General features: G+C 45.5%; 111 protein-coding genes (2 of these 111 running past the window's edge). 40 read left to right on the top strand and 71 right to left on the bottom strand.

The genetic code is table 11. The features are described from left to right. Window positions 1-228, bottom strand: the 5' portion of a protein-coding gene (locus tag MKX71_RS04630) for a YfhH family protein (RefSeq protein WP_212059889.1). It extends 87 nt beyond the left edge of the window; 228 of the gene's 315 nt are visible here — the first part of the coding sequence; its start codon is at window positions 226-228; its stop codon lies off the left edge, out of view. Window position 229: 1 nt separating this feature from the next. Then, window positions 230-1,024, bottom strand: coding sequence for a recombination regulator RecX (recX, locus tag MKX71_RS04625; protein ID WP_003243354.1), 795 nt, complete (start codon window positions 1,022-1,024; stop codon window positions 230-232). An 88-nt stretch (window positions 1,025-1,112) separates the two neighbouring features. On the opposite strand from recX, the gene MKX71_RS04620 reads away from it, so the two are divergent. The 3 genes from MKX71_RS04620 to MKX71_RS04610 all read left to right on the top strand — a co-directional run bounded on the left by MKX71_RS04620 (window position 1,113) and on the right by MKX71_RS04610 (window position 2,447). Next, window positions 1,113-2,024, top strand: coding sequence for a TIGR01777 family oxidoreductase (locus MKX71_RS04620; protein WP_044052591.1), 912 nt, complete (start codon window positions 1,113-1,115; stop codon window positions 2,022-2,024). 54 nt (window positions 2,025-2,078) lie between these two features. Beyond that, on the top strand, window positions 2,079-2,189 hold the full coding sequence (locus MKX71_RS04615) for a YfhE family protein (RefSeq protein ID WP_003223230.1): 111 nt from the start codon (window positions 2,079-2,081) through the stop codon (window positions 2,187-2,189). Between the two features lie 66 nt (window positions 2,190-2,255). Further along, entirely contained in the window at window positions 2,256-2,447 is a 192-nt protein-coding gene (locus MKX71_RS04610) for a YfhD family protein (protein ID WP_003233561.1), read from the top strand. A 38-nt stretch (window positions 2,448-2,485) separates the two neighbouring features. Here the strand turns inward: MKX71_RS04610 and MKX71_RS04605 are convergent, their stop codons facing one another. The 4 genes from MKX71_RS04605 to MKX71_RS04590 all read right to left on the bottom strand — a co-directional run bounded on the left by MKX71_RS04605 (window position 2,486) and on the right by MKX71_RS04590 (window position 6,183). Beyond that, entirely contained in the window at window positions 2,486-3,070 is a 585-nt protein-coding gene (locus tag MKX71_RS04605) for a nitroreductase (RefSeq protein ID WP_339231786.1), read from the bottom strand. An 87-nt stretch (window positions 3,071-3,157) separates the two neighbouring features. Further along, window positions 3,158-4,039 (bottom strand): PhzF family phenazine biosynthesis isomerase, encoded by an 882-nt coding sequence (locus MKX71_RS04600; RefSeq protein ID WP_339231784.1) that lies wholly within the window; start codon window positions 4,037-4,039, stop codon window positions 3,158-3,160. Window positions 4,040-4,153: 114 nt separating this feature from the next. Further along, entirely contained in the window at window positions 4,154-5,185 is a 1,032-nt protein-coding gene (locus MKX71_RS04595) for an iron ABC transporter permease (protein WP_003233568.1), read from the bottom strand. After that, window positions 5,182-6,183 (bottom strand): iron ABC transporter permease, encoded by a 1,002-nt coding sequence (locus MKX71_RS04590; RefSeq protein ID WP_003242478.1) that lies wholly within the window; start codon window positions 6,181-6,183, stop codon window positions 5,182-5,184. Before MKX71_RS04590 ends, MKX71_RS04595 begins: the two co-directional genes overlap by 4 nt. 130 nt (window positions 6,184-6,313) lie before the next feature. Between MKX71_RS04590 and MKX71_RS04585 the strand changes: the two genes are divergently transcribed. After that, on the top strand, window positions 6,314-7,291 hold the full coding sequence (locus MKX71_RS04585; RefSeq protein WP_003242746.1) for an iron-siderophore ABC transporter substrate-binding protein: 978 nt from the start codon (window positions 6,314-6,316) through the stop codon (window positions 7,289-7,291). A gap of 17 nt (window positions 7,292-7,308) precedes the next feature. On the opposite strand, the gene mprF is transcribed toward MKX71_RS04585, so the two are convergent. Beyond that, window positions 7,309-9,879: a bifunctional lysylphosphatidylglycerol flippase/synthetase MprF gene (mprF, locus tag MKX71_RS04580; protein ID WP_014476202.1), complete on the bottom strand. Its 2,571-nt coding sequence runs from the start codon at window positions 9,877-9,879 to the stop codon at window positions 7,309-7,311. Window positions 9,880-10,050: 171 nt separating this feature from the next. On the opposite strand from mprF, the gene MKX71_RS04575 reads away from it, so the two are divergent. Then, window positions 10,051-10,533, top strand: a complete 483-nt coding sequence (locus tag MKX71_RS04575; RefSeq protein WP_015252522.1) for a MarR family transcriptional regulator — start codon at window positions 10,051-10,053, stop codon at window positions 10,531-10,533. 110 nt (window positions 10,534-10,643) lie between these two features. After that, window positions 10,644-12,200, top strand: a complete 1,557-nt coding sequence (locus tag MKX71_RS04570) for an MFS transporter (protein WP_339231783.1) — start codon at window positions 10,644-10,646, stop codon at window positions 12,198-12,200. On the opposite strand, the gene bstA is transcribed toward MKX71_RS04570, so the two are convergent. Continuing rightward, complete coding sequence (gene bstA / locus MKX71_RS04565; protein ID WP_339231782.1) at window positions 12,197-12,733, bottom strand: bacillithiol transferase BstA; 537 nt, start codon at window positions 12,731-12,733, stop codon at window positions 12,197-12,199. The genes MKX71_RS04570 and bstA overlap by 4 nt on opposite strands. 123 nt (window positions 12,734-12,856) lie before the next feature. Here bstA and MKX71_RS04560 point away from each other — a divergent pair, with 123 nt between their 5' ends. Both MKX71_RS04560 and MKX71_RS04555 read left to right on the top strand, forming a co-directional pair. Further along, a complete protein-coding gene (locus MKX71_RS04560) occupies window positions 12,857-14,110 on the top strand; it encodes an MFS transporter (RefSeq protein ID WP_339231781.1) in 1,254 nt (417 codons plus the stop codon). Then, window positions 14,076-14,693: a TetR family transcriptional regulator gene (locus tag MKX71_RS04555; protein WP_003243967.1), complete on the top strand. Its 618-nt coding sequence runs from the start codon at window positions 14,076-14,078 to the stop codon at window positions 14,691-14,693. The genes MKX71_RS04560 and MKX71_RS04555 overlap by 35 nt, the downstream gene beginning before the upstream one ends. A gap of 35 nt (window positions 14,694-14,728) precedes the next feature. On the opposite strand, the gene MKX71_RS04550 is transcribed toward MKX71_RS04555, so the two are convergent. Beyond that, window positions 14,729-15,817, bottom strand: coding sequence for an acyltransferase family protein (locus MKX71_RS04550; protein WP_076458557.1), 1,089 nt, complete (start codon window positions 15,815-15,817; stop codon window positions 14,729-14,731). Window positions 15,818-16,005: 188 nt separating this feature from the next. After that, window positions 16,006-16,638 carry an esterase EstB gene (gene estB, locus MKX71_RS04545; protein ID WP_003243184.1) on the bottom strand — a complete coding sequence of 211 codons (633 nt, stop codon included), beginning with the start codon at window positions 16,636-16,638 and terminating at the stop codon, window positions 16,006-16,008. A 272-nt stretch (window positions 16,639-16,910) separates the two neighbouring features. Between estB and padR the strand changes: the two genes are divergently transcribed. Beyond that, on the top strand, window positions 16,911-17,459 hold the full coding sequence (gene padR / locus MKX71_RS04540) for a transcriptional regulator PadR (RefSeq protein ID WP_003233588.1): 549 nt from the start codon (window positions 16,911-16,913) through the stop codon (window positions 17,457-17,459). Window positions 17,460-17,531: 72 nt separating this feature from the next. On the opposite strand, the gene lnrN is transcribed toward padR, so the two are convergent. From lnrN to glvA, 13 genes are all read right to left on the bottom strand, one after another. Further along, a complete protein-coding gene (gene lnrN / locus MKX71_RS04535; RefSeq protein ID WP_003243650.1) occupies window positions 17,532-18,689 on the bottom strand; it encodes a linearmycin resistance permease LnrN in 1,158 nt (385 codons plus the stop codon). A 13-nt stretch (window positions 18,690-18,702) separates the two neighbouring features. Further along, window positions 18,703-19,893 (bottom strand): linearmycin resistance permease LnrM, encoded by a 1,191-nt coding sequence (gene lnrM / locus MKX71_RS04530; protein ID WP_339231779.1) that lies wholly within the window; start codon window positions 19,891-19,893, stop codon window positions 18,703-18,705. Window positions 19,894-19,905: 12 nt separating this feature from the next. Then, complete coding sequence (lnrL, locus tag MKX71_RS04525) at window positions 19,906-20,841, bottom strand: linearmycin resistance ATP-binding protein LnrL (RefSeq protein WP_003244346.1); 936 nt, start codon at window positions 20,839-20,841, stop codon at window positions 19,906-19,908. 143 nt (window positions 20,842-20,984) lie between these two features. After that, the gene (gene lnrK / locus MKX71_RS04520) at window positions 20,985-21,647 is read right to left on the bottom strand and encodes a two-component system response regulator LnrK (RefSeq protein WP_015715522.1); all 663 of its coding nucleotides are present in this window, start codon (window positions 21,645-21,647) and stop codon (window positions 20,985-20,987) included. Then, entirely contained in the window at window positions 21,644-22,846 is a 1,203-nt protein-coding gene (gene lnrJ, locus MKX71_RS04515; RefSeq protein ID WP_009966811.1) for a two-component system sensor histidine kinase LnrJ, read from the bottom strand. The genes lnrK and lnrJ overlap by 4 nt, the downstream gene beginning before the upstream one ends. A 117-nt stretch (window positions 22,847-22,963) precedes the next feature. Beyond that, window positions 22,964-23,821: a catechol 2,3-dioxygenase gene (catE, locus tag MKX71_RS04510; RefSeq protein WP_339231777.1), complete on the bottom strand. Its 858-nt coding sequence runs from the start codon at window positions 23,819-23,821 to the stop codon at window positions 22,964-22,966. A gap of 17 nt (window positions 23,822-23,838) precedes the next feature. After that, window positions 23,839-24,243, bottom strand: coding sequence for a DoxX family oxidoreductase CatD (catD, locus tag MKX71_RS04505; RefSeq protein ID WP_015252533.1), 405 nt, complete (start codon window positions 24,241-24,243; stop codon window positions 23,839-23,841). A gap of 153 nt (window positions 24,244-24,396) precedes the next feature. After that, window positions 24,397-26,211: an ABC transporter ATP-binding protein gene (locus MKX71_RS04500; protein WP_029726856.1), complete on the bottom strand. Its 1,815-nt coding sequence runs from the start codon at window positions 26,209-26,211 to the stop codon at window positions 24,397-24,399. After that, on the bottom strand, window positions 26,205-27,926 hold the full coding sequence (locus MKX71_RS04495) for an ABC transporter ATP-binding protein (RefSeq protein ID WP_089172489.1): 1,722 nt from the start codon (window positions 27,924-27,926) through the stop codon (window positions 26,205-26,207). Before MKX71_RS04495 ends, MKX71_RS04500 begins: the two co-directional genes overlap by 7 nt. A 414-nt stretch (window positions 27,927-28,340) precedes the next feature. Continuing rightward, window positions 28,341-30,674 carry a peptidase G2 autoproteolytic cleavage domain-containing protein gene (locus MKX71_RS04490; protein WP_014479191.1) on the bottom strand — a complete coding sequence of 778 codons (2,334 nt, stop codon included), beginning with the start codon at window positions 30,672-30,674 and terminating at the stop codon, window positions 28,341-28,343. Between the two features lie 122 nt (window positions 30,675-30,796). Further along, on the bottom strand, window positions 30,797-32,380 hold the full coding sequence (gene malP / locus MKX71_RS04485) for a PTS maltose transporter subunit IIBC (protein WP_339176025.1): 1,584 nt from the start codon (window positions 32,378-32,380) through the stop codon (window positions 30,797-30,799). A 14-nt stretch (window positions 32,381-32,394) separates the two neighbouring features. Next, window positions 32,395-33,159: a MurR/RpiR family transcriptional regulator GlvR gene (gene glvR, locus MKX71_RS04480; protein ID WP_015252537.1), complete on the bottom strand. Its 765-nt coding sequence runs from the start codon at window positions 33,157-33,159 to the stop codon at window positions 32,395-32,397. Window positions 33,160-33,223: 64 nt separating this feature from the next. Continuing rightward, complete coding sequence (gene glvA, locus MKX71_RS04475; protein ID WP_015252538.1) at window positions 33,224-34,573, bottom strand: maltose-6'-phosphate glucosidase; 1,350 nt, start codon at window positions 34,571-34,573, stop codon at window positions 33,224-33,226. A gap of 335 nt (window positions 34,574-34,908) precedes the next feature. On the opposite strand from glvA, the gene MKX71_RS04470 reads away from it, so the two are divergent. The 5 genes from MKX71_RS04470 to MKX71_RS04450 are packed head-to-tail and all read left to right on the top strand — an operon-like array spanning window position 34,909 to window position 38,199. After that, window positions 34,909-35,223, top strand: a complete 315-nt coding sequence (locus tag MKX71_RS04470; RefSeq protein ID WP_014476174.1) for a WXG100 family type VII secretion target — start codon at window positions 34,909-34,911, stop codon at window positions 35,221-35,223. 5 nt (window positions 35,224-35,228) lie between these two features. Then, complete coding sequence (locus MKX71_RS04465) at window positions 35,229-36,452, top strand: hypothetical protein (RefSeq protein WP_003243998.1); 1,224 nt, start codon at window positions 35,229-35,231, stop codon at window positions 36,450-36,452. 11 nt (window positions 36,453-36,463) lie between these two features. Continuing rightward, the gene (locus MKX71_RS04460) at window positions 36,464-37,231 is read left to right on the top strand and encodes a hypothetical protein (RefSeq protein WP_042978110.1); all 768 of its coding nucleotides are present in this window, start codon (window positions 36,464-36,466) and stop codon (window positions 37,229-37,231) included. A 31-nt stretch (window positions 37,232-37,262) separates the two neighbouring features. Continuing rightward, window positions 37,263-37,820, top strand: a complete 558-nt coding sequence (locus MKX71_RS04455) for a YfjD family protein (RefSeq protein WP_003244496.1) — start codon at window positions 37,263-37,265, stop codon at window positions 37,818-37,820. A 49-nt stretch (window positions 37,821-37,869) separates the two neighbouring features. Further along, a complete protein-coding gene (locus MKX71_RS04450; RefSeq protein WP_339231776.1) occupies window positions 37,870-38,199 on the top strand; it encodes a YnfA family protein in 330 nt (109 codons plus the stop codon). 35 nt (window positions 38,200-38,234) lie between these two features. Here MKX71_RS04450 and MKX71_RS04445 read toward each other — a convergent pair whose 3' ends face one another. The 11 genes from MKX71_RS04445 to MKX71_RS04395 form a co-directional block, all read right to left on the bottom strand. Next, a complete protein-coding gene (locus MKX71_RS04445; protein WP_003244276.1) occupies window positions 38,235-38,414 on the bottom strand; it encodes a small acid-soluble spore protein H in 180 nt (59 codons plus the stop codon). Between the two features lie 53 nt (window positions 38,415-38,467). Beyond that, window positions 38,468-40,285 carry an acetoin dehydrogenase operon transcriptional activator AcoR gene (acoR, locus tag MKX71_RS04440; protein ID WP_339203567.1) on the bottom strand — a complete coding sequence of 606 codons (1,818 nt, stop codon included), beginning with the start codon at window positions 40,283-40,285 and terminating at the stop codon, window positions 38,468-38,470. A gap of 114 nt (window positions 40,286-40,399) precedes the next feature. Then, window positions 40,400-41,776, bottom strand: coding sequence for an acetoin dehydrogenase complex dihydrolipoyl dehydrogenase (gene acoL / locus MKX71_RS04435; protein WP_339231775.1), 1,377 nt, complete (start codon window positions 41,774-41,776; stop codon window positions 40,400-40,402). 20 nt (window positions 41,777-41,796) lie between these two features. Further along, window positions 41,797-42,993: an acetoin dehydrogenase complex dihydrolipoyllysine-residue acetyltransferase gene (gene acoC, locus MKX71_RS04430; RefSeq protein ID WP_160221440.1), complete on the bottom strand. Its 1,197-nt coding sequence runs from the start codon at window positions 42,991-42,993 to the stop codon at window positions 41,797-41,799. A gap of 13 nt (window positions 42,994-43,006) precedes the next feature. Next, window positions 43,007-44,035 (bottom strand): acetoin:2,6-dichlorophenolindophenol oxidoreductase subunit beta, encoded by a 1,029-nt coding sequence (acoB, locus tag MKX71_RS04425; RefSeq protein ID WP_087962013.1) that lies wholly within the window; start codon window positions 44,033-44,035, stop codon window positions 43,007-43,009. A 3-nt stretch (window positions 44,036-44,038) separates the two neighbouring features. Then, window positions 44,039-45,040 (bottom strand): acetoin:2,6-dichlorophenolindophenol oxidoreductase subunit alpha, encoded by a 1,002-nt coding sequence (gene acoA, locus MKX71_RS04420; protein ID WP_015252546.1) that lies wholly within the window; start codon window positions 45,038-45,040, stop codon window positions 44,039-44,041. Window positions 45,041-45,269: 229 nt separating this feature from the next. Continuing rightward, window positions 45,270-45,959: a hypothetical protein gene (locus MKX71_RS04415; protein ID WP_339231774.1), complete on the bottom strand. Its 690-nt coding sequence runs from the start codon at window positions 45,957-45,959 to the stop codon at window positions 45,270-45,272. Between the two features lie 29 nt (window positions 45,960-45,988). Beyond that, complete coding sequence (locus tag MKX71_RS04410) at window positions 45,989-46,441, bottom strand: DUF6884 domain-containing protein (RefSeq protein ID WP_003233638.1); 453 nt, start codon at window positions 46,439-46,441, stop codon at window positions 45,989-45,991. A gap of 193 nt (window positions 46,442-46,634) precedes the next feature. Beyond that, complete coding sequence (locus tag MKX71_RS04405) at window positions 46,635-47,612, bottom strand: tRNA-dihydrouridine synthase (RefSeq protein ID WP_021481196.1); 978 nt, start codon at window positions 47,610-47,612, stop codon at window positions 46,635-46,637. A gap of 410 nt (window positions 47,613-48,022) precedes the next feature. Continuing rightward, the gene (gene rlmD / locus MKX71_RS04400; protein WP_116316385.1) at window positions 48,023-49,423 is read right to left on the bottom strand and encodes a 23S rRNA (uracil(1939)-C(5))-methyltransferase RlmD; all 1,401 of its coding nucleotides are present in this window, start codon (window positions 49,421-49,423) and stop codon (window positions 48,023-48,025) included. Window positions 49,424-49,536: 113 nt separating this feature from the next. Continuing rightward, the gene (locus tag MKX71_RS04395; RefSeq protein WP_144483476.1) at window positions 49,537-50,400 is read right to left on the bottom strand and encodes a DNA-3-methyladenine glycosylase; all 864 of its coding nucleotides are present in this window, start codon (window positions 50,398-50,400) and stop codon (window positions 49,537-49,539) included. Window positions 50,401-50,517: 117 nt separating this feature from the next. On the opposite strand from MKX71_RS04395, the gene corA reads away from it, so the two are divergent. Further along, on the top strand, window positions 50,518-51,477 hold the full coding sequence (gene corA, locus MKX71_RS04390; RefSeq protein ID WP_003233650.1) for a magnesium/cobalt transporter CorA: 960 nt from the start codon (window positions 50,518-50,520) through the stop codon (window positions 51,475-51,477). Window positions 51,478-51,575: 98 nt separating this feature from the next. Continuing rightward, window positions 51,576-52,436 carry an NAD(P)-dependent oxidoreductase gene (locus MKX71_RS04385; RefSeq protein WP_339231772.1) on the top strand — a complete coding sequence of 287 codons (861 nt, stop codon included), beginning with the start codon at window positions 51,576-51,578 and terminating at the stop codon, window positions 52,434-52,436. A gap of 36 nt (window positions 52,437-52,472) precedes the next feature. Here MKX71_RS04385 and pdaA read toward each other — a convergent pair whose 3' ends face one another. After that, a complete protein-coding gene (gene pdaA, locus MKX71_RS04380) occupies window positions 52,473-53,264 on the bottom strand; it encodes a delta-lactam-biosynthetic de-N-acetylase (RefSeq protein ID WP_014479173.1) in 792 nt (263 codons plus the stop codon). A gap of 100 nt (window positions 53,265-53,364) precedes the next feature. Further along, window positions 53,365-53,550, bottom strand: coding sequence for an SE1561 family protein (locus tag MKX71_RS04375; protein ID WP_162102953.1), 186 nt, complete (start codon window positions 53,548-53,550; stop codon window positions 53,365-53,367). Between the two features lie 144 nt (window positions 53,551-53,694). On the opposite strand from MKX71_RS04375, the gene yfkAB reads away from it, so the two are divergent. Together yfkAB and mscC are read left to right on the top strand one after the other, a co-directional pair. After that, window positions 53,695-54,816 (top strand): radical SAM/CxCxxxxC motif protein YfkAB, encoded by a 1,122-nt coding sequence (gene yfkAB, locus MKX71_RS04370; RefSeq protein WP_003233655.1) that lies wholly within the window; start codon window positions 53,695-53,697, stop codon window positions 54,814-54,816. Beyond that, complete coding sequence (gene mscC, locus MKX71_RS04365) at window positions 54,817-55,659, top strand: mechanosensitive ion channel protein MscC (RefSeq protein WP_010886444.1); 843 nt, start codon at window positions 54,817-54,819, stop codon at window positions 55,657-55,659. 40 nt (window positions 55,660-55,699) lie between these two features. On the opposite strand, the gene MKX71_RS04360 is transcribed toward mscC, so the two are convergent. Beyond that, window positions 55,700-56,494, bottom strand: a complete 795-nt coding sequence (locus tag MKX71_RS04360) for a YfkD famly protein (protein ID WP_003233657.1) — start codon at window positions 56,492-56,494, stop codon at window positions 55,700-55,702. A 70-nt stretch (window positions 56,495-56,564) separates the two neighbouring features. After that, a complete protein-coding gene (gene cax / locus MKX71_RS04355; RefSeq protein ID WP_003233658.1) occupies window positions 56,565-57,620 on the bottom strand; it encodes a calcium/proton exchanger in 1,056 nt (351 codons plus the stop codon). A gap of 167 nt (window positions 57,621-57,787) precedes the next feature. Between cax and MKX71_RS04350 the strand changes: the two genes are divergently transcribed. Next, window positions 57,788-58,963: an MFS transporter gene (locus MKX71_RS04350; RefSeq protein WP_003243008.1), complete on the top strand. Its 1,176-nt coding sequence runs from the start codon at window positions 57,788-57,790 to the stop codon at window positions 58,961-58,963. 198 nt (window positions 58,964-59,161) lie between these two features. On the opposite strand, the gene MKX71_RS04345 is transcribed toward MKX71_RS04350, so the two are convergent. The 3 genes from MKX71_RS04345 to yfkJ are packed head-to-tail and all read right to left on the bottom strand — an operon-like array spanning window position 59,162 to window position 60,821. Beyond that, complete coding sequence (locus MKX71_RS04345; protein WP_003242564.1) at window positions 59,162-59,989, bottom strand: YihY family inner membrane protein; 828 nt, start codon at window positions 59,987-59,989, stop codon at window positions 59,162-59,164. Between the two features lie 23 nt (window positions 59,990-60,012). Continuing rightward, window positions 60,013-60,333, bottom strand: a complete 321-nt coding sequence (locus tag MKX71_RS04340; RefSeq protein WP_003233665.1) for a hypothetical protein — start codon at window positions 60,331-60,333, stop codon at window positions 60,013-60,015. 17 nt (window positions 60,334-60,350) lie between these two features. Beyond that, window positions 60,351-60,821, bottom strand: coding sequence for a protein-tyrosine-phosphatase (gene yfkJ, locus MKX71_RS04335; RefSeq protein ID WP_101172067.1), 471 nt, complete (start codon window positions 60,819-60,821; stop codon window positions 60,351-60,353). Between the two features lie 202 nt (window positions 60,822-61,023). Between yfkJ and MKX71_RS04330 the strand changes: the two genes are divergently transcribed. Together MKX71_RS04330 and MKX71_RS04325 are read left to right on the top strand one after the other, a co-directional pair. Further along, window positions 61,024-61,239 carry a DUF1128 domain-containing protein gene (locus tag MKX71_RS04330; protein ID WP_003243712.1) on the top strand — a complete coding sequence of 72 codons (216 nt, stop codon included), beginning with the start codon at window positions 61,024-61,026 and terminating at the stop codon, window positions 61,237-61,239. A gap of 92 nt (window positions 61,240-61,331) precedes the next feature. Next, the gene (locus tag MKX71_RS04325; protein ID WP_003233671.1) at window positions 61,332-62,522 is read left to right on the top strand and encodes an MFS transporter; all 1,191 of its coding nucleotides are present in this window, start codon (window positions 61,332-61,334) and stop codon (window positions 62,520-62,522) included. A gap of 38 nt (window positions 62,523-62,560) precedes the next feature. Here the strand turns inward: MKX71_RS04325 and yfkM are convergent, their stop codons facing one another. Continuing rightward, the gene (gene yfkM, locus MKX71_RS04320; RefSeq protein ID WP_015252557.1) at window positions 62,561-63,079 is read right to left on the bottom strand and encodes a general stress protein 18; all 519 of its coding nucleotides are present in this window, start codon (window positions 63,077-63,079) and stop codon (window positions 62,561-62,563) included. A gap of 243 nt (window positions 63,080-63,322) precedes the next feature. Between yfkM and MKX71_RS04315 the strand changes: the two genes are divergently transcribed. Then, complete coding sequence (locus MKX71_RS04315; RefSeq protein WP_339231770.1) at window positions 63,323-67,711, top strand: multifunctional 2',3'-cyclic-nucleotide 2'-phosphodiesterase/3'-nucleotidase/5'-nucleotidase; 4,389 nt, start codon at window positions 63,323-63,325, stop codon at window positions 67,709-67,711. A 37-nt stretch (window positions 67,712-67,748) separates the two neighbouring features. On the opposite strand, the gene MKX71_RS04310 is transcribed toward MKX71_RS04315, so the two are convergent. The 4 genes from MKX71_RS04310 to treP all read right to left on the bottom strand — a co-directional run bounded on the left by MKX71_RS04310 (window position 67,749) and on the right by treP (window position 72,462). Beyond that, on the bottom strand, window positions 67,749-68,414 hold the full coding sequence (locus MKX71_RS04310) for an NAD(P)H-dependent oxidoreductase (RefSeq protein WP_029317487.1): 666 nt from the start codon (window positions 68,412-68,414) through the stop codon (window positions 67,749-67,751). Window positions 68,415-68,553: 139 nt separating this feature from the next. Further along, complete coding sequence (gene treR, locus MKX71_RS04305) at window positions 68,554-69,270, bottom strand: trehalose operon repressor (RefSeq protein ID WP_003233679.1); 717 nt, start codon at window positions 69,268-69,270, stop codon at window positions 68,554-68,556. A gap of 20 nt (window positions 69,271-69,290) precedes the next feature. Then, entirely contained in the window at window positions 69,291-70,979 is a 1,689-nt protein-coding gene (treC, locus tag MKX71_RS04300) for an alpha,alpha-phosphotrehalase (RefSeq protein WP_339231769.1), read from the bottom strand. A 70-nt stretch (window positions 70,980-71,049) separates the two neighbouring features. Continuing rightward, window positions 71,050-72,462 (bottom strand): PTS system trehalose-specific EIIBC component, encoded by a 1,413-nt coding sequence (gene treP / locus MKX71_RS04295; RefSeq protein WP_003233682.1) that lies wholly within the window; start codon window positions 72,460-72,462, stop codon window positions 71,050-71,052. A 189-nt stretch (window positions 72,463-72,651) separates the two neighbouring features. On the opposite strand from treP, the gene MKX71_RS04290 reads away from it, so the two are divergent. From MKX71_RS04290 to MKX71_RS04275, 4 genes are read left to right on the top strand one after another with little or no spacing between them, the layout of a single operon-like run. Next, window positions 72,652-74,193: a spore germination protein gene (locus tag MKX71_RS04290; protein ID WP_144483489.1), complete on the top strand. Its 1,542-nt coding sequence runs from the start codon at window positions 72,652-72,654 to the stop codon at window positions 74,191-74,193. Continuing rightward, on the top strand, window positions 74,174-75,328 hold the full coding sequence (locus MKX71_RS04285) for a Ger(x)C family spore germination protein (RefSeq protein ID WP_003243672.1): 1,155 nt from the start codon (window positions 74,174-74,176) through the stop codon (window positions 75,326-75,328). The genes MKX71_RS04290 and MKX71_RS04285 overlap by 20 nt, the downstream gene beginning before the upstream one ends. A 15-nt stretch (window positions 75,329-75,343) precedes the next feature. Next, a complete protein-coding gene (locus MKX71_RS04280; RefSeq protein ID WP_003233686.1) occupies window positions 75,344-75,544 on the top strand; it encodes a hypothetical protein in 201 nt (66 codons plus the stop codon). Between the two features lie 23 nt (window positions 75,545-75,567). Then, window positions 75,568-76,644 carry an endospore germination permease gene (locus tag MKX71_RS04275; protein WP_029726872.1) on the top strand — a complete coding sequence of 359 codons (1,077 nt, stop codon included), beginning with the start codon at window positions 75,568-75,570 and terminating at the stop codon, window positions 76,642-76,644. Here the strand turns inward: MKX71_RS04275 and MKX71_RS04270 are convergent. From MKX71_RS04270 to MKX71_RS04260, 3 genes are all read right to left on the bottom strand, one after another. Then, complete coding sequence (locus tag MKX71_RS04270) at window positions 76,641-78,056, bottom strand: sodium:alanine symporter family protein (protein WP_015252561.1); 1,416 nt, start codon at window positions 78,054-78,056, stop codon at window positions 76,641-76,643. The two genes, MKX71_RS04275 and MKX71_RS04270, sit on opposite strands and share 4 nt — an antisense overlap. Window positions 78,057-78,180: 124 nt before the next feature. Then, window positions 78,181-78,573: a DUF1992 domain-containing protein gene (locus MKX71_RS04265; RefSeq protein WP_003233692.1), complete on the bottom strand. Its 393-nt coding sequence runs from the start codon at window positions 78,571-78,573 to the stop codon at window positions 78,181-78,183. A gap of 18 nt (window positions 78,574-78,591) precedes the next feature. Beyond that, entirely contained in the window at window positions 78,592-78,729 is a 138-nt protein-coding gene (locus MKX71_RS04260; RefSeq protein ID WP_072557053.1) for a hypothetical protein, read from the bottom strand. A 100-nt stretch (window positions 78,730-78,829) separates the two neighbouring features. Here MKX71_RS04260 and ltaS point away from each other — a divergent pair, with 100 nt between their 5' ends. Continuing rightward, window positions 78,830-80,779 carry a lipoteichoic acid synthase gene (ltaS, locus tag MKX71_RS04255; protein WP_144483492.1) on the top strand — a complete coding sequence of 650 codons (1,950 nt, stop codon included), beginning with the start codon at window positions 78,830-78,832 and terminating at the stop codon, window positions 80,777-80,779. Window positions 80,780-80,812: 33 nt separating this feature from the next. Here the strand turns inward: ltaS and nagE are convergent, their stop codons facing one another. Further along, window positions 80,813-82,171, bottom strand: coding sequence for an N-acetylglucosamine-specific PTS transporter subunit IIBC (gene nagE, locus MKX71_RS04250; protein ID WP_014479158.1), 1,359 nt, complete (start codon window positions 82,169-82,171; stop codon window positions 80,813-80,815). A gap of 171 nt (window positions 82,172-82,342) precedes the next feature. On the opposite strand from nagE, the gene map reads away from it, so the two are divergent. The 4 genes from map (at window position 82,343) to MKX71_RS04230 (ending at window position 84,044) form a co-directional block, all read left to right on the top strand. Then, window positions 82,343-83,092: a type I methionyl aminopeptidase gene (map, locus tag MKX71_RS04245; protein ID WP_003233698.1), complete on the top strand. Its 750-nt coding sequence runs from the start codon at window positions 82,343-82,345 to the stop codon at window positions 83,090-83,092. A gap of 81 nt (window positions 83,093-83,173) precedes the next feature. Then, window positions 83,174-83,488 carry a DUF3243 domain-containing protein gene (locus MKX71_RS04240; protein WP_029317494.1) on the top strand — a complete coding sequence of 105 codons (315 nt, stop codon included), beginning with the start codon at window positions 83,174-83,176 and terminating at the stop codon, window positions 83,486-83,488. A gap of 106 nt (window positions 83,489-83,594) precedes the next feature. Further along, window positions 83,595-83,750: a hypothetical protein gene (locus MKX71_RS04235; protein WP_003244572.1), complete on the top strand. Its 156-nt coding sequence runs from the start codon at window positions 83,595-83,597 to the stop codon at window positions 83,748-83,750. A 156-nt stretch (window positions 83,751-83,906) separates the two neighbouring features. Beyond that, window positions 83,907-84,044, top strand: coding sequence for a YflJ family protein (locus MKX71_RS04230; RefSeq protein ID WP_003233704.1), 138 nt, complete (start codon window positions 83,907-83,909; stop codon window positions 84,042-84,044). A gap of 40 nt (window positions 84,045-84,084) precedes the next feature. Here the strand turns inward: MKX71_RS04230 and MKX71_RS04225 are convergent, their stop codons facing one another. Continuing rightward, a complete protein-coding gene (locus MKX71_RS04225) occupies window positions 84,085-84,750 on the bottom strand; it encodes an MOSC domain-containing protein (RefSeq protein WP_014479155.1) in 666 nt (221 codons plus the stop codon). A 67-nt stretch (window positions 84,751-84,817) separates the two neighbouring features. On the opposite strand from MKX71_RS04225, the gene MKX71_RS04220 reads away from it, so the two are divergent. Then, window positions 84,818-85,093, top strand: a complete 276-nt coding sequence (locus MKX71_RS04220; RefSeq protein WP_003233709.1) for an acylphosphatase — start codon at window positions 84,818-84,820, stop codon at window positions 85,091-85,093. Here MKX71_RS04220 and nosA read toward each other — a convergent pair. From nosA to MKX71_RS04170, 10 genes are all read right to left on the bottom strand, one after another. After that, window positions 85,084-86,175 (bottom strand): nitric oxide synthase, encoded by a 1,092-nt coding sequence (gene nosA / locus MKX71_RS04215; protein ID WP_003233711.1) that lies wholly within the window; start codon window positions 86,173-86,175, stop codon window positions 85,084-85,086. The genes MKX71_RS04220 and nosA overlap by 10 nt on opposite strands. Before the next feature lie 118 nt (window positions 86,176-86,293). Further along, a complete protein-coding gene (locus MKX71_RS04210; RefSeq protein ID WP_029317495.1) occupies window positions 86,294-87,088 on the bottom strand; it encodes an MBL fold metallo-hydrolase in 795 nt (264 codons plus the stop codon). A gap of 55 nt (window positions 87,089-87,143) precedes the next feature. Continuing rightward, window positions 87,144-88,445, bottom strand: a complete 1,302-nt coding sequence (citM, locus tag MKX71_RS04205) for a citrate transporter CitM (protein ID WP_029317496.1) — start codon at window positions 88,443-88,445, stop codon at window positions 87,144-87,146. Window positions 88,446-88,488: 43 nt separating this feature from the next. Beyond that, window positions 88,489-88,614 carry a hypothetical protein gene (locus MKX71_RS04200; protein WP_003233716.1) on the bottom strand — a complete coding sequence of 42 codons (126 nt, stop codon included), beginning with the start codon at window positions 88,612-88,614 and terminating at the stop codon, window positions 88,489-88,491. Window positions 88,615-88,640: 26 nt separating this feature from the next. Beyond that, window positions 88,641-89,600 (bottom strand): tripartite tricarboxylate transporter substrate binding protein, encoded by a 960-nt coding sequence (locus MKX71_RS04195; RefSeq protein WP_029317497.1) that lies wholly within the window; start codon window positions 89,598-89,600, stop codon window positions 88,641-88,643. A gap of 2 nt (window positions 89,601-89,602) precedes the next feature. Next, on the bottom strand, window positions 89,603-90,283 hold the full coding sequence (gene citT / locus MKX71_RS04190; RefSeq protein WP_015252569.1) for a two-component response regulator CitT: 681 nt from the start codon (window positions 90,281-90,283) through the stop codon (window positions 89,603-89,605). Beyond that, window positions 90,255-91,883 carry a two-component sensor histidine kinase CitS gene (gene yflR, locus MKX71_RS04185; RefSeq protein WP_029317498.1) on the bottom strand — a complete coding sequence of 543 codons (1,629 nt, stop codon included), beginning with the start codon at window positions 91,881-91,883 and terminating at the stop codon, window positions 90,255-90,257. Before yflR ends, citT begins: the two co-directional genes overlap by 29 nt. 127 nt (window positions 91,884-92,010) lie before the next feature. Then, window positions 92,011-93,447 (bottom strand): anion permease, encoded by a 1,437-nt coding sequence (locus MKX71_RS04180; protein ID WP_003233725.1) that lies wholly within the window; start codon window positions 93,445-93,447, stop codon window positions 92,011-92,013. A gap of 126 nt (window positions 93,448-93,573) precedes the next feature. Next, on the bottom strand, window positions 93,574-94,836 hold the full coding sequence (locus MKX71_RS04175) for a pectate lyase (protein WP_003244025.1): 1,263 nt from the start codon (window positions 94,834-94,836) through the stop codon (window positions 93,574-93,576). Window positions 94,837-95,026: 190 nt separating this feature from the next. Next, complete coding sequence (locus MKX71_RS04170) at window positions 95,027-95,374, bottom strand: general stress protein (RefSeq protein ID WP_003233729.1); 348 nt, start codon at window positions 95,372-95,374, stop codon at window positions 95,027-95,029. 243 nt (window positions 95,375-95,617) lie between these two features. Between MKX71_RS04170 and MKX71_RS04165 the strand changes: the two genes are divergently transcribed. From MKX71_RS04165 to yfmF, 5 genes are all read left to right on the top strand, one after another. Then, on the top strand, window positions 95,618-95,986 hold the full coding sequence (locus MKX71_RS04165) for a YfmB family protein (RefSeq protein WP_339231767.1): 369 nt from the start codon (window positions 95,618-95,620) through the stop codon (window positions 95,984-95,986). A 109-nt stretch (window positions 95,987-96,095) separates the two neighbouring features. Further along, window positions 96,096-97,043 carry a Fe(3+)-citrate ABC transporter substrate-binding protein YfmC gene (yfmC, locus tag MKX71_RS04160; RefSeq protein ID WP_042978069.1) on the top strand — a complete coding sequence of 316 codons (948 nt, stop codon included), beginning with the start codon at window positions 96,096-96,098 and terminating at the stop codon, window positions 97,041-97,043. Between the two features lie 71 nt (window positions 97,044-97,114). Continuing rightward, window positions 97,115-98,116 (top strand): Fe(3+) dicitrate ABC transporter permease FecD, encoded by a 1,002-nt coding sequence (fecD, locus tag MKX71_RS04155; RefSeq protein ID WP_015482945.1) that lies wholly within the window; start codon window positions 97,115-97,117, stop codon window positions 98,114-98,116. Beyond that, window positions 98,113-99,114 carry a Fe(3+)-citrate ABC transporter permease YfmE gene (gene yfmE, locus MKX71_RS04150; RefSeq protein ID WP_003243506.1) on the top strand — a complete coding sequence of 334 codons (1,002 nt, stop codon included), beginning with the start codon at window positions 98,113-98,115 and terminating at the stop codon, window positions 99,112-99,114. Before fecD ends, yfmE begins: the two co-directional genes overlap by 4 nt. A gap of 12 nt (window positions 99,115-99,126) precedes the next feature. Next, window positions 99,127-99,927, top strand: a complete 801-nt coding sequence (yfmF, locus tag MKX71_RS04145; protein WP_003233737.1) for a Fe(3+)-citrate ABC transporter ATP-binding protein YfmF — start codon at window positions 99,127-99,129, stop codon at window positions 99,925-99,927. Window positions 99,928-100,499: 572 nt separating this feature from the next. Here yfmF and MKX71_RS04140 read toward each other — a convergent pair. Then, window positions 100,500-101,963 (bottom strand): formylglycine-generating enzyme family protein, encoded by a 1,464-nt coding sequence (locus MKX71_RS04140; RefSeq protein ID WP_003244287.1) that lies wholly within the window; start codon window positions 101,961-101,963, stop codon window positions 100,500-100,502. Between the two features lie 335 nt (window positions 101,964-102,298). Between MKX71_RS04140 and MKX71_RS04135 the strand changes: the two genes are divergently transcribed. Both MKX71_RS04135 and MKX71_RS04130 read left to right on the top strand, forming a co-directional pair. Next, window positions 102,299-103,519 carry an MFS transporter gene (locus MKX71_RS04135; protein ID WP_003233743.1) on the top strand — a complete coding sequence of 407 codons (1,221 nt, stop codon included), beginning with the start codon at window positions 102,299-102,301 and terminating at the stop codon, window positions 103,517-103,519. A gap of 487 nt (window positions 103,520-104,006) precedes the next feature. Next, entirely contained in the window at window positions 104,007-105,026 is a 1,020-nt protein-coding gene (locus MKX71_RS04130; protein WP_029317502.1) for an NADP-dependent oxidoreductase, read from the top strand. A 52-nt stretch (window positions 105,027-105,078) separates the two neighbouring features. Here MKX71_RS04130 and MKX71_RS04125 read toward each other — a convergent pair whose 3' ends face one another. Continuing rightward, a complete protein-coding gene (locus MKX71_RS04125; protein WP_015252579.1) occupies window positions 105,079-105,525 on the bottom strand; it encodes a GNAT family N-acetyltransferase in 447 nt (148 codons plus the stop codon). A gap of 67 nt (window positions 105,526-105,592) precedes the next feature. Then, window positions 105,593-106,723, bottom strand: a complete 1,131-nt coding sequence (locus MKX71_RS04120) for a DEAD/DEAH box helicase (protein WP_015252580.1) — start codon at window positions 106,721-106,723, stop codon at window positions 105,593-105,595. 172 nt (window positions 106,724-106,895) lie between these two features. Here MKX71_RS04120 and MKX71_RS04115 point away from each other — a divergent pair, with 172 nt between their 5' ends. After that, window positions 106,896-108,452 (top strand): ABC-F family ATP-binding cassette domain-containing protein, encoded by a 1,557-nt coding sequence (locus MKX71_RS04115; protein ID WP_014476110.1) that lies wholly within the window; start codon window positions 106,896-106,898, stop codon window positions 108,450-108,452. A gap of 119 nt (window positions 108,453-108,571) precedes the next feature. Here the strand turns inward: MKX71_RS04115 and MKX71_RS04110 are convergent, their stop codons facing one another. The 7 genes from MKX71_RS04110 to yfmT form a co-directional block, all read right to left on the bottom strand. Next, window positions 108,572-108,727 carry a hypothetical protein gene (locus MKX71_RS04110; protein WP_080262654.1) on the bottom strand — a complete coding sequence of 52 codons (156 nt, stop codon included), beginning with the start codon at window positions 108,725-108,727 and terminating at the stop codon, window positions 108,572-108,574. A 290-nt stretch (window positions 108,728-109,017) separates the two neighbouring features. Continuing rightward, on the bottom strand, window positions 109,018-110,208 hold the full coding sequence (locus MKX71_RS04105; protein ID WP_327847445.1) for an MFS transporter: 1,191 nt from the start codon (window positions 110,206-110,208) through the stop codon (window positions 109,018-109,020). A 65-nt stretch (window positions 110,209-110,273) separates the two neighbouring features. Then, window positions 110,274-110,696, bottom strand: coding sequence for a MerR family transcriptional regulator (locus MKX71_RS04100; protein ID WP_014479143.1), 423 nt, complete (start codon window positions 110,694-110,696; stop codon window positions 110,274-110,276). A 124-nt stretch (window positions 110,697-110,820) separates the two neighbouring features. Then, window positions 110,821-111,267 carry a YfmQ family protein gene (locus tag MKX71_RS04095; protein WP_327847446.1) on the bottom strand — a complete coding sequence of 149 codons (447 nt, stop codon included), beginning with the start codon at window positions 111,265-111,267 and terminating at the stop codon, window positions 110,821-110,823. Window positions 111,268-111,389: 122 nt separating this feature from the next. Beyond that, window positions 111,390-113,279, bottom strand: coding sequence for an ABC-F family ATP-binding cassette domain-containing protein (locus MKX71_RS04090; protein WP_327847447.1), 1,890 nt, complete (start codon window positions 113,277-113,279; stop codon window positions 111,390-111,392). 133 nt (window positions 113,280-113,412) lie between these two features. Then, entirely contained in the window at window positions 113,413-114,273 is an 861-nt protein-coding gene (locus MKX71_RS04085) for a methyl-accepting chemotaxis protein (protein WP_003233767.1), read from the bottom strand. A 13-nt stretch (window positions 114,274-114,286) separates the two neighbouring features. Beyond that, window positions 114,287-115,343 carry the 3' portion of a benzaldehyde dehydrogenase gene (gene yfmT / locus MKX71_RS04080; RefSeq protein ID WP_003244104.1) on the bottom strand. 401 nt of this gene lie beyond the right edge of the window, so only the last 1,057 of its 1,458 coding nucleotides appear in the window; its start codon lies off the right edge, out of view; it ends in the stop codon at window positions 114,287-114,289.

Here is a 115,343-nt window from a genome sequence, read left to right as displayed (position 1 = left end):
TAAATAACTGATGGTAAACTCGTCCTCAGTGGTTTCCACACGATATGTTTCTCCCGGTGAGTAATCTTCCGGGTTCAGCAAATATGCTTTTGCCATCGTAATTTTCCGTTCGAGCACTGCCAGTTCGTTTATGATTCCATGCTGTTCGGCTTTTCTTGCTTTTTCAGAAAGTAATGCGATTTCGGTATTGAGTTCATGCGGTGTCATTTGACTGTATCGTTTCTCCATTTCAGTACTCCTCTTCCTGCAGTAATTGCTCGATTAAATCGAGTGAGAATCCTTTGCGGAATAAAAATTGTTTGACCTTCATGGCGCTTTCATATGAGCCGTCATAGCGGTATTTTCTAAACGCTTTTTCCGCGTGAAGGCGCAGCGCTTCTTTCTCTGTGTCTTCATCATTTTCATATTCAATCTGATCCATCGCCGCGCTGATAACATCAAATGAGAAGCCCTTGCGCTGAAGCTGCAGCTGGGCGCGCTGTTTGAGTTCTTTCGTCGAAAGCTTTTTATCTTTTTTGAGAAGCTTTTCAACATGCTTGACCGCTTCTCTTGTCTGATCTTCAAAGGAAAAGGAACTTAGCGCCTCCTTAATTGTATCGTCATCAATTCCCTTCGCTCTTAGCTCTCTGAACAAAACATCAGGGCCTTTTCCGTTTGTTTTTTTGTGAGTGCTGACATAGGCTGCGGCAAATTCCTGGTCGTTTAAGTACTTGTAATCGTTAAGCCTATGGATGACTTCCGCAATGACGGGGGGCGAGGTTTCTTTTTTCTTTAAGTGGTCCTCGACCTCTTTCGTCGACCGCATTCGATAGGATAAAAAGTCAAGCGCACGGTTGAAGCCTTTCTTCACTTCATCGCCGTATTGAATCTCAATGATGTCAAGATCATCGAGTTCTTTTCCCTTCTTGAGCTCAAATTTCACGAGCACATCCGCGTCCACGCTGAAGGCGTATTTATCATCCAGAAAAATATTGAAGCGTTCCGTATTCTTTTTTTGCGTTGATATTTTTGTAATAAACGGCATCTTAATCTCCCTTCTCAGGCCTGAAACGCGTTTTCTTTTATTAAAATGAGGTAAAGTATATTTATTAGAACGATGAGGAGAGATGTTCATGAATATCGCAATGACGGGCGGAACCGGTTTTCTCGGCCAGCATCTGACAGGCGTTCTTACCCGCCAGGGACACCATGTTTATATTTTATCAAGAAACGCACGGGAAACTGAACAAAAAAATATGACATATGTCCAATGGCTGACGGAAGGAGCCGCCCCGGAGCAGGAACTTCCTCATATTGATGTCTGGATAAACCTTGCGGGAAAATCGATTTTTGGCCGCTGGACAAATAAAACAAAGCAGCACATTCTCTCCAGCCGTATCAATGCGACGCGTGAAGTGCAGCGGCTTATTCAGAAACAGAAGGAGAAGCCGAACACATTGATCCAAGCCAGTGCCGTGGGTATTTACGGCACTAGTCTTGAGAAAACCTTCACAGAGGATTCTGCAACGTCAGATGAGGATTTTCTCAGCCATACTGCACACCTGTGGGAAAAGGAAGGACAGCATATTGAGGCGATGGGCATCAGGACGGTTTATGCGAGATTTGGCGTGATGCTTGGAGAAAAAGGCGCTCTCCCGCTCATGATTCTCCCCTATAAGTTTCTGGCCGGCGGAACGATCGGAACGGGAAGGCAGTGGCTGTCATGGATTCATGTCGAGGATGCGGCCCAGATGATCCGATATGCGGTGGAAAACGCCGGCATCTCAGGCCCAATGAATGTCACCGCGCCCAATCCTGTGGACATGAAGCAATTCGGAAAAACGATTGCACGGGTGAAGCACCGCCCGCACTGGCTCCCCGTCCCGGAATTCTTTTTATCAAAAGCATTGGGTGAAATGAGTCTTTTGATTGTGAAAGGACAGCGCGCTCTTCCGAAAAAAGCGATAACCTCTGGATTTCGTTTTACATATTCGGATCTTGAATTTGCACTCTCACAGCTGATAGCGGACCGAAAGACTGTATAAAAACAGCAGGAAGCGTCAACCTTAAGAATAACATGGTTGAAGGAGGTCCTTTTTATGGAAAAAAAGAGGGAGAAGCACCAGCAAGGCGCCAACCTGAAAAAAATGCAGGAAGTTCTTTATTCAGGCGAATTTAAAAAAGCGGAAAAAGCTGCTAAGCGGAAGTAGGAATACATAGCCCCTTAAAACCAAATACTATATTTGTTTGATATCACTTTTTAGGGGGAATTTGATATGGGCAGAAATCATATCCACAAAAACCGTGATAAAAACAAACAAAAGCTTCCACAAGTTCCCGATGCCTTAAAAAGGGAAACTGACGGCGTTTACGAAGAATATTCAACCGAGCTTGCTGATGCAGATGACCGCGAAGCGCAAGAGCGTGCGAAAGCAGCCGACAACAGAGCGAAAAAGAAATCTCGTTAATGAAAAACCCCTTGTCTCCGTTTGAGACAAGGGGCTTTTTACATTTCAGTGAACCGTTCGCGGATCGGTGTGCGTTTTTTCACTTCCGGCGCCTCGTCAGGATAACCTGTTTGTATGATGGCGGCGAAACGCTCATTATCCTGTAAAACAAAGGCCTGATGGACTTCTTTGTCATAAAGGATTTTTCCGCTTTTCCAAACCATGCCGATTCCTTTTTCCCAAGCGAGAAGCTGAAGATTTTGAATCAACGAGCTTGTTGCCGCAAAATCGTCGTCCCGCGCTCTTTCGTTTTCATCTTCCTGAAACACGACGAGGAGAAATCCCGGAACGCGCCCAAGTGTGTTTTTGAAATTTTGAAGCTTTTCCTCTGTCATATCCGGCTTGGATTTCTTAGAGAACGCTGCAAATGTATTAATGAGGTTCGCTTTACCTGTCTCACTGGAAACGTAAATAAATCTCCATGGCTCTGTCACTCTGTGATTTGGCGCATATTTTGCCGTTTCAAGCATGTCAAGAATGACTGCTGAAGGTACTGGCTCTTGTTTAAACTTTCGAATCGATCTTCTGCTGCGTATGATGTCCCGCAGTACTGAATGCTGATGTATTTGTTCGGTTTGAGGCATACCGTCTCACCTTCCTATGCAATTGAAAATGATTATCATTTCATAATGATAACGGAAAGTGCATCTTTTTGTAAACCATCATCCGTATTAGATTTTAAGAATACGGGTTTCTGAGTAAACGGCTGTTCCTGTCATGTTCACTTTCACATGGCCGCCGGCTTCGTTCATTTCGATCTCCACTTTTCCGTCTTTTCCAATTTCCTGCCCTTGTTCAATGATAAATTTATGCTGCTCGGCATTGCCATAATGTTTCATATAAGCCCCCATCACGCCGGATGCTGTGCCGGTCACGGGGTCTTCAATCGTTCCCGAATACGGGGATGAAAAGTGGCGCCCGTGCAGGTCGCTGTCGGGATGGACGGTTTCAAAGGTAAACGGATGGACTGAAGCTTTTGGCAGATCAACTAACACTTCCGGAAATTGTTTGTTATCTGGCACCATTTTTTTGGAAGCCTCCAATGATTTAAGCGGAACGATGGCTGTCCATATCCCAGTGCTGCCAAACACAATCGGAAGGTCTTCATGAAAATCTTCATCGGTGATACCCAGTGCGTCCGCAAGTTTTTTCCGATCGCCTGTAAATGGTTTGAATTGCGGAGAGGCCTGTTCAAGCGTGATATGAATGCGGCCATCTTTTTCAGAAATCTTCACAGGCAGGATACCCGCTTTCGTTTGGATGCTGTACGTTTTACCGCTCTCCAGCATTCTTTTCTCACATAATGCGTAAAGAGAAGCAACTGTCGCATGACCGCACAAATTCATTTCGTGTCCAGGTGTAAAGTAACGGAGTTCAAGATCGGCCGACTCGCTTTTTCGGATAAAGGAGGTTTCTGAATACCCGGCACGCTCAGCTATGATCTGCATCTCGTCTTCCGTATAATCGTCTCCCTGCAAAACGACGCCTGCGGGGTTTCCTTTGCCGGGACTGCTTGTAAATGCTTCATATTTTAATACCTCTGCTTCTTTCATTCATCTGCCGCCCTTTCTTTATCAATGTCTCTGTCAGTATAACAAAAATAATTACGAATCTTCAGTCATTATCAAAAAAACCCATTTTCTTTTTTAAGAAAATGGGTGTAACGATTAAGAATTTCTTGTTTTATAGAGCAAATAAATAAAATAAGGTGCGCCGATAGCCGCTGTAAAGACGCCGGCCGGCACTTCCACCGGAGCAAATAAGGTTCTGCCGACGATATCAGCTGTTAAAACGAGCAGAGCTCCAATAAGTGCCGACGCTGGGAGCAGCGCGCCATAAGATGAGCCGACAAGCCGTCTTGCAATATGGGGCGCCATCAGCCCGACAAAACCGATTGTGCCGGCAACTGAAACTGCACAACCAGTAAGAGCCGTACTCAAAAGGAGCAAGAAAAAACGATTTCGCTGCACAGCGCTTCCTGCACCCGCCGCAATATCTTCACCCAGCACCTGTATATTCATATTTTTTAGCGCGACAAAACAAATGAATAAGAGAATGACAGATAAGATAATAGCTATTTTTACATGCTGCCAGTTTGACCCATAAACTGACCCAGTGATATACACATTGGCTTGTGATGCTCGGTAAATCGGGCCTTTGATCATCAACAGGGTAGTCATCGCCTGCGCCGACATTGAAAATCCGATTCCGATAAGCACCAGCCGAAATGTGGAGGCGCCATTTTTGTATGCCAGTAAATAGACGATGAGTCCGACAGCCGATGCGCCGATAAATGCGGCTGCTGGAAGCCATGACAGACTGATCGTAAGTGAACTGCTGCGGTCTGAGAAGAACATCATTAAAAGCACGACCGCTACCGCCGCTCCTCCTGTTATTCCGATAATATCCGGCGATGCGAGAGGGTTTCTGACGAGCCCCTGCAATATCGCGCCTGCCGCTGCCAAGCAGACACCGGCGCATAAAGCCGTCAAAATTCTTGGCATGCGGAACGACATGATCATCAGTTCATCCAGCTTGGAACCTGCACCAAAGAATGTTTTTGCTACATCCCAGGGAGGAATAAACCTTTGTCCGAGACCAGCGCTTATGATGAGTACCGCAGCTGTTAACCCCAGTAAAATCAAAAAGACGATCCATGCTTTCTTTTCAGCCGCAGTAACGCCAAAACGAAGTTTCATAGCTTCGCCCCCCTTCTTGCGATGTACACAAACACAGGCATTCCGATGATGGCGGTCATGACCCCGACAGGAACTTCCTGAGGCATAATGATATATCGCGCACCGATATCCGCGCAAACAAGCAAAATGGCACCCAAAACAGCGGAAAATGGCAGAACCCAGCGATAATCATTACCAACGACAAAGCGGGCAAAATGCGGAATAATGATGCCGATAAAAGAAATCGGCCCGGCAATGGCGACAGCGGACCCTGCAAGCATGACAACACAAAGCGCCATCACAAATTTCAGCAGGCCCGTTTTTTGGCCGAGTCCTTTTGCCACATCTTCTCCCATAACGAGGAGATTAATTTTTTGGCCGAGAAAGAAGCAGATTACCAGCGCTGCCGCTGCATATGGAAACATCGTCATCAACAGATCCAGACTCCGGCCCTGCACAGAGCCAGTCAGCCAAAAAAGCACCTGGGCAAGCTCGAGTTCGTTGACAGACAGCAAGCCCTGTGTCAGAGAAGAAAACATGGCTGCCATGGCAGCTCCCGCCAGCGTCAGTTTGATTGGCGTCAGCCCTTCCCTCCCAAGCGAGCCTGCTGCATAGACGATCGCGGCGGTAAATGCTGCCCCCAGAAACGAGCTCCATACTAATGCCTGAGGTGACTGAATATGCAGAAAAAACGATCCGGCAACAATAAAAAAACCTGCACCGGCGTTAATCCCGAAAATCCCCGGTGACGCAAGCGGATTTTTTGTGAGCGCCTGCATGAGAGCGCCCGCGGCTGCAAGCGAGGCGCCGACGACTGTCGCAACCAAAGCGCGCGGAAGCCTGACATCCTTGATGATGACATGCTCATTTGTTCCATTGAAGGAAGTAAACGCCTGATAGACCTGTCTCCATGACGTACCTGTATAGCCATACACGACGCTTGCGCAGACAGCCGTCAGTAAAATGAAAATCAGACATACTAACACAATCCATTTTGAAGATGCCTTTTTGCAGATCATGATCTAATTCTCCTAGTTATTTACTATGTAATGTTTGTTTTTGAGAATAATCCTCAATTAGGGATTGACACTCTTAACACTGCTTATTATGATCTAAATGATAATGAATTTCAATATTGGGAGGAAAAAGATGAAAAAGCATATCAGCATGCTATTCGTATTTTTAATGGCCGTTATGGTACTTTCTGCCTGTAATAGTTCAGAAAGTTCAAGCAACAGCGAGGTGTCAAGCAGCAAAACAAGAACGGTCAAACATGCAATGGGGACATCAGACAACATCCCCGCCAATCCAAAACGGATTGTTGTTTTAACTAATGAAGGAACAGAGGCGCTCTTAGCGCTTGGCATTAAGCCGGTCGGAGCCGTAAAGTCATGGAAGGGCGACCCGTGGTATGACTATCTGAAAGATGACATGAAAGGTGTTAAAAACGTCGGTCTTGAAACGGAACCGAATGTGGAAGCCATCGCAGAATTAAAGCCTGATTTGATTATTGGAAACAAAGTGCGCCAGGAAAAAATTTATGATCAGTTAAATGCGATTGCGCCGACTGTTTTTGCTGAATCTTTGGCCGGGAACTGGAAGGATAACCTGACTCTATACGCCAACGCGGTGAATAAGGCGGACAAAGGCAAGGAAGTCATTGCCGATTTTGATAAACGTGTTTCTGATTTAAAAAACAAGCTGGGCGACCAGACAAACAAAACCGTTTCAGTCGTACGCTTTTTATCCGGTGAATCAAGAATCTATTATACCGATTCATTTCCTGGGATTATTTTAGACCAGCTTGGCTTCAAACGCCCTGAAAAACAAGTGGAACTGTTTAAGAAACAAAAGGACCAATTTACGTTCTCAACCGACAGTAAAGAATCTATTCCTGATATGGATGCTGATGTGCTGTTTTATTTCACTTATAAAGCCGATAATGCAAAAGAAAATGAAAAATGGGCCAATCAGTGGACAAGCAGTTCACTATGGAAAAACCTGAAGGCCGTGAAGTCAGGTAATGCACATGAAGTCGATGACGTCGTATGGACAACCGCAGGCGGAATTAAAGCCGCAAACTACCTGCTTGATGATATTGAAACCTACTTCTTAAAAACGAAATAAAAAAAGACTCCGTCTTATTAGACGGAGTCTTTTTTGCTTTTGCCAATCAGACGTGTAACGAGGAACATGGTGACAGAAAGAGATCTGTTTTTCCGATACGCTAAGTATTTCCCTCGCCACTCCGGTTTATATTTTTCTTTAAAGGCTCTTAGGCCGCTGAAACTGTACATGTATCTGACATTATTAAAAATGACAGCGGCAAACCTTTCGGACCAGAAGGATGTAAAGGCAGTGCCGACATTGGCCAAGGGTGCCATCCCCATATTAAATGACGTGCAGCCCTCTTCCTTTGCCCATAAAAACATACGGATAAACAATGCGTCCATAATGCCATTTGGAGCGTCGCCGCGATAGCGCATCAGATCGACCGATATCTCTCCTTCCTGGTACATCGGCATGACATTTGCGAATGCAACGATCTCTCCTTCTGCATTTTTCATATAGGCGATCGGCGCTTTCTGTAAATAGGAAGGATCAAAAAATCCGAGCGAGAATCCCTTCTCTTTTTTCGAGCCGAGCCATTCGTCTGAGATTTGCTTCAGCTCCTCCAAAAACGCATCAGAAAATGGAGGATGATCCACATGGAAAGTATACTCCTCCCGCTCAAAACGGTTATTGATTGCCCGAAGGCCGGCTTTTTTCTTCCCAGTCAAGGTAAATGTATTTAAATCTACATATGCTTCCTCACCCAATTTAAAGAAGTTGTAGCCAAAATCGTGATACAGCGCCATGTCCTCTCGTTCAATTTGATAGAACAAAACACTGAATCCCTTCTGATGCGCTTCGTTCAGAAATTCTTCCAGCACGAGCGGGAATGATTCTCTTTGGCCAGATGGATCGCCGAGCACGACCAGCCTTCTGGCGATTTTCCCAAACAGAAGCAGTGCATTTCCATCGCTAGAAAAATAAAACCGCTTATCTCCAAGAAAACCAAGATGGCTCAGCGCGTTGCCGCCTTTTTCATTGAGAAACGCAGCAAGACGCTCAGGGTCAGCTTTCTCTCCGATCGGTTTCGTTCTCTTATGATAGACCACTGTAAATATCAAGAAGAACAGCGGCACAATGATGATCGCCATGATGGTTGCATGTGTAATATGCGAGGTGCTGTGGACGAAATATTCGTGACGCAGCACCTTCTTCATCCGGTCCCAAATAAAGCCCGCGATCAGATTGTAGTTAAAGAGCGCCACAGTAAACAGCGCCACAGCGAATATCAATTGTCCCAGTGTATAGGATGCCTGTTCGCGGACAAATTGTTTTTTCAATAGCACAAGCAATACGATAATCATCGGCAGTACGAATATCGCGCTGATGTTAAGCCCTTTTAAAAAGCTGAACACAAAGCCGCCGACAAGCGCTGTAATGGCCATCGTGTAGGAACGTTTTGTCCGTTTATAAAGCTCGATCGGCAAAATCAGCAGAATGAGCGCTGAGCTTAAGGACAGGCCGTTGAACAGCAAAAGCGCCGGGCGCGGAATGTGCGGTATAACCGTCAGCCTGTCAATCGGCAAGGAAACTGAGGCCAAGACAATCAGACCTGCTACGAACACAATAAGGGAAAGCGAGCCTTGCAAAATTCTCACTAATACCGCACGCTGAACAACAAGCAGAACGTTTGTCGTCTCAATTGCCGGTGCGATGCGCGGATTCGTTTCGAGCCGCTTCATTGTATTTTCCGTCAGGTCGCCTGCGGCAAAGAACAGTCCCAAGATAAATGGGATAAATGAATAGGCGAGCCTGTACAATACAATAGAAGTAACGATGGCCTCCTGATGATAGCCAAGCTGCTCCATCCCCAGCAAAAATAAAAGGTCAAACGAGCCGAAGCCGCCCGGCACGAGGCTGATCATTCCTCCGATCGCCGCAATGACGAACACCCCGAACACATACCTGATATCTGCATGAATGCCCATAGCGAACAAAGCAAAATAGATGACGATCCCGGCCATGAGCCATTCAACAACTGAAGCTCCAATATATGCGAAAATCGGATTTTTCACTTTGTCCGCATTCTCTTCGTCCCCAGCTTTGCGGTCTTTTATTTTGGACACCGCCAAAGACAGCGGCAATATCAGCGCAAAACCGATAACGACCGCCCATAGCCAAGGCTTTTCATGAATCACTTCATCCACTGGCAGCACTCTCGCAGCGACGAAAATGCTGAAAACAGATAATCCGAGCAGCATAGATGATGTGAGCCAGGCGATTCCTTTCACGAGTGCCTTATGGTCTTTCGTATGCTCCTTATAGAACATCATTCTTAACCCGACTCCGGCTAAACCGCCGAATCCCAACACATTATTAAATGAATTGGCGATCCAGGAAACCCTGAATACTTTTCCGTTTGTGATCGATAGGCGCAGTGAGTATTTCAGGACGTAATCATACAGCGACATGGCCGCAACAGCCAGCAAGCCGATCAACACAAGCATGAATAAGTCCGTTCGTTCCAGTCCGTTGATGACCATGAGCGTACGTTTGAATGACAGATTTGTCAGTTCTTTTTTCGATTGATAAATAACAAATAGCAAAACAGCAATAGGAAAAACGATTTTTAATATTGATAAAGCATTCTTTTTAATCAGCAATGGTCTCTCCAATCATATTCTAGTTCGATCCTCTCCCCCAATAATCTCCAACTCATTATACACTACCGTTATTTTTCGGACAAAGTCCCGCATTCGGTTTCTGCTCACTTTCTTTCAGGAGTGAAAATCGAGTAATATGGTAAGAGGAGTGAATGATGAGGAAGTGATGAAATGGAATATAATTTACACGATACAACAGTATTAAACGAAAACATTCTTTCATCGGAGGAACGGGAAATATGGGTGCTCTATATGAAAGTCTTAACGTCCGCCGGGCTCGGTGATGTGTCCGAGTGGATGAAACTGGATATGAGCATGCCGCAAATGAAGGTGCTGATGCTATTAAACAACCATGGAACATTGAAAGTGAGCGACATTGCTGAAAAAATGGGGGCTTCCCTGTCCAATACAACTGGGCTGCTTGACCGGCTTGAAAAATCAGGATTTGTCAAACGCTCACATTCTGAAGAGGACCGCCGCTCTGTAGTTGTTCAGTTGACAGAGAATGCGAAAAAGATTTTCCGGGGTTTGTATGAAAAAGGCCACCTGAAATTGAAGCGTTCATTAGAGCTGCTGTCCCCTGAAGAAAAGCAGGCTGTTTCCGAAGGGCTGTCTATCCTTTCAAGAGCATTAGAGAATGCGAAAAAAGAATAAATCTGTAAGTCTGTCATCCGCAAACTGCGGGAGCAGGCTTTTTTTATTTGACATTTAGTTCATTTAAAATGAATAATATATTTCAAGTGAACTAAAAGGAGTTGACGAAAATGTCTGAAGCATTAACAGAGCAGAAAAGCCAAAAGTGGGCAATCAGCCTGTTTACGATTGGCGTGTTTATGGCTGCTTTAGATAACGGAATTATTTCGGCTGCTTTAACAACGATAAACGAGTCGTTTGCCGTTTCTCCTTCCTGGGGATCATGGGGCATCACCCTTTATACGCTCGGTCTTAGCGTCAGTGTGCCAATCGTCGGAAAGCTTTCCGACCGCTACGGCAGAAAAAAACTCTTTCTCATTGAGGTTTGCCTGTTCGGACTTGGTTCTTTGCTTGTTGCTTTGAGCCAAAGCTTCCCGCTCTTTCTGATATCGCGGCTGATTCAGGCGCTTGGAGGCGGCGGGATTTTCATCATCGGCAGCTCTCACATTCTCGCGACCCTCCCAAAGGAAAAACAAGGGAAGGCGCTTGGGCTGCTTGGCGCAATGAACGGGATGGCCGCTGTGCTCGGGCCAAATATCGGAAGCTTTCTGCTTGATTGGACCGGGTCTTGGCATTGGCTGTTTTTGATTAATTTGCCGATTGCCGTGCTATTGGTTGTTTTCGGCGCATGTTTTATCGCGGAAACAAAAGCACCTGAGGCTAAGCGCCTCGATGCGGCCGGAATCTTCCTTTTGTCCCTGTCGATTTTAGCTGTGATGTACGGCATGACCAATCTTGACGGGGCAAATCTCTTACACAGCTTGGGGAATCCGGAGGTTTATGGATGTATTATTTTTGGCATACTCTGTTTTGCAGCGCTTATCTCGTATGAAAAGAGAGTTGAAATGCGAGGAGGCGATCCCATTTTGGCGTATTCTCTGCTGCGAAACCATATGTTTCAGCGCACGCTTATCATCGGTTTGTTATCCGGGGGGCTCTTGGCGGCAGTCATTTTTATCCCGTCATATGTCGAACAGTATTTGGGTGTCCCTGCCGCAAAAGCAGGCTATTGGATGACACCGCTTGCGTTGGCTTCCGGAATCGGCGCTTGGCTTGGCGGAGCGCTTACCGACAAAAAAGGTCCTGTAAAAACCGTTATTCTTTCGGGAATCATCTCATGTGCGGGGTTTGCTTTATTTCCGTTCTGGGTGACGGAAAAATGGGAGTTTATGATCGCAAGTGTGGCAGCTGGGATCGGTTTTGGCTTTCTGTTAGGCGCTCCGCTGAACGTCCTTGTATCAGAAGCGGCAAAAACAAATAAGGGTACAGCTCTTGGCACGCTTTCATTGGTAAGGCAAATTGGACTGACCTTGGCGCCTACTCTTTATGCAGGTTTTATCACAGCCGGGTTTGACCAAATAGGTGATGAGATCAACAGCCGCTTATCGGACAGCGGATATTCAGAAAAGGCGATGCAGATGATTCCGGAGAGCGACAGTTCTGATGTTTCTTCTTTACAAGAACAAATCGAACGCATTCCCGTTCCTGAAGTCAAAACCGCGATAAGCGACGCCATTCATGCGAGTGTCGCCAGCGGCTATGATCATTTATATGCAGCAGCTGCTGTGATCTCACTTCTGGTGATTGCTGCTATCAGTATTCCGGCTTTCCGCCGGCAAAAGCGTTAAGACCACCCCATCCGTCTGGAAAGCTCCGTAATATGAGCGATATGGTGATGTGAGTGCCAGACATACAGGCCGAGCGCGTTCTCCAGGGTAATGATCTCCTTTGTATCAGGGTGATAAAATCCGCGCTTAAATTGCTGATCCGTCAGGGTGCGGAGCAGAGCCGCCCATCTTCCGTGAAGCTCCTGCAAAAGCGAAAGCGAGCCGCTCGGATCTGCCGTTTTCGAGTCTTTTAGCTCCGACCATGCTTTTTCATCATACGGACGGATAGCCGGTGTCTCTTCCGTCAAGCTCAATTTAAAACGAATATAGCTGTTCATATGACTGTCAGCCAGATGATGAATAACTTGCCGAACGGTCCATCCACCGTCCCGGTACGGTGTGTCAAGCTGGCTGTCCGTCATGCCCTCTACAGCTTGCTTCAATTTTGCCGGCACTTCTTCAAGCACTTGAATCCATTTATCTTTTTGCTCCTTCGATATGGATTCCCTCGGCTTGTATTCTCCTATTGGGTAGCTTAGATTGACTGATGTCATGAATGTTCTCCCTTCTATTCAATCTTCTCCTTTATTTTACAAGAAAAAGATTGTATATTGTGTCTTTTTCCCATACAATTAAAAACGACACTAGTGTCATTTTAATAATCAGGAGGATGAATCATGGAAAAACCGTTGTTTCGCAATCAAAAAGGACTGATGACACTGTTAGCCTCGCAAACCATTTCTTCACTTGGAGACTGGCTTCACATTTTGGCCGTGCTAACATTAGCCGCTTTTCAGCTTCATGCTTCTCCATTAGATATGTCGCTTTTAATGATGTCGTTTGCTTTGCCTGTCATTGTACTCGGACCTGTATCGGGTCTGCTTGCCGACCGTTTTGACAGAAAAACGATCATGTTTCTATCTGAAATCGGCCGTGCCCTCACTGTTATCAGCTGCGTTTATGTCAGTGAGCTTTGGCAGCTTTACGTATTGCTATCCGTTCAGAGCTGTTTTTCTTCACTTTTTTTACCTGCTAAAAACGGAAAGCTTAAGGAATTGGCTCCGGAAGCACACATTCAGCAGGCCGTTTCCGTCAGCAGCATCATTGATAACAGCTCAAAAATCTTCGGCCCTGCCCTTGGCGGCACGCTGATCGCTGCTTTCTCGATACACTCTGTTTTTTATATAAACGCCGGCGCCTTCTTTCTTTCCGCTGTCATTTTGTTTTTCCTTCCCAGAGATGCTTTTTTACAAAAAGCCAATACACCTCAAGAAAAAACAGCAGCACTTACTTCTATCAAGGAAGGCCTTCAGTTTTTGAAACGGATGCCGCTTCTATTAACAGGCTTACTAACAGCTTGTGTCGTTCTCTTTGTTTTGCAGATTGGTGATTCCCAAGCGATTATTCTTATCCGCTCCTTTTCAGGAGCTCCGCCCGAGCTGACAGGCTGGTGCATGGCCGTAAGCGGAGCCGGGATGCTCCTTACAGCGGCCATTACCGGCAGACGGCGAATCACTTCTTATTTGCTTTATTTCTCAGCTGGAACCCTTCTTCTTGGACTAGCAACTGGAGGTGCGCCATTCCTAAGCGGTATGGGAATTGCCGGCATCACTCTCTTTATATTTGCTTTTTTCATCATGGGGGCGGCTTTCGGCCTCGTCCATATTCCATTTCAGATTCTCGTGCAAACAACAGTGCCTGTCGATTACAGCGGTAGGGTGTTCGGCGCTATTCAGAGTGCGACAACCCTCGCCTCTATCCTCGGCATGGCGGGCGGGGGCGTGCTGGCGGAATGGATCGGTGTATCACTTGCTTTTCTTGTCTGTGGCTGCTTGCTGATCATGATTGGGTTGATTACACTTATAGGTAAGAAAATTGCAGAAAGCAGGCGATATCTTGTCACCAAAAGTAACAAAGGAGCACAAGGATAAACGGCAGGCAGAGATTTTAGAGGCTGCCAAAACGGTTTTTAAACGAAAAGGATTCGAATTAACGACGATGAAGGATGTTGTAGAAGAGTCAGGTTTCAGCCGGGGCGGTGTCTATCTTTATTTTTCAAGCACTGAGGAGATGTTTCGCCGCATTATTGAAACAGGGCTGGATGAAGGACTCCGAAAGCTTGATAAATCAGCTGAACACCAAAGTGTTTGGGCCTCCATTTCCAGCTATTTGGATGAACTGACTGAGGGCCTGCGAGATGTAGCAGATACGCTGGCGCCGGTGCAATTTGAATATTTAGTGACAGCTTGGCGCAATGAAGAACGGCGGCAGTATTTGGAGAAAAGGTATGATCTTTTTGTGGAAAGGTTTTCAAGGCTATTGCAAAAAGGGATCGATCAGGGAGAGTTTCAGCCGGTTCAGCCTCTTGCGACTATCGCCAAGTTTTTCCTCAATATGAATGACGGCATCATTCAAAACGCCCTGTATTTCGATGAAGAAAAGGCTGATGTATCTGGACTTGCTGAGTCTGCAAAACTATATTTAAAAACAGTTCTGCAAGCGGATGAGAAGTAAAGAAACGCGGCAGGAGCCCTCCTGCCGCTTGTTTTTCACCCTGCGTGATCACGCACTTCGACTGTTACCTTCTTCTGTTTTGGCTGATAAATTTTCCCCACAAATAAATACCCGTATTTGAACTTATTCAGCGCCCATGAGGTCATAATCGGGCCGGCTGTGCACACGGCAAACAACAGGAGAACAGCCGGTACGGCAGGAATTTCGGGCATATTCAAAAGCAACACGTAGCCTATAATCATAAAATAGGCATGAAGCAGATAAATCGAAAAGGAATAGTTGCTGATAAACATCATGATTTTCGGCACATGCTTCATTTTGGAAAACAAGTGAAAACACAGGAAAATCATGCTTGTTGAATACAGCATGATATCAGGCCGCTTCGAGCTGATCATGCCGATTTCACCCACATAAGAAACAGTGACAACCAGCGCCCCAGAAGCAATTGCGGCGCCGTACACCACCCAGCGGTATTGGTTCAGCAGCGCTAAAAAACGCTTGTATTCTTTTCCGCAATAGTAGGCTAGACAAAAGTAGAAAAGCCAGCCTGCGAACGGAACCCAGAAGAACGGAAATGCCCCTCCCTCTTCAGAAGCAGGAGCCGGGCTGGCTGCTGAGAAATAGCCTAAATAAGCGGCTGTCACCACAAATGAGATAGACAGCACCCATTTCGGCGATGCTTTTTTCAAGTACTCATGAAACATCATATGCAGCATGTAAAATTGAAAGATGACGAGAATGAAGTATCCGATAAAGTTTCCTAAGAATACGTTCGCCAGATATTTTTGCACAAACGCGAGAAAGGTTACCTCTCCCCCCATCGCACTTGTCATCAGCAGCGCATCGATGGCCGCGATAAATAAAAAAGGAACAAAAATCACTTTTCCCCGCTTCTTTAAAAAACCGTCAGGCACCCCATCAGGATAAGAACGGGCCAGTAAAAATTCAGAGATGAAAATAAAAGCGGGCGTGCTGAACATCAGGAGTGTGCGGAAAGAATCAACAGTGTGAGAAATATCTGCAAGAGCTTCTGCCTGAAGCATCAGGACCATTGAAATGATATGGAGCAAGACGACACTTAAGCACGAAACGCAGCGGATCATAAAAATTTCTTTAATTTGCATAACAGCGCTCCTTTTATTTCAAATTGATAGAAATCGATGGTTGTACCTTAACATGTCCGCTCTATTTGAAAAAGTGCCTGATGTCATAAATTGACGTATGCATGATAGACTAAGGTCATAAGACCCTATGGCTTTCTCAGACGAAAAAACCCACTGTAACGGAGACAGCAGGTTGTTTTTTGAAGATATTAATTTGTATTGAGGCCTCCGCCATTCAGCCCTTCTTTGATATAGCCGTTCACTTGGCTATTAGAAAGCAAGCCAATATGACCAATGCCATAAAGCTGGATGTTTCGCGCTCCTTGTAACCGAGACAAGCTATTGATGACAATTTGATCATTGAGACTGTAAATAGATGTATAGAGGATCTTTTGATTAGGGTCTGTGCCCGGCAGCGCGGTTGATGACACTAAACCATTAGCCCCTCCAAGCGTTACGACATTTTGAATCTTATTGCCCCCGCCTAAATATTTAATATAGTACAGCGTATTGGCGCCTCCCATACTATGAGCCACAATATCTACTTTTTTTGCCCCAGTCTCTTTTAAAACACGGTCAACATATGAAGCAAGCTGCGGGCCGTTATTTAGGTTGTTTCCTGTTTTATCATAAAAATCAATTGCGTACAGTTTGTTGCTTTGCCAGCCTTGAGAAATTAAGTAGTTTTTAATAGCGAAAAAGTTGTATGATGCACCACTTATTCCATGAACAAGAACGACAGGATTATGTACTGACTCAGCTTTTGCGCCAGACGGCGGAGCGGCTAAAACAGATAGAATCAGCGATAAACAAATAATGAATGCCATAAGTACTTTTTTCACGTTTATTCCCCCAAAAAATTTTCATACCACCAATTTCCTATTATATATAAAAAATCAATATCGTTACTATTTTTTCTGAAAATTAAATTTAAATCTCTTTTATATTGACGGAGATAAATCGGATACCTTCTGACAAACCTTTTATCTTCATTTCCAAAGAGCCCGGTTGTGTTCCCTTCCTCCCTTTTCTATAATAAGGGGAATAGGCAGTTAGAATCACAGTTGAGCACCGGCTCATCTGTTTTGCGAAACAGCCAGACACGGAGGATAGCATGAGAGTATTAAAATACGCCATATTAGGGCTTTTGCGAAAAGGCGAATTGAGTGGATACGATATTACGAGTTATTTTAAAGAGGAGCTCGGCCAGTTTTGGAGCGCCAAGCACAGCCAGATTTACCCTGAGCTCAAAAAGCTGACGGATGAAGGATTTATCACGTTCCGGACAACGATTCAGGGCACAAAGCTGGAGAAAAAGATGTACACCCTGACAGACAGCGGAAAGCAGGAGCTGCATGACTGGCTGATCCGCCACCAGCCGATACCCGAGACGGTGAAGGATGAATTTATGCTGAAGGCTTATTTCATTTCTTGTCTATCGCGCCAGGAGGCTTCTGATTTGTTCAAAGACCAGCTGCAAAAACGCCAGGCCAAGCTTTCTGACTTACAGGGAAGCTATGAAAAGCTTATGGCTTCAGCAGAGCCGATGTCATTTTCTTCACCGGACTTCGGCCACTATCTTGTGCTAACGAAAGCGCTGGAGCGGGAGAAAAATTACGTTTCTTGGCTGGAATCAATTTTAGCTATGATAGATAAGGATTAACCGCAGTTCAGGCTGCACCCATACGAATGTACCCACATGCAAAAAAACATCTGCCTAAACGGCAGATGTTTTTTAGGCTCGGAGCGCTTTCAGCCCCGCTGCGAAAGTGATCGCAGCAAATGCAAGCAAAATGCCGCAGATTCCGAGAATATCTGTGACGCGGGCACCGTTAGCGATAATCTCTGTCAACCCGCTCATCGCCCACTTTTGCGGAAGAAATTCAGCGATGGATTGCATAAATTTCGGTTCAATGTCGATCGGCCAATACATCCCGCTCACCATACATGTTGCGATGACAAACAAGTTGCCGAACGCAAGCTGCTGTTCTGGCGTTCTGACGTTGGCCGCAATCATCAATCCAATGCCGACAACGGTCAATAGAAAAAGTGACACTAATACAATAACTGCAGCCGGATTCCCCCAGTTGATGCCAAACAGCCAATGGGTGGAAAGAAGCAATATGCCAAATTGAATCCAGCCAATGACAAAGAAGGACAGCACATACCCAGCACCGATTTCGGCTCGGCTGACAGAGGCTGTAAGCAATCTGGACCATACGCCGTTTTTCCTTGCTTCTAAAATAGTTCCAGCCGCTCCCATCATGGTCAGCATGACAAACAGGATGGAAAACCCTGCTGCTCTGGAGGCTGTGTCACTTGCTTCCGCACCCTCTTTTTTATCACTGAGCGTCTGTCGTGTTACAGCCGGAACTATATCTTCATGTTTTTTGGCGAAAACCGTTTTATACGCCGCCTTCCAGTTCTCTCCCGCTGTCTGAGATGCCGTTTTTGCCGCGGTCACCTGAATATTGAGCGTTGCCAATGCGCTTTCTGCATATTGTTTGACCATCGGCGCTTCCGACAGCTCAGGGCCGTGACGGAAAATCAGCTCAGGATGTTTGCCTTTTTCCAGCTGTGTCTGGAACGAGCGGGAAATGACGATGATCCCGGCAATTTTCTTTTGTTTCAGCTTTTCTGACGCTTTGCTTTCAGACATGTTTTCGAATACATACATATCATCGTGTGCCTTCAGCTGCCGAATATAATGCTGTGAGAGAATCGTATCGTCCTGATCAACGATTGCAAGCCGCACCTTATCATCATTGCCGCTGAGCATACTCCCAAATACAAAGGTAAGCAAAAGCGGGGCAGCAAACATGATCAAATAGTTCTGTGGCTTCTTAAAAATGAGAGAAAGCTCAATGCCGCAAATGGCTAGAATTTTTTTCACCTTTTGTACCTCCTTATCTTGTATGAAGCCGTCTGATACCAATTACAAGTGAACAAAAGCCGATCGCCGCAAAAAGAAGCACAGGCTTTTGAAGGTCAGCCCAGCCTCCCCCTTCCATTAAAGAAAGAAAGCCGTCAAGCGCCCAGCGATTTGGCACCGCTTTGGATACAGACTGCAAGACGTCCGGAAATTGGTACAGCGGCAGCATGGACCCGCCGAGAACCGCAAGCAATTGAATGCCGAAGCCGCCTATCGCATCTGCAGTTTTCATATCGCTGATGCACGACGCAAGCAGCATTGAAATACCAGATACAGCTGCGGCGTAAGAAAGCCCGAGTACACTCACGAACAGCAGATTACCGCCCCAGTCCACACCAAATACGTTGATTGTGACGATCAGAAATATGAAAAATTGTATGATGGCAAACAGATACGTCCCAAGCCATTTTCCGAAGAGAATGACGGATTTTTGCGCAGGCGGCATCAGCATTCTGGCAAGCGTCTCCGTATCCTTTTCCTGTAAAAATGATTTCGCCCCGACTGTGATATGAAACAGCATAAACATGCAAAGCATTGCCGCCGAATAGTATTGAAAACTGGTAACGGCTTTGCTGCCGACAGATTTTTCCGCAATAGTAAGCTTGTCACCTGTTTCTTTTTCTAGCGTCTTTGCCAGCTTTTCTGCAAACTGTGCAGGGTCAAGTTTTCCTTGCTTTACAGCTTCCGTTTTACTGATGTAGTCCATTGAGCCTGACGCGGCTTCCTTTACCGCTTTATATTGCTCTATAAATGAGCTTGCAGCTGTTTCAATGATGGAACTTTTCAATGTTTGATCAGGAGCGGCATTAACAACAGCTGAGGTTTTGCCGGCTTCCCAATGGTTCGGGATAACGATGCCTACATCGATTTTCTTTTCATCAATCAGTTTTTTCATCTTGTCTTTGCTGCCGACTTTTGTGACCTTTATCGACTTCATTTTTTTGAGAACATCTTTTGTAAACATGTTTGCTGTATCTGACTGGTCTGATTGAATGTAGCCGACTTTGATATCATCAATCCGGCTGCCTCCGTCAACAACTGATCCGAGCGCTGCGCCTAAAATACAGGTTAGGATGAGCGGCATTAGGATAAGCATCATAAACCCTTTTCTGTCCGTGATTCTGATTTTCACATCTTTCCATGCGATCCATATGCTTTTTTTCATTGCCGTCCCTCCTCAATCCCGCAACGTGCGGCCGGTCAGATTCAGAAACAGGCGCTCCAGATTCGGTTCCTGCACCTGAAGAGACAGCAGGTTTATATGATGAGCAGTGGCTTCAGCAAGTAGGCTTGTGACGACTTTCTCATGATGAGCCGCAGAAATGTCAATTTTGAGCTCTAATTCATGTACTGTTACATCATTCACATGGGCCAGAGATCGGATCGCCACAAGAAACGCTTCATTGATCCCGCTGACCGTGAGCTGAATGATGGTATCGCCCCCAAGGCGGCTGCACAAATCAGTTTTTGTGCCAATCGCAATCATTTCCCCCTGATCAATTATCCCGATCCGGTCGCATAAAAACTCAACTTCTTCCATGTAATGACTCGTATAGATCACCGTCATGCCCGTTTCGTTGAGCTGTTTGACCGTTTCTAAAATGTGATTTCTCGATTGAGGGTCAATACCGACAGTCGGTTCATCCATAATCAGCAGCTCGGGCTTATGCATTAAAGCCGCACCGATGTTGATTCTTCGTTTCATCCCCCCGGAAAATGTTTCAATCTTATCTTTAGCCCGCTCAGTCAGACCGACATATTCAAGGACCTCAGCCGCTCTTTTTTTGGCCTCACCGTGCGTAAGTCCGTACATTTTCCCCCAAAACATAAGATTCTCATGAGCCGTCAGCGTCGGATATAATGCAATTTCCTGCGGAACAATGCCGATTTTTTGTTTCGCTTTGGCCGTTTCTTTTCCGATAACATAGCCGCCCACCGTGATGTTCCCGCTGTCATGCGGCACAAGGCCGGAAATCATCGAGATGGTTGTGGATTTCCCCGCACCGTTAGGCCCGAGCAGACCGAACGACTCCCCCTTTTTGAGGGAAAAAGAAATGCCTTTCACGATTGTTTTTTTTCCGTATGCCTTTTTGATGTTTTCTGCTTGCAGCAAGTCGTTTCACTCCTTTTTTTGATCCATTGCCATTGTAGAAGAAAGAAAGGCGTGCGGCATGTAGCGGCAGATAGAACATAGGGCATGAAAAAAAGGCCTGTAAAAGGCCTTTTCAGAGAAGCGTATATGCAAAACGTCATATGTCAAAAGACAGATACACCATATCTGACCGAGTAAATGGCGGCTTGGGTTCTGTCCCTGACAGCCAGCTTGCTGATAATATTTGAAACGTGGTTTTTGACTGTGCCTTCTGTAATGTAAAGCTTTTCGGCAATTTCTTTGTTATTCAGCCCGTATCCCAGCTCAGCCAGAACTTCGATTTCGCGCTCGGTCAGGTCGAGCAGCTCGTTAGGTTTTTCTATCTCATTTATTCCTTTCAGCTGTTTTTCACGCTTCCATTCATTCAGCATTTGGGCAGTCAATTCCGGCGGAAGCACCATTCCGCCAGAATGAACAGTCATCACTGCTTTTACAATCGTATCTGCAGACATATCCTTCAGCAGATACCCGCTTGCTCCTTCTTCAAGCGCTTCAGCAATCAGCGCTGAATCCTTAAAGGTTGTCAACATCAAAACCTTTACGCCGGGCAGCGAGCTTGTGATTAATTTTGTTCCCTCCACCCCGTTGGAAACCGGCATGCGGATGTCCATTAACACGATATCCGGCTCCAGCTCTTTCGCCTTTTCGAAGGCTTCCTGTCCGTTTCGCGCCGTTGCGATCACATCGAGCTCTTCTCGGAGCTGGAGCAGGGATGCCAGCCCTTCTCTGACGATATCCTGATCGTCGGTAATGATGATCTTAATCATGATAAACTCTCCTTTTGCTGCACGGGCCCGAAGCTCCATTTTTTATTGGCAAGTGAAAATTCTGCATTTACAGTAAATCCTTGATCCCGTTCGCTTTCAAAGCGGATCATTCCGCCATGCTCCGCTGCCCGCTTTTTCATATTCAAGAGACCAAAACCAAGTGCTGCCTCAGGATTGCCTTTGCCGTCATCCTTAATGACAAGGCTGATGCTGTCCGTTGTGCAGGCAAGCTGTATCGAACAGGCTGCGGCGCCGCCGTGCCGTTTGGCATTGGTCAGTGCTTCCTGCACCGTTCTGATCAGGGTCGGATGGAGAGACAGCGGGATGATTGCAGGATCACCGCTGACCGCAAATTCTGTTGTGACTCCTGCATTTTTGCAAAAGTCCTCTGTCAGCTGTTTCAGCGATTCGATTAGCGAAGGATCGTTTTCAGTTTGCAGAGTGCGTACTGATAAGCGGACATCATCAAGCGCTTCACGGGCAAGTGTTTCACAGACACCTACTGTCTCATCCGCTTTTTGGCTGTCTCTTTTTTGCCATTCACGCAAAAGCTGCAGCTGGACGAGAAGGGCCGTCATTTTATGCCCCACTGTATCATGGATTTCACGCGCCATTCTGTTCCGCTCGTAAATGGCAGTCAGCTCTTCAACCTGCTTCGCATATAAATGGAGCTCCTGATGTGCAGCAGACAGCGCCAGATGGGACTCCGTCAGTTCCTGAAACTGCTGTTTTGCCGTATCCTGCGCATCCAACAGCTTGCGGATTAATTTGCCCACGACACCGCAGAAGACGACGAATGTCATGCTAGTCAAATGATCAATGACAAATTCATTGCCGAACATCGCATATGTACGGATGAGGACGGTCAAAAATAAAATAGAGGAAAGACATAAGACAGACCATGCTGTTCTTTTAGGAAACCCCCGCAGAAAAAAGGCGACCGCAACCGGACAAAGCATAATAATGAACAAACCTGTGCCGGGAAAGATAAATCCGAACGAAAAGCCGATTGCAATATCAATCAGGCAGAACCAGATGGCATTTGTCTCTTTTGTCAGCAAAACATGATTGGCTGCATACATGGCAGCACCTGCTGCTATAAATACATATCCAAACCAGTTATCCTCTTTCACAATGGACAGATACATTAAACAGCTCACCATCAAGGTGAACATTCTCGTAAAAAAAAGAGCTTTCACGCTCATCACTCCCGATACCCAATTCCCTTCTTATCATACCTGCCTCAGGGCATTTTTGACAGGAGTTTCTGGAAAATAAAAAATCCCCCTGCCGTTTTTTCGACAAGGGGATTGCAGTTAAATCACAAATGTAATATAGGCGCCGGAAACAGGGTCTTTCACACGAAAGCTGTTTTCCGTCTCTTCAATCGAATACCCGGCATGTTTGACTCGGTTTGCCACTAAATCCAGCTCCTCTTGGTGAGGCAGGACAACAGTGTAATAGTCTAGTCCGCTGGCATTTGTCGGTTTAGGCGGCGCATTTCTTCCCGCCCAAATGTTTAAGCCGATATGATGGTGGTACCCCCCGGCTGAAACGAAGAGGGCGGACATGCCAGCATAGTTTCCGACAATGTCAAAGCCCAGTACATCTGTATAAAACGCCTTTGCTTCTTTCAAATCACTGACATGCAGATGAATGTGTCCGATGATTGTATCGTTCGGAAGCGATGTTTTCCGCTCATCTCCTGCCTCTTCCAGAAGGCCCTCAATGTCAACAGCGGTTGTCGTCATGACGTAGTTTCCTTCCCGATCACGCTGCCACGTGCTGCGGGGGCGGTCAGCATACATTTCAATGCCGTTTCCGTCAGGATCAGACAGGTAGAGCGCTTCGCTGACAGCATGGTCTCCATGTCCGATAGCAATGCCGTGTTCAATCAAGCGGGCGAGCGCGATCCCAAGTTCCTTCCTGTCCGGAAGAAGAATCGCAAAGTGATAAAGGCCTGTCACAGACCGTTCAGGCAAGACGACAGCGCTCGAATTTTCTTCAAGAATAAGCAGTACGCGTTTCCCGTCAGCCGTTAATTCAGCTTGGCGATCCGTCTTTTTTAAGACTTGAAAACCGATGACGTTACAGTAGAACTGAAGCGAACGCTCCAGACTGCGAATTGTGAGTTTGGCATAGCCAATGTGTGTATCCTCATGAATACTGGTCATGCTGCATGCCTCTTTTCTTATGCTGAAACGTTTTCGTTCTTTTTTCCTTTAAACACAAATGGGTCCAGCGCCAGGAATCGACTTCCAGTAAGCGCCAGGTGAATGGATGTCAAAAGCAGAAGGTAATCAAATTCTGCATTGCCCATGAATGGCGCTTTCAGCTTAACAGTGATGATGGCGCCGATCAGTGTAAGGGCGAACAGTACACCGACAATACGTGTAGCCAATCCGAAGAAGACAAGCACTCCGCCAATGAGTTCAATCGCTGCGATGACATACGCCATAAAGCTTGGAAGGCCTATGCTGCCGAAAAATTGGATGGTGCCCTCCATTCCCTGAAACTTTGATAAACCGTGAACAAAAAAGATAATACCTGTAATAACTCTTAAAAGTAATGTGCCAATTTCAAATGATTTATTCATTTTATCCTCCTTGATAAATGTTATCACTTACTTAATGTAAGCTAGTATATATACATAACTTGTTTACGTCAAGTAATTTTGTTACATTTTACGAAAATGAAATAAAAGTACTATAAAACTGTAACAAAAAAGACCTCTGTGCAGGACAAAGGTCTATTTCTCAAATTGGCTTTCATATAAGTCACTGTAAAATCCTTTTTGCCGAATCAGCTCGTCATGGCTGCCTTTTTCAATCATTTCACCGTCTTTTAGCACCACAATCTGGTCCGCTCTTTGAATGGTGTTCAGCCTGTGGGCAATGATGACACTTGTTCTTCCTTCCATTAAACGGGCGAGCGCTTCTTGAATGTTGACTTCTGTTACGGTATCAATGTTGCTTGTCGCTTCATCCAAAATGAGAAGAACCGGATCAGCAAGCACCGCCCGCGCTATAGAAATCAACTGCTTCTGTCCTTGACTGATGCCCGAACCGTTTTGCGTCAGCACGGTGTCATACCCTTTTGGCAGCCTTTCAATAAAGCTATGGGCATTCGCTGTTTTTGCAGCGGCTTCGACTTCCTGATCAGAAGCATCGAGCCTGCCATAGCGAATGTTTTCTCTGATCGTTCCCTGAAATAAGAAAGAATCCTGAAGAACAAACCCCATGTTTTTTCTTAGGCTTGCTCTAGTAAGGGTTTTAATATCTGTACCGTCGATTAAAATTTTTCCTTTGTCAGGCTCGTAAAAACGGGCGAGAAGGTTAGTGACGGTTGTCTTTCCCGCCCCCGTCGGCCCGACAAACGCGATGGACTGCCCGGCAGGCACGGTAAACTGTAAATGCTTCAGTGTCTGCTGCCCTTTATCGTAACCGAAGGACACATCCCGGAATTCAATGCTGCCTGTTTGGATGGGCTGATGCACGGCGTTCTTTTCATCCTCGCGCTCTTCTTTTTCATCAAGCACGTCAAACACCCGTTCAGCGCCGGCGATTGCGGACAGCATCGTATTAAACTGGTTGGCCAGATCGTTTAAAGGGCGTGTAAATTGTCTTGAATACTCGGCAAAGACGACGATGGAGCCGATCGAGATCCAGCCTTTCAGCGCAAACAAACCGCCGATTGCCGCTATCATTGTAAAGCTTAAGTTATTCAAAGAGTTCATGACCTTCGGGATAAACCCGGAAATCGTCTGCGCCCAAAAGCCCGACGTCTTGAGTGCAGCGTTTTTTTCGAGAAATTCAGCAGTAATCTGCTTCTCACGTGAATATGCTTTGATGACCTTTGCGCCTGAAACAGATTCCTCAATATACCCATTCAGATCACCAAGGTTTTTCTGCTGTTCTTTAAACAGCTTTCCCGTTCGGTTGGTGATCCATTTCAGGCTCGCTGCCATCACCGGAATAATGGTCAGCGTAATCAATGTAAGGAGCGGGCTCATGTACAGCATGACTGCAATGGTCCCGACAAAGGTGATCACGCTTGACAAAATTTGAATGACTGACGTATTTAAGGTAGAACTGACATTTTCGATGTCATTCGTCACCCGGCTCATCAGCTCGCCGTGCCGCTGTTTATCAAAAAATGGAATCGGCAGCTCATGCAGATGGGTGAACAATTCGCTTCTCATTCTGAAAACCGTGCCCTGCGAGATCGTAATCATCCAATAGTTTTGAAACCAAAGCGACAGGGACTGAATGATATAGATAGCAAGCAGAAGAAGCAAAACAGGAATCAAGCCGCTGACCGTTTTCCCGACGATAAAATGGTCGATGGCCTTTCCGATCACAAAGGGACCAAGGAGTCCGAATATGGCGCTGATGACAACCATTAGCATGACAAGTATGAGCAGTCCTTTTCTTTCAGCCAAGTAAGACCAGATTCGTCTCAGTGTGCCCTTTGTATCCTTTGCTTTGGCCCGCTTTTTCGCGCCTTCTTTTTTGTCAATTGGCAGTTTGGGATATTGGAAAGGCTTGCGGATGTCTTTTAGCATGACTCGCTCCCCTCCCTTCCGAATTGTGACTCGTAAATGCGCTTGTATAACTGAGATTCAGAAAGCAGCTCACTGTGAGTGCCTTTTTCAATCAGTTCGCCGTCCTCTAGCAGCAAAATCTGATCAGCTTTCATCGCCGTGGTTATTTTTTGTGTAATGATCAAAGTTGTGCAATGGTATGTGCTGATTGCTTCAAGCAGCTTCGCCTCCGTTTGCAGATCAAGTGCGCTTGTGCTGTCATCTAATAGAAGGATAGCCGGTTTTCGAATCAGCGCCCGCGCAATGGAAATCCGCTGCTTTTGGCCGCCGGACAGGTTGACGCCTCTTTGCCCCAAAACAGTGTCATATCCATTTGGGAGCTTCAAAATCGTTTCATGAATTTGCGCATGTTTGGCCGCATCCATTATTTCATCTAGTGAAGCATTTTCTTTGCCCCAAGCGATGTTTTCTTTGATTGTGCCGGAAAACAAGAGGACTTCCTGCGGTACATATCCAATTTGCCTGCGCAGCCCTTCAGCCGGAATATCTTGAACCGGCTTTTCATCTATGTAAATGCGGCCTGAATCCGGCTGATAAAGCCGCGGAATGAGCTGAAAAAGCGTGGACTTGCCCGAGCCCGTCGCACCGAGAATCGCGATCGTTTCTCTTGGCTTTGCGGAAAATGAGACATTCCTGAGCGCTTCTCTGTCCATTTCAGGATAGCGAAAGGATACATGCTGAAACTCAATCCGTCCTGACAAACGATCAGATATGGTGCCTTCCTCCCGCTCGTCGCCTTCTGTTTCAAGCACCTCACCGATTCTATCCCCTGAAGCCTTCGCCCGGGTGAAAATCATAATCAAAAACGGAAACATCGAAAGCGCGCCTGTAATTCGTGTTGCGTAGTTAATTATCGCAACAACATCGCCAACCTGAGTGCTTCCGCTCGTAATACTGTAGGACCCCGCCCACAAAATCAAAAGGATGCAGAGATTCATCAAAAGCATCAGTACAGGCATCGTGAATTCCACAAGCTGAAAGGCCGAAACCGTTTTTTCCATCAGCCTTGTGTTGGCTTTGATAAATCGTTTGACTTCGTGGCTGCCGCGAAGCAGCGCTTTGATCAGCTTGATTGCAATTAAATTTTCCTGCATGATGGTGTTCACTTGATCCAGCCTTTTCTGCACTGAGCGGAACAGTGCCCCGCCTTTCCTTAATACCCATAGCAAAAACAAGATCAGGATCGGAATGGTCACAAGCAGAAAAAACCCGAGTTTCACATTAACGGCAAGCGACAGCACAATGCCGCCTGCAATCATTAAGGGAGCCCGCAGCATAAACCGCAAACTCATAAAAATCATATTTTGAACCTGTGTGACGTCGTTTGTCAGCCTTGTAATATAAGAAGAGGACGAAAACTGTCCAAATGTGGAATAGGAGAAGGACTGGATTTTTTGAAAAAGCCCTTTTCTCGTATCATAGGAAAAGCTTTGGCTGACATGGGCGGCATAAAAGGAATTCAGCATCCCCGCCGCAAAGGATAACACGGTCAGCCCGATCATGACCGTGCCCCATATCCATACATGCCGCAGATCTTGCTTCAATATCCCATCGTCGATGATTTTTGCAATCAATAAAGGCTGCATCAGTTCAACTGCAAGCTCCGTCAGCATAAGAATCAGAGCAATTCCCGCCAGCAATGAATATGGTTTTAAAAACGACAAAGCCTTTTGCATGTAAAAGCCTCCAAACCCCTTTTAGCAATATGTACTTTTTATTTTAATTGTTTATAAGGCTTGATGAAAGAATTTTACTGTCATGAAGTGTTATGAAAGCATAGAAAAGCACTGAATTTATCGATAACCAAAATCACTTTATCTTTTATTCGAGAGCTATTCACTGCTGATCTGCGTTCATTAAAAAATATCAAAGATTTTACTCTACTTAAGTTGAGGTGCTGGATAGACTTAGATAAATTAGGAAGATTGCTGGAACTGTAGGAATAATGAAAAAGATAAATTTTAAAATGAAGACCTTTTTGCGAGGAATATAATCTCATAAAAATGCGGTGAAAAATTTCTAAAATCTAATTAAAACTCTAAATAGAGTGCATTGTTAAGCACTCTATTTAGAATCTGTACATTTTAATGTTACCGAATAAAAACTAAAACCACTCCATATCCCTTACTTTTGTCGAACTCTTTGATGACTCTCATGACCTGCCACCTTTGTTTAGGAGATACCGTTTTTGTAGCAATTCCGTTGTTATGCGCTTGAATAAAGTCTCCGGCTTCTACTGTGCTGTCGCATCTTACATAAACCTGTCCTACAAGGCCCACAACATTCCATTCATCCCTCTCTTCCCTAGAGGCATAGTTCTTATCTGGCTTATAATCAGGGTTTTCCATAGGCGCCATGACGATTTGGCCATTGGCATCTTTCTGTTTTTCATAAATATACCCGCCAAAATCATTCTTCAGGTATCTTCCAGACCAATGGAAGCTTGACTCACCAAGTATCACACCAGCTGTTTCAGAAATAACTCCAAGCATAAAGTCACCTTTTTTTGCAGGTCTAATTTTATCACCCTCCAAAGTAACTAGGGTTCCTGCCGGAATTTTTTCACCGCTTAGGCTCTCAAAATATTCAGCGTAATCCGAGAACGTTTGGGAACTTTTTATGCTTCCTGAAGCCTTAATCGTTCCATCTTTTGCATGAAATTCTATCTTTCTGTTTGATGAGGATGGTGTGCTCCCACTTGCCCATCCTAAAGCAACAGAGTCTGAGTTCGGATTGATCGTATTATATGAGGCTATCACAGAAGATTGAGCAGCCCCAGTTGCTCTGCTTCGAACAGATCCAGCTACAAAATTATTATTTCCAGTAGCGTGGGAATCACGAGAGCCAATAATCCCGCTTCCTTTATGTTTAAACAAAAAGTACGGCGTCACAACGCCGCCAATCTTAAAATCTGTTTCGTAGCCTGAAAAGTCACAATTAGAAACATTAAGATCAGGGTCAACAGAAAAAATTCCCACTGTACCACTGTTATTTTTAGGCGATCTTTGCCCCCATACATTACTAACTACAGATTCGTACATACCGCTCCCAAAAACAACACCCTTTTCGGCTGAATCGATCAATGTCACACCATCAATCATTACCTTGCCGACAGAATTGTCGCCACCTACAATATAAAGATCATTATCAGCAGTTTTAAATCCTCGAATCGTTATATTCTTTAAATTGATTAGACGCCCTTTATAATACACGCTTACGACTGAATTTCCCTTATAGTTAATGGAGGAATCATCGCATATAGCATGAAAATTAACCACATTGACGCCATCGTAACCTGAAATTTGCAATGCATTCGGCCCTGCCCCTTTGTACAGATCACTCGGCTTAGGGTTATATGCGATACAGTTAGCCAGCTGAACGTCATGAGCTGATGCTGATTGAGGATCACTTGCTGTGTGGTGTCCTATATGCCGAATGCAAAAACTAATTGCATTTTCATAGGCACGGCAGTTCACAAGTTGAACTCTTTTTGCAGCCGGAGCATAATCATGAGCTTTAATTTCAAATCCTCGAACTCCTCCAATTGCGATGCAGCTATCAACCATTACATCCTGAGAGCCATCATCGATTTCAAAACAGTTTGTATTTGAAGACCCATCATTTAACCCCATCGGATGGTAAGAAAGACAATGACTGAAAGTCGTATGCTTTCCAAAGTGACATGTGAAATTATCATCGCCAGAGCCTGTTGCTTCGCAATATGAGAAGGTTACAAAGTTGCAGCCACCAGGCTGATAAAAGGTAGGATCATCATTTTCTCCGTGTCTGTTATAATTAGGGCTTGTAGCATCAAACCCGTGAAGGCCGGCATTTTTTGCAAAAACATGCTCTACAAAAGAGTAATCCACATTTGCAAAAAGCAAGCAGCTTGAAGTGGGCCCCTTAGGGATCTTCCATCCAGCAGGACGCGTATCTTTATTCCAGTCCAGTGTCAAATGTCCAATGTAGATATTTTCATTACCATTTGTATGATCACTATTGGTGAGTACAGAGTGACCAACTGGCGTATCGTCTAATAACTTGATGATGGTCCTTTTTTTACCCGCTCCAACCAGCATTGTATTCGAAGGAACGAGCAAGCCAGATACCCTAAATACGCCTGCAGGGACTTTTATGAGATAACCGCCTTCAGCCATCGCATCATGAAATGCTTGCGTATCATCTGTGACCCCGTCTCCTTTAGCTCCATAATCCATTACGTTTCGTTCATCAAGGTACTCAAATCTGTTCTCATACATTTTGAGTCTTTCATTTAAGTTTTCAAAAGTTGTTATTCCATTACTTAATGCAATCCCAATTTTACTATCAATCGTTTCGAAATTCTCGGCAAGCTTGGAATCAATTTCAATACTTTCAGTGCTTTCAGGTTTGTAAAGACCTAAAAACGTTGTATAATTTTCCATTTTTACTCCCCCTATTGGTTTCAGTTTTTAAGAAACATAACATCCCTTGCACTTATAAGTGGCAAACGTATGACAAACAAAAAAGCGCTGTCTTTAAACAGCGCAAGATAAAATAATTTTGACTATTCATTCAGTAATTTTTCCACACGCTCCCGCATCTGCGGTACGCTTAATCCGATAATTACCTGAAACGCCTTCCCGTTCCTGACAACGCCGTGTGCGCCAAGCGCGCGGAATACGCTGTCGGGTTCAACCTTTGTTTCGTCCTTGACACTGACTCTGAGGCGGGTGGCGCAGTTTGTGACTTCAGTGATGTTGTCTTTTCCGCCCAGCGCTTCAATATACAGAAAAGCGGTGTCATCAGCCGTTTCAGCAGCGGAGGCCGTTTCATCCTTGTTTTTTCGTTCTCTGTATTCCTTTTTCGAATATAGCTTTGTTTCCTGCTGTTCATCCTTTTCCCGTCCTGGTGTAGCGATATTGAATTTGAGGATTAAAAATCTGAAGACGAAAAAATAAATTGCTGTAAACGAGAGCCCGATCAAAATTTGATACACATATGTCATACCGTGGCTGCCAAAGAGCGGAATCCAGTTCAAGGTTACCGCCTCAATCAGTCCGCCTCCCATATTTCCGACGACGCCGGCCATATACATAACTGTCGACATTGTGGCGGCAAGCACGGCGTGAACCGCAAATAAGAAAGGTGAAATGAATAAGAACGTAAACTCAATCGGCTCTGTAATACCGGCGACAATCGCTGTCAGTGTGACAGGAATCAGCAGCCCTGCGACGAGTTTTTTCTTTTCCTTTTTGGCTGTCACATAAAAAGCCAGGGCGATACCCGGAATACCGAAGATTTTCGAGTTGCCGTGAAGCGCGAATCCGCCTTGCGGAAAGAGCTCCTTCAGCGGTTTGGCGCTTTGCGAATATTCGCCAAGATGCTGTGCCCAATACGTGACGATCCCGCCTTCCGCTACAGCCGGGCCATAAATAAACGGCGTGTAAATAAAGTGATGAAGGCCGGTCGGAATTAAAATCCGTTCCAAAAACGTGTATATCCAAACGCCCATCGCCCCAGAAGCAACCAGGAAGCTTTGAAGCGAGCCGATTCCCGATTGAACCATCGGCCAAATATAAGACACAGCCAAGGCAATTGGGATCATAATAAAGAAGGAAATCATCACGATATATGTTGAGCCTTGAAAGATGCCGAGAAAATCGGGCAGTTTTTTATCAAAATAGCGATTATGCAAAAAGACGACAATCGAAGAAATAAAGATGGCTCCGATAATGTTGGTATCGAGCGTTTTTATGCCCGCAATCATCGTTAACCCGCTCGTTCCGCCGACCTCTTGATTCATGTCGACGCCAAATGCTCCTCCCCATACCGTCAATATCGCGCTGACAAAATAGTTGAATGTCAGGTAGACAGTAAGCGCTTCCAAACAAGCGCGTGCCTGAGCTTTCTTCGCCAAAGCAACCGGGATGCCAATGGCGAATAAGAGCGGCATTTGGTTAAAAACAGTCCAGCCGCCCTGCTCAATAATATACCAGCACTGATACCAAAAACCGTCGGGATCGGCGAGCGGGCCCATGAGGGTTTTATTTTTAAAGAGCGTGCTGATACCGACGATAATGCCGGCGAACGCGAATAATAAAACAGGCACAAACATCGCGCTTCCAAAGCGCTGAATTTTTTGCATCATACCAGAACCCCCTGCTAGTCATTGTCATTTTTTTCTGCCTCTTTGTAATCAACATATGCGCGGAACAATGCTTCGCCAACGAGAAAAAACGGTGCAAAAGCGACAATTTCCGTTTTATCGCTTAATGTCACAGGTTTGCTTGTCGCATAAAGATTATGCGGAGTCAGCTGGGCGAGGACATTGTTTTTTAAATTCGTAATGGAAATAAAGGGAATACCCTTTGCAGAAAGCATTCTTGCCTGAGGAATCAGCTCCGGTGTTTCTCCGGAAAGAGAAATGATGATAAACAGATCATTTACTTTAAAATCATCGCGCATCAAATTAAATTCATTTGTATCTTCAATTAAAATAAGATAGCGATGGCGCGGAATAAACATTCTTTGCAGGTCGCGGGCGCATATCTTTTGCGCATTTCCAGAACCGTAGACGAAAATGCGGTCCGCTTCATCAATCAGCTGGCACATGTCCGTCATGTCCTTTGTCCGTAAGAACTTCAAATTTGCTTCAATATCATCAAGCAGCTTTTCAAAACTCATACTCTCGCCTTCTTCCGGCTGATCTTCCCACTTTAAAAAGACGCGAAATTCACTGTAGCCACTGAAACCGAGCTTTTGGGCAAGCCGTAAAATTGAGGAACGCGATACACTGCAAGCTTTGGCCAGCGCGTCGATTCCAAGGTGATAGCATGTGTGCTTATGATTCAATATATATTTTAAAATATGAAAATCGTTGTCATTCAATTTGCTGTAGTGCTGATTGATCAGTTCTTCGAGCTGCATATCAGATCCCCCCATTTTCTTTCTATTATATACAATTACAGATTCGAAAATGGGGGAATTTCAGTTATGATATACGGGTCGGGCTTTGATCAAGCTCAGGCCAGAAGTCTTTGTTGGCCTCCATTAAATCCTCGAGAATGAGTCTTGCCACACGCGCGTTCGGCATTGTTTTTGACAAAATTAGCGCCTGCCACAGCTTTTGGAACGATTTCTCCGCCCACGCTTCAACAGTCAGCTTCTCAACGGATACCTGCTGCTCCATAAGCCCTTTTTGGAATTGCGGAATGGTGCCGACGGTAATCGGTTCAGGCCCATTTGAGCCGACAATGCATGGCACCTCGACCATCGCAGTCGGGTCAAAGTTCGCAATTGCGCCGTTATTTTCAACGATCAACAGCATTCTTTCACCTGTGTTGTAGGCAATCGCCCGGGCAAGATCAACAATATATGATGCGTGGTCATCGATTTTGATTTCGCTGTTTTCTGTGGACTGCTCACGTGTAATCATGTCACATTGGCTGAAAATAAAAGCTTCGCGCCCTTCCATCACTTCATTTGCCCGCGTATGATTCGGATTTGATTTTTTCACCATATCATCCGGGAACAAATAATATTGCAAATACGTATTCGGCAGTGTATCAGGATCTGCGGCCTGCACGTCACGCGCTTTGGCGAATGTGTCATTCCAGCTCGCCTCCACCGCTTCAGCCTCTGTTTTCGGAATATAGCCGTATTGAGATACATGCTCCTTCAGCTTCGGCATTAAATCGTTGCCCTCTTGATCCTGAATTGATGTCCACCAGCCGAAGTGATTTAATCCGTAATAGCGGACCTTCATTTCTTTTCTTGAGGATAAGCCAAGAATTTGCGCCATCCGGTCTTCGATCCCAACCGGCATATCACAGATATTGAGAATTTTAGAATTCGGTCTAAGGCGTCTCGTAGCTTCAGCCACAATTGCCGCCGGATTGGAATAATTGAGCATCCACGCATCAGGCGAGTATTTTTCCATGTAATCTAATATTTCAAGCACACCGCCGATCGAACGCATACCGTATGCGATCCCGCCCGGCCCGCACGTCTCCTGGCCTACAACTCCGTACTTTAACGGAATTTGCTCATCAAGCGCACGCATCGCGTATTTCCCTACTCTGATGTGCGCCATAACAAAATCGACATCTGTAAAAGCTTCTTCCGGGTCAGTCGTCGCTGCAAATTCAATATCCGGCGCTTTTTCTCTGATAAAAACGTCACAGGCGCCTGCAATTCGATCCTGTCTCTCCTTATCATTATCATACAGCTTCAGCTTTCTGATCGGAAACTCCTCCAAATGGTCCAAGAGCATGAGTACGATCCCTGGAGTGAAAGTGCTCCCTCCGCCCGCTATTACGATTGAGAATGATTTTTTCTTCATATGACGACCTCCTTGATAACGTTTACAATTCCATTTATACCATGAGATAGCCCGTCCCGTAACACGTTTGGCGCACTTAGGTCATTTGATCAATTTTAGTGTTTTTTCCCATAGAGCGGGAAATTTCTCATTTGGCTTATGTCTGAGGGATTTGTTTTTTTTACCTTTTTTGTAATCTTAAAGTCTCACCAACTGTGAATTTTAAGTGAATATACGCCCTTCCAATTCTTATGAAAAGGTTCTTTTGTACGATTCGGATACATGCCGAATTATTTATAATCATTTATATAAAACATCCAATTGTGCGTGAATTTAGAAAAGGCAGGGGACAAAAGTTGGACTCATATAAAGTCATTGAGCTGGCAAACAAGTACAGTGCGGCCGCAGAAGAGGTCAGAAGCTCCAAAATGTTGCTTGAATCCCGGTTATCTGCATTGGGAGATGCTTGGCAGGGCAAATCAAGAGATTCGTTTGACCAGGATTTCGAGGAAACGAAAGCCGCCTACGATCAATTCGAACAGGAGCTGCTTGAAACAAGCCAAGAGCTGAAGGCTGCCGCTGTCAAAATAGAAGAACGAAAAGCTGAAATTGCCAGAATGGAAGAACTGGAGCGTAAAGCAAGAGAGGAAAGACATAAACTCGGGAGGTGAACGGTGTGTCAGGAAACATTGCAGTTGATCCGGATAAGCTCGAACAGCTTGCAAATGATGTAGTCACTGAATTAACTGATATGGAAAACAAATATAAGGACCTGCATGTGGAGCTGGGGCAGATGATTTTGCAATGCGATCCCCGCTACAGCAGCTGTTTTTCTGGAGTGGGCGATGCGTGGAGCTCAGGAAAGGCGCTCGTCACTAAGCTGAGTGACAATGAGATTTTCATCAGAAAAACAGGCGATAAATTTGTGGAACAAGATGATATTTTGCGAAAGCTCTACAATGCCTACGACAAATACGGTACGATGACAAGCTTAACCGCTCTTATGCTGACGCAGGGAAAATATTACGGATTAGGGCTTACGAAATTTGTGAAACAGCCAAGCGGCTTGCATACAGCCCAGCACTCAAAACTGCTCTTGGATATTTCCAGGGCCGTTGACAGCTCACGTTATCAAAAAGCGGCAAGAGTGCTTTTGAATCCTAAATATTTGTTGAAAAAGACAAACCGTCCATTTTCAGATTTGGTACATAAAAAGTTTACAAAATACTTCCCTCAGGACACGGTGGATTTTTCAAACAGCGTCAGAAGCTACACAAAAGGATTTCTTAATGAAGCCGGCGTACGCTCCACTTTGAAGGATGTGGGAAAAACGGGCTTGAGATTCGCGAAAGGAAATGCCATTACCGCCACACTGATTACCGGTGCGACCGAAACATTCGGAGCAGGCGTGAAAATTGCTGAAAATTATGCAAAATACCAGGACAAACCCGAAGTTCTCAAGCGTGAAAACGCCAAGGCCGTCGGGAATGCTGTGAATAATACGATTTTTGTTGCCGGCGGTGCGACAGCTGGTGCTGTCATCGGCGGTGCAATCGGAAGCTTTGCAGGACCTGTGGGTACTGTCCTTCTTGGGGCAGCAGGTTCATACATTGGCGGAGTCGTCGGAGAACAAATCGCCAAATATACAGCCGGTTTTGCTGAAAAAGCAGCCTTAAAGCTGAAAGAACCGATCCATGCTGTTGTTGATACAGCCAAAAAAGGGCTGGAATCAGCCGGCAAAGTCGTCAAATCAGTGAATGACGGCATAGATGCGGCGAATAAATCGATACATAAAGGGATAGACAGCGCAAAAAAAGGAATGGAAAAAGCAAAGAAAACAGCGGATTCGCTTATACACGGCGCAACCCATTTCCTTAAAGGGAAATTTTCATTTGGATAGGAGAATAAACAATGAAGCAGTTTACAATTAGCATAGAAGAACTCTTATTTTGCTTTTACAGCGAAGGGTTTTTCGAACAGGGAATGGCCTTAAAACAAGCCTATTTTCCCGAAATAGAAGATGAACAGCTCGGCGCCTTATTTGAAGCCGCGTGCCGCTCACTCTTAGCCAAAGATGCGGCGGAATATCGGAATCATCAATATCGGCTAAAGGACGAATACTGTCCGTTTATCCATGTGTTAAACGACGCTGACTATACAGTGAAGCTTTCTAAATTTAACGGGCAAGGCGCCGAACAGAATGTGTCCTGCCATGTATCAAAATTCGGCACCTACTCTCACGAACTCCTTTTTGATGAACAAGTCCATCGCATTACAAAAATGGAATCAAGTGAAGGGTTACTTGCTAAGACAGATGAGTTTTTACATATAATAGATACAGAGGATAAAAGAGAATCGATTGTGACATTGACATCAAATGAATTTGAAAAACTCTTGGAGGGCGCTTCAGACAACCCTTCATATCTAAAAGAGTTCCTTGAAAAACATGACCACCAAGAGGACGTTACCCGATTTACAAATGATTTGGCTTTGCGGAAAGGGAAAATGGATACACTTATGCGTCTGGCATATGGCAAAGATAACACTCCTGAAGTGGCTGACATGGCATTTGTCCTGCCGGGGGCCCACCATACTTGGCTTGTCACAGGCATCACCCAGAATGCATTTTCTATCCTCCCTGCTCATAAGGATGTTGTAAATCAAATCATTTCACAATGATAAGAATTGAATTAACAAAAGGAGAAAAGCATTGAAAAACCAAGAAATCATTGAAGTCAAAAGCAAAATGTTCCTGAGAATATGGGCTTTTGTCGGATCTGCCGGTATGGGATTAGCATGTTTGTGGCTCTTTTATATGGGTATTACGTTTCAAACGAAATATTACCTATTAGCCATTCCTGCTGGCTTTCTGTTCACCTTGTTTTGTTTATATTTATTTATCATCTTCTTTCCGGCTTTCACCCCGCGGGGAAATACCATTTTCCGCATCAAGACAGGAAAAAATGGAGAAGTGTTCACTGACAAAGTGTCTGTTACGTTTACTGATATCAAGAAAATTGAGATGAGCCGCCATAAATTTAGTCTAAAAGGAATTTTCCAAGAAGATATATTGATCCAAACCGTTGATCAGAAGACCATTCGCATTCCCACTTGGAACATCATTCCGAATCCGTTGTTTTTCGAAGCGGTTGAACGCTATATCCTTCCACATCTGAATGAAGAGGCGAAAAGCAATTGGATCGGACAGTTTACAGACATCCAACGCAGTGCGTATTTGAAGGAATTTGAGAATCATCCGAAGCTTTAAAAGCTCTCCTCCTCTATAATGAAAGATAAATGCAAATTGAGGAGTGCTCATGATGCTGATTACCATTCTTTTATTTCTCGCGGCAGGGCTTGCCGAAATTGGCGGCGGATATCTGGTTTGGCTATGGCTGAGAGAGGCAAAGCCAGCCGGCTATGGAATCGCCGGGGCGCTGATCCTCATTGTATACGGCATTCTTCCGACGTTTCAGTCCTTCCCATCATTCGGCCGTGTATACGCCGCTTATGGCGGAGTATTCATCGTGCTTGCGGTCCTGTGGGGAAGGCTTGTTGACCGGAAAACACCTGATCTGTATGACTGGATCGGCGCATTCATTTGTCTCATCGGTGTCTGTGTTATTTTATTTGCGCCGCGCGGATAACAAAATGGCCTGCTTATGAAGCGGGCCATTTTTGTTTAATCCTCTTTTAAGCTGTTCAGCTGCACTTCATGCTCCTCTTGCGGTTCGTCAAGCGGATAAATTCTTGCTGTTCCAGTTTCTTCATTTACGTGCTGAATGTAAATAGGAACGCCGTTATATGTTACTTTCTTCATGTCGGGAGATTCTACAATTTCTTTCGCCCTTTGAATATTCATCGTAACACCCTCCTTCAATACATAACGTTTCCATTTCCTGAAGGAAGTATGCTTTATGATTCAGCGGACAAGTTGAATTTTTTCAGGCGTTTGTAGAAAGTGCTTCGGGGGATCCCGCTGATTTTGGCGGCTTGAGAGACGTTTCCTTTTGCGGATTCAAGCGCTTTGATCATCATATCCTTTTGGATTTGCTCACGAAGTTTGAGCACGCCGGCAGCAGCGGGCTGTTTTTCTGCAGTGCTGACCGGCAGTCCAGCGGCTTCCAGTAAAGCGGAAAGCGGCTCATCCCCAAGCCCGCCTTCCGGAAATCTGATGGAAAGACGTTCAAACACATTAAATAGCTCACGGATATTTCCCGGCCACTTCCAATGCTTCAGCACCTCGCAAAAATCAGAAGGAAGTTCGCCTGGCCAATGATTCTTCTGTTTGAAGTACTCGAAGAGGTCCGGAATATCCTCGGGGCGATCGCGCAATGGAGGAAGTTCAATTGGATAGACATGAAGGCGGTAAAACAAGTCCTCTCTGATTTTTCCGCTTTCGGCAAGCTCGCGTAAATCACAATGTGTGGCGGCAATGACTCTGATATCAACCGGAATTTCTTTTGCCCCGCCGATTGGCGTAATCTTGCGTTCCTGAAGCACACGCAAAAGCGCAACCTGCATCGAGTGGGAGATTTCTCCGATCTCATCTAAAAATAAGGTGCCTTGATTCGCTTTTTGAAAAGCGCCTTTATAGCCATTTCGCTTCGCTCCCGTAAAAGCGCCCTCTGCATAGCCGAACAGTTCGCTTTCAATCAAATCAGACGGAATCGCTCCGCAATTGACAGCAACAAACGGACCGTGCCGTCTCTCACTGTTCTCATGAAGCGCGCGAGCCGCGACCTCCTTCCCCGTACCCGTTTCACCCGACAAACAGACCGTTGCATCCGTCGCAGCTGCTCGTTCAAGGTGCATCAGCATCGCTTGCGATCGGCCGCTTTGCCCGATCACTCCATTGAATCGAAACGCCTTCTTTTTCTTTTGTTCCGAAAGATAAAAACAAGTGCCGCCATCTCCTATGGTGACAGCATTTTCGATTGAATAGCCCCGTTCCTTCAACTCGTACAGGTGCCGGCCCTGCCAATCCGGCATTGAGGTTCGAATCGGCATGCTCGCACTGATGATGTGCTGCTTGGTATTACAGAGCACCATCGGCACACTGGATGCAGCTCTCTCCCCAAAACGGCTGATCAGCTCCAGCTCTTTCTCACGGCTTTTAGCTGCGAGTTCCCGTTCAGCGGCATAGGCAATCGCCGTGGCAATACCGAGCATATGAGGATGCGCGCCTGCCGCCGGGCATGATATGTCAATTACACCCGCAAGGCTGCCATCCTCATGGTGAATCGGAGCAGCTGAACAGTTCCAAAGATGGGAAGCGATAGAGTAATGCTCTGATCCTTGTATTGCAACCGGCTCGCTGATGTGGAGCGCCGTGCCAATCGCATTTGTTCCGACAGCCGTTTCTGTCCAGCATGCCCCTTCGACGAAATTGATGCGTTTGGCTTCATAGAGCGCGCGGGGATGGCCGTCCAATGCCAGTACAACACCATCTGAATCAATTAACAGCGCCATCATTTCCATTTCTTTTATGGCAGGCAGCAGTTTTTCGAGGTAAGGCTTTGCGGTCGTCAGGAAGAATGAATGCTTTTTTGACTGCTGATCCAGCTCCGTTTGCTGTAAAACCCTCGGGCCTTTTTCTAAATAAGGATTGACCTCAGCTTTTTTGCAGCGATGCCATGACTCGGCGATCCGTTTTCTTATTCGGGCTTCGTCAAGCACACCGTCTTTCACAAAACGTTTCCAGGTTTGCAAATCGTTTGGGACCGAATTCATTTCCTTGATCGCTCCTCCCTTACACGCCGTTTTCATCTATTGTAGGGGAAAAATAAAGCGCTTTCAACAATAAAAAAGCAGGCGCCTTATATCCATGCGCCTGCTTTTCCTTTATTATGCATGTACCGCAAGGCCGATCGTGCTTAACAGCGCCTCATGCAATGTTTCCGATAAAGTCGGATGGGCGGCGATAAAATGCTCCGCCATATCTGCCGTCATCTCACCATTCATGATCGCTGCCGCTTGGCCGATGAGCTCGGTTACATCCGGGCCAATCATCGAGACACCCACGATTTCGCCGAATTCCGGTTCAGCCATGATTTTGACCTTTCCTTCCGCTTGCTGTTTAATGAGCGCCTTGCCGTTTGCGGAAAATGAAAATTCGCCGATCTTCACATCCCCGTATATGCTTCTTGCCTGTCGTTCTGTCATTCCGATACACGCGATTTCCGGGGACGTATAGATGCAGCGCGGCACATGTTTCTCATTGATTTTGACATCCCTTCCGGAAGCATGAGAAGCAGCGATGATGCCCTCATGGAAAGCGGCATGCGCGAGCTGAATGCCCCCTATAGCATCTCCGCACGCGTAAATATGAGGCACGTTCGTCTGCATGTGCCCATTCACCGGAATGCCCTTTGGAGAAAAATCAACTCCGGCCTGTTCCAGCTGTAATCCGTCAAGACGGGGTTTTCTGCCGATCGCCACCAGCACATAATCGGCCTTCGTTTTAAACTCTCGCTGACCGCTTTTCCATATTGCCGTTTTGGCTGTTTGATCCACCCGCTCTAATCTGGATGAGGTATGCACTTCGACACCATCTTCCTCAAGTTTCTCCTGAAAGAGACGGGCAATATCTTCATCTTCAGCCGGGATCAGCTGGTCCGCTGTTTCAATGATGGTCACCTGCGATCCCAATCTGGCGAACAGCCCTGCATACTCACACCCGATGACACCGCCGCCGACAATGACTAGTGAAGACGGAATCTCGGAAAGAGAAAGCGCGTCTTTGCTGTCGATGATCCATTCGCCGTCAAACGGAGCGAAAGGCAGCTCGATTGGCTCTGATCCGGAGGCAATCAATACTTGATCCGCCTCTCTGAATTCTTTTCCGTTTTCTCCTTCGATTAAGAGCTTTCTTTCAGAAAGAAAGGAGGCTGTTCCCTTTACAACCTGTATTTGATTTTTCTTCATTAGGTACTGAACGCCTTGGACAAGCTGACTGACAACCTGTTGTTTTCGGCTTTGCATTTTACTCCAATCGACTGATATCGCACCTGCCGGAAGTTCGATCCCAAAGCTGTCGGCATGCTTGATTTTATCAAGAACGTTTGCGCTTTCTAACAAAGATTTTGTCGGGATGCAGCCTTCATTCAGGCAGGTCCCCCCAAGCTTGCCTTTGTCAATGAGCAGCACGTTTCTGCCCTGCTGTGCCGCGGAAACCGCAGCCGCATAGCCTGCAGGTCCGCCGCCGATAATGGCTAATGTCATGTCGTTTTCACCTGCTTTTCCTATAAAATTAATGCTGCGGGTTCTTCCAAATATGTTTTCATCGCCTTCAGGAATGCAGCGGCAGGGGCGCCGTCACACGCTCTGTGATCAAATGTCAGGCTGAGCGGCAGGATCGTGCTTCTGACGATCTCCTCCCCTTGATACACCGGTGTGTCATAGCTTGCTCCGATGCCGAGAATGCCTGTTTCCGGCGGATTTAGTATCGGTGTGAAATGCTCAACTCCAAACGCGCCAAGGTTTGTAATGGAGAAAGTAGATCCTTGCAGTTCTTCGCTTCCCGCACGTCCCTCGCGTGCTTTTTTGGCATTTTCTGAGATGGATTGAGCCAGTTCAATCAGCGATAGCTTTTCAGCATGGCGGATGACAGGCACCACTAAGCCATTTTCCAAGGCTACAGCCATACCAAGGTGCACATGGGGATGTGTGATGATGCGCTCATTTTGATAAAAGCTGTTCAGCACAGGGTGAGCTTGCAGAGCGAGAACGGCGGCTCTTGAGACAAAATGAGTGATCGTCAGTTTTGTGCCGTATCTCTCTTCCGCAGTTGGTGAAAGCTGTTTTTGAAGAGTGGCAAGCTTGGTGATATCAGCTTTCATCGTGATCGTCAGCTGCGCGCTGTTTGCCAGGCTTTCCTGCATTCGGGCAGCGATGACCTTTCTCATGCCTGTCACCGGGATTTCCTGCGCTTTCTGTTCCGAACCAGGCTTTGCCTGATCTTTTTTCTGTTCAGCAAGGGCCTTTGTTACGTCATCCTTCACGATTCGTCCGCCTGGTCCAGTTCCTTTCAGTTGTTTTAGGTCTAATCCTGCTTTTTCTGCTATTTTTCTGGCGACTGGAGATATTTTCATTCGATCTTTTTTGGAAGCTGCGGGTTTGTTTTCTTGTTTGACGGGCTGAACGGCTTGCGGCATATTGTCTTCAGCAACAGGCGCACTCGCCTCTTCCTGCACCGACTCATTGGCGTCCCCGATATAGCAGATAGCTGTGCCGGGCGGAACCTCTTCTCCCTCTTTCACTTTGATATCGATCAGCGTTCCTTTTTCAGGCGCTTCGATCTCCATTTCAATTTTCTCCGATTGAATGCTGGCAATGCTTTCTCCCTTTTCAACCGGGTCGCCTACTTTTTTATTCCATATCGATACTTCCCCTTGTTTCATGGCCATTCCCAATTTTGGCATCACTACTTTTACCGCCATTTGTGTCCCCCCTTTAATTCATTGCCGGCTCGCCAAGCAATTCAAGCGTGACGCTGACAATTTTATCTGGTGTCGGCAAATATTGATCTTCAAGCACTGGTGAAAACGGAACCGGTGTATGCGGCGCTGTAATCCGTTTAATCGGCGCATCAAGCAAATCAAAGCCCTTGTCAGCGACAATCGCAGCAATATCCGTGGCAATGCTGCATCGCGGATTGGCTTCATCAATGATGATCAGCCGGTTTGTTTTTTCTAACGATGTGAAAATCGCATCCTCATCCAGAGGAGACAGACTGCGCGGATCAAGGACCTCGGCTTCGATGCCCCTCTCTGAAAGCTGTGCAGCCGCTTCAAGCGCAGTATTGACCTGCTTGCCGACTGCAAAGAGCGTAACATCATTGCCTTCGCGTTTGATATCCGCTTTTCCGAGGGGAATTGTATAATAATCTTCCGGCACCTCGCCCTTCATGTTGTAGGACGTTTTGTCTTCAAAGAAGAACACCGGATCATTATCTTCTATTGCTGCAAGCAGAAGACCTTTGGCATCATACGGATTGGATGGAACAACTGTCTTCAGTCCAGGGATGCTCGTGAAAAGGCCATACAGCGATTGTGAATGCTGGGCAGCGGCCCGGAACCCTGCTCCGTATGTGGTGCGGACGGTAATCGGCACTTGCGCTTTTCCGCCGAACATATAACGGAATTTTGCCCCTTGGTTGATCACCTGATCAAAGCACGTGCCGATAAAATCGTTAAACATCAGCTCGGCAATCGGTCTCAAACCGGTTGATGCCGCAGCCATAGCCGCACCCATGTAACCCGCCTCAGAAATCGGAGTGTCCAGCACTCTTGTGCGCCCGAATTCCTGTACGAGTCCCTTTGTGACCCCTAATACACCGCCCCATGCTTCATCATCCTGCAAATGATCGACCGCCGCTCCCCCGGCGACATCCTCACCGATCAAAAGCACATTTTCGTCTCTTCTCATCGCAAGCTTCATTGCTTCATTGATCGCGTCTGACATGCTTATGACTCTCGCCATCTCTTACATTCCTCCTTTTTCATATGACACATACACATCTGTCAGCAGCTCCGAATCTTTTGGATATGGGCTGTCTTCGCTGAACGAGACGGCTTTTTCAATCGATTCGCTGACACGCTGTTCAATGTCTGACAGCTTATTAGCATCTGTTTCTTTTAAAAGGTAGTTTTTAAAACCTTGAATGGCATCTTTTTCTTCAAGGTGCTCAACTCTTTCATCCTTCGTTTTATAGGTTTGGGCATCTCCTTCGAAATGGCCGTAGTTTCTGTAGGTCATACATTCAATCAAAGACGGGCCGCCGCCGTTTCTTGCTCTTTCTATCGCTTCCTCGGCTGCCTGGTAAACTGCTAAAATATCTTTGCCGTCAACTGTAACCCCCGGCATGTTATAAGCTGCCGCCCGATCGGCGATTGAATCACAGGCTGATGCGTACTCAAATGGGGTGGCTTCGCCATAGCCGTTGTTTTCAGCAACAAACACGACAGGAAGGTTCCATACAGCCGCTAGATTCAGCCCTTCGTGGAAGGTGCCTTGGTTATTTGCCCCGTCTCCAAAAAAGCAAACGCTTACATTTTTAGTCTGTTTATATTTAGCCGTGAGTGCTGATCCGCATGCGAGCGTAAACCCGCCTCCGACGATTCCATTTGCCCCTAACATGCCTTTATCGAGATCCGCAATGTGCATAGAACCGCCCTTGCCTTTGCACAATCCGGTCGCTTTCCCGAAAATTTCCGCCATCATGCCATCCAGATCACAGCCTTTGGCGATACAATGTCCATGTCCCCTGTGTGTGCTTGTAATGCTGTCGCCATCATGTAAATGAGCGCACACCCCAACAGCCACGGCTTCCTCACCGGCATATAAATGAACGAATCCGGGAAGCACTCCCTGGGCGAACAGGTCATGCACTTTGTCTTCAAAGCCCCTGATCTCCAGCATCTTTTGGTACATCCACAGCGCTTTTTCCTCAGTTAATGACAAGCCTTCACGTTTTAACAATTCCATTTTGTGCGCCTCCTTCTATTTAGGGTTCACAATTATAAAAGCAAGAAGTGTGCCAGTATTTGAAGCCCGTCAAATCAGCTTTTTCATTTTTACACTGGAGACAGTTTGAGACGGGTGTCTCGTTTTGTCTCAAACTGATCCATTTGTCTCGTTTTACAGCATACAAAAAAGACCGGGCATCACCCGGTCTTTGACAATGATCGACGTATTTATTTCCTTGGAAATGATGTCAACTTCCTAGTTCCTCTGCATCGTTTGACTGAATAGCTGCTTTTGAAAGAAAATCAATTGAATATTTGACATATCCAATACCGCCGTCCCCGTCCTTCTGCATACAGTCTATCGTGCCGTTTGAGTATGTATATCCCTTTTCATTAAGCGTTTTTCTGACCGTTTCCGCCATCTTTGCGGCATCTGTTTTTGATAACCCGCTGGCGTCTAACTGAATCGTCATGCTCATAGGCGCTTTTTCAGCCAGCTGTTTGTTCCATTTTGTATCTAACGTGAACTGTCCGTTTTCAATACTCAAAGCAGCATCAGCTTTTATAAGTCGAGGAACCGCTTTTTTCAGATCTGCTTCGATTGCCTTCGTTGCTTCTTCATTTACATGTTTTGCTACTGATTCGGTATACGCTTCTTCAATTCCATCGCACGTTACTTTAGGATGCAGAAATCCCTTCGTACACATTGGGTAGCGATGAGATTGGGAGGTTGCTCCGAATACATATTCAGAGGTTTTAGCGTTATATACCCCATTCGTGATCTTGATTTCTTTCTTAGGATAGGTTTGTTTCACATAAGAGACTAGCTTCTGTTCTGCAGCATTTTTCGAAAATGGATCACCGAACCATACATGATAGATATATAGTCCGCATCCGAATAATGCAATGGCAAGCAAGCCAAACACAAGTTTTTTCATGTTCCCACTCTTTTCCTCATATGTACGTGCTACAGTTCATGCTTTTCTTCAACAGCCCGGTTCAACGCTTGGAGCATATAGCCTATGCCTTTGTATGATGATAGCGGCCAGCTGATATGCTGGTGTTCTCCGATGACGGCGTTTAGAACGCTTCGATATTTTTTTCCGCCAAGCATGACTAGCTCTTCGATATCAGAAAAGCCTTTTTCGTGAAATTGACGGCGCAGCTCGTCCGCTGTCATGATTTCCGGATGACCGGTGCCAAAAGTGACATCGTAATTTCCCGAAACGAGATCATCAGGGCGGAGGAACCCGTGCTTCGCCGACAAAATCACCCACTCATCGAAAAATGTTTTTGCATACCGCTCACACGCCTGATGAAACGGGCTGAGATAAGCGTCCTCTGCTCTTACCGGCCCGGCATCAGGCTGGACATCCCAGATTTTTTTCTTGCCGCAGGGGATGATGCATAGCCGTTTCATTTTCCTCTCCCCCTTTATAAGATATCTCCACTAAATATACCATTATTTTCTTACAATAAATTAGAGAAAAGACAGGCTGAGTAAAAGCTGCGTACAAAAAAGACCCGGATTTACCGAAAATCCAGGTATTTTAGTCAAGAATTGTGTAAAAATCCCTTTATTTTGTTAGCCTTTTTTGAATCAAGCACTGCAGTTACTCTATCCCATCAAGATACTTTCTCTCAAAGTCGTCGAGCAATGCACGCACTTCATCTGTTGACTTTGTGTTCATGCATTGATTTCTTAATTCACTTGCCCCTCGGAACCCGCGGAGATAAATTTTGAAAAAGCGAGGAAGAGGCTTGTACGGACGGGCTTCTAATGCTGAATATTTATCATGAAGATCCAGATGCAGCCTTAAGAGATCAAGCAATTCCTTGCTGCTATGCTCTTTCGGCTCCTTTTCAAAGGCAAATGGATTTGTAAAAATACCACGCCCAATCATAATTCCATCAACACCGTATTGTTCAGCAAGTTTCAAGCCAGTTTGGCGGTCAGGGATATCCCCGTTTATTGTTAACAATGTATCTGGTGCCACCTCGTCACGAAGTTTCTTAATCTCCGGGATGAGTTCCCAATGCGCATCTACTTTGCTCATTTCTGCTCTTGTGCGCAGATGAATAGAAAGATTGGCAATATCCTGTTTCAAAATGTGTGTCAGCCACTCGCGCCATTCATCCACATCCGTGTATCCAAGTCTTGTCTTCACGCTTACAGGCAATCCCCCTGCTTTTGCAGCTTGTATTAATTCTGCCGCAACTGCAGGACGGCAAATAAGGCCGCTTCCCTTTCCATTCCCCGCAACATTAGGCACAGGGCAGCCCATATTGATATCTAGTCCTTTAAATCCTAACTCTGCCATGCCAATACTCATTTTACGGAAGTTTTCAGGCTTATCTCCCCATATATGGGCCACAATTGGCTGTTCATCCTCTGTAAAAGTCAAACGGCCGCGCACGCTATCCTTCCCATCCGGGTGGCAATAGCTCTCTGAGTTTGTGAACTCTGTAAAAAACACATCCGGTCTGCCTGCTTCACTTACTACATGCCGGAAAACAACATCTGTCACATCTTCCATTGGTGCCAGTACAAAAAATGGCCGTGGCAATTCACGCCAGAAATTTTCTGTCATAACAAAAATCAAATCCTTTCATTAGGGGATACGGCTATACCTGTATCTCAATATTAAAAAACTGACCATGCTTCTTTTACACTTATCGCATGCGAAAGCATTTCTTATCAATCTATAGTAAATTTTGAAGATTTCACTCTTTATACCTAAAAAGCAAACCGAAAATAGAAAAGGCGGTTTGGGTCATATGGTTAGGTACATGACCCAGATTTCGGTTTTAAACTCCTGAAAAATCGAGAAATGACCTGATCAAAAAGTGAAAATTGAAACCCACATACTATGTGTGAGTAAACATAAAGTTTTCCAACCAAAAGATGATCTCAAGAACAGATCGTCCCGACAGGCTATGCACGAAAAAGACCCGGAAATCGGCAATGTTCATTCTGCCGAAATCCAGATCTGATTAGGAATTAATGAGACGATTTTAAAACAAGTCTCGCCACTGCTTCAACATGCGCCGTCTGCGGAAACATATCGACAGGCTGAATATAGTCCACGCGATAGTCCTTCGACAGCGTCTGCAAATCCTTCGCGAGCGTGGATGGATTGCAGGAAACGTAGACGAAGCGTTTCGGTTTGACTTGTTTGATCGTGTCCAGGAACGTGCTGTCACAGCCCGTTCTTGGCGGGTCTACAATGACGACGTCCGGGCGGAAGCCTTCTTTCGTCCATTTCGGGAGCCAGTGCTCGGCTGTTCCTGTTACGTATGTGGCATTTGCCATGCCGTGTTTTTTGGCGTTTTTCTTGGCATCGTCAATTGATTCCTTGATGACGTCCATGCCGCGGACTTCCTTTGCTCCGTCCGCAACCCACATGCCGATAGTGCCGACGCCGCAATACGCATCAACGACTTTTTCTTTTCCGGTCAGCTGCGCCGCTTTTTTCACTTCATCATACAGCTTGACGGTCTGTTCCGGATTGAGCTGGAAGAAAGCGCGGGCGCTCAATTCAAAAGATACGTCGCCGAGCACTTCTTGAATCACTGTTTTTCCGGCGAGCGGTTTTGTTTTCTCACCAAAAATCACTGAGGTTTTCGCACCATTTACATTCTGAATAATGGATTTGACCTCTGGCAATCGCTTTTGAATCGCTTTGACGATTTCTTCCTTGTGCGGAAGCGTTTCTTTTGCGGTTACAAGCACGACCTGCACTTCGCCTGTTTCAAAGCCGACTCTCGTCACGATCGTGCGAACGTCGCCTTTTCGTTTTCTTTCATTATAAACAGACACATTGAAGTCCTCTAAAATGCGGCGGACGATGCCTGTTGTTTTGTTCGTTGCCGGATGCTGAACGATACAGTCTTTAATCGGAACGATGTCATGAGAATCAAGACCGTATAAGCCGGCGATGATGCTGCCGCTTTGCGAGCGCCCGATCTGGAATTGGCTTTTATTGCGGTAATTCCACGGGTTGTCCATGCCAATCGTTTCTTTGATTTCCATGTTTTCAACTTTAAACTTCGTATGGCGTTCAAGAGACTGAATGACGATATCACGTTTTTCCCGAAGCTGCTGGCTGTATGCAAGGTGCTGAAGCTGACAGCCGCCGCATTGTTCATAAACAGGGCAAGGCGGTGCCACCCGGTGCTCAGATGCCTTGCGGATTTTCTTAATGCGGCCCTCCGAAAACTTCGGCTGGACCTTTGTGGCCTGCACAACAACTTCTTCGCCAGGAAGCGCGCCGGGCACGAAGACGACTTTTTTCTTAAAATAGCCGACACCTTCTCCGTTAATGCCGAGACGCTTAATCGTCAGCGGAAAAGTTTGTCCGACCTTCAGTTCGACGGGCGCCTGTTTCTTTTGTTGGTTCACGTTGTTCTCTCCGTTTCTATATAAAGCTTTCTGCAGATGGCAGAAAGTGAAATGGTTTTTTCACATCTTTCTAGTATAACACGTTTGCAGGATTTCCTTCATTGTCAGATGAATTATTCTATACTCCTCCACAAATATAAAGACGCATAGCTTAAATAAGGCTCCCACTCCTTGCTCATCGCCAGCATGACATCCTTTGCCGGCTTATCGTCCAGCTGAAAGTGGCGTTTGATGGCATTCTGGAGGCCAATATCGGCAAGCGGGAATAAATTGGGACGGCCAAGTCCGAACATGAGGATATTTTGCACGGTCCACGGGCCGATACCCCTGATTTTGATCAGTTTCTTCATAATGTCTTCATCCGCCATATGCGGCAGCTCTGACAAGCTGAGTGTGCCTTCTGCGATCATCCTTGATGTATCAATGGTGTATTCCGCTTTTCTCATGCTGAATTGCAGATCACGCAGATCCTGATAATCGAGTTCTGCAATCGTTTCCGGCTTTGGGTAGCACCACACGCCATCCTTCTGCTCGCCAAACGCATGAACAAACCGTTCTGTTAGCGTGTAAGCGAAGGAAAGATTGAGCTGCTGGTGGATAATGCATTTCATCATGCAGTTGTACACGCTGTAGTCCAGAACAAGCGGGGTCCCGGCATGCTCTTCAAAAATGGCGGACAGGCTCGTTTTTGAAAAATGATCCAGAACGTGCTGCAAATGATGTTCCCATTGAAAAATCCGCTTGATTTCCTTCATCATTTCTCCCTGATCCGTTTCCCCGCTGACGAGGAACTCAGGCTCACCCGCATGGCCTAACGCCTGTACCTTTACAATACATACGTCCCCCGCTTGATTTCTGATTGGCACACGGACTTCCCTCGCCTCTCGATCAACAGCATTGAGGGGGTCTAAAGACAGCCTGTCCAGAACGCGGTCAAAATGATACGGAGGCGTGACAGATACTTTTTCCTTCCACATGAGATCCACCCTTTTTCCGTTTTTGTTCAGTATAACATGCCGCTTGAATTAGGCAGAGAGTACCGTATACTTTTCTCATAAAGACCGCATGATATAATGGCAGGTGGAGGGTTGTTTATGATCAACATTACCGCAATCACAACAGAGCATCAGCTGCTGAAAAATATACCGATCGAACGAGTGGAACAGCCTGATATTGCATGGTACTGGGTTGATTTTTACGGCCCGGAGGATACGGAAACGGCGTTATTGAGAGATTTTTTTCATTTTCACCCGCTTGCCATTGAGGATTGCTTCCAGCATATGCAGCGGCCGAAGCTTGACCATTATGACGGCTATCGTTTTTACGTGATTCATGCGCTGAATAAGGAAACACTTGAGACGGAGGAAGTCGATATCTTTCAAGGCGAAAAATTTGTCGTCACCTTTCATTTACACGAAACGCCCGGTATCGCTAAAGTCCGGGAGCGTTTGTATGCTTCACCGGACATATTGAAAAAAGGGCCCGGGCATATTTCTTATATGATCATGGATCAGCTTGTTGATGAATATTTTCCTCTCGTGTATAAAATCGAAGACCGGCTGAATGAAATTGAAGAAAGCCGTCCCCACAAAACGTATGGAACGCTGATGAATGAGGTGTTTGATCTCAGAACAGACCTATTGCATTTGAGACGGACGATTATCCCGATGCGTGATTTGCTCTATCGGATTTTAAGCCTTGACCATGTGAAAGAGCAGCGGGAAACGAAAGCCTACTTCAGTGACATATACGATCATTTGTTAAAGTTATCTGAAATTGTGGAATCCAACCGGGACATGACGTCCGATTTGCGTGACAGCTACGTGACGCTAAACTCAAACCGGATGAATGCGATTATGATGACACTGACGATAGTGTCGACCATTTTCATCCCGCTCACCTTTATTGCCGGTGTATACGGTATGAATTTCGACTTCATGCCGGAGCTGCATTGGAAATACGGATATTTTGCTGTACTTGGCCTGATGGCTGCGCTTGTAATCGGGATGCTGATTTGGTTTGTACATAAAGGATGGTTCAATATTTTTAAATGAGGGCAGCGGGAAGCTGTTCTTTTTTGTTATAAGCCGATCGCTATGCATATTCTGTTCATATTGTTTATAATGGAAAAAATATTCAGGGAGTGATCAGATTGAAAATTGCTGTCATCGGACTCGGCAATATGGGACAGCCCATTGCCCGAAATGTTCTTCAAGCAGGCTACGAATTGACTGTCTATAACCGGACGAAACAAAAGACAGAAGACCTTGTCACAGAAGGCGCACAGGCAGCTGATACGCCGCGGCTGGCGGCAAAGTCCGCTGATATTGTCATCACAATGCTTGCAGATGATGATTCTGTCAGCACCGTGACATTCGGAGAAGACGGGCTGCTTGAAGGATTAGCAGAGAACGGCATTCACATCTCGATGAGCACAATCAGTGTTGAGTTCTCAGAAAAGCTCGCAGCGGCTCATGCAGAGAAAGGACAATCCTTTCTCGCCGCTCCCGTCCTTGGCAGACCGGATGCCGCAGCCAAAGCCGCGCTTCGCATCATAACAGCAGGACCGGCGGAAGCGAAGCAAACCGCCAAGCCTCTGCTCGACAGCCTGAGCCAGCAGGTATTTGACGTCGGCGAAGAAAGCAAGATAGCAAATGCAGCGAAAATCAGCATCAATTTCTTACTCGTGTCTATGCTGGAGGCGTTATCTGAATCCTTTTTAATGATGGAGAAATACGGCTTAGAACAAAAACAATTTTTAGAAATCGCCAGCGCGCTCTTTGGTTCTCCAGTCTATCAAAATTACGGAACCATTATGGCCGAGCAGAAATTTGAGCCGGCCGGCTTCAAAATGTCTTTAGGGCTGAAGGATACCAACCTGGCACTCGCCGCCGCAAAACGGGTTTCTGCAAATCTTCCTCTTGCCGAGCTGGCCAAGAGCCATTTTGAAAGCGGGATTGAACAGGGCTTCGGAGATCTGGACTGGGCCGCACTGATTAAATGTATAAAATAAAGAAAAGCCTCTCCATTTCAGGAGAGGCTCTTCTCATTACAAGGACGGCATCTTCATTTCTTTCTCAAACATCAGATCATCAATGCTTTTAAAAGTGTAGCCCTGTTTTTTCAGATCTGTAATCGCGTCATCCAGTGCTTCAGCATTGTCCCTTGATACGGTGTGCAGCAGGTAAATGGCTCCCGGGTGCGCCTGCTTGATCATATGATCGTAGGCATATTTCTTCCCCTTTTGGTTGTTGATTTTCCAATCAACAAAAGCGACCGACCAGAAAACGGTTTGATAGCCGAGGCGTTTCGTTTCTTTCAGTACGTACTCACTGAACACGCCACGCGGCGGACGCAAGTACAGATTGTCCTGCTTTCCCGTAATTTTATAAACCTCTTCGTTGACTGAATCTAGTTCATCCTGAATCTGATCAGCTGTTTTTGTCGTTAAATCCGGATGGTGAAAGGAATGGTTGCCGATAATATGGCCCTCATCTGACATTCGTTTGATCAGCTGAGGCTGGTCCTTTACGAAATGCCCGGTGACAAAAAACGTTCCTGTTACGCGATGTTTTTTTAAGACATCAAGCACTTTTGGCGTATAGCCATTTTCATATCCGTTATCAAACGTTAAGTAAATCGTTTTTTCCTTTGTATTCCCTAAATAAAACGCGTCATATTTTTCAATCAAACTGTTCAGCTGCTTCCCGGCATCTGGCGGCTGATGATTGACACTTCGTTTAAAGCCCCAATTAATCGGCTCATTCGGCACCGCTTCCGCCTGTGCTGCACCTCCGGCAAGCAATACGGCGGCGCAGCATATTGAACACATCCACTTCATGGCCAGCGCTCCTTCTGCATTTTTTCTTATTTTACAGATAGGGGCTTTGTTTTATACTGTTGCTTTATGCCAATAAAAAAACCGCGGCGGGCACGCGGTTTTATTCCCAATCTTTTTTAAAACGTTCGTATTTGGCTTCCAGGTCATCAAGCATGCTGATAAGCCTGTCTATATCTTCAACGTCGGTTGCTTCAGGGTCTAATGAATCGATGACGTTCATAAACATGTCAAGTCTGTTCTTTAAATAATCAATCTGCTGATCTTTATTGTTTATGGCGTTCCCCATTCTGTTCCTCCATTCATTTTTTATTATGGTAGCTCATTTTTTGCCGTTTTTCAATCGCCGCGCTACTTGCGATCTTGGCAAATCAGGTCTAAAATTAACTGTTGGCAGCGTTAGTATGCCCATTTATAAAGGAGTTAGATAGTCATGACACAAAACACGAAGCTGCGTCCGATTACGCCCGAGTTTGACCCTTGGGAAGCCTATATGGATGTTGACCAATACGGAGACATGCAGCTGACAAACGTTGAATTCACAACGACGACACTGTGCAATATGAGATGCGAGCATTGTGCTGTAGGCTATACATTGCAGCCTAAAGACCCGAATGCTCTGCCAATAGATCTTCTGTTAAAACGGCTGGAGGAAATCCCGCGCCTCAGATCCATCAGCATCACAGGCGGAGAGCCGATGCTTTCGTTGAAATCAGTAAAAGAATATGTTGTTCCTTTATTGAAATATGCCCATGAACGGGGTGTGCGGACACAAATTAATTCAAATCTGACCCTCGACATCGAGCGGTACGAATGGATCATTCCGTATCTCGATGTGCTACATATTTCTCATAACTGGGGTACAGTTGAAGATTTTGCTGAAATCGGCTTTGCCATGATGGACAGAAAACCGACCTTCGAACAGCGCGCGCGCTATTTTGAAAAAATGATCGAAAACAGCCGCACGCTCGTGGATGCCGGAGTAATGGTATCTGCGGAAACGATGCTGAACAAACGAACTCTTCCGCATATTGAGCATATTCACCGCCAAATCACAGAAGATATGAAATGTCAGCGTCACGAGGTCCACCCAATGTATCCAAGCGATTTCGCAAGCGCTCTTGAATCCCTCAGCCTGAAAGAGATGAGACAGGCCATTCACCGCTTGCTGGATATTCGTGATGAAAATACGTGGATGCTGTTCGGAACGCTGCCGTTTTATGCCTGCAGTCCGGACGAAGACGACCAAAAGCTGCTTCGCCGGCTTCGCGCGGCGAAAAACGTCACAGTGCGAAATGACCCTGACGGCCGATCCCGCCTGAATGTGAACATTTTCGACGGAAACATTATCGTGACCGATTTCGGTGATACCCCGCCGCTTGGCAACATTCAGACGGACAGCCTCCCTTCCGCCTATGAAAAGTGGAGAGAGACCAAGCTTGCGAAGGAACTAAGTTGCCACTGCCCGAATGTCCGGTGCCTCGGACCGAATGTTCTTGTCAAAAACAGTTATTATCAGGATACAGACTTCACAAAACGTCAAGCCAGGAGTTAGATGCGGATGAAAGAAACACTTACGGAGATTTTTCAAAATAAAATCGTCGATATTCTCCTCGTTGCCGTTATCCTTTGGATCGGTGTCTTTATCATCAACCGGCTGGTACAGCTATTTTTTAAACGGACGGATTTTATTGAAGAAAAAAAGGAAAAAACGATTGAAAGCCTTGTCCGTTCTGTCACCCAGTATACGGCGACAATTGGTTTTATCTTTTACGTTATTTCTTTATTTGTGCATGATTTCGGCAAGATATTGGCCGGGGCGGGCGTAGCAGGTATCGTGATCGGTTTTGGCGCCCAATCGCTGATCAAAGATGTGCTGGCTGGTGTGTTCTTAATATATGAACGCCAGCTGCACAAAGGCGATTATGTCACCGTCAACAACTTGTTCAACGGAACAGTGGAGGAAATCGGCCTCCGCTCGCTGCAAATCCGGGAATGGAGCGGGAAGCTGCTCACCATCAGCAACGGCGAGGTCAGACAAATAGAGAACTATAATATTGATTTTATGCGGATTACCGAATCCTTTCTTATCAGCTTTAAAGAAGATCCGGACCGCGTGTACAGCGTGTTGGAAGAGGCATGTGACATGCTGAATGAAGAGCTTCGTGATTCATTGAAGCGGGATGAATTCGGCAATCCGACAGAACCATTTCAAATCCACGGCATCACCGCATTGAATAAAATCAATCGCGGCGTCGAATTTACGGTTAAAGGCATGGTGAAAGATGATGATTATTTCAGTGCCAGCCTTGCAGTAAGACGGGTTCTCGTTCGCCAGCTCTACCAAAACAATGTGCAAATGCTTGAGGAAGCGGTCCGAATTGAGAGAACCCAATAAACAAAAAAAAACTGATTCCGAGTTGGAATCAGTTTTTTATTTATCTTGGCAGTGAGGAAAGCTGAAAGCCAAATGTGACATGATCTTGAACCGGAATCCACGCGCCGATGCCCTGTGACGTGACATTTTTCACGACGAGTTTTCGTTTATTTCCTTTCAGCACTAAGTACACTTCTCCGTAAGTCACTTTTCCTTTTTCATTCACAGCCGGTGCATATGCATGTAAATAACCGATTTTTTTAGGAGCGACTTTATAAATCTGATCCCGTTTTGTGCCAGCCCCAATGACCGTCTCAAATGCAAGCGGAAGGTTCGTTTTCTTCATTGCTTTTTGCATCATCATGCTTTTGACATCTTCAGCATTTGGAACTTTAGCTGTGAGGCCGCCCTTCACTCTGTACTGCTGTTCCTGGGCATAATGCATTTCAGCCGTTTCTTTCCCGCCGCGGTTATCCGCACGGTTTGTATTGATTTTTTTATATTCCCAGTTTGCGACTGTTTCATTTGATTCATAGCCGAGCGCCCATTTCCCGAGAAATATTGTCGCCCGGTACCCTACTGCAAGCGGTGTGCCGGATATGTTGGATTCATTCAGCATTTTGATGAGATGCGGATTTTCAATCTTCACCTCAGAATGATCGAGCAATTCCTTTGCCAGCTTGCTCGGCTGAAGCATTGGCTGATCCTGTGAAGCATTCGGATACGTGTTTTCCTTTGAAATGCTTGCGACAGAATTAGGAACCTTAAACTGCTTTTTCGCGTGGATGGGCTGAACGCCGAAAAAACTAAAGAATAACAACACGATAAGTGTGGAATGAAATAGCTTTTTCATCATATCACTCTTTCTATGGCATTTTCCCTTAGTCTTTTCATCCCGCTTTGTTGTTATCCATCATTTTTTCAGGTTAAAGAAGGAAAAAGCCGATCGCCATAATGACATATGCAGCAAGCAGTGTCGCCCCTTCAAACCAGTTGGAATCCCCGTCATTCGAAATCGCGATCATCAAGAGAACCGCTGATACCATCGCGACGAGCTCCGGCAATGTAAATACAAGCGGCATGCTTGTCGGAAAAAAGATAGAACAGATGACGAGAACCGGTGCGACAAACATAGCGATCTGCAGCGTAGAGCCGACTGCAATTTCAACCGCAATGTCCATTTTATTTTTGAAGGCCATAATAATCGCTGACGCGTGCTCCGCCGCATTTCCTACAATCGCCACGATGATGACCCCAATAAACAGCTCGCTCCACCCGAACTGTTCAGCAACCGAGTGAAAGGTATGGACCAGGTTTTCGGATATGTATGCAACCACAATCGTTGCCGCAAACAAGACAATCGTCGCAACCTTCCCTGACCATTCCGGCTCTTCCTCTTCTTCAGACTGAGCGGCATTATTCGGCTGATAAACGCCCCGATGCGTGACAAGTTTAAAGTACAGCGCCGCCACATACAACAGAATCATAATGATGCTGATGCCGATGCTTAAATTGAGCTTGCTGGCGTTTCCCATACCAACAGAGAATACCTCCGGAATCACAAAGGCGACAATGATGGCAAAAATCAGAAGCCCGGAGTTATGGCGGGCATCATGGATATTAAATTCCTGCCGCTTATATTTTAAACCGCCGACAAAAAACGATAGGCCCGCTACCAGCAACAGGTTCCCCAGCACTGAACCGGTTAAAGAGGCAAGCACGATTCCTGTCAGGCCTTCTTTTAATGCAAAAAGGGAAATAATCAGCTCCACCGCATTCCCGAAGGTGGCATTCAGCAAACCGCCGATACGCGGTCCTGCAATGATGGACAGTGATTCTGTCGCCCTCCCCATATAGCTTGCAAGCGCGATAATCGTCACGCAATAAACGGCAAATAGAACCGCGGAAGGCCAATGCATCAAACTGCCAATCACAGAAAGCGGAACACCGGCCGCCACTAAAATAAAAAAGATACGATTCATGGTGAAATAGCTCCTTTTTTATGACTTGTTTTATTTTTATTCTTCACAAAAACCTTCATGATTACACGAGGGCAAATGTATAGCGTGATATAGGCTTTTTTCAGGTTGCCTGCTTTTGGAAAACATTGTACGATCAACATAGATTCCACATAAGGAGAACTGACACGATGTCACGATTTCATTTCTTTATCCTTGTCTTGCTCGTATCCATTTCCGGGTTTTCACAAGGCATGCTGCTGCCTGTCATTTCAATCATTTTTGAAACAAATGGAGAATCCGCTGCTATCAACGGCCTGCACGCGACCGGGCTGTATATCGGTGTGCTTTTGGCTTCGCCGTTTATGGAAGCGCCGCTCAGAAAGCTCGGGTTCAAGCCGCTGATCGTCATGGGCGGAAGCATTGTCATTTTAAGCTTATTCGGATTTATTTGGCTTCAGTCAGTTTGGGTCTGGTTCCTGCTTCGCCTGTTCATTGGAATCGGCGACCACATGCTTCACTTTTCTACGCAAACGTGGGTGACCTCCATGTCATCAAAACAAAATCGCGGAAGAAACCTGTCTATTTACGGGCTTTCCTTTGGCCTTGGCTTTGCCGCAGGCCCGTTCATGGTGCCGCTTGTCAAGCTGAGTCCGTCGCTTCCTTTTATCGTGTCCGGCTGCATCAGTCTGTTTGCGTGGCTTTTTGTTTTCTTTCTACAAAATGCATACCCGGAAACCAGTCCTCATGAAACCAAATCAGACAATAGTTTCAGGCGATTTTATCAGGCCATGCTGTTTGGGTGGGTTGCCTTTATGCCTACATTTGGCTATGGCTTTTTGGAAACGGCGCTGAACGGAAGCTTTCCGGTGTACGCGCTCCGTTTGGGGATATCAGTAGACGCAGTAGCGATCATCCTTCCCGCATTTGCGATTGGAAGCATTATTTTTCAGTTTCCGCTCGGCATCCTCAGCGATAAATACGGCAGGCGGAATGTGCTGCTGGTGATTTTACTGACTGGGGCTCTTTGCTTTTTCATCGCCGGTGTATTTCCTTCGCCTTACGTGATCGGCGGCTGCTTTTTTATTGCAGGAATGGCAGTAGGATCAACCTTTACACTTGGCATCAGCTATATGACAGATCTTCTTCCGCCCCACCTCCTGCCGGCGGGAAACCTGCTTTGCGGCATTACATTCAGTCTCGGCAGCATCCTCGGCCCGGTTGCCGGCGGCTGGTATATGCAGACATTTGAAAGCGCAAACTTGTTCTACTTCATTACTCTCACGCTTAGCGCTGTGTGGCTGGCCCTTGTGCTGGGCAAACCGAAAAGCTGGTCACCGGCTGAAACCTATTCTTCATCTTCTTAATCAAAAAGCCTCCCGACATCATGTCAGGAGGCTTTTATGCTAATGGTAGCCGTTTTGTCCGTTGGCGCTTCCGCTTGTTTTATGGCTCGATTTGCTTTTCGAATTTTGTTTGTTATGGCTTCCGCCTTTTTTCGTATGCTTGGTCATCACGATATCCCCCCGACTTCTTTTTGAACCGAAGTTCGTTTATAGGGTGCGCTAATGGTAGGGATTTTCATCAGGAAGCTTTTTACGTTTATGTAAAAGAGCGTTGATTTCTCCGCCTAGGATAATTAAAATGCCGCTCAAGTAAAACCAAATCATCAGAACGATGATTCCCCCGATGCTCCCGTAAGTAGCGCTATAGTTCGCAAACGTGCTGACGTAAAATGAAAACAATGTGCTGACAATGATCCAGCCGATGGTCGCAAAGACCGCACCCGGCATGACAAAACGGAGAGACAGCTTTTTGTTCGGCGCAATCACATACAGCGCGGAAAAAACAATCAAAAGCACAAGCGGGCTGACACCCCAGCGAATGGCGGCCCAGACGGATAAAAACAGATCCGACGCGCCGACAAAGTCAGAAGCGAGCCTTCCAATCTCCCGGCCAAATACCGGCAGAAGCAAAGCCACTAAAATCGTAAATACCATGGCAATCGTCAAAAAAATCGAGGTTAGACGAACAATGATAAAAGAGCGGTTTTCTTCCACATCATACGCGTGGTTCAGCGACCGGACGATCGCGTTCATTCCATTAGACGCAGACCATAATGCGGCGATAATCCCGAATGACAGCAAACCGCCATTTCGATTATTTAAGGTTTGATGGGTAATGGATTCAACGAGTGACATCGCACTGGCGGGAGCATATTGTTCTATGACTCCTAAAACATCATCGGTAGAAAGCGGAAGATACGCGGTGAGCGTCAGCATAAAAATCAAAAACGGAAACAGTGACAATAGAAAAAAATACGCCAGCTCCGCTGATTTACTTTGTCCTTCATGAAGGGTGTATCTGCTGAAAAGCTCTTTCAAAAAACTCATGTCGTCTCACCTCGCATGTTTGATCATTTTTTTGAAAAATGCTCTTTCGTTTCTTGCACGAGTTCCATCACTTGCGGCGTTGTTTTCTTCAGCTCTTTCACCTGCTGGTTCACAAAGTCGACTTCCTTTGAAAGCGTTTGGGCGAGTTTTTTGGCCTCATCCACTTTTGTGATGACAGTGTTTTTTAACAGCTCCGGATTGCTTTTGTACAGTGAAAGTTTATGCTTGCATGTCAGCCATCTCATGCCGCACGCCTGTCTTGTCGGCTTATGGAGCAGTGATAACGCCGCACCTGCCGCAGCTCCGAGAAATATCCCTTTCAGCATTAAACGTTCGTTGTTCATGCAAATTCTCCTTTCACTCACAATTGTTTTTCTTTTTGAATAGACGCAAGCAGATGCTCACAGCCCGATTTGATTAATTGGCAGACTTCTTCAAAATTCCCTGTGTAGTAAGGATCGGGAACGTCGGCAAGATCTGAATCTTCAACATAGTCCAAAAGCCTTTTGATATGTGAAGTGTTTTTAAATCCCACCATGCTTCTGAGACTTCCGATATTTTCTGCATCCATTGCAATGATGTAATCAAAATCGGCCAGATCCTGTTCGCTGACTTGACGCGCCAGCATGCCATCAAAGCTGATTCCTTCTCTGCGCAATATCTCCTGCGTTCCCTCATGCGGCGGATTGCCGATGTGCCAGCCGCCGATTCCCGCTGAGTCCGCCTTGATTTTCTCCTCTAATCCTTTTTTGGCTGCAAGGTCCCGAAAAATCGCTTCCGCCATCGGAGACCGGCAAATGTTTCCTAAACAAACGAATAACACGCTTATCATGTTGTCCAACCTCCCTATTCTTTGCCCCTATTTCTCTAAAAAGAAACCTTCATGAATATCTTAGTAGGATGTTCATTTTCTTTTCAACTGATGTCTTCACTTTTTTGGAATGAACAGCCTGCTTTTAGAATAGGGTTTTTTTCTGATGGAATTCTGTTAGAATAAAACATACCTATATTGCGCATAGAAAGGATGGAACCCTTTGTCCAGCCCAAATACAGAAACATTAACTCAAATGATTGAAGAGATTTCCCAAAAGCTGAACATGCTGAACGTCGGCGTAATCAAAGCGGAGGATTTCAGTGATGAGAAGATTGAAGACCTCACGTACCTTCACAGAATGGTGATGAAAAAAGAATCATTCAGCCCAAGTGAAATGCAGGCGATTGCTCAAGAATTAGCCTCGCTTCGTAAATAATGGAGACTGGCCGGAAACTCGGCGAGTCTTTTTTATCATTTCCCCAAACCAAAACAGCAAAGTGTTCGAATAAGATTTGAAGGAGTACAAGCATGCAAACGACATCTATCAAAACAGCATCCGGAATGTATATCAACTACTTCTTTCTGGGGATGGTCAACATCATTCTCGCATCCAATATGTCTTCATTAACAAAACAGTGGAATACCGATCCGACCGGCATCAGTTATGTCATTGCCGCTATCGGGTTTGGCAAACTGCTGACATACGGCATTTCCGGCGTTCTATCAGATAAAATCGGCAGAAAGCCGCTTGTTGTCGCTTCTGCGGGAATTATGGCCGTCTTTTTAGTCGGTATTCCTTTATCACCGAGCTATGAGCTGGCGTTTGTGTTCGCCTTATTAGCCGGAGTCGCAAATTCAGCGATGGATGCCGGAACATATCCGGCCCTAACCGAGCTCTTTCCGTCTGCTTCCGGTTCGGCGAATGTCTTGGTCAAAGCCTTTATGTCTGTCGGGGCCGCACTTTTGCCGCTTTTGATCACATTTTTATCAGACCACAGCATGTTTTACGGATTTGCTTTTTATCTGCCGGCAGCGGTCTATCTCCTGAATATTATTTATTTATCAACGCTTTCGTTTCCTAAAAAACATAAGAAACCAACTAATAGCGGCCAACAGGAATCTCCCGTTTTCTTGTCTGAACCCGTTTTTCAGAAGGAAGGCACCGCACTGATTATCATCGGTTTTACATCCACGGCTTTATTTACGGTTTCTCAAATCTGGCTCCCGAGCTACGCGCAAAAGGCAGCCGGTTTAGCTGAATCAGCATCTGTACAATTGCTGAGCTATTATAGTATAGGATCTCTGGCATCTGTTTTATTATTAGCCGTTTTGCTGAATAGATGGGTCAAACCTGTCTTCATAACGCTCTTATATCCTATTATTACTTTATGTACGCTCGCAGTCATGCTGACCGTTCATATCCCAGTTGTGCTGGACATCACTGCCTTTTTCTTAGGCTTTTCAACTGCGGGTGTGTTTCAAATTACCATTACGTTAATGACAGAGCTTTTCTGGAAGCGAAAAGGAACCGTTACCGGAATTGTAGCGACCGCTTCAAGTCTTGCATCGATTCTGCTGCCGATTGCAACAGGGCTTATCGCAAAAGCGGGGGGCATCGCTCATATTTTCATATTCGACTTCGGCATTGCGGTCATCGGAACGGCTGCAGCTGCTTTCTTGTATTACAGGTACAAGAAACTGACAGGTGCTCAAGCCTAAGCAACAAAAAACGGACGCCCAAGAGCGTCCGTTTTTTCTTATTTCTCAAGCAATGCCAATGACTCGCGGTTAAATGCCGGTATATCTTCCGGTGTGCGGCTAGTGACCAATTGATCCTGGCAAACAACCACTTCCTTGTCCACAACGTCGGCACCGGCGTTTTCCATGTCAACACGAATGGACGTATAGCCCGTCGCTTTTCGGCCGTCGAGCGCTTTCGCATTGATTAAAAGCTGCGGGCCGTGGCAAATGGCGAATACCGGTTTTTTGTCAGTCATAAACGCTTTTGTAAATTGGACGAAACGATCGTCAGCGCGAAGCTGGTCTGGTGAAAATCCTCCGGGAATCAAAAGCGCATCAAAGTCTGAAGGGTTTACGTCGTCAATGGACGCGTCAACCGTCACTTCCGCTTTTCCCTGCTTGCCTTTTACTGTTTTTCCTTTTTCATTTTCGATGACAGTCAGTTCATGTCCCGCTTCTTTAAAGGCTTTCGCAGGCTCAGTGTACTCGCTGTCCTCAAAGTAATCTGTCAAAACAACTGCAATTTTTTTCCCCATGGTTCATAACCTCCCGCTTTATATGTCTACATAAAACACTCTACCCCAGCCACACTAAAATAAACATTTTGCGAATATGGACAAACGATAAGCATAAATACCCAGTATTTGTCGCTTGAAGCTGCTACATAGTACTCATTTTTCTCCCTTTTACAATAATCATAAAGAAACACCTACAAATAGTTACAAAATATTCTTACAATAGGAGCTGTAACACAAATTTCGTTGAAAGGTGGAGAACTGGTGAGAATACAGAAAAGACGAACACACGTCGAAAACATTCTCCGTATTCTTTTGCCCCCAATTATGATACTTAGCCTAATCCTCCCAACACCACCCATTCATGCAGAAGAAAGCGCGGCTCCTCAGGTGCATCTGAGTATTTTGGCTACGACTGATATTCATGCCAACATGATGGATTACGATTACTACAGTGACAAAGAAACGGCGGATTTCGGTCTGGCGAGAACAGCGCAATTGATCCAAAAGCACCGCGAGCAAAACCCTAACACCCTGCTTGTGGATAGCGGCGACTTGATTCAAGGGAATCCGCTGGGTGAATACGCGGTGAAATATCAAAAAGACGACATTATCTCCGGCACGAAAACCCATCCGATTATCAGCGTCATGAATGCGCTGAAATACGACGCCGGAACGCTTGGCAATCATGAATTCAACTACGGGCTCGACTTTCTCGACGGCACAATCAAAGGAGCCGATTTCCCGATTGTAAATGCCAACGTCAAAACAACTAGCGGCGAAAACCGTTATACGCCGTATGTGATTAATGAAAAAACCCTCATTGATGAAAACGGTAATGAGCAGAAAGTAAAAGTCGGTTACATAGGCTTTGTCCCGCCGCAAATCATGACATGGGACAAAAAGAATCTCGAGGGGCAGGTTCAGGTGCAGGATATCGTAGAATCCGCCAATGAAACAATCCCGAAAATGAAGGCGGAAGGCGCAGATGTCATTATTGCCCTCGCCCACACCGGCATTGAAAAGCAGTCACAATCATCAGGTGCAGAAAACGCCGTATTTGACCTTGCCACCAAAACGAAAGGCATTGACGCGATTATCTCGGGCCATCAGCACGGACTCTTTCCTTCCGCCGAGTATGCGGGTGTTGCTCAGTTCAATGTGGAAAAGGGAACAATTAACGGCATTCCTGTCGTCATGCCAAGCAGCTGGGGCAAATATTTAGGCGTGATTGACCTCAAGCTTGAAAAGGCGGACGGCTCATGGAAGGTAGCAGATTCCAAAGGAAGTATTGAATCTATTGCTGGCAACGTCACATCAAGAAACGAAACCGTTACAAACACCATTCAGCAAACACACCAAAACACACTGGAGTATGTCCGAAAGCCAGTCGGCAAAACCGAAGCAGATATTAACAGCTTCTTTGCACAGGTCAAAGATGATCCTTCCATTCAGATCGTGACTGACGCGCAAAAGTGGTACGCTGAAAAAGAAATGAAGGATACCGAGTACAAGAACCTGCCGATTTTATCCGCTGGAGCGCCGTTTAAAGCAGGCGGCAGAAACGGAGCCAATTACTATACAAACATTCCAGCCGGAGATCTTGCGATTAAAAATGTCGGTGACTTGTATCTTTACGATAATACTGTTCAAATCGTCAAGCTGACAGGCAGCGAGGTCAAGGACTGGCTGGAGATGTCAGCAGGCCAATTCAATCAAATTGATCCAGCCAAAGGCAGCGATCAGGCCTTGCTGAATGAGAATTTCCGCTCCTATAATTTTGATGTGATTGACGGTGTCACATATCAGGTCGATGTGACAAAACCGGCTAAATACAATGAGAACGGAAAAGTGATCAATGCGGATTCATCCCGTATCATCAATCTTTCCTATGAAGGCAAGCCGATCAGCCCAAGCCAGGAATTTCTCGTAGTCACCAATAACTATCGTGCGTCCGGAGGCGGCGGGTTCCCTCATCTGACGAGCGATAAAATTGTCCACGGCTCTGCAGTTGAAAATAGGCAGGTGCTGATGGATTACATTATTGAACAAAAAACAGTCAATCCAAAAGCAGACAACAACTGGTCAATCGCGCCTGTTTCCGGCACGAATCTGACGTTTGAATCCTCGCTTTTGGCCAAGCCATTTGCCGATAAAGCAGACGACGTCGCTTATGTAGGCAAGTCTGCGAATGAAGGCTATGGTGTGTATAAGCTGCAATTCGATGATGATTCAAATCCAGATCCTCCTAAAGACGGACTGTGGGACCTGACCGTCATGCACACCAATGATACGCACGCACATCTCGATGATGCAGCAAGACGAATGACGAAAATCAACGAAGTACGCAGCGAAACAAATCACAACATTCTCCTTGATGCGGGAGATGTGTTTTCCGGCGATCTGTATTTTACAAAATGGAACGGTTTGGCCGATCTGAAAATGATGAACATGATGGGCTATGACGCCATGACCTTCGGAAATCATGAATTTGACAAAGGCCCGACAGTGCTTTCTGATTTTCTAAGCGGAAACAGCGCAACCGTTGATCCGGCGAACCGCTATCACTTTGAAGCGCCGGAATTTCCGATTGTCAGTGCAAACGTAGATGTGTCAAATGAGCCCAAGCTGAAATCATTTGTCAAAAAGCCGCAAACCTTTACGGCAGGTGAAAAGAAAGAGGCCGGCATTCACCCTTACATTCTGTTAGACGTTGACGGGGAGAAAGTCGCCGTATTCGGCCTGACAACAGAAGATACAGCCACCACATCAAGCCCGGGCAAAAGCATCGTATTCAATGATGCCTTTGAAACAGCACAAAACACCGTCAAAGCGATTCAAGAAGAAGAACAGGTAAATAAAATTATTGCTTTAACCCACATCGGGCATAACCGGGATCTTGAGCTAGCCAAAAAAGTAAAAGGCATTGATTTGATCATCGGCGGACACACTCACACCCTCGTAGACAAAATGGAGGTCGTGAACAACGAAGAACCGACGATCGTGGCACAGGCAAAAGAATACGGCCAATTCTTGGGGCGCGTTGATGTCGCGTTTGATGAAAATGGCGTTGTGCAAACAGACAAATCAAATCAGAGCGTGCTGCCAATTGATGAGCATACAGAAGAAAACGCAGAAGCAAAACAAGAGCTTGATCAGTTCAAAAGTGAATTAGAAGACGTAAAAAATGAAAAAGTCGGCTATACGGATGTGGCGCTTGACGGCCAGCGTGAGCATGTGCGCACGAAAGAAACGAATCTCGGAAACTTCATCGCGGACGGTATGCTGGCAAAAGCGAAAGAAGCAGCCGGCGCCAGAATAGCGATAACAAATGGCGGCGGCATCAGAGCCGGCATTGACAAAGGTGATATCACACTCGGCGAGGTGCTCAACGTGATGCCGTTCGGCAATACGCTTTACGTGGCCGATTTAACCGGAAAACAAATTAAAGAAGCCCTTGAACAAGGCCTAAGCAATGTGGAAAATGGCGGCGGCGCTTTCCCTCAGGTGGCCGGAATCGAATATACCTTTACATTAAACAACGAACCTGGGCACCGTGTGTTAGAAGTGAAAATTGAATCGCCTAACGGAGACAAAGTTGCTATAAATACGGATGATACCTACCGCGTGGCAACAAATAATTTTGTCGGTGCCGGAGGAGACGGATATTCTGTCTTTACAGAAGCCTCCCATGGTGAAGACCTTGGCTACGTTGATTATGAGATTTTCACCGAACAGCTGAAAAAACTAGGAAACAAGGTCTCTCCTAAAGTTGAAGGACGGATCAAAGAAGTATTCCTGCCGACAAAGCAGAAGGACGGCAGCTGGACACTTGATGAAGACAAATTTGCGATTTATGCTAAAAATGCCAACACGCCATTTGTCTATTATGGAATACATGAAGGATCTCAAGAGAAGCCTATCAATCTTAAAGTGAAAAAAGATCAGGTCAAACTTTTGAAAGAAAGAGAGTCAGATCCTTCATTGACGATGTTCAACTACTGGTACAGCATGAAGATGCCAATGGCGAACCTTAAAACCGCAGACACTGCAATCGGAATCAAGTCTACGGGAGAATTGGATGTGTCACTGTCAGATGTATATGACTTTACAGTGAAGCAAAAAGGAAAAGAAATAAAATCATTCAAGGAGCCCGTACAGCTTTCGCTTCGCATGTTTGATATTGAAGAAGCCCATAACCCTGCCATTTATCACGTCGATAGAAAAAAGAAAGCTTTCACAAAGACAGGTCACGGATCAGTCGATGATGATATGGTGACAGGATATACAAACCACTTCAGCGAATACACGATCTTAAATTCCGGTTCAAACAACAAACCGCCGGCATTCCCGTCCGACCAACCGACAGGCGGTGATGACGGCAATCATGGCGGAGGCTCCGACAAACCAGGCGGAAAACAGCCAACTGACGGAAACGGAGGAAATGATACGCCTCCCGGCACTCAACCGACTAACGGCTCTGGTGGAAACGGTTCGGGCGGATCAGGAACAGACGGTCCGGCTGGCGGCCTGCTTCCGGACACAGCCACATCCATGTACTCGATCCTGTTGGCCGGATTTCTGATCAGCGCACTCGGAACGGCAATGTACTTACATCAGAGGAGAAAACAGAATAGAGCGAATCAGGCATAAAAAAAGAGCTGCTCGCTTAGCGAGCAGCTTTCTTTATTTAAACCCACTTCACAACATCTTCAACAGCAGATCTTGTTTTCGGGCGAGGGTCTCTCACTCGATAGCCGAATGCCACCATCACAGAAATATCAAAGCTTCCGTTTTCCAGAAGGCCTTCTTCTTCAAGAATACGGTGGATGTGATCGTACTGGAAGCCTTCGATTGGGCAGGAATCAACACCGATTTGCGCAGCGGCAGTCATCATGTTGCCAAGCGCGATATAGGTTTGTTTTGATGCCCAGTCAAACAATGTTCTGTCACTTTCAAGCAAATGCAAATCGTTTTTCTGGAATTCTTCTGTTTTGCTTAAATAGCCCTCGTACACGTCTTGAGGCATTTGTTTTACTTCTTTTAAATGACGTTTGATGTAGTCCGCATTATATTTGATATCCTTCGCTGTACGCGCAAGAATCAGGACGAAATGGCTTGCGGTCGGCAGCTGCTTTTGCGCGCCCCATGTGTATTCACGAAGCTTCTCGCGGAATTCCGGATTTTGGACGACGACAAATTTCCAAGGCTCAAGGCCGAGTGAGCTCGGAGACAGTCTTCCTGTTTCTAAAATAAATTCAAAATCGCTGTCTGACACTTTTTTATTCGGGTCAAATTCCTTAGTCGCATGCCTGAAATTGTATGCATCCAGAATTTGTTTCTTTAGTTCTGTCATGTAAAACACCTCTCCTTTAGGTTACTCTCATCTCTATTGTAGCCATTATGATAAAAAGTAAAAGTACGCACATTTTTGTTGGATAGTATCAATTTTGATACCAAACAAAAAAGCGCGCTGCCGCAGGCAGGCGCCTCTCTCATTTCCCCCGCCGCGCAAAATCAACAAATCGGAATTTGTCGAGACGGTGTCTGCTTTCCGTATATTGAAACAAACTGGTATCCTCCAAAAAGACGTAGTTTCTCACCACGACCATATGGTCATAGCCGCGTAAATCGAGCAGCTCTCTGTCCTCGTCGGTACACGGCTCGGCGACAATTTCTTTTTGGGCGTAACTGATCGAAAGACCGAGCTCTCCTTCTATATATTCATATATGGAGTTTTCACAAATTTCTTTCGTCAAGTGAGGGACATGCTTTCTGAAAAAGTAATCCTTGTCCAAAATCACATGTTCCCCGTCAATCTTCCTAGACCTGATGACTTCCCAGATGTCGTCATCCAGATTGGCCCGTAGCTGTTTTTGGATCAGCTCTGACGGAGGCTCCAGCCCGAATTTGTGTACAGTTGTTTTCGTTTCTTTGCCAAGCGTTTGCGCGAGCTCCTTGAAGCTGACAAGGCCCGAAACGGGAAACTGCATTTTTTCACGATTGAGCACGACGGAGCCTTTTCCCCTGATTTTCTGGATATAACCGTTTTGCGCGAGCATATGAAGCGCCTTTCGGACCGTTTCTCTTGATGTACCGTACTGTGCGGTCAACTCATGTTCAGACGGAAGAATCTCCTCCGCTTTCCATCGGCCGCCTTCAATTTGCTGTGCGATGTCTTTATAAATTGTGATGAATTTATTCACCTTCATTATGGACCACCCAGCTTAGTTTAACACGGTTTCGTTAAACGATAAACAATGGACTCATACGGGCGAAGCGTCATGTTCTGAAGCCCTTCCCTTGCTTCATCGTTCGTCAACAGCACCTCTGCCTTCCATTCGTCAGGCGCTAAAGAGTCCGGAAGTGTAAAGGCCGCCTCTGTCCCGTAAAAATTATTGATCACGAGCAGCTTTTCATTGCTGCCATGTCTGAGATACGCAAAAATGTTCGGGTCATCCTTTGCGATTATCTCATACGTTCCCTCTGTCACAATGTCATACATTTTGCGAATCTGAATCAATTTTTGATAATGGTAAAACACCGAATTTTGATCCCTCAGCGCCGCTTCAGCATTGATTTCCCGATAATTGCCGGCGACCGGTATCCATGGGGTGCCCGTTGTAAAACCGCCATTCTCCGTAGCATCCCACTGAACAGGGGTTCTGGAATTGTCACGGGATTTCGCCTGTAAAATGGCTGTGATCTCTTGATCAGCCATTCCTTTGTCCTTAAAGGCGTGATACATGTTCAGCGATTCGACATCCCGATAGGAGCTGATGTCCGAAAACTTCGGATTCGTCATCCCCAGCTCCTCGCCCTGATAAATATAAGGCGTGCCCTGCATCATATGAATGGCCGTAGCAAGCATTTTCGCCGATTTCACCCTATATGCGCCATCATCTCCATATCTTGATACTATGCGCGGCTGATCATGATTGCACCAGAACAGAGCGTTCCATCCCCCTCCTGCGTGCATCCCCGTTTGCCAGTCGGATAGGATCTCCTTCAGCTTCAAAAAATCAAACGGCGCCAAGGCCCATTTTTCGCCGTTAGGATAGTCAACCTTGAGATGATGGAAGCTGAATGTCATATCAAGTTCTTTATTGTCAGGATTCGTATACCGGATACAGTGGTCTACGGTTGTTGAAGACATCTCACCGACCGTCATGCTGTCGTAATGCGAAAACACCTTTTCGTTCATTTCATGCAGAAATTCGTGCACCCGCGGCCCGTCAGTGTAAAAAGAGCGGCCGTCGCCGCCGTCCTCCGCATCCGGAAAGCGCTGATCTTTAGAAATCAGGTTGATGACATCAAGCCTGAAGCCGTCTATTCCCTTTTCAAACCAAAAATGCATCATGTCATAGACATGCTTTCTGACCTCTTCATTTTCCCAATTCAAATCAGCCTGCGTCACATCAAACAGATGCAAATAGTATTGGCCCGACGCTTCGTCAAGCTCCCATGCCGAGCCGCCGAATTTCGATTCCCAGTTCGTCGGAAGAGAACCGTTTTCCTGCGAGTTTTTCCATATATAAAAATCACGATACGGGCTGTCTTTTGACGAAATAGCCTCTTGAAACCATTTGTGCTCTGTTGACGTATGATTGACGACAAGATCCATGACGACTTTCAGGTCTCTTTTATGTGCTTCGGACACTAGCCGCTCAAAATCCTCCATCGTTCCGTATTCAGGATAAATCGAGTAATAATCACGAATATCGTACCCATTATCATGCTGAGGAGAATCATAAATCGGCGTCAGCCATAGCACATCCACTTGAAGTGTTTTTAAGTAATCCAGCTTTTCAATAATGCCGTTCAAATCGCCGACACCGTTTCCCGTCGTATCGTTAAAGCTTTTCGGATAAATTTGATAAACCACAGCTTTTTTCCACCATGGCGTTTGTTCTGTTTTCATCTGTTTCCACCACCATATTTAAATTGAAAACGGGAAAAGGGAACGTTCAACACGTCCCGCTCCCCATTTGTTATTTATGTTTGAATCTCGCATACGCGTATGTTCCGGCAAACGGCACGATCAATACAATAGCCATCCCGATTGCAAACGCGCCCCAGTACTGACTCATGATTGAGAAAATCCCCGGCACGCCGCCGACACCGACGGAGCTTGCCAGCACACCTTGAGAAGAAATATACATTCCGGCCAGGCCAGAGCTGACCATTGCAATGATAAACGGGAATCTGTATCGCAGATTCACCCCAAAGATGGCAGGCTCTGTAATGCCAAGATAAGCAGAAATCCCTGATGTGAGGGAGAGGCCTTTTTGTTTCTCATCCTTCACGATAAACATCATGGCCAGAGCTGCCGAACCTTGTGCGATATTAGAAAGCGCCAGCATCGGCCATAAAAAGGTGCCGCCGAGCTTTGATCCGATGAGCTGCAGGTCGACTGCAAGAAACGTGTGATGCATACCGGTAATCACGAGCGCTGAGTAGAAACCGCCATATAACAGACCGCCCAGTGCGGCAAAAGAACCGAACACCGAGATCAGCCCTGAAGTCAGTACATTACCGATCGCAAATGTAATCGGGCCGATAATGATAAAAGAGGCAAATCCTGTTAAGAGAAGCGTAATTGGTGCGACAACGAGCAGCTGTATGCCCTCAGGTGTGCGTTTTGTTAAAAATACCTCAATCTTCGCCAGCATATAAGAAGCAAGCAAAATTGGGAGCACCTGGCCCTGATAGCCGACTTTCTGCACCTCTAGGCCGAATAGATTCCATACCGGGATCTCTCCGCTTTGTTCTGCCGCGCCATATCCCCACGCATTCAGCAAATCAGGATGCACGAGCATAACCCCGAGCACAATGCCGAGAAGCGGATTGCCGCCGAACCGCTTGACGGCAGACCATCCGATTAACGCAGGCAAAAACGTAAAGGCCGTGCCTGCAATCAGGTTAATCATATTAGCAAGATCCGCCCACTGCGGATAAACCTGCACAATCGATTTTGTGCTGAAGAAAATGCCTTCCGCCGTTAAAATGTTATTGATCCCCATTAAAAGACCCGCCGTGACAATCGCAGGCAATATTGGAATAAAAATATCTGCAAGCGTTTTCACAGCACGCTGCAAAGGATTCATATTTTTTTCTGATGCCTTCTTCACTTCATCCTTTGTTGACTCGCCAATTCCCGTTTCCTTGACCAGTTCAGCATATACTTTGTTGACAGTTCCCTGGCCGATTACGACCTGAAACTGTCCGTTTGTCGAGAATGATCCCTTTACCACATCAATTTGATCAAGCATCTCTTGGTCAACCTTGCTTTCATCTATTAAAGCAAAACGCAAACGTGTAACACAATGAGTTGCCGCTGCAATATTTTCAGCACCGCCGACTGCTTCGACAATCTGACGTGCCGATTTGTTCAGTTCCCCCATGCCAACCCCTCCGTATCCGTTTTTATAACTTGTATATACAACTTATAATCATATTGTATTCCTGTATATACAGGTAGTCAACACTTTTTTTATAGCGCTTTCATCCTAGTCTGGAATATATGAAACAGACAAGGTTACCCTAAAAGTCACAAGCACTTATTGTGACATTAAAAAGCAGGGTGAGCCTCTATGAATAAACGCGACAAAGCGCTTCAGCTCATCAAAGAGCTTGAAGACAATCAGGACAGACCGATCTCTCCCAATTTGAAGGAAAACCTCGATAATCTGACCTTATTAACAGAAGGCTGCTCAGACATCGTATTTAGACAATTTGACTTTGGAAACGGGCTGTGCGGATTTATTGTTTATATCGAAGGAATTGTAAAATCTGAACATATTCAGGATCACGCCCTCCGCCCTTTCTTAATGCATTTGACGGATCAAATAGATGAACATGAAGAGGCGCTGCAAAATACTCTATCCATTTCAAGTGTTGCAACAGAAACGAGTATGAGCAAAGTGGCTGCATCCATCATTGAGGGGAACGCGGTTTTATTTGCCGACGGGCACTCAAAAGGCCTGATCTTAAATATAAAAGGCGGACAAAGAAGAAGCATTGAAGAGCCGATAACAGAATCGACCATCAGAGGGTCAAGAGAGGGCTTCACTGAAAGCCTCAGGGTCAATACCGCTCTTGTGCGCTTTCGCGTCAAAACGTTTCAGCTTAAAATGATCTCGTTTAAAATCGGCACGAAAACCAAAACCGATGTTGTCTTGGCCTATATTGACGGGCTTGCCGATCCAAAGGTCATTGACAAAGCAAAAAAAAGAATCAAAAAGATAAAGATTGATGCTGTCTTAGAAAGCGGATATATTGAAGAATTTATCGAAGACGACACGTACTCGCCATTCCCCCAGCTGCAATACACAGAAAGGCCGGACACCGTCGCCGCCCAGCTTCTCGAAGGCCGATTTGCCATTTTCACAGATAATACGCCCTTTGTCTTAACAGGCCCGATTACGTTTTGGCAGCTTATGCAGGCCAGTGAAGATTACTATGAGCGTTATTTGATGTCTAACTTAATCCGCTGGCTTCGCTATATGTTTTTATTCGTTGCTTTATATTTGCCGGCTATTTATGTTGCCGTTATTACATACCACCAGGACTTAATGCCGACAAACTTAATGTTCAGTGTGGCCTCTGCGCGTGAACCGATTCCTTTCCCCGCCATCATAGAAGCATTGATTATGGAAATTTCTTTTGAGGCTCTCCGTGAGGCGGGAGTGCGCCTGCCGAAAACCATCGGCCAGACCGTCAGTATTCTCGGGGCCCTAGTCATTGGGACAGCCGCTGTTGAAGCGGGAATTGTGTCTGCCCCCATGGTGATCATCGTATCGTTAACAGGGATCGCGTCATTTACAATTCCGCGGTTTAACTTAGCTATCTCCATCAGGATGCTTCGTTTCCCGCTTATGTTTTTGGCGAGTATTTTTGGGATATTCGGCATTATGCTCGGCACGATTATCTTAGTGCTTCATTTATGCAAGCTGCAATCTTTCGGCATTCCTTATTTATCCGGGATTTCTCCGTTTAAACGAGATGAAGTAAAAGATATTTTTGTCAGGGCGCCTTGGTGGACGATGACCAGAAGGCCGGGCACGTATTCGCGCGGCAACGGACAGAAGGGAGCGAAAAGAGAGGACCCAAAAGATGAAGAAAACAATATATAAGTGTGTTTTGCCGCTTCTCATTTGTATCCTTCTAACGGGGTGCTGGGACCGGACAGAAATCAATGACATTGCATTTGTTGTCAGCTCAGCCATTGATAAGAAAAAAGATCAGTATCGAGTGGCCATGCAGATTCCCTTGGTCGGCCAATTAGGCGGACAAACAGGGGGCGGCGGCGGAACTGCCGGTTCAAAAACATGGTATGTTGATTCAGCTTCCGGCACTACGATCAGAGAAGCGAACAACAAGCTGCAAACCTCCTTGTCACGGACAATCAATACGTCCCACAGACGTACAGTCATTATTGGAGAGGATATGGCGAGAGACGGCGTTGCCCCAGTCTTTGATATTTTAACGCGAAATCCGCAGAACAGATTAACGGCGCTCATTTTAGTCAGCCGGGGAGAAGCGCGGGACATTTTAAATACCGATGTTCAGCTTGAACAGTTTCCGGCGGAAATGATTCGGGAGCTGGCCATTATCGCAACGAGCCGCCCCGTTTTCTTAAGCAGATTCATGTCTGATCTAGTAGAAATAGGCAGTGATCCGTATGCACCGGTCATCTCTGCATCTAAAACAAAACCTGGAGGGAAAGGCAAATCTAATTTGAAAATTGACGGGCTTGCGATCTTTAAAAAGGACAGATTGATGGATATTTTCAAAGATGAACACATGACAGCAGCCCTGATGTTGCTGAATCAAGCCCGCCAGCCAGAATTCATAGTAGACCTGCCGAATCAAATGGGGCAAGCATCCATTCAGCTTCAAAAGTCCAATGCATCCTTTCATGCCGCTGAAAAAAACGGAAAGCTGTCAATGACAATCGAGATCAGAGCCAAAGGAATTATTATGGAAAACCAATCAACCTATGAGACGAGAGAAAATGACCAGTATTACATCATTCAAAAAGCACTAAACAGAACCATAAAGAAGGACGTGATCAGCACCGTTCATCGTTTGCAAAAGCTAAAGGCGGACCCGGCCGGCTTTCAAGACAGGACCATCAGAAGCACGGCAACCACGAAGAATCTGCTGAAAAAGGAATGGGAAGAGGTATATAAGGATATGGAGGTTCACGTCGTCCCAATTGTGACGATTGAGCAGGGCGGTGTCCTATACAAAACGATCAGCCATTAATGGAGGTGCGTCAGCATGATCAGCTATATCGTACAGACATTGATTGTGTGCATTGCCATATACGCATATGAATGGAAGAATTTTCGTTCCGCTAACAATCTAACAAAATGGGCCTTCAGCCTGCTGATTGCAGGAAGTGCTTTTCTATGGATTTATATGAGAGTGAATCCCCTGCTTCCGCGGCTGGGGCACCTGTTTAAATATATTCCGTTTTGAACATGACAGAAAGGATGTGCTTTATGGACAAGACCTCTGCATACCAAGGATTATTTTTCGGAGCTCTGTATACGTTAGCAGTCGGATTAAAGCATGCTCCGATTCTCATGATCGAATCAGCAAAACAAAATGCCTGGCACAGCTACATCCTCGGCGTTGTCATCGTGATTCCGGCACTCTGGCTCATGCATAGGCTGATGAAAAAGCATCAGGATAAAAATATCTATGAGCTGCTGAGCGATTCCTCACCAATCGCAGGCCGGATTATCATTTTACTGTTTTCTTTGTATTTCCTGTTAATCAATGCTCATGACATCCGTTTTTTCATCAATTTGATTAACATTTTATTTCTCCCGAGAACACCAATGGCTGTTCTTGGCGGTGTTATTATCTTTGTGGCGATCTGTATTGCCAGAGAGGGAAAAGAAACATTGACCAGAATGGCGCAGATATTCCTATTTCCATTCGGCATCCTGGTCTTGTTCCTTCCATTTACGCTGGCCACACAAATTGAGCTTCAAAACTTGACACCTGTTTTTGAAGGTCTAATCCCATACCTTCAATCAGGCTATTACGCGTTTGGGACAATGGGGGAATTGATTATCCTTCCGCTTCTCTTCTCAAACCGGAGCGTCCCGCTAAAATACACCATTTTCGCGATACTGCTGGGCGCTTTATTGCTGGCCGTGATGTTATTTTCTTCAATTTCTGTCTTTGGTCCCAACCTGACATCTACTTTCTTTGATCCTGCTTATATGGTCATCAGGCAGATCCGCATTACGGATTTTCTGGATCGCTCAGACCTGATCATCGCGGCTTTTTGGATTCCAGTCATTATGGTGAAGATAGCAGGTTCCCTATATATCGTGGTATACGGCCTTTCGTTTTTACACTCAAAAATCGACCCGAAAGCCATGTATACACCAACCGGCATGTTCTCAGTCGTATGCGGCTTTTGGTTCTTTTTAAATACAAATCAGCTAATCGACTTTAACAGAATCAAACCAATCATTAATGTAGTGATTTCTCTTTTGCTGCCTTTACTCATTTATTTGATCATAAAAAGCAAAGCGTTGTTCAGCGCCAAAGCAAAGCACTAGGAATTTTTAGCTTCTTTTGTTTGATAAACAGGATTCTGTTTTGTTTTTCTTATATCTTTCAGGTAGTACTGTTCAGATGTAAAGAATTCGGTGTACAGCGCTTTTACCTTTCTGCTCAATAACAACAGCGCAATCACATTTGGAACGAGAATAAAAGCCAATGCTAAGTCCAAAAAGCCCCAAATGGCTTTTGCTCCGCCTGCGGCACCTATGATAATAGCCGCTAAATATACGAATTTAATCACGTGTCCTGCCAGCCGCCCGAACAGAAATTCAGCTTGCTTTACGCCGTAAAAAATGACAACCATAATGGTTGATACGACAAAGAAGACTAGGGAAACCGAAACGAAGTACCCTCCGCCAGAACCGAAATAATGCTGAAATGCAGCCGTCGTCAGTGCTGCCGGGTCAATTGAGGCGTTCTTCCCTGTCCAGACACCAGATGCAAGAACGACAAAAGCGGTGGTCGTGCAGATGATCAAGGTGTCAATGACAATGCCGATCACAGACCAAAACCCTTGCCGCACAGGATGATCAGTCATTGCTGCCGCATGTGCAATCGGGGCTGTTCCCATTCCGGCTTCATTAGAATACAGCCCGCGGGCAAATCCCCAGCGAACGGTTTCCGCCAACGCAGCACCTGCGAACCCTCCAACTGCTGAAGAAGAGGTAAACGCATTTGAAAAAACGAGAGAGAAAAACGCCGGCACTGATGATAGATTCATGAGAACAATCAGGAGACCGGCACCTGCGTATGCCCCTGCCATAAGAGGCACGACAAACTCTGTTACTTTTCCGATCCGCTTTACCCCTCCTATCACCACTAACCCAATCAAAAATGCAATTCCGATTCCTGCGTATATTTTATTGAAAGAAAACGTCTCGGCAAGCGAGACTGAAACCGAATTTCCCTGAACCATAATGCTGGGAATCAGCTCCACAATCAGCGCAACAGAGAAGAATACGCCGAGCCATTTCATGCGCAGCCCTTTTGTTATGTAATACATCGGTCCCCCGACGTATTCACCCTGCTCATTTTTTTCTCTGTAATGAACAGCAAGAACACTTTCAGAAAACTTAATCGCCATGGCAAATAAGGCAATAAGCCACATCCAAAAAACCGCTCCTGGTCCTCCAAACATAATAGCGGCGGGCACACCGACAATGTTCGCTGCACCGATCGTTGAACTGAGGGCTGAGGTCAATGCCTGAAGCGGTGTGACTGTGCCCTCTCCCTTCGGCTTTTTTCCTACACTGCCGATTGTCTGTTTGAAAATGTATAAAGGATAGCGAAATTGAAAACCTTTCAGCAAAATAGTGAAATACAAGCCCGTCCCCGTCAGCAGGATGATTAGCGGCGGACCCCACAGCCAATCAGATATATGCTCTATCCATACTAATAGTCGTTCCATCCCATCACCCTTTTTTCGTTTATGAATCATTTCCCATAGATGGAAAAACATAAACCTTTTGACATAGAACTTGGAACATAAAAAGGATGGCTTTTATCAATCGCCATCCTGCAGACAAGACAAATCAGCTGGAAGAAGGTCTGTTTCGTCCAAGCCGATCATATACTTTATTCTTATAAAAAGCGGATGCTGGCTTTGAAAACATGCCTTTTTTGTCGACAAGCTTATCAAGCAGCAATTGCTTTTCAGATTTTTTTCTGATTAATTGCTCGCGTTCTTTTTCGTCATAGCACTTTTCGATTAAATGGTCGATGGTCATAAGCTCTTTTTTGAGCGCGCCCTCGTCCTCTGCCATTCCCGCGTTTTTCAAAATACGATAGCCCATGCGCAGCGATTCCGGCAAGTGTGCCGCGTCATCCTTCGGCAGCGGCTTCCCCATTCCCGGGAGGTTTTGAAAGTCCCCGTCTTTGATGGCGCGCTTAATTTTATCTTCAGACACAATATGGGAAAAATCCATCATTTCACCTCTTTTTATCTATACCTTATATTTTATCATACAATTCTCAATGTACCATTTTATTCCTTTATTTCTAGAAAGATACCTTGTTTTACATTTGGTAATATCAAAGCGAAACGTTGATTCGACGGCGTTTTTCGCCACTTTCTCCATCATACGATTTTCACTTTTCTAATCTGCTGATTCGTGTTATATTGGATACGTTCGTTTTTTCTATCGTTTCGCTCGAACTGGATCGGAAAAAAGGAGTGTAACAATGAAAACATTTATAAAAGAAAGAGGACTGGCCTTCTTCTTAATCGCGGTCGTCCTGTTATGGATCAAAACGTATGTCGGTTATGTCCTGAACTTCAACTTAGGAATAGACAACACGATACAAAAAATATTGCTTTTTGTGAATCCTCTTAGCTCAAGCTTGTTCTTTCTTGGCTTTGGACTCTTGTTCAAGAAAAAATTACAGCAGACAGCCATTATAGTGATTCATTTTTTAATGTCTTTTTTACTGTACGCCAACATTGTGTACTACAGATTTTTCAATGATTTTATTACAATTCCGGTCATTATGCAGGCTAAAACAAACGGCGGCCAACTCGGAGACAGCGCATTTTCGCTGATGAGACCGACTGACGCCTTTTACTTTATCGATACGATCATCCTGATCATCTTGGCGATCAAAGTAAACAAGCCTGCCGAAACGTCAAGCAAAAAATCGTTCCGAATTATTTTTGCGTCTTCAATTCTTGTGTTCTTGATCAACCTGGCAGTTGCGGAATCAGACCGTCCTGAATTGCTGACAAGATCATTCGACCGGAACTATCTTGTGAAATACTTGGGAACATACAATTTCACGATTTATGACGCTGTACAGAATATCAAGTCCAACAGCCAGCGCGCGCTTGCCGATTCCAGCGACGTGACGGAAGTGGAAAACTACATGAAAGCCAATTACGATGTGCCGAATAACGTGTATTTCGGCAAAGCGGAAGGAAAAAACGTCATTTACGTTTCACTTGAATCTTTGCAGTCATTTATCATCGACTATAAAATTGACGGCAAAGAAGTGACACCGTTCTTAAATAAACTGGCACATGATAACGAAACGTTCTACTTTGATAACTTTTTCCACCAAACGGGACAAGGTAAAACATCTGATGCTGAATTTATGATGGAAAACTCTCTGTACCCGCTGGCTCAAGGTTCAGTTTTCGTAAACAAAGCGCAAAACACGCTGCAATCCGTTCCGGCGATTCTGAAGTCTAAGAATTACACATCTGCTACTTTCCACGGGAACACGCAGACGTTCTGGAACCGTAACGAAATGTACAAGGCGGAAGGCATTGATAAATTCTTTGATTCTGCTTACTATGACATGAACGAAGAAAACACGAAAAACTACGGCATGAAAGACAAACCGTTCTTCAAAGAATCAATGCCGCTGCTGGAAAGCCTGCCGCAGCCGTTCTATACGAAGTTCATTACCCTGTCTAACCACTTCCCATTCGGAATGGATGAGGGGGATACAGACTTCCCGGCTGGAGACTTTGGTGACTCTGTCGTCGATAACTACTTCCAGTCAGCCCATTACCTTGATCAGTCCATTGAACAATTCTTCAATGATCTGAAAAAAGACGGGTTATATGATAAATCGATTATTGTGATGTACGGAGACCACTACGGCATCTCTGAAAACCACAATAAAGCGATGGCGAAAGTGCTTGACAAAGATGAAATCACTGATTACGACAATGCCCAGCTTCAACGGGTGCCGCTCTTTATCCACGCTGCCGGCGTGAAGGGCGAGAAAGTTCATAAATATGCCGGAGACGTTGATGTGGCTCCTACCATTCTGCATCTGCTCGGAGTGGATACGAAGGACTATCTGATGTCCGGTTCTGATATTTTATCGAAAGAACACCGTGAAGTGATTCCGTTCCGAAACGGAGACTTTATTTCACCGAAGTACACGAAAATATCCGGTAAGTATTACGACACGAAAACCGGAAAAGAACTCGATGAATCTGAAGTCGACAAGTCAGAAGACTCGCTCGTCAAGAAGGAACTTGAAATGTCCGATAAAATCATAAACGGAGACCTGCTGCGGTTCTACGAGCCGAAAGGTTTTAAGAAGGTGAATCCTTCCGATTATGATTACACAAAACATGACGAAGATTCTTCCGAAACGTCAAAGGATAACGAAGATAAATAAGAAAAAGCGGAGAGGTTGCCCTCTCCGCTTTTTTTATTTGACAGCAGCTCTCAATTCTTCCGCCGCAAATTCCACATTCGGGCCAATAATGACTTGAACCGATTGCCCCCCTGATTTGACAACCCCTTTTGCGCCTGCTTTCTTTAGCAGCGCTTCATCCACCAAAGCGGTATCCTTCACAGTCAGTCGCAGCCTTGTGGCGCAATGATCAATGGTTTGAAGGTTTTCTTTTCCGCCGAGCCCTTTCAGCATGATGTTTTCATTTACATCCTGAACAGTATTTTCATCCAGCACTTCATCCACATCATCGTCTTCCCGTCCAGGCGTTTTTAAATTCAAAGCCTTAATCAGTACATAAAACACGATAAAGTATACTGCCGCATAGCATATACCTACCAAAAGCAGAAGCAGCGGTTTTTCCGCGATTCCATAGCTGAGCACATAATCGATAGCTCCGGCTGAAAAAGAGAAGCCTGAGCGGATGCCGAGCCAGTTGACGATAAATAAAGATAACCCGGTTAAGACCGCGTGAACAGCGTATAAAAGCGGAGATAAAAACATAAATGCAAACTCAATCGGCTCCGTAATCCCTGTGATAAACGCCGTTAAAGCAAACCCAATCATCATCCCAGCCGTCGCTTTCCGTTTAGACGGCTTCGCAGTCACAACCATAGCCAGACACGCCGCCGGAAGACCGAACATCATGATTGGGAAGAATCCGGTCATATATGTGCCCGCTGTCGGATCTTTCGCGAAAAAGCGCGCCAAATCCCCTGTCACTCCGTTATATTCTCCGAATTGGAACCAGAAAATATTGTTCAGCACATGGTGAAGGCCAAGCGGAATTAACAGCCTGTTGAATAGGCCGAATATGCCTGCCCCGATGCCGCCGAGCCCGAGCATCCACTCTCCAAACGAGTTGATACACGATTGAATCGGCGGCCAGACGACTCCGAATATGCCCGCTAAAATGATCGTAATAATGGCTGTTATAATCGGCACAAGCCGTCTGCCACTGAAGAATCCGAGATATTCAGGCAGCTTGGTATCCTTGAAGCGGTTATAGGTGTAACCGGCAATTAAACCGGCAATAATTCCCCCAAACACCGCCATGTTATTTGTTTTATCAATTGTCTTTGTTGCCGCGTCAAGCATCAGATACGATATCGCCCCTGATAAACCCGCGGCCCCATTGCTGTCTTTTGAAATGCCGATGGCAATACCGATCGCAAAAATAAGCGGCAGATGATCAAAAACCGCCGTCCCCGCCTGATAGACAAACGGGATATTAAATACATCCTCTCTGCCAAGCGCAAGGATAATTCCAACCGCAGGCAGAACTGCAATCGGGAGCATAAATGACTTCCCGAGTTTTTGTAAAAATGAAAGCATACCCATCCCCCTCATACCCTTTTTTTTCAAATATACCATATAAGATATCTAGTGATCTATACCAATTTTCCCGGGGGTATTTCTTTTTTCCCAGGTCCGTGTGTTTCCTATTTTTAAGACAGTTGTGGTAAGCTTAATCTAGATTATTTAAAAAGAAAGCGGGAATGACAGATGATTGTAACAAACGATCAAGAATTAGAAGGCCTGAAAAAAATCGGAAGAATCGTCGCGCTTGCGCGTGAAGAAATGAAGCGGAAGGCAGAGCCCGGCATGAGCACAAAAGACCTTGACCTTATCGGAAAAGCTGTGCTTGATGAGCACGGCGCCGTTTCAGCACCTGAGAAGGAATATGATTTTCCAGGTGTGACATGCATCAGCGTAAATGATGAAGTGGCTCACGGCATACCAAGCACATCCAAAATTTTAAAAGCAGGGGATCTTGTCAACATCGACATCTCCGCTGAATTTGGCGGGTTCTATTCCGACACAGGCATCTCATTTGTGCTCGGTGAAGGAGAAGAACGCCTTCATAAGCTTTGCCAATGCGCGGAAAACGCTTTTCAAAAGGGGCTTCAGCAGGCAAAAGCGGGCAAGCGCCAAAACCAGATCGGAAGAGCCGTTTATCATGAAGCACGCTCTCAAGGCTTTACCGTCATCAAAACCCTGACCGGCCACGGAATCGGACGAAGCCTGCATGAAGCGCCGAATCACATCATGAACTATTATGATCCGTTTGATAACGCACTGTTCAAAAATGGCACAGTCATCGCGCTTGAACCGTTTATTTCAACGAAAGCAGAAACGATTGTTGAAGCTGGAGACGGCTGGACGTTCAAGACGCCGGATAAAAGCATGGTTGCCCAAGTTGAACACACGATCGTCATCACAAAAGATGAACCGATTATCCTGACGAAACTGTAAAACACATTCCGGGCTTCCGGCAGGTTTAACCTCCTCCAATAGCAGGTAAAACATCATTATTCTGCACGAGGAGGTCTTGCAATGCACAGAGATCAAGAAAAAATCCAAATTGAAAACGAAATGAACGCGATGCATGGCACAATAAAAGAAGACATTTTAAAAGACTTTGAGGAATTTAAAGGCTACCTGAAAAAACAAGTCAACCGAGGCAAAAAGCTGGGATTGGATGACGGCAAGCTTGTGAAAAGCGCTGCGATCCTGGGAGACTACCTCGCAAAGCATGAAGAGCCGCAAAACGGTGAAGAAATGCTGCTGCAAGAGCTTTGGAGCGTTGCGGACGAAGATGAGAAAGAACATTTGGCACAGCTTCTGGTCAAATTGGTTGATAAACAATAAAACATGAGCCGGGCGATATGCGCCCGGCTTTCTTGATATTGTCACAGCCCGGCTCTTTCAGATATGCTACACTACTATTATGTCTGTGAAAGGAGCCTTTATCTGCATGTGGTTTATTATTTTCGGCATCATTTTTTTCATTGAAGGCATCATTATGACCGTTTACGGCGTTAAGAAAAAAAACGGGATGCTCACATATATCGGCATTGTTTTCGCCATTATGACATTTGGCGTTGTCATGATCAAACTAACCGGCCATTAAATCATATTCGGCTTTTGCTCCGCATATACATTCAGAAGAACATTCGTACATCTAGTGCGAAAGGCTCAGTTTTCCCCGCATCTCTTTTCAGCATCTTTTTATAGATGTTACAATGCCAATCGTTTCGAAATCAGATAGGGAAAGGAGTTTTCTGACATGCATTACGGCAGTAAAGGCTGGTATGTGGCAGAACTAAAAAAGCAGGGGATCACGCACCATGAAGGAAGAAAGCTTCAAAGCTATAAAACCTATTTTCTTGCCAACCTGCTTGAATCAAAGAAAAAACAATCTTAAATATGGCAAAGCCGCGCACGTTGATATGCGCGGCTTTTTTCTATTCAACCGGCAGCAGCCTGTCCTTTTTTTTCATAAAGGACGCTCTCCAGCTTTCCGATAGTGCAGCCTCACTTAAAATCAGTTCAATGGCGGTGAGATTTTTTGCATCATGGTAGTTGATGCGGTTGGCGAACTGGACGGATATGCCCTTCTCTCCTCTGGACAGCAATTCAAGGTTCGCGCCGGGAGACACCCTGCCCTCCTCCAGCACGCGAAAATAGAACCCTGTATAGCCGGTTTGCTGGACCTTCAGCACCATTTCTTTTACACCAAACTTTTTCGCCAGCTTTACACACGGCTGGCGCGGCTGGCTGACCTGAACAACAGCTTCATCAAGCCTGAACACATCCCCGATGCAAACATTCTCCTCAGTCAGGCCCGCGACCGTCAGATTTTCTCCAAATGCGGCATTTGACAGCGGTCTTGAGAGGAACTCTTCCCAAAACGGATAATGCTCCGCCGGGTAGACACAGACAGCCTTATCAGGTCCGCCGTGGTTGACGAGGTCCGCCTGTCCGTCTCCTTCAAAATTCTCCCGATACAGCATGACGGCTGATTCAGCCGGCCGCTTCATGATGCCGGTTTCGATTTTCTTTCCGTCATATTCAAGCGTCTGCGGTTTTCCCAGATTAAGAGAAAGAACTGAATAGCGCTCTGGTTTCATACAAACACATCCCCTTTACAGGTTGTAAAATGATTGATTATCATAAAAAAGAAAAGGTGGTTTTTACATGCTTCAATACCGAATCATTGTAAACGGCCGGGTTCAAGGTGTGGGCTTTCGCTATTTTGTTCAAATGGAAGCTGATAAGCGAAAACTGGCCGGCTGGGTCAAAAACCGTGATGACGGGCGTGTCGAGATTTTGGCAGAGGGTCCGGAAAACGCCCTGCAATCGTTTGTTGAGGCTGTAAAGAACGGAAGCCCTTTCTCAAAGGTTACCGACATCTCTGTGACTGAATCCCGCAGCCTTGAAGGCCATCATCGATTTTCTATTGTTTACTCATAAGGCTTATCTTGATAAAAGTAATTCGGCTTAACGATTGAGTTATCATAGGATCGGTGGAAGATATGAGTGGCAGCGGGTGAAATTGGCGGAATCAGCCACGTCCAGTCCCCCGTCAGCTTTCTGCCCGCTTCTTCCTCCTGTTCTTCAAACCGTTTAAACTGGCTTGCCGCTGTATGATGGTCAACGATGCTGACACCCTGCTTTTTATACGAGTGCAGCACTGCTTTATTCAATTCAACTAGCGCTTGATCCTTCCATAAATCCGTATTGTAATCAGCGGCGATGCCGATCACGGACGCTACTTTTTTCAGCTTGTCGTACCGCTTTTCATCTGCGAGGTTTCTCGCTCCGATCTCCGTGCCCATATACCAGCCGTTAAATGGCGCGGCATTATAATGAATGCCCCCGACCTCAAGCTTCATATCAGAAATAATAGGCACGCCGTACCACTTCAGCTCCAAATCAGAAAACGCCTCGATGTCGGGATGTGTGATTGGAACCTCGATCACAAGTGAACGCGGCAGCTCATACCAGACAGGCTGTTCGTCCCCTTTCATGCGAAAAATGAGCGGCAGCAGGTCAAAATCCGTTCGCTCTCCCCGCCAGCCGAGCTCTTCGCAGGCTGCTGTCAGGGAACAGGAAGCCGGGTCGCCGATTCTTTCTCCGTCTGACTCATATCCAGCGTACCGGATCAGCTGATGATTCCAGATCTCGACTTGCTTTTCACCCTTCTCTTCCGGAGGGAAAATCGTAATGGTCGGTCTGATTTTCCCGTTATTGGTGGCGGTTTCAATATGGTGAAAGAGGGCGTCACGCACTTCCTCCTTCGTCCGGACGTCTCGTCTGTCGATAACATTCAGCGAATTCCAGAACAATCTGCCGATGCAGCGGTTGCTGTTTCTCCAAGCCATTTTCGCTCCGTGCTCCAGCTCTTCCTTCGTATGTACATAGCTTCCGGTCAGGTCAATTTCACTTTTAATGTCCTCGAGACGGTCTTTCACTTCCTCCTCCTTTCCTAATTCCTGATAGCATGCGGCAATAAACGCTTTCGCTTCGTTCCAGAGTATTTCTTTTTCTTCCAACAAACTCTCCCCTTCACATCACTTCATGCTTTTCATTGTATCGTTTTTAAGCGGCAAGACAAATGATTTTTCTGCAACTTCCTGGAAAACAATAAAAAACACCCGCGTAATGCGGGTGTCAAATAGACGATAATCGACTTGCCAATTCAGTTAAGTCACTTCGAAAGTTTTTGCCGGTCATCGGTATGCCGTGCCCTGTCAATAACGCTTCCGGTTCAAGACCGGCCAGCTTTAGAATGGACTCCGCGGCCGTCTCTGTGTCAGGCGTGAAATAAGCCGGCGGACCGTGAAGCTCCTGTTTTTGTATCAAGACGTCAGCCATTTTCTCCTGTTCCACTGTAATAACAGCATCACCTGCTACAAGCACGCGTCCGTCATCGCGGAATAACGAAATATGGCCCGGCGTGTGTCCTGGTGTCGCTATCCATATCCACTCGTCAAGAAAAGGAACTGAACCGTCTTCCGGCAGTGCCTGGACATGTGAGGAAATATCGATGGAATGCCGCGGAAACAGCGGCGACAGCTTGGCGACCAGCCCGCTCTTGCTGTCAGGACGAGCCGGAGGATAATCCTCTTTACCTGTTACATAGGGCATTTCCCGAGAATGGACATAAACAGGTACATCCCAATGCTCAAGGATCTCTTCGATTGCCCCAATATGGTCAAAGTGCCCGTGTGTGAGGATAATCGCCTTCAGCTGAAACCCTTCACCAAATCTTTGTTTGGCTTCATTGACAATCATGCCGGCTGATTGAGGCATGCCGGCATCAATTAAAACAAATGAGTGAGGTTCAGAAGGCAGCTGAATAAAATAGACATTCGCAATTTGCACAGTCAGGCCGTGCACCCCTTTTGCCGCTTCGAACCCCGTTCCGCTTCTGACTGAAGTCAGCGGCATATAAGGATCACTCATAATGACACCTCCGGAATGTTATATGCCGTTAGTGTGTGTCATTACGCCTGAATTATCATACGGAAATAGAGATCGCACCGATCAATAGAGCGATAGCCGTCATGACGATCACTGCGAGAACCGCCCATTTCAATGCGAATTTTTGATGGTCATCAATAGAAACTCCGACGAGTCCGACAAGCAAATGAGTGGATGGCACAAGCGGACTCAGCATATGAATCGGCTGGCCGATAATAGAGGCTCTGGCAATTTCCACTTTATCCACACCGTATGCGACAGCTGTTTCTGATAAAATCGGCAGCACCCCGTAGAAATACGCGTCATTCGGCATCAAAAATGTGAAAATGCCGCTTGTTAAGGCAACAATCGCCGGGATCAATCCGCCCATTTGTTCCGGTATCATGGACACGAGCGAGATCGCCATTTCATCAACCATTTTCGTGCCTGTCAAAATCCCCGTGAACACCCCCGCAGCAAAAATCATTGAACCGATAGCCAGCACGTTGCTGGAATGCGCCGCGATGCGCTGTCTCTGATGCTCGAGATTGGGATAATTCACAATCAGCGCAATACAAAACGCAATGACAAACAGTACGGTTAAACTGACTTTACCCGATACTAAACATCCTATTAAAGAAAGCGTTAACAATAAATTGAACCACCAAAGCTTCGGCCGCTTCCACTCATCTTCAACCGCAGCAGCCGGTTCATTGGCATTGGCTGGCTGTTTCAGTTCAATCACACCAAGGCGCTTTCGTTCCGCTTTTCCAAGCACATACGCAACTGCCACCATACAAAGCATCCCGCTTGCAATGACAGGAATCATCGGCCCTGTAAGCTCAGCTGGATCAACCCCCAGCGCACTCGCCGCCCTCGGCGTCGCACCTCCCCATGGAATCGTGTTCATGATTCCCATGCCGACTCCCGCGATTCCTGCCAAGATAATTGGCCGGATGCCTAGCAGCAAATAGAGCGGAAGCATGGCGCTTGTCGTAATCATGTACGTTGTCGAGCCATCTCCGTCCAAGGCGACGAGCATTGTAAGGACCGCTGTCCCGACAACAATTTTTAAAGGGTCTCCTTTGACCATGCTTAAAATTTTGCCAACCATTGGATCAAACAGGCCTGTATCAATCATAATTCCAAAATATAAGATCGCAAACATAATCATGACCGCAGTCGGCGCGACTTGCTGAATCCCCGAAATCATCATGTCCCCAACTTCAGTAAATCCAAATCCGGCGATAAGCGCAAACACAATCGGCGTCAAAACTAATGCTGTTAAAACAGAAAGCCGTTTTGTCATGATCAATGTCATAAACACAAGCATCATGAGAAAGCCTAAGATTGCTAACACATCCATTCCCCCTTAAATGAATCCGCTTACATTTTTTTCTCCCTTACTCCCCTTTTTGTCTTGCCTTTTTGCCATCGTATGGGAAAACCAACCGCAAGTAAATAATTTGGTTTTTTTGTATTTTTAATTTTTTAAAACCGTTTTGTTCTTTTTGATCAATTTTCGGCATGAAAAAAATCCCGGGATGCCGGGATCTTAATTTCCTGTCATGATGCTTTGATAAAAAGCAGATTGCTCTTCTAAAAACCGTTTCGTTTCCCTGCTGTTTAAATAAAAGCTTTCCCAGTCCTGTTTGTTTATTTTCCGCTTCCATTCAGGTGAAGAGGTGACCTTCTTTAGCGCTTGATCCCAGTAAGAAATCTCTTCCTCAGACATATTTTTCGGGCCCAAAATCCCTCTCCAATGAGAAAAAACAAACGGGATTCCCTGCTCCTTCCACGTCGGTACATTTGGAAAACCGGGAAGTCTTTTATCAGACGTTACAGCGGCTAACGTGATATCGCCGTTTCGTTCATATGGTTTCGCTTCAGAAAGTGTCATGGAAGCCGCTTCTATCTCATGTCTGATCAGCGCCTGAATGAGCTGTTCACTGCTGTCATACTGTGAGAATTGAATGTCAAACGGGTCAATGCCGTACATATCTGCCGCTCTGACGAACGAGAGCTGATCATCATTGCCAAACCCCGGGGCAAAGCCGATTCTCACCTTGCCGGGATGCATGTTGATCTCATTCAGCACATCCTTGCCATTTGTTAACGCTGATCCTTTTGGCAATGCAACCGTCTGCCATTCCTTGGAGAGAATGGCGAGCGGCGTAAAATCGGACATTTTTAATTTGCTTTGCCCGAGAAGATCATTGCTCAATATTAGGCTGGACGTCATGCTGATGGTTTGTTTGCTGCTTTTGTTGACATATTTCCAGCCTTTCTCTCCCCCGCCGCCGGATTTATAGACGATATGAACATCATCCTTCACGATCTGCTTCTGCCTCAAAACTGATTGGATCGCCTGCGCTGTGACATCCCAGCCGCCAGAAGGTTCGGCAGGGACGACAATTTCTATTGGCCCGTCAGGCAGGCGCGGCGCAGCTGCCTGCCTGATATCACCCTGCATAAAGATCAATAGAATAATCAATAGGATTATAGATTTTTTCATATCTAATCCGCCGCCAAATAATATTTTCTCTCCGGCCTGCCGATAATCCCGTATTCAAGCTCGGCTCTTGCTTCTTCCTTTGACACAAGATACTCGGCATAACGGCGGGCAGTTGTTCGTGACGCCCCCATTTTTTCCCCAAGTTCCTCCGCTGTCAATCCTTCTGACGCAGTCTGAAGCGCTTCCTTAATTTTTCGCAGTGTAATCGAATTAATGCCAGTCGGCAAATCCTCTGCCGGCAAAGCTGTCTTCACACTGTTCCCAAAAATATGGTCGATCATGGATTGGCTGACCTCCGGCTGAGACATGAGCAGCTTCCTTTTTTCTTTATACTGAAGCAGCACCTGCCTGAACTTGTCAGCCGTTACAGGTTTGATCAAATAGTGGGCAATTCCTGCTCTTAGCGCTTCCTGCAAATGCCGGGTTTCTGTTGCCGCTGTGATAATCATAATGTCCACTTCAGGAAATTGGCTTCGTATATCAGGAATCAACGCGGTCCCAAGCTCGTCCGGCATATAAATATCCAGCAGAAGCAAATCAGCCTTGTGTTCCTTCAAAAGCGCCAATGTCTCTTTTGCGTTAGCCGCCTTGCCGATAATCTTGAATCCATCAAGCTGTTTAATCAATCTCTCATGGATTTGCGCAACTCGAAAATCATCCTCCGCAATCGCGATGTGAATCAAATGGATTCCCCCTTTGTTTCTCCTTCGGTATAAACACAGTGAATACCGCCCCGCCAGTTTTTTGATTCGCCAGTTCGATCCAGCCGCCCAGTTCACGCACTGAGTCTTTCACATTGGCCAGACCGTAGCCTCTCTTCATCCCCTTTGAAGAATAGCCTCTCTCAAACACAGCTTCTATTTTCTCTGGCGGCACACCGGGCCCTGTGTCTGATACTTCAATGACAATGTCATGGCCCATATCCGTGATAAAAAACAAAACTTCCTTCACGCTTTGCTCCGCTACAGCTTCGAAAGCGTTATCAATTAAATTGCCAATAATCGTAATAAGATGGGACAAGCCGATATGCGCAGGAAGAGGCGCGAGTGAGCTGTTCTCATCAATCACCAGCTTGACCTTCTTTTCCGATGCCTTGCTTATTTTCCCTAACAAAATGGCCTGCACCTGCTGCGAATGAATGTTATGGAATAAAAGATCATGCTGTTCATTTTGTATCGCGTATTCCTCTTTAATCAGATCAATGGCTTCATCATATTCCCCAAGTTCAAGCAGCCCTAAAATCGCATAAAGCTTATTTGAAAATTCATGAGTCTGCGCCCTGAGATCCTCTGAATATTTGCGAACCTCTGTCAATGTGTCGATCAGCTTCTTCAGCTCTGTTTTCTCCCTGAAGCTGACGACAATCCCATATGCCTGCCCGCCTTGATTCATCACTTTCGTATTGATAATAAACACTTGATCGTTGACGCTTACTTCCTGGTTCGGCAGCATTTCTCCTTTTTCAAGCACAGACATCAGCCCTGCTCCCGGCATGACGTCATCTATAGGAAGATGGGTCACAGGCTCGGGCAGCTTCAGCATCTCGGCCGCCGATACGTTCATCATGGTGACGACGCCTTCACGATTGGTGGCAATAATCCCTTCTCGAATCGCGAAAAGCATTGCGTTCCTCTCACGATATAGAGCCGCGATCTCATGCGGTTCAAGCCCAAGCGTATCCTTTCTGATGCTTTTCGCCAGCACGGCGGCGCCAATAAATCCGAGCAGCAGTACAAGCACAGCAATCACACTCAAATTTCTCAAATGCTTTTTGATGCTTTGCTCTGTCTCCGTTTGCAGAAAATCAACAGATACGCTGCCGATCACTTGGCTGTATCCCTTCTGTTCTTTTATAATCGGCGCGCTCCCTCTGATCACTCTTCGTCCATCCGCTTTTGTTTCAGAAACATACGAACCGCCAAACAAAATTTCTCTGCTGCGCTCCAGTTTCTTTAATCCGCTTTTTCCAGAGGCGCTGCGAATGTCTCCTTTTTCGTCCAAAACATAAATGGCAAACGCGCCAGTCTGTTCTTTCATTTGTTCAATGACCTCTTGCGTCTGAGCCGCATGTCCGTCTTTTCTCTCAATGAGCTCTTTAACCGGCGGCATATAGGAAATGGTTCTCGCCGTTTGAACCGCCAGCTGCTCTGCCTGTCTCCGTTCTCCCTGTGTATGCTGAACGGCTAACGTAATGGTCAGCACACCAATGACAAAGACCAGCAGAGCCGCAATCAGCCCCATTATTTTTGTTTGCAGGGAAAAATGGAACCGCTTTTTCACCACAGCACCAGCCGTCCTTTCTACCTAGATCATACCATTTTTCACAGGAAATTTTCTCATTTTTCAAAATCCGTTTTCTTGCGAAGGAGTGAAAATAAAAAAAAGGCAGACCGCGTCTGCCTTTTTCTTTCTACCATATTCCTAGTACTTTCCACCATAATCCGCCGATCACAAGCCATACGATGATATGAACAATCGACAGGATAAATCCGATGGACCACCATTTGCCTTGCGGGATGTAGCCTGCTCCGAAGAAGACCGGAGCCGCTCCAGAACCGTAGTGAGTCGTTGACCCGAACAGGTTACTGATGAACGCGAGGCTCAGCGCTGCTAAAAGCGGCGGTGCGCCCGCTGCCACGACGACAGCCAAAAATGCTGAATACATCGCACTGATGTGGGCTGTCGCACTTGCAAAGAAATAGTGAGAGTAATAATACACAACAATTAAAATGATGAATGCCACAATCCAAGAGAACCCTGATACGGATGATTTCATGGCATTACTGAACCAAGACACCATGCCTAATTCATTCAAGAAGTTGGCGAGCATGACAAGCGCCGCAAACCAAGTGAGCGTATCCCAAGCGCCCTGTTCTTTCTTGATATCATCCCAAGTCAGAACTTGTGATAATAAGAGAACGGCCAAACCGATCAATGCGGTTGTGGTTGCGTCGATGTTGAAGCTGCCGCCAAAAATCCACAGCACAAGCACCAAAAGAAACACGATAACCATGGAAAGCTCTGATTTTTTGAACGGTCCCATTTCTTTCAGTTTTTCTGTTGCGATTTTCGCCGCATCCGGTGTTTCTTTGATTTCCGGCGGATACAGCTTGTAAATCACAAGCGGCGTGATGATTAAGCTTACAAGTCCCGGCACAATCGCGGCAATTGCCCAGCTTGTCCATGTTAAGTCCACCCCTGCGACATCATGGGCCAGCTTGGCAATCAGCGGGTTCGCCGCCATCGCTGTCAGGAACATAGCAGATGTGATCAGATTCCCCTGAAAACCGGTTTTTAATAAGAATGCACCGATTTTCCTCTCTGTTCCATTTGCCGGGCTTGATCCGAATGTTTCGGATAATGATCTGATAATAGGAAATATAATGCCTCCTGCACGCGCCGTATTACTTGGAATAGCAGGTGAAAGTATTAAATCACTGAATAGCAGTGAATAAGAAAGTCCAAGGGTTTTTTTCCCGAATTTCTGAACGAATACATACGAAATTCTCGCACCGAGCCCGGTTTTGATAAATCCCCGGGAAATAAAGAATGCGATAACGATAAGCCAAATGGTCTTATTCCCGAATCCGCTTAATGTATCCTCAATTGATAGTGTTCCAGTTAGTGCAGTAACCGCCAATGCAAAAATTGCAATTGCACCCATTGGCAAGGGCTTGGAGATAAAGCCGATAATTGTTGCGACAAAAATCGCAAACAAATGCCAAGCTTTAGGTTCAAGTCCGGACGGAGCGGGAATAAACCAGATGATTAGTCCCACAGCGACAGTAATAAGCAATGGAACAAGCTTTACTGCTGACTGTTTTCCTGCGTCTTTTTCTGAAGCCATAAATAGGTCTCCTCCTATATACTTGTTTTCCGATCCCCTTTTCCATTCTACTCCTTAACTAAGTTAATAAACATTTTAATTAATTAAAAAACACAAAGGTTAGCACCCTTTGTGTTTTTCACTTTCTTAATTTAATTTACCCGCACCCGCTTGATTTATAACATTTGATTTCACATTAGCAGAAGCATCAATCGATCCATGCAGAGACGGCGTCCAGCCGACAGAAGAGCTCAGCCCGTTTGCAGCCGATGCGTTGATCTGTGTGCCGTTCAGCAACGTGCCGGAGTCATATAAAGCCGTTCCCCCGCTGAATACGCTGATCGTTTTAGCAGCTGACAGTCCCGGTACGTCAATGACATTGTTTTGGGCATAGATTTTAGATGACTTTCCGATTCCCCATGCATAGCTGAAAGGATAACTTGAAGAGCTTGTGCTTCCTTCATAATAGTTGTTGTATACGTGCACTTGCCCGAAGCGGACTCTCGGCGCGCGCTGGACAATATTTTTATAGCGGTTATGATGCAGCGTAATTTTTAATTTGCCGTCATCGGAGGTTTTGCTGTCACTTGATCCGAAAATGGAGCTTTTATCATGATCGTGATAATAGTTGTAGGACATCGTGATATAGTTAGCACCGTTGGAAGCATCCGTTTGGCCGTCATGGTGCTGATATTTTCTTCCATAATATTTCGGTGATGTGCTGTCCGGACGCGAACCGTCATTAAATGTACAGTGATCAATCCAGATGTGTGTGCCGCCGTTTATCGTGATGTTGTCGTATTGTGAGTTCCAGTTCCCTGAGCTTCCGTCAGTCGGATCCCATTGCGGAAAATAGTCATAGGCATCCTGGAATTCAATGTTGCGAATAATGACGTTATCACTCTTGATTTGGAAGTTTCCTCCCACGACTTTAGCGTTAGTCCCTGAACCGACGATCGTCGTGTTTGCAGGGATATCCACCATGACCCGTGCTTTTTGGTTTTTCTGAGAGCGTGCTCTCGCTTCTTCTTGTGTTCCCGACGGCTCTTTTTTGCCCCATGTGCTAGGATCATAGGCTTTCAAATATTTGTCCAAATCATACTCCGGATCTTTATAGTCATTTAGGCCAAGCGGCTTCAGATTGTCATCCACGTTCATGTCAATCGTTCCCTTGATATAAATGATTTTTGGCGTTGTGTTCGTTTCCTTCCCTAATGCCGAGACAAGCTGGTTTCTGTTGCTGACGGTATACACATTTGAGGAGGATGCTTTTGATCCGCCTGTCGTGCCGGTCGAGTACGCGCCCCAGCCATCATTGGATCCCAACGTCTGGTGGCCTAAATCAGCTGCGTTCGCGCCAGCTGGAGTCAATCCTAAAAACAAAGCCGTAGCTAACATCACTTTTTTCATCCACTATGTACCCCCATTTTCTATTTTGTGAGATTTTATTCCAATTTATCACAAAAATATAATAGCAAATTGAGGGACATTCAGAACCGAAAATGTTCCGCTATCCTATTGCGGCATTCTGCAAAATCCCACCGCAAAGACCGCAAAAAAACCAAAAGGCCGACATTGGCCTTTTGGTTTTTTCCTTGCTTTATGCCCAAGCTTTCACTTTTTCGTTATCTGTCACAAAGAGAAGCACTTTTCCTTCATCTAAGCGTTTTTCAAATTGAGCGGCTTCATCTTCAGAAAAACCGATTTCGTGAATTTTATTGCGGAGCTCATCTCCTTTTTTATTGAAGATATTTCCCACCGCGTGCTTGAAACCTGTTTCTTTGGCTCCGATCGTGTTGGCGTTCGTGTTGTCTGCCAGGCGTTCCGTTCTGTCATCGTCGTGAGCTAAGACGTATACATCCTCTTTCGCAACACCCATTTTCTGCAATTCCTCTACATCCTTCATGAGCTGTTCGTCATTTGTATACTCTTTTACAACTGGTTTCATGTCGATATTCCTCCTTCATGTTTTCTATATTTCTTTCATACCCGATCGTCTGTACCTGAAACAGATTCCAGAACATTAAAGAGAAAAACAGGAGGAATGGTAGTAGCTATTTGTTTTCCGTCCATGGTAAAGTGATAGGAACGGGACCTATTTTCAGAAAAATCAAAATTAAGGAGAAGCCGCTGCACGGAGCACACGACCATGAAACGCTGCCTTTATCCGTACGAGCAGGAGGTATGTCTAATGCAATACTTTTCACCAGAACAGCAATACAATGCTTGGATTGTGAGTGATTTAGTCAAACAGATTTTCCATAAGCGTGCCGGATGTTCACCAGGAATTCACGAGCTTGCGGTTTTTGCCGAGGAACATTTTCATATCGATATCGACTTTGTTTTCTCGATTATCATGAATATCGGCGACATTGAATTTGCACTAACAGATGAAATAGAAAAGAAATTGTCCGGTTATCTCAGCACTCTCCTTCCTTATGTCACTGCTGATATGTTCGAAACCTCTAAAGCCAACGCCCATGCGTTTTTGTCTCGAAGACACGGTAACGCTTCATACCACTTATTTGTGTCTGCTGATGCTTTCATGAGAAAGCAGTAAAAAACGCATCTTTCTTTACTAAAAAAATATTGACATGATAAGCCATGCTATTATAGTGTTACATGTGATAATGATTCTCATTACTAAATCTGAAAAAAGGAAGAATGACATGCGCACCTATTCTAACAAGTTGATTGCCATCATGAGTGTTTTATTGCTCGCCTGCCTCATTGTATCCGGCTGTTCATCAAGCCAGAATAACAACGGAAGCGGCGAAAGCAAGTCTAAGGATTCCAGAGTGATCCATGACGAAGAAGGAAAAACGACAGTAAGCGGCACACCTAAGCGGGTGGTTGTACTTGAGCTTTCATTCTTGGATGCTGTTCACAATCTCGGCATTACGCCGGTGGGCATCGCCGATGACAACAAAAAAGATATGATTAAAAAGCTTGTCGGCAGCTCCATTGATTACACATCTGTAGGCACACGCAGCGAACCCAATCTTGAGGTCATCAGTTCCTTGAAGCCTGATTTAATCATCGCTGACGCTGAGCGCCATAAAAACATTTATAAACAGCTGAAAAAAATCGCCCCGACGATTGAATTAAAAAGCCGTGAAGCGACATATGACGAAACGATCGACAGCTTTACGACCATTGCTAAAGCATTAAATAAAGAAGATGAAGGAAAAGAAAAGCTTGCCGAGCACAAAAAAGTCATCAACGATCTAAAAGCCGAACTTCCGAAAGATGAAAACCGCAACATCGTTCTCGGCGTTGCAAGAGCGGATTCCTTCCAGCTTCATACATCATCATCCTATGACGGAGAAATCTTTAAAATGCTAGGCTTTACACACGCTGTGAAGTCAGATAACGCCTATCAAGAGGTCAGCCTTGAGCAATTGAGCAAAATCGATCCTGATATTTTGTTCATCTCAGCCAACGAAGGCAAAACCATTGTAGATGAGTGGAAAACGAACCCGCTCTGGAAAAATCTCAAAGCGGTGAAAAATGGACAAGTCTATGATGCGGACCGTGACACTTGGACAAGATTCAGAGGCATCAAGTCTAGTGAAACAAGCGCCAAAGATGTGCTTAAAAAAGTGTATAATAAATAGGACAAATGAGAAGCGAGGGGAATCCTTGCTTCTTCGTTTTTGCCACCAGACGCAGTAAGGAAGTGAGACTGTTGTATCATTCAGCCAAACGGCGCTCATCATCAAGACTGATGATGTTCATCATTGCACTGATTATTTTTATATTTGGGCTTGGGCTGAATCTTTCAGTAGGAGCCTCAGACATCGGCATCATAGATTCATTGAAATATCTTTTTGTATGGGACGGTTCAAAGGAACAGCTCATCATCTCTACTCTTCGCCTTCCCCGCACATTAATCGGCGTTTTTGTCGGCGCCAGCCTAGCTGTAGCAGGGGCGCTGATGCAGGCTATGACCAGAAACCCTCTGGCTTCACCCCAAATTTTCGGTGTGAATGCGGGTGCATCGCTTTTTGTCGTTGCTTCTCTCGTCATTCTGCCGGCATCGCCCTATTCATCTGTTATATTCGCTTTTGCGGGTGCGGCAGCAGGCGGCGCGATTGTGTATATGATTGCCTCATCCGGCGGAATGACACCTGTCAAGCTGGCGCTGTCAGGAATGGCCGTGCACTTGTTCCTCTCCTCTATGACACAGGCCATCATTATTTTAAATGAGTCAGGTGAGGATGTTCTGTACTGGATGACAGGCGCAATCGACGGCAGCAACTGGCAGGACGTCATAACCATCGCTCCGTTTTCTGTCATTGGCATCGGGCTTGCCCTCGTATTTTCCGGTTCTGTTTCTGTTCTCGGTCTCGGAGACGAAACAGCAAAAGGGCTTGGACAAAATATGAACGGCATCCGGATTCTGATCAGTTTGATTATTTTAATCCTTTCCGGCGCTTCCGTAGCCGTCGCCGGGCCGATTGGCTTTGTCGGGCTGCTCGTCCCGCATATTGTCCGCAAGCTGATCGGAGAACATTATCAATACGTGCTTCCGTTTTCGGCACTGTTCGGTGCCATTTTGCTGGTGTACGCAGATGTTCTGGCCAGATGGATTGCATTTCCTTATGAATCACCGGTCGGCATTGTCACCGCGATTATCGGAACGCCGTTTTTCTTATATTTGGCAAGGAAAGGGCGACATCTGAAATGAAGAAAACAACCAGAAAACAAAAACGCCCCTTGCTGGCGATACTCATATTGGCCGTGATTTTAATCGTTCTGTCCGTCATCAGCATTGGAATCGGTGCATTATACATTTCACCTGATGCGGTAGTGACGAATCTGCTGGGACTGGATCATTCCTTTGAATTTATCATCCAGCAATATCGTCTGCCCCGCATCATATTAGCGATTTTGGCCGGTGCTGGGCTTGCCGCTGCTGGAGCAATTTTACAGGGTGTGATCCGAAATCCGCTCGCTTCCCCGGACGTTGTCGGCATTTCAAAAGGCTCCGGACTTGCGGCGATGGCTGTGATTCTCATCTTTCCTGAGTCGCCGGTATACGTGCTTCCGTTCTCCGCATTTGCCGGAGCCGCCATTATTGCTGTACTATTATTAATGATAGCCCGAAAAAAGAGCATTCAGCCCTCTTCACTGGCTTTATCAGGCATTGCTTTAGGCGCGGTCTGCCACGCCGGTATGCAATATATGATGGTCAAGTTTCCGGGCGACGTGAATGCTGCACTCATTTGGCTGACAGGAAGCCTCTGGGGAAGAAACTGGGAAGAAGTCAAGCTGCTTGCGCCATGGCTTTTAATTCTTTTTCCGATCGTCTGCATACTCATACCGAAGCTGGATCTTATGTCACTCGGGGATGAGCTTGCACAGGGTCTCGGAGAAAACGCAAACCGGCTGAGATTCATCCTGATTTTCACCGCGGTGGCGTTGGCGGGAAGCTGTGTAGCCGTCGTCGGCTCAATCGGTTTTATCGGCTTGCTTGCTCCGCATATCGCCAGACGGCTTACCGGAGAAAAAGCTAAATATTTACTGCCTGCATCGGCATTGATTGGTGCTATTATATTATTAATTGCAGATACGTTAGGGCGCGGCATCATGCCTCCGGTTGAAATACCTGCCGGAATACTGACAGCCGTGATCGGCGCGCCTTATTTCTTATATTTATTGAAATTCGAAGCGAGGAAACAGTAGGGAGAGGATACCATGGGAAAACTGGCTGCAGACCAGCTCACTCTTTCATATGACAGTACAGTGATTATTGACGGAGTCGACTTAAAGATAGAAGAAGGAAAAATCACTGCGCTCATCGGCGCTAATGGCTGCGGTAAATCAACAATCCTCAAATCGCTCGCCAGGCTGATGGCCCCGAAAAGCGGTACAGTGCTACTAGAAGGAAAAGACATCCACCGCCAGCCATCAAAAGAAGTCGCAAAAAAACTGGCCATTCTTCCACAATCTCCTCAGGCTCCTGAAGGATTGACGGTAGAGGAATTATGCTATTTTGGCAGACATCCTCACAAAAAGCTGTTATCCAAGCATACCCAAGAGGATCATGACATGGTAGAGTGGGCGCTAGAAGCAACGGGCATGATTGAACTGAAGGATCGGACGCTGGATGCCCTTTCAGGCGGCCAAAGACAAAGAGCCTGGATTTCCATGGCACTTGCGCAAGGCACTGATTTGCTTTTGCTTGATGAGCCGACCACGTATTTAGACATCTCACACCAGATTGAAGTGCTTGAACTGCTGAAAAAGCTGAACCGCGACCATGGCCGCACCGTTGTCATGGTGCTCCATGATTTAAACCAAGCCGCTCAATATGCTGACTATCTGATCAGTGTGCTGGACGGAAAAATATACAACGCCGGAACACCGGAAGATGTGTTCACCCAGCCATTTTTCCGTGAAGTCTTCGGCTTGGAATGCTGCATCATGAGAAGCCCGATCGACCAGAAGCCAATGTGCCTGCCGACGGGACTGTGCCCGAAATTACGGGCGAAATGAAAAGGAGAGGAAATCCCTAGGGCTGTCGAGAAACGTGACAGCCTTCATTTTCCCTTATAATATTTTATTCTCACATAATTGATGATAATCTTAAAAAACTGGTCATTCTTCTTATGTTCTATACGAGATACTCTTTTAACATAAAGTTAAATCTGTTCTTATTGACCAACTTGTTAAAGTTATTTCATCTATTCGAATCTTAACACATAGAAAAGCTGAAAGAATTATAGTAAGTCATCCTCGAAATGCGTGAAAAGACAAAAAAGAAAAGCGACAAAATTAGCTTATGTATCAGAAAAAGAATAATCAAAACAGATGCTTTGCTATTGCAGGCTCAGCTTAAAATCGAAATGCTAACTAACTGAATCTTCTATATTTCTCACAATAATATACAGAAGATCGTAATACCTAGCTAAGATCGAGCTTAATGGCTCTTTTTCTGATTCTCAATCCCTGATAATTTTGAAAAGCATTTAAAATAAAATCTTGTAGAAAAAACATTGTTTTTTCTACAAGCTGAACATTATTACACAATGTTAGTATACTTTTATCAAGTCTCTAACCTAGAATGATTAATAAATTGCTTTATTAGTAATTGGCCCATTAATTGATTCTCTAATTTTATATACTGGAATATTCTTTACGCATCTAATCCCCATTTCATTGTGTCGACAGAAAGGAATATCTTTTGCTCTAAAAGAAGGGAACATTAAGCCTGGATGAGAGAAGAATGATCCTCCTTTAAGAACGGCAAATGAGTTAACACTATTAAATGGTACATTCTCAAAAATAGGGTGGAAAGCTCTCTTTGTTTTAAGCTCACTTCTAGTCCACTCCCATGTTCCGCCGATCATACCGCATACTCCATAGGGACTTTCACCATTTTGCTCAAAAATATCACTTGTTAAATGATTTAATTCTTTATCAGCATGAGCTTTTAATAAATTTTCTCTCCAGGACTTTAAAGAAGTAATGGGTTCATTATAAAGACTTCCAGCATATTGAACCTTTGCAGGATCAAATTTATCTCCCCAAGGCCAGACATTACCCTTTTCGCCTCGAGCAGCTTTTTCCCATTGAAACTCGGTTGGCAATTCTTTCCCCTTATATCTTGCGTAAGCAAATGCATCATAAAAATCTATACCTGTAACGGGATGATTATCTAAATACCTATCATCCCAATATGTATTTCTTCTATGTTGTTTATTCTGCGGTTCATTAGGATGACAGAATATATGCCCATTTTCCTCTATGAACTCGGTAAAGATATCATAATCTTTATTTGTAACAGGATACTTATCGATAAAAAATGGAGGTAACCATACTTTTTGTCTAGGAACAGCATCTTTCCAATTAAATGTTTTGTCAGGAATTTCATTTTCATTTAAACCGAATTCAAAAAAGCCACCCGGAATTAAAATCATCCCATCTTCTTCTGTTTTTTCGAATTCCTCTATTAGACTTTGAGGAATTTTTTCTTCAAAGTCAAAGTTATTAGGAAGTATACCATTTTGATCAAAATAATTTTTTAGCATTACTAGCTCTTCATGTTTTTCAACACCGAATATATCTAATAATGTACTTAATACTTTTTGGGCCCCTAATCCCACAGGTTTTTTAGGGTAGCTTATACTCTCCCGGACATCATCAATGATCGAAGACAAATATGCTACAGATTCTTCAATTTTATGATTTGCACAGACATCCATAGCTTTAAAAGAAACTAAATCATCCGGATCCTGGGTTAGATTGATTATAGTTTCTACAGCAGAGAAATAAGGTACCCATTTTTCAACGAAATCAATTAATCTATACCTTATGTAAGTATTCGGATAAGCAATACACATCCCAAACACATTTTCCGCTGCTACAGGGTGTTGAATTTTATTTAGTAGAGTCATAATTCTATTATCGATTAAACTCTTAAAATCATTTTTTTTATTTTCTGGAACAGAAGTAATAAGTTCTTCAACTTCAATTAATATTTCTATATCTTTATTGTAAATTGATTTATGATCTTGCATTAATAGAGTCAAATTACGATAACCTCCCGATTTGTTTGTTGAAATAAGGAATAGCATTAAATGCTATTCCCTAAGTGTTTACCATTTTTCATTAGTATAAAGAACCGGGCTAACAATCGATTTTCTCCAGTTTTTTCTTAATTTTCTCATGGTTTTCCCCCCTTTAATAAGATATGTGGTTCCCTGAATATTGATAGAATAGTCAGAGAACTTAAATAAACAATAACAATAAATAGAATAAAAGTAAATAGTTTACAAGGAAATTTTTTCTTTACTTTTGTTGTTTTAAGGTGTTTAAATATGTTTAAGCTCTTTACCGAGAAAAATTATTCCAAGGGAGGATACATATGAGTAAAGGTTATTATTCTATTTTATTTAGCCAGACCACTACAAATTTAGGTTTTTCTCTATATACTATGGTAGTGATTTCGTTTTTGTTTAAAATGACCAATTCGACAACCATCGCCTCTATGGTGACATTAATAAGTATTATTTTTCGTATTTTTGGAAGTGCTATATTACCGTTAATAACAATTCGATTAAAACTGCCTCTTACAATAATTATTTCTCAATTGATACAAATGCTGTTATTAATATGTTTGTTCTATGCTTTATTAAGAACTTACTCTAATCAAACTCTCATTTTAGTCTTTATTATTATTAGCTGTATTTCCTTTTTTAATGGATGGTTCTCACCTTTAAAAAGTGCAATTATAGGGGAAATAATCTCTCCTGATAGAAGAGTAAAAGCAAATGGATTATTATCTACAGTGGACCAAACTTTTCAATTTGTAGGCTGGTCTTTAGGTGGTCTCATAATTGCATTTTTAGGTGAGGGATATACCATTATACTTACTATCTTTTTGTTGTTTACATCTCTTCTTTCTCTTTTATTTTGTCTACCACATGGCCACGCTAATTCTGTCATACGTGAAAAAAATTCTCCCAATAAGAGTATAGTAAGTGGTTGGCGGTATTTATTTAGCCAAAAGAAACTTAGAACAATTATTATTATGGATTTAATTGAGTCATGGGCAGGAATGATTTGGATAGGATCTGTCTCTTTAGCTTTCGTTAACGAAGTCTTGCATAAAGGAGAATCATGGTGGGGATTTATTAATGGAGCATATTATTTAGGTTCGATGATAGGGGGATTTATAATATATAAGCTGTCGGAGAGATTTCAAAATAAGTTAATTAATTTTATGTTAATTGGCGCTGTCTCATATGGAAGTTTAACTTTAATATATGGTTTTATAAGTAATTCATACTTAGCTCTAATTTTGGTTCTCTTTATGGGGCCGGCTTATATATTAAGAGATCTTACACAAGAAACACTTATTCAGAACATAACAACCGAGCAAACTCGAATTAATATAATGTCTGCAAGGTCTTCTTTAGTACAGTTCATTTTTATGTTTTCAATTCTGGCTATAGGGGCTATTTCAGATTTCCTTGGAGTTCGTTTAGTTTATGTTTCAGCAGGTATTCTTTTATTAGTGTCCGCAATATATGGATTTTCTCAATTACAATTCAAAAAAAAGGTAAATAAACATATAAGCTTTTAATAAATATATAAAATTTAATTATGTTTTCGTTTTCGTTTGCTTTTTCGCGTGTTTAATTAATAAGTAAACATTACTTTATTGACCAAAAGAAAATGGTTGAGTACCATCAATTATCTGTTTCAGAAAAACTCGGCATAAAAGGAAAAAATTGAACAAATCTTTGCTGATGTAAAAAAATCGCATAGACTTTGCTATTGCAGATTGATGCGAAAGCAAAATGTGAACGACTAAGCTCCCCCTCGCAGATGCTTGCAAGAATATGAAAAAGAATCGACATACACACTAGCCAATCTTAGCTAGGTGTACAGGAGCTCTTTTTCTGTTCTGTTTTCTAATAATGATAAATGACTAAAGAGAACTTTTAAAACAAAAGAGCTTGTAGAAAGCATAAGCTCATCTATAACCTTTTTTGTATGCCAGCTTACCTTTTGTATTTCCTCTCCTGTCCATGTTACAGTGGTGTCAACCAAGTGATAGGAGGATGAAAATGACAGCATCTCAGCAGCAAATTCAATTAGCAAGACGTCCACAAGGTATTCCTGTTCATGAAGACTTTCGCTTTGAAACCATTCCGGTTCCTGAACCCAAGCAAGGGGAAGTGCTTGTCAAAACGCTTTATGTATCGGTTGACCCTTATATGCGCGGCCGTATGCAGGATACGAAGTCATATGTTGAGCCGTTCGCCTTGGATGAAGCGCTTTCTGGCGGGGTTATCGCTGAAGTTGTGTCAGACGGGAATCATCTGAAAAAAGGCGATATCGTCATCGGAAATCTCAGCTGGCAGGAATTTTCCGCTGTGAGCGAGTCTGCCTTGCGAAAAATTGATACAAGCCTTGCTCCCGCTTCGGCCTATCTCGGCATTTTGGGAATGACCGGCTTAACAGCATACTTCGGATTGCTGGACATCGGACGCCCGAAGGAAGGCGAAACCGTGGTTGTCTCCGGAGCTGCTGGAGCCGTCGGTTCAACAGTCGGGCAAATTGCCAAAATCAAAGGCGCGCGAGTCGTCGGCATCGCGGGCTCTGATGAAAAAATCGACTATTTAAAACAGGAGCTTCAGTTTGACGAAGCCATCAATTACAAAACAGCGGATGATATCCAAAAAGCGCTTCAAAACGCTTGTCCTGACGGTGTCGATGTGTATTTTGACAATGTCGGCGGACCGATTTCAGACGCGGTGATGAATCTGCTCAATGAATTTGCCCGCATTCCGGTGTGCGGCGCCATTTCTTCCTATAACGCAGAAAGCGAAGCAGATGACATGGGCCCTCGTGTCCAATCAAAACTCATTAAAACGAAGTCGCTGATGCAAGGCTTTATCGTAAGCGACTACTCCGATCGTTTTTCTGAGGGAGCAAAACAGCTGGCCGAATGGCTGAAGGCTGGTAAACTCCATTACGAGGAAACCATCACAGAAGGCTTCGAAAACATTCCTGACGCGTTTCTCGGTTTATTTAAGGGAGAAAATAAAGGGAAACAGCTGATCAAGGTCAGTGATCCGAGCTGAATGAAGATGAAAACGGGAGGGCTTTTTGCCCTCCTTTTGTGTTTCGATGAGATCAGTTGCGAAGAATCAGCGTAAGAAAACCATCTTCATCAGGTTCCGTGTCTTCTAAAGTGAATCCTGCTGCTTGAAAGCAAGCTAAACTGATTCGATTGTCTTCTTCAATGCATGCCACCCATTCTCGCACGCTAGTAAAATCAGGTTCGGTCATCAGCTTTTGCAGTATCCGTTTTCCGTACCCTTGAAGCCGGTACAAAGGATTGACGATCAATCCAATATACGTCCGCTCCTCTCCGAACTCAATAACGACCATCCCTGCCGGCAGCTGTCCATCATACGCCATGATGACAGTATCGTGTTTATCTTTATTTACTCGTGCGTACCACTCATCTAATGGCAGCATCCCATCCATTCTCCGTCTGGTATCCTCATTCTCAAACCAGTGTTCAAGTATTTTCAGCTCTGGCTCCTGCATTACTTGAAACCTGTCTATTGAAGCCATTTTCCCACCTCCGCGCAAAATCTTTTCTATTATTTTACAACAAAAAAAGGGCTTTCCGCCCTCCTTTTTATTTCGTCTTCAGTTTTCCGCCTGCATACACAGCTTCACTCAGCTCAACACCAAGCTTCTTCGCCATTTTTTTCAGCTTTGATTCCTCCAATTTTGTCACAAGGCTCAGCACGTTGCCTTCTTTTCCGGCCCGGCCTGTTCGTCCTGATCTGTGGACATAGCCATCTTCATCTGGAATATCAGCATGAATCACGTATGGCAGGTTTTCAATGTCTAAACCGCGTGCGGCAATGTCAGTCGCCAATAAAAGAGGAAACTCTCCGTTTTCGAATGCGGCAATGATTTTCGCCCGCTCCATTTTTTTCGCTTCGCTGTGCAAAACGCCGAGTTCAACGTGGTGATATGCCAGCTTTTCCGCATATACACTCAGGTTGCCAATGTCTCTCACAAATACGAGTGCCTGCATGCCTTCAAGCCTTGACAGCTTTTGCAGCAGCTTTACTTTGTCACGCTGGTCACAAATGAGATATTGATGCTTCACTTTCCCTGCCTCTGCCTTGCTTCGCTGCACCTTCAACACCTCAGGCTCTTGCGCCAATTCGCGGAGCACATCCTCTGTTTCCTTTTTAAGCGTGGCAGAGAAACATAGAAGCTGGCGGTCTCTTAATGTCGTTTTAATAATTTGTTTGATCGTCTCGCGATGCTCCGGCAGGATAAGCTGATCCGCTTCATCAAGTACAATCGTTTTCACTTCATGCATTTTGAGTTTCTTTGCTTTAATCAGTTCAAATACCCTGCCTGGCGTGCCGACAATGATATGCGGATGTTTCTTTAGCTTTTCGACCTGCTTCTTCACATTCGCCCCGCCGATTAAGGAAGCCGCGCGCAGCTCTGAGCCCGCTTTCCAATCCTGAATCACCTGAAAAATCTGCATCACCAGCTCACGGGAAGGCGCTAAAATCACCGCCTGCGGATGCTTTTGCTCTGGTTTGATCCGCTCCAAGACCGGCAGCGCATACGCCAGCGTCTTCCCTGTGCCTGTCGGCGATTCTGCAATGACATCCTTTCCGTCCATGATCAGCTGGGCTGCCTGCTCTTGAACAGGGGTTGGCGTTTGAAAGCCGGAAGCATTCCAATTCTCTTGTATAAATGATTGTGCATTATGTAAAAATGGCCAAGTTTGCGTCATTTTGTTCTCCTCAATTCCTGAAATCTATTCCATAGTATCTCAAAACCTCGCCCGGAACGCAATTTTTCTTTTTCTTTCCTATACCTTTCAACATTCCGAATCCTCCTTTATAATCAAAAGGGTGAATATTACACGCCGATTGTGCGTGTTTGATAACGATAGAGGTGTAAACATGAGTATTTTATCTGTAAAGGATTTAAGCCACGGCTTCGGGGACCGGGCCATTTTTAATAACGTTTCCTTCCGCCTGTTAAAAGGCGAGCACGTCGGCTTGATCGGCGCAAACGGTGAAGGAAAGTCAACCTTCATGAATATTATTACCGGAAAGCTTGAACCTGATGAGGGAAAAGTCGAATGGTCAAAAAATGTCCGTGTCGGCTATCTGGATCAGCATACCGTGCTGGAAAAAGGAAAATCTATTCGCGACGTCCTGAAAGACGCATTCCATTATTTATTTGCGATGGAAGAGGAAATGAACGAGATTTACAACAAAATGGGCGAGGCTGATCCCGACGAGCTCGAGAAGCTGCTTGAAGAAGTCGGCGTCATTCAAGACGCGCTGACAAACAATGATTTTTATGTTATTGATTCCAAAGTGGAAGAAATCGCCCGCGGCCTCGGCTTGAGTGATATCGGTTTAGAGCGCGATGTCACCGATTTGAGCGGCGGCCAGCGCACAAAGGTCCTTCTCGCTAAGCTTCTCCTTGAAAAGCCGGAAATTCTGCTTCTCGATGAGCCGACCAACTATCTTGATGAACAGCATATTGAATGGCTGAAGCGCTACCTGCAGGAATACGAGAACGCGTTCATTCTGATTTCCCACGATATTCCGTTCTTAAACAGCGTCATCAACCTGATTTATCACGTTGAAAATCAAGAGCTGACACGCTATGTCGGCGACTACCATCAGTTTATGGAAGTCTACGAGGTGAAGAAACAGCAGCTTGAAGCGGCCTACAAAAAGCAGCAGCAGGAAGTCGCGGAGCTGAAGGATTTCGTTGCCCGCAACAAAGCGCGTGTCAGCACGAGAAACATGGCGATGTCCCGCCAAAAGAAACTCGATAAGATGGATATGATCGAGCTTGCGGCAGAAAAGCCAAAGCCGGAATTCCACTTTAAGCCGGCGAGAACGTCAGGCAAGCTGATTTTTGAAACGAAGGATCTCGTGATCGGTTACGATTCCCCGCTGTCCCGTCCGCTCAACCTCCGCATGGAACGCGGCCAAAAAATCGCCCTTTACGGCGCAAACGGGATCGGAAAAACGACGTTGCTGAAAAGTTTGCTTGGCGAAATCCAGCCGCTCGAAGGCTCTGTAGAACGCGGTGAGCACATCTATACCGGCTATTTCGAGCAAGAGGTCAAGGAAACAAACAACAATACGTGCATCGAAGAAGTATGGAGCGAATTCCCTTCTTATACGCAGTATGAAATCCGTGCCGCTCTGGCAAAATGCGGACTGACGACAAAGCATATCGAAAGCCGCGTCTCCGTATTAAGCGGAGGCGAAAAAGCGAAAGTCAGATTGTGCAAGCTAATCAACTCAGAAACAAACCTGCTGGTGCTCGATGAGCCGACAAACCACTTGGATGTCGATGCCAAGGAAGAGCTCAAGCGCGCTCTGAAAGAATATAAAGGCTCCATTCTGCTCATTTCCCACGAGCCAGACTTTTATATGGATATTGCGACAGAAACGTGGAACTGCGAGTCTTGGACGACGAAAGTGCTTTAATTTATAAAAAAACCCGCCTGCTGAAGGGCGGGTTTTTTACTGCCATTTTTTGTGAACGATTCTCAAAAGCTCTCTGTCTTTTAAAATGAGCTGCAATGGAGATGTGAATTCATCAAGTGTCAGCTCTCTTTTGGCAGACAGCTCAAAATCCTCCTCATCTGCCCAAGCGGTAAACCACTCGACCGAGAAAAGCTGTTTTTCATGACGCTGTGTATGTATTGATAGAGCGTTTCTAAACATTTCTGATCATATTCGTCAGGTTTTGCCTTATCCATGGCAAACGTCCCCTCTACAGCATGAACCATCACTGAAATGGCAATCGTAAATGAACGGACACATTCTCAGCTTCTGCAAGATAAATCCCAGCCGCATCAATGCCTGACCGAAGCGGATGCCCTTTCCGCGAACGCCGTTCTTGCTGACCGAAAAAACCGGTTTCTAAAGGGAGTTTTCAGCCGGAAAATAGTAAAATTGTGTCATAAAGGTTGTCCTTTCCTGCACCAATTCGATTATGATGCATTATAACGAATAAAAAGACACTGCATATGCGCAGTGTCTTTCGTTATTAATGCCCCGCCTTAATTCCAGCAAGATGTTTACGTCCCATGAGAAGGACAAGCATGCCGACAAAAACGACGATTCCGCCTACTGTATATGGTGTGCTTGCAGTGAAATGTTCTGACAGCATTCCTGCAATCCACGGAGCGAGCGCGCCGCCGATGAAGCGGACTGAGCTGTAGGCTGAAGACGCGATTGAACGTTCAACCGGCGCAGAACCCATCACAGCGGTTGTCATGATCGTATTCACCATACCGAGGACAGCACCAGCGACAACGATACATGTAATAATCAAATTCTGATGGTCTGTCCAGATCCCCATAATAACGAGAATGGCCGCAAAGGCGATAAAGAGAACGACGAGCGAACGCACTGTGCCCAGCGCTTTGTGCACAAGCGGCGCCGTAAAGACTGACGTAATCGCCAGCAGAAGGCCCCAGCCGAAGAAGACATATCCAAGACCGTGTTCATCTAAATCCAGAACGAACGGAGAATAAGCAAGCAAAATAAAAAATCCAAAGTTGTATAAGAATGCCGATACCGCCATTGTTAAAAGGCCTTTATATTTGAGCGCCTTCATCGCATCAAACACACCGACGCGTTTCGCCGGTTTCGGCAATTTCGGAAGCATGAAAGAAATCGCGATTAACGCAATAAACATCAGGACAGATACTCCGAAAAACGGTGCGCGCCATGAAATGCTTCCAAGCTCTCCGCCTGCAAGCGGCCCGACAGAAATCCCGAGACCGAGCGCAGCCTCATACAAAATAATCGCTTGGGCGCTGCCGCCGACTGACACGCCGACGATAACCGCAAGCGCTGTTGAGATAAACAAAGCATTCCCTAATCCCCAGCCGCCGCGATAGCCGACTAACTGAGCGATTGAGCTTGAGCTGCCGCCAAGCCCCGCAAACACAATAATAAAAATAAGTCCGAGAATTAACGTCCATTTTGCGCCGATGCGGCTGGAAATGGCTCCTGAGAAAAACATCATAAATCCGGTTACAAGCAAATAACTTGTAAACAAGAGTGATACTTCACTAGGTGAAGCATGTAATTGTGCGGCAATGGCCGGAAGAATTGGATCGACCAGCCCGATTCCCATAAAGGAAATCACACAGGCAAATGCGACAGCCCATACCGCTTTTGGCTGGCTGAGCAAGCCTGTTTTCTGATTCACTTGTTTTGTCTTATCCATTTGACCTGACCTCCATCTTTATTCCATTAAAAGAAACGCTACAAAAATAGCGTTTGGCAAACTTTTCATTCGATTGATTGAATGGCGCGTTCCGCTTTGCCTTTCATGCCTTGCAGGCGTTCTTTAAAGCTTTGGAATGTGCGGATTTTCTCATCAATCAAACTCAGCTGGTGATTCAGGGTTTCCTGAATTTCCTCCAGTTTTTCTTTCCGTTCCTTAGGATCCAGTGACAACAAATACCCCTCTTTGTTTAACTCTAGCTGGCGGCTGGTTTCCATGAAATGCTGAAGCTCCTGAAGGGAAAAACCGAGCACCTCTTTTGTGCTGATGACTTTCTCAAGCTCCTCCATATCATCCTCTGAATAAAGCCTTACACCGCCGTCTGTCCGTTTCGGCGCCGGAATCAAGCCGATTTCTTCATAAAACCGGATGGTCCGCTTTGTCAGTCCGCTCCTTTTGGCCACTTGATCAATCTTCATCCATTCCAAGGTAAATCCCCCTTCGCCGTTTCTGTTACCATTATACACCTTTTGAACCTTAACGTAAACGTTAAGTTTTAAAAAACAATAAAAAAGACGAGCAGCATAAAGCACCCGTCTTTCACTTTCCTGTTTAAGCTAAACTTCCCGCCACTGACAGAGACTCTTTTTGAAGGCTTTCAGAAAGCACTCGATACGCGATCACTTTCTTCTTGTACTGTTTCACGACGTCGATATGGTCGTCGTAACGGTACACGAGCAGCTTCACGTCTTTTTTTCCTTTTTTTGTATCTATCACCAGCGGCGTGCCGCCGTTTTCCGGATGTAAATAACGCTCTTCATCACCTGGATAGATATAATATTTTTCCAGGAAGACAGCTTCGTTAAATTGGTCAATCACTTTCTGCTTCTCTGCACCCTCGAGGCGTTTTCCATCTAGAGAGAGACTCGCATTTTCGTCACTCAGCTTGGCGTGCACTTCAAATTTGCCGAGCAGCCATTCTATGACGCCTGTAGGAAGACAGGTTAATACGATTTTCACCAGACTCATGAGAATTAACATCACGATCGCCCATGTCATACTTCATCATCTCCGTTAGTTTTCCATGTGCCGCTGACACACAACTTTATCCTAACATAAGCAGGCCGGTTCGTTTTTGTCCATTATGTGAAAAAAAGCGCGGCCTGCTGCGGCCACGCTTTTTAGCTTTCCAGTTCTTCGATCATGAGGGACAATTCTGTCCAGCGGTCCATCGCAGCCTCAAGCTCTTCCGCAGTTTTCGCCTGCTCGGCCATCAGCTCTTGGATTTTGCCAAAATCACTGCCTGCTGCGGCGATGTCAGCTTCGAGCTGCTCATGCTTTTCTTCCAGCTGGGCAATTTTATCTTCGATGCCGTCCCATTCCAGCTGGTCTTTGTAAGAAAGCTTTTTCCGTTTTTTCTTCGGCTCGGCTTCAGCCGATTTTTCATCAGCTGCCGGTTTTGGGGCCGCTTTTTTCGCTTTTGACTCCTCCATATAGTCGCTGTAGGAGCCTTGAAAGCGGGAAATGACGCCATTTCCTTCAAATACAATCAAACGGTCGACGACGCGGTCAAGGAAATAGCGGTCATGGGATACGGTGATGACGACGCCAGGGAACTGGTCAATATAATCCTCAAGAACGCTTAATGTTTCAGTATCCAAATCGTTCGTCGGCTCATCGAGAAACAGGACATTCGGCTCCTGCATGAGAACCTGAAGCAAGTATAAACGGCGTTTTTCCCCGCCGGACAGCTTGCGGATATACGTCTGCTGCATCGAACGCGGGAAGAGGAAACGCTCGAGCATTTGTTCAGCTGTAATCATATCGCCATCTGCCGTTTTTACGACCTCCGCCGTTTCTTTTATATAGTCAATGACCTTTAACTCACCGTTCATTTCACTATGATCCTGAGTATAGTAGCCGATTCTGACCGTCTGTCCGATCGTAATATCGCCTCCGTCCGGCGTATGACGGCCGGCAAGGGCATTTAACAGCGTTGTTTTCCCGATGCCGTTCGGCCCGATGATCCCGATCCGTTCACCTGGTATGACAAGTTCATTAAAACGGTCGACGAGCATGCGGCCGTCATAAGCGATCATGACGTTCTCCGCTTCAATAACCTGTTTTCCGAGACGGTGCGAGCCAATGGCAAAATCGAGTGAACCTGATGACTGAGGGCCTTTCTGCTCTTTAAGCGTCTCTACCCGGTCAATTCTCGCCTTTTGTTTTGTGGAGCGGGCTTTCGCTCCTCGTCTGAGCCAGGCCAGCTCGCGGCGCAGCAGGTTTTGCCGCTTCGTTTCCTTTTGCTCAGCCTGCGCTTCCCGTTCCGCGCGTTTTTCTAAAAACACTTCATAGTTGCCTTTGTACGTGTAGAGGCTGCCTCTTTCAAGCTCATAAATGCGGTTGGTGACACGGTTTAAGAAATATCTATCGTGCGTCACCAGCATGACGGCGCCGGGATATTGGCTTAAATACCCTTCAAGCCACTCAATCGTTTCATTATCCAAATGGTTTGTCGGCTCGTCCAAAATGAGCAGATCAGCGGGCTGAATTAAGTTTTTGGCAATGGCTACCCGTTTTTTCTGGCCGCCTGAGAGCTCATTGACCGGTTTTGTTACGTCTTTGACGCCCAGCTTAGACAATACGGTTTTTGCCAAGGTGTTTGCATCCCATGCATTGTTTGCGTCCATTTTCGCTTGTGCTGCCAGCAGGTGTTTCTGGCGCTGTTCATTTTCGGGATCTTTCCCCAGTTCATACAGCGCTTTTTCATATTCACGCAAGGTTTTCATCACAGCCGATTCACCGGAATAGATATGCTCCAGCACTGTTTGCCCCGCAGGCAGCTCCGGGTCTTGATGAAGAAATTCGACCTGCACGCTTCCGGATTTCGTGATTTCTCCTTCTTCGATAGATTCCAAGCCGGCAATCACTTTCAGCAGCGTTGATTTTCCTGTTCCGTTCGGCCCGATCAATCCGATTCTCTCATTCTCTTCAATATGAAAGGAGATATGGTCAAATAATGTTTTATCTCCGTATGTTTTATAAAGATTTTCCGCTTTTAATATGCTCATGGTTCCTATCAATCCTCACGTAAGTTCATGTGTACATTTTAAATCAGCCGCTGGAATAAAACTAGTAAAACGTCAGACAAATTTCATGGAAATGCAGGATAGTAAAAGACCGGGGACATTTGTCCCCGGTCTTTTACTCTTCCTCAAGCGCTTTTTCAGCCATTTTTGCAAGATGCTGTGCGCTTCCTGAAATCTCCTGCATTGTGGCGGAAATTTGTTCAACAGCAGCGGCTTGTCCGTCTGTATGCTGGTTAATCGACTCAATGGATTCCTCCAGCCCTTTCAGCAGGCTGTGGATTTTTTTCGTAATCTGGTCAATTTGGCCGACATTTTCTTTTGAATGCGTTGCTAGCTTTCTGATCTCATCTGCGACGACAGAGAAGCCTTTTCCGGACTCCCCTGCTCTTGCCGCTTCGATCGCGGCGTTCAAGCCGAGCAGATTACTTTGGTCAGAGATGCCTTTAACAGTTACTGAAATATCGGCGATTTCACCGGCGCTTTCGCTTACTTTTTTCGCCTGAGAGGAAATGCCCGACATTTGAGTTGAAAACCCGTTAATTGATTCAGAAATGTCGGAAATAGCCGCGGCTGTTTGTTCAACGACAGCTGATAAGCTTTCTGCGACATCATGCAGCTTTGACGACTCCTCAAGGCTCGTTCCGAGGCCGACGCCTCCAATGACTCTTCCATTCTCGTCGTGCAGCGGGATGGCACGCGCGATCAATGGGAAGCCGAACAATTCTTTCGGAACCATGCTCGTCTTCTTCTGATTGCTTCGGATGGCATCTGTGATGATATCCCCTTCCTGCAGCGGATCGCCGGCTTTTACGTTCAGCGAAAAGGTTTTGGCCGGTATATTCACGAGCAGTTTTTCCGTATCATAAATGCCGATTGTAATATCATCCTGAACCAGGCTGTTTAAATAAGGGGCTACTTTGATAAATGCGTCCAGAATATCTGCGGTTTCTTTTTCCGTATTTATGGTCAATTCCATTCACTCCTTTTCATTAATAAGGGAAGCTGCGTTTTTCGTGCTGGACCGAGATCCATTTCAGCGTTGTAAATTCTTCGAGGCTCCACTCACCGTTTAAACGGCCGAGGCCTGATTGCTTTTCACCGCCGAAGGCTACATTCGGTTCATCATTGATGGTCGTGTCATTGACGTGAATCATGCCTGTTTCAATGCGTTTCGCAAAAGCCACGCCGCGCTCAAGATTTGACGTATGTACGGCACCGCTCAAGCCAAACGGGGTTTCGTTTGCGATATCCACCGCTTCGTCTTCTGAATCAAACTTCATAAAGGAGACGACTGGTCCGAACAGCTCTTCCTTGGCAATGCTCATGAACGGTTTGACGTCTTTTAAGATCGTCGGTTCCACGATCGTCCCGTTAAATCCGCCAAGCTTCACTGGTACAGCGCCTTCTTCAATTGCTTGCTCAACAGTCTTCATCAGCCCGTCCGTCTGTCTGCTGTTGATTAATGGCCCGATAATCGTATCAGGATCCATTGGGTCGCCGACTTTCAGCGATTCCACTTTTGCCTGGTACAGCTCAAGGAACTTGTCATAAATAGAAGAATGAACAAGCACGCGGTTGGCTGACATGCAAATCTGTCCTTGATGTGTAAATCGGCTGAACACCGCCGCATTGACCGCATATTCTATATCTGCATCCTCAAGTACGATGAAGGCACTGTTCCCGCCAAGCTCAAGAAGCGGCTTTTTAAAATGCTTCATCGCAAGCTGTCCGATGTAGCTGCCGACTTTCGTAGAACCGGTAAATGAGATGATCCGCGGCACTGGATGCTCAACGAAGCTGTCGCCGATTTCAGCAATGTCTGTGACAACAACATTCAGCAGCCCCGCTGGAATTCCCGCGTTCTCAAAAATTTTCGCAATCAGCGTTCCGCCGCAAATCGGCGTTTCCTCATGCGGCTTTAGCACAACGCCATTGCCGGCTCCGAGTGCAGGCGCCACTGATTTCATAGATAAAAAGAATGGGAAGTTAAACGGACTGATGACACCGACAACGCCTGCCGGCACGCGATATAATCTGTTTTCCTTG

Source organism: Bacillus sp. FSL M8-0071 (genome assembly GCF_037975455.1).
Taxonomy (GTDB): Bacteria; Bacillota; Bacilli; order Bacillales; family Bacillaceae; genus Bacillus; species Bacillus subtilis.
Note: the sequence above shows the minus strand (reverse complement) of the source record. Positions and strands in the feature narration are given on the sequence as shown.

Coding starts and splice junctions, on each gene's coding strand:
- recX (WP_003243354.1), bottom strand. CDS start 1,024: ATGCCGTTTATTACAAAAATATCAACGCAAAAAAAGAATACGGAACGC.
- MKX71_RS04620 (WP_044052591.1), top strand. CDS start 1,113: ATGAATATCGCAATGACGGGCGGAACCGGTTTTCTCGGCCAGCATCTG.
- MKX71_RS04615 (WP_003223230.1), top strand. CDS start 2,079: ATGGAAAAAAAGAGGGAGAAGCACCAGCAAGGCGCCAACCTGAAAAAA.
- MKX71_RS04610 (WP_003233561.1), top strand. CDS start 2,256: ATGGGCAGAAATCATATCCACAAAAACCGTGATAAAAACAAACAAAAG.
- MKX71_RS04605 (WP_339231786.1), bottom strand. CDS start 3,070: ATGCCTCAAACCGAACAAATACATCAGCATTCAGTACTGCGGGACATC.
- MKX71_RS04600 (WP_339231784.1), bottom strand. CDS start 4,039: ATGAAAGAAGCAGAGGTATTAAAATATGAAGCATTTACAAGCAGTCCC.
- MKX71_RS04595 (WP_003233568.1), bottom strand. CDS start 5,185: ATGAAACTTCGTTTTGGCGTTACTGCGGCTGAAAAGAAAGCATGGATC.
- MKX71_RS04590 (WP_003242478.1), bottom strand. CDS start 6,183: ATGATCTGCAAAAAGGCATCTTCAAAATGGATTGTGTTAGTATGTCTG.
- MKX71_RS04585 (WP_003242746.1), top strand. CDS start 6,314: ATGAAAAAGCATATCAGCATGCTATTCGTATTTTTAATGGCCGTTATG.
- MKX71_RS04575 (WP_015252522.1), top strand. CDS start 10,051: ATGGAATATAATTTACACGATACAACAGTATTAAACGAAAACATTCTT.
- MKX71_RS04570 (WP_339231783.1), top strand. CDS start 10,644: ATGTCTGAAGCATTAACAGAGCAGAAAAGCCAAAAGTGGGCAATCAGC.
- bstA (WP_339231782.1), bottom strand. CDS start 12,733: ATGACATCAGTCAATCTAAGCTACCCAATAGGAGAATACAAGCCGAGG.
- MKX71_RS04560 (WP_339231781.1), top strand. CDS start 12,857: ATGGAAAAACCGTTGTTTCGCAATCAAAAAGGACTGATGACACTGTTA.
- MKX71_RS04550 (WP_076458557.1), bottom strand. CDS start 15,817: ATGCAAATTAAAGAAATTTTTATGATCCGCTGCGTTTCGTGCTTAAGT.
- padR (WP_003233588.1), top strand. CDS start 16,911: ATGAGAGTATTAAAATACGCCATATTAGGGCTTTTGCGAAAAGGCGAA.
- lnrM (WP_339231779.1), bottom strand. CDS start 19,893: ATGAAAAAAAGCATATGGATCGCATGGAAAGATGTGAAAATCAGAATC.
- lnrK (WP_015715522.1), bottom strand. CDS start 21,647: ATGATTAAGATCATCATTACCGACGATCAGGATATCGTCAGAGAAGGG.
- catE (WP_339231777.1), bottom strand. CDS start 23,821: ATGACCAGTATTCATGAGGATACACACATTGGCTATGCCAAACTCACA.
- catD (WP_015252533.1), bottom strand. CDS start 24,243: ATGAATAAATCATTTGAAATTGGCACATTACTTTTAAGAGTTATTACA.
- MKX71_RS04500 (WP_029726856.1), bottom strand. CDS start 26,211: ATGCTAAAAGACATCCGCAAGCCTTTCCAATATCCCAAACTGCCAATT.
- MKX71_RS04495 (WP_089172489.1), bottom strand. CDS start 27,926: ATGCAAAAGGCTTTGTCGTTTTTAAAACCATATTCATTGCTGGCGGGA.
- MKX71_RS04490 (WP_014479191.1), bottom strand. CDS start 30,674: ATGGAAAATTATACAACGTTTTTAGGTCTTTACAAACCTGAAAGCACT.
- malP (WP_339176025.1), bottom strand. CDS start 32,380: ATGATGCAAAAAATTCAGCGCTTTGGAAGCGCGATGTTTGTGCCTGTT.
- glvR (WP_015252537.1), bottom strand. CDS start 33,159: ATGCAGCTCGAAGAACTGATCAATCAGCACTACAGCAAATTGAATGAC.
- glvA (WP_015252538.1), bottom strand. CDS start 34,573: ATGAAGAAAAAATCATTCTCAATCGTAATAGCGGGCGGAGGGAGCACT.
- MKX71_RS04460 (WP_042978110.1), top strand. CDS start 36,464: ATGAAGCAGTTTACAATTAGCATAGAAGAACTCTTATTTTGCTTTTAC.
- MKX71_RS04450 (WP_339231776.1), top strand. CDS start 37,870: ATGATGCTGATTACCATTCTTTTATTTCTCGCGGCAGGGCTTGCCGAA.
- MKX71_RS04445 (WP_003244276.1), bottom strand. CDS start 38,414: ATGAATATTCAAAGGGCGAAAGAAATTGTAGAATCTCCCGACATGAAG.
- acoR (WP_339203567.1), bottom strand. CDS start 40,285: ATGAATTCGGTCCCAAACGATTTGCAAACCTGGAAACGTTTTGTGAAA.
- acoL (WP_339231775.1), bottom strand. CDS start 41,776: ATGACATTAGCCATTATCGGCGGCGGACCTGCAGGCTATGCGGCTGCG.
- acoC (WP_160221440.1), bottom strand. CDS start 42,993: ATGGCGGTAAAAGTAGTGATGCCAAAATTGGGAATGGCCATGAAACAA.
- acoB (WP_087962013.1), bottom strand. CDS start 44,035: ATGGCGAGAGTCATAAGCATGTCAGACGCGATCAATGAAGCAATGAAG.
- acoA (WP_015252546.1), bottom strand. CDS start 45,040: ATGGAATTGTTAAAACGTGAAGGCTTGTCATTAACTGAGGAAAAAGCG.
- MKX71_RS04415 (WP_339231774.1), bottom strand. CDS start 45,959: ATGAAAAAACTTGTGTTTGGCTTGCTTGCCATTGCATTATTCGGATGC.
- MKX71_RS04410 (WP_003233638.1), bottom strand. CDS start 46,441: ATGAAACGGCTATGCATCATCCCCTGCGGCAAGAAAAAAATCTGGGAT.
- MKX71_RS04405 (WP_021481196.1), bottom strand. CDS start 47,612: ATGACAGAAAATTTCTGGCGTGAATTGCCACGGCCATTTTTTGTACTG.
- MKX71_RS04395 (WP_144483476.1), bottom strand. CDS start 50,400: ATGTGGAAGGAAAAAGTATCTGTCACGCCTCCGTATCATTTTGACCGC.
- corA (WP_003233650.1), top strand. CDS start 50,518: ATGATCAACATTACCGCAATCACAACAGAGCATCAGCTGCTGAAAAAT.
- pdaA (WP_014479173.1), bottom strand. CDS start 53,264: ATGAAGTGGATGTGTTCAATATGCTGCGCCGCCGTATTGCTTGCCGGA.
- MKX71_RS04375 (WP_162102953.1), bottom strand. CDS start 53,550: ATGGGGAACGCCATAAACAATAAAGATCAGCAGATTGATTATTTAAAG.
- yfkAB (WP_003233655.1), top strand. CDS start 53,695: ATGACACAAAACACGAAGCTGCGTCCGATTACGCCCGAGTTTGACCCT.
- mscC (WP_010886444.1), top strand. CDS start 54,817: ATGCGGATGAAAGAAACACTTACGGAGATTTTTCAAAATAAAATCGTC.
- MKX71_RS04360 (WP_003233657.1), bottom strand. CDS start 56,494: ATGATGAAAAAGCTATTTCATTCCACACTTATCGTGTTGTTATTCTTT.
- cax (WP_003233658.1), bottom strand. CDS start 57,620: ATGAATCGTATCTTTTTTATTTTAGTGGCGGCCGGTGTTCCGCTTTCT.
- MKX71_RS04350 (WP_003243008.1), top strand. CDS start 57,788: ATGTCACGATTTCATTTCTTTATCCTTGTCTTGCTCGTATCCATTTCC.
- MKX71_RS04345 (WP_003242564.1), bottom strand. CDS start 59,989: ATGAGTTTTTTGAAAGAGCTTTTCAGCAGATACACCCTTCATGAAGGA.
- MKX71_RS04340 (WP_003233665.1), bottom strand. CDS start 60,333: ATGAACAACGAACGTTTAATGCTGAAAGGGATATTTCTCGGAGCTGCG.
- yfkJ (WP_101172067.1), bottom strand. CDS start 60,821: ATGATAAGCGTGTTATTCGTTTGTTTAGGAAACATTTGCCGGTCTCCG.
- MKX71_RS04325 (WP_003233671.1), top strand. CDS start 61,332: ATGCAAACGACATCTATCAAAACAGCATCCGGAATGTATATCAACTAC.
- yfkM (WP_015252557.1), bottom strand. CDS start 63,079: ATGGGGAAAAAAATTGCAGTTGTTTTGACAGATTACTTTGAGGACAGC.
- MKX71_RS04310 (WP_029317487.1), bottom strand. CDS start 68,414: ATGACAGAACTAAAGAAACAAATTCTGGATGCATACAATTTCAGGCAT.
- treR (WP_003233679.1), bottom strand. CDS start 69,270: ATGAAGGTGAATAAATTCATCACAATTTATAAAGACATCGCACAGCAA.
- treC (WP_339231769.1), bottom strand. CDS start 70,979: ATGAAAACAGAACAAACGCCATGGTGGAAAAAAGCTGTGGTTTATCAA.
- treP (WP_003233682.1), bottom strand. CDS start 72,462: ATGGGGGAACTGAACAAATCGGCACGTCAGATTGTCGAAGCAGTCGGC.
- MKX71_RS04290 (WP_144483489.1), top strand. CDS start 72,652: ATGAATAAACGCGACAAAGCGCTTCAGCTCATCAAAGAGCTTGAAGAC.
- MKX71_RS04285 (WP_003243672.1), top strand. CDS start 74,174: ATGAAGAAAACAATATATAAGTGTGTTTTGCCGCTTCTCATTTGTATC.
- MKX71_RS04280 (WP_003233686.1), top strand. CDS start 75,344: ATGATCAGCTATATCGTACAGACATTGATTGTGTGCATTGCCATATAC.
- MKX71_RS04275 (WP_029726872.1), top strand. CDS start 75,568: ATGGACAAGACCTCTGCATACCAAGGATTATTTTTCGGAGCTCTGTAT.
- MKX71_RS04270 (WP_015252561.1), bottom strand. CDS start 78,056: ATGGAACGACTATTAGTATGGATAGAGCATATATCTGATTGGCTGTGG.
- MKX71_RS04265 (WP_003233692.1), bottom strand. CDS start 78,573: ATGGATTTTTCCCATATTGTGTCTGAAGATAAAATTAAGCGCGCCATC.
- MKX71_RS04260 (WP_072557053.1), bottom strand. CDS start 78,729: ATGATGGAGAAAGTGGCGAAAAACGCCGTCGAATCAACGTTTCGCTTT.
- ltaS (WP_144483492.1), top strand. CDS start 78,830: ATGAAAACATTTATAAAAGAAAGAGGACTGGCCTTCTTCTTAATCGCG.
- nagE (WP_014479158.1), bottom strand. CDS start 82,171: ATGCTTTCATTTTTACAAAAACTCGGGAAGTCATTTATGCTCCCGATT.
- map (WP_003233698.1), top strand. CDS start 82,343: ATGATTGTAACAAACGATCAAGAATTAGAAGGCCTGAAAAAAATCGGA.
- MKX71_RS04240 (WP_029317494.1), top strand. CDS start 83,174: ATGCACAGAGATCAAGAAAAAATCCAAATTGAAAACGAAATGAACGCG.
- MKX71_RS04235 (WP_003244572.1), top strand. CDS start 83,595: ATGTGGTTTATTATTTTCGGCATCATTTTTTTCATTGAAGGCATCATT.
- MKX71_RS04230 (WP_003233704.1), top strand. CDS start 83,907: ATGCATTACGGCAGTAAAGGCTGGTATGTGGCAGAACTAAAAAAGCAG.
- MKX71_RS04225 (WP_014479155.1), bottom strand. CDS start 84,750: ATGAAACCAGAGCGCTATTCAGTTCTTTCTCTTAATCTGGGAAAACCG.
- MKX71_RS04220 (WP_003233709.1), top strand. CDS start 84,818: ATGCTTCAATACCGAATCATTGTAAACGGCCGGGTTCAAGGTGTGGGC.
- MKX71_RS04210 (WP_029317495.1), bottom strand. CDS start 87,088: ATGAGTGATCCTTATATGCCGCTGACTTCAGTCAGAAGCGGAACGGGG.
- MKX71_RS04200 (WP_003233716.1), bottom strand. CDS start 88,614: ATGCCGAAAATTGATCAAAAAGAACAAAACGGTTTTAAAAAATTAAAA.
- MKX71_RS04195 (WP_029317497.1), bottom strand. CDS start 89,600: ATGAAAAAATCTATAATCCTATTGATTATTCTATTGATCTTTATGCAG.
- MKX71_RS04180 (WP_003233725.1), bottom strand. CDS start 93,447: ATGGCTTCAGAAAAAGACGCAGGAAAACAGTCAGCAGTAAAGCTTGTT.
- MKX71_RS04175 (WP_003244025.1), bottom strand. CDS start 94,836: ATGAAAAAAGTGATGTTAGCTACGGCTTTGTTTTTAGGATTGACTCCA.
- MKX71_RS04170 (WP_003233729.1), bottom strand. CDS start 95,374: ATGAAACCAGTTGTAAAAGAGTATACAAATGACGAACAGCTCATGAAG.
- MKX71_RS04165 (WP_339231767.1), top strand. CDS start 95,618: ATGCAATACTTTTCACCAGAACAGCAATACAATGCTTGGATTGTGAGT.
- yfmC (WP_042978069.1), top strand. CDS start 96,096: ATGCGCACCTATTCTAACAAGTTGATTGCCATCATGAGTGTTTTATTG.
- yfmE (WP_003243506.1), top strand. CDS start 98,113: ATGAAGAAAACAACCAGAAAACAAAAACGCCCCTTGCTGGCGATACTC.
- yfmF (WP_003233737.1), top strand. CDS start 99,127: ATGGGAAAACTGGCTGCAGACCAGCTCACTCTTTCATATGACAGTACA.
- MKX71_RS04135 (WP_003233743.1), top strand. CDS start 102,299: ATGAGTAAAGGTTATTATTCTATTTTATTTAGCCAGACCACTACAAAT.
- MKX71_RS04130 (WP_029317502.1), top strand. CDS start 104,007: ATGACAGCATCTCAGCAGCAAATTCAATTAGCAAGACGTCCACAAGGT.
- MKX71_RS04125 (WP_015252579.1), bottom strand. CDS start 105,525: ATGGCTTCAATAGACAGGTTTCAAGTAATGCAGGAGCCAGAGCTGAAA.
- MKX71_RS04120 (WP_015252580.1), bottom strand. CDS start 106,723: ATGACGCAAACTTGGCCATTTTTACATAATGCACAATCATTTATACAA.
- MKX71_RS04115 (WP_014476110.1), top strand. CDS start 106,896: ATGAGTATTTTATCTGTAAAGGATTTAAGCCACGGCTTCGGGGACCGG.
- MKX71_RS04110 (WP_080262654.1), bottom strand. CDS start 108,727: ATGGATAAGGCAAAACCTGACGAATATGATCAGAAATGTTTAGAAACG.
- MKX71_RS04105 (WP_327847445.1), bottom strand. CDS start 110,208: ATGGATAAGACAAAACAAGTGAATCAGAAAACAGGCTTGCTCAGCCAG.
- MKX71_RS04095 (WP_327847446.1), bottom strand. CDS start 111,267: ATGACATGGGCGATCGTGATGTTAATTCTCATGAGTCTGGTGAAAATC.
- MKX71_RS04090 (WP_327847447.1), bottom strand. CDS start 113,279: ATGAGCATATTAAAAGCGGAAAATCTTTATAAAACATACGGAGATAAA.
- MKX71_RS04085 (WP_003233767.1), bottom strand. CDS start 114,273: ATGGAATTGACCATAAATACGGAAAAAGAAACCGCAGATATTCTGGAC.